Below are 113,820 nucleotides of genomic sequence, written 5' to 3' on the forward strand. Positions count from 1 at the left end.
CAGCACCGGCGTCGGCTTCTACGACCACATGCTGGACCAGCTCGGCCGGCACGGTCTCTTCGACCTCACCGTCAAGACCGACGGCGACCTGCACATCGACACCCACCACACCATCGAGGACACCGCCCTCGCCCTGGGCGCCGCCTTCAAGCAGGCTCTCGGCGACAAGGTCGGCATCTACCGCTTCGGCAACTGCACCGTGCCGCTGGACGAGTCCCTCGCCCAGGTCACCGTGGACCTCTCCGGCCGCCCGTACCTGGTGCACACCGAGCCGGAGGGCATGGCGCCGATGATCGGCGCCTACGACACCACGATGACCCGGCACATCCTGGAGTCCTTCGTGGCCCAGGCGCAGATCGCCCTGCATGTGCACGTACCGTATGGACGCAATGCCCACCACATTGTCGAGTGCCAGTTCAAGGCGCTCGCCCGGGCGCTGCGGTACGCCAGCGAGCTGGACCCGCGCGCGGCCGGGATCCTTCCCTCGACCAAGGGCGCGCTGTAGCCATGCTCCAAGGAGATGCCGAATGAGTACCTCGACCATCGTCTTCGTCTTCCTCGGCCTGTTCCTGCTCGGCGGTGCCTACTCGTTCTGGAAGCAGAAGCTTCCGATGGGCGTGGTCCTGCTGCTGGTCCTCGGCTCGGGCATGTGCCTGGCCACCGGGCTGATGCGAATCTAGAGAAAGGCTGGCCCTGATGGCCAAGCGAGTGGTCGTCCTCGACTACGGCTCGGGCAACCTCCGCTCCGCCCAGCGCGCCCTGGAGCGGGTCGGCGCCGAGGTGGAGGTCGGCTCCGACTTCCAGGCCGCGCTGGACGCGGACGGGCTGCTGGTCCCCGGCGTCGGCGCGTTCGCCGCCTGCATGGCGGGACTCAAGGCGGTACGCGGTGAGCGGATCATCGGGCGGCGGCTGTCCGGCGGACGGCCGGTGCTGGGCATCTGCGTGGGCATGCAGATCCTCTTCGCCCGCGGCGTCGAGCACGGCATCGAGACCGAGGGCTGCGCCGAGTGGCCCGGCACGGTCGAGCCGCTGCAGGCGCCGATCGTCCCGCACATGGGCTGGAACACGGTCAAGGCGCCGGAGCAGAGCGCGCTCTTCGCCGGGCTCGACTCCGAGGCCCGCTACTACTTCGTGCACTCCTACGCGGTCCGCAGCTGGGAGCTGCCGCCCATCGAGCAGCTGCGCCCGCCGCTGGTCACCTGGGCCGAGCACGGCGAGCCGTTCGTCGCCGCCGTGGAGAACGGCCCGCTGTCCGCGACGCAGTTCCACCCCGAGAAGTCCGGCGACGCCGGAGCCACCCTGCTGAAGAACTGGATCTCCACGCTGTGAGCAGTTCCCTCCCGCCGCCCGCCACCACCCCTGACGGAGGGGCTTCGCCCCGCACCGACAAGCTTGTCCTCCTCCCCGCCGTGGACGTCCGCGACGGTCAGGCCGTGCGCCTGGTCAAGGGCGCCTCCGGCTCCGAGACCTCCTACGGCGAGCCGCTCGCCGCCGCCCTGGCCTGGCAGCAGGCCGGCGCCGAGTGGATCCACCTGGTGGACCTGGACGCCGCCTTCGGCACCGGCGACAACCGCGCCCTGCTGGCCGAGGTCACCGGCCGACTGGACGTCAAGGTGGAGCTGTCCGGCGGCATCCGCGACGACGACTCGCTGCGGGCCGCGCTCGCCACCGGCTGCGCCCGGGTCAACCTCGGCACCGCCGCGCTGGAGTCCCCGGAGTGGGTCGCCAAGGCCATCGCCGAGTACGGCGACCGGATCGCGGTCGGCCTGGACGTGGTCGGCACCACCCTGCGCGGCCGCGGCTGGACCAGCGAGGGCGGCGACCTCTACGAGGCGCTGGCCCGCCTCGACGCGGAGGGCTGCGCCCGCTACGTGGTCACCGACGTCGACAAGGACGGCACCCTCACCGGTCCCAACCTGGAGCTGCTGCGCAATGTCTGCGCCGCCACCGACCGCGCGGTCGTCGCCAGCGGCGGTGTGTCCTCGCTGCAGGACCTGCGCGACATCGCCGGCCTGGTCGGCTCCGGTGTTGAGGGCGCCATCGTGGGCAAGGCGCTCTACGCTCAGGCATTCACGCTTGAAGAGGCACTGGCCGTAGTGTCCTGAGGGACCGTCGAATCCAAGCCAGCATCAGGGAGATGAGCCCGGTATGACGGAGTTTCCGGCGGTACCTCACGGGGGTCCCGGGGGTCGACCCCCGGTAAATCGCAGCAACGGCAACGGCCCCTGGGAGGAGCAGTTCGGCTTCTCCCGGGCGGTCGCGGCCGGCGACTTCGTCTTCGTCTCGGGGTGCACGGCCTGGGACGACGGCCGGGTCCTCTTCGAGGGCTCGCCCGCGGAGCAGGCCAGGGCCGCCTTCGGGGTGGCCGTGGCCTCGCTCGACCGGTACGGGCTCGGCGTCGCGGACGTCGTGCGGACCAGGATGTATGTCACCCACGCCCGCGACGTCGACGACGTGGGCCGGGTCCACAAGGAACTCTTCGGTGCTGTGCGGCCCGCCGCCACCATCGTTGTCGTCAGCGCCCTGCTCGACTCCCGGATGTCCGTGGAGGTCGAGGTCGAGGCGTACCGAAGGAAGGCTTAAGCCGCGATGACCCTCGCCGTTCGTGTGATCCCCTGCCTGGACGTCGACGCCGGGCGGGTGGTCAAGGGCGTCAACTTCCAGAACCTGCGCGACGCCGGCGACCCGGTGGAGATGGCCAAGCTCTACGACGCCGAGGGCGCTGACGAGCTCACCTTCCTGGACATCACCGCCTCCTCGGGGGACCGGGAGACCACCTACGACGTGGTGCGCCGCACCGCCGAGCAGGTCTTCATCCCGCTCACCGTCGGCGGCGGGGTCCGCGAGGTCGGGGACGTCGACAAGCTGCTGCGGGCCGGCGCGGACAAGGTCGGCGTCAACACCGCCGCCATCGCCAGGCCCGAGCTGATCCGGGAGATCGCCGCGCGCTTCGGCCGACAGGTGCTGGTGCTGTCCATCGACGCCCGCAGGGTCCACGAGGGCACGGTCACGGCCTCGGGCTTCGAGGTCACCACCCACGGCGGCCGCAACGGCACCGGGATCGACGCGGTGGAGTGGGCCGAGCGCGCGGCGGAGCTGGGCGCGGGCGAGATCCTGCTCAACTCCATGGACGCGGACGGCACCAAGGACGGCTACGACCTGGAGCTGCTCCGCGCCGTGCGCAGGGTGGTCGGCGTCCCGGTGATTGCCAGCGGCGGCGCGGGCCGGCTCGCCGACTTCGCTCCCGCGGTCGCGGCGGGGGCAGACGCGGTGCTGGCCGCAAGCGTCTTCCACTTCGGTGACCTGCGCATCGGCGAGGTCAAGCAGTCGCTGCGGGAGGCAGGACACCCGGTTCGCTGACGAACGCTCAAATTCTGTCAAATACAGCCAAGTCTGTCCATAAAGGGCCGTGGGTCGACCACGGCCCTTTGTCATGCGCAAGTCCCTCCACACTTCCCTGACAACCTCCATCCCTCCCATTTACCTGCCTCATGTCCGGCGTTCTTCTTGCCGATCCTGTGTAGCTGCTTGGAAACAGGACCGTCTCTCTCGGCCAGTGGCGGATTCGCCCTGGGTGCGTGCGAGCAGGACCCGAGGGAGCACGGCATGGGGCAGGCACGTTTTCTTATCGTCACAAGACCGGTGTCGCATCCCGTATCCAGCGGCGACCGGGATGCGCGCACGGTCTGGCGCCTGCTCGGGCCCAACAACCGGGAGCTGGGGCGGGGCGCCGCCGCCTTCGGCACTCCGGAGGGCTGCCTGGACGCGGTACTGCGACTGCGGGCCGACGCGCACCGCGCCGTGGTGGCGGCGCTCCGGACCCAGCCCGGGGCGATGTGGGCCTGGCGGCTGAGCGTCGACGACCTGCCGGTGGCCGCCTCGGGACGGGCCTACCGGCGGCAGCGTGAGTGCCAGTACAACCTGGCACAGTTCCTTGAGGCCGTTCCGTCGGCCGAACTACCGCGCCGGAAGCCGGAGTTCGCCGAGGCGAGGACGGTCCGCCGATGAGCGCCGACACCGTGCCGCCGCCGTCCGAGGACCGGCCGCGCCGGATCAGCGCCAACGCGGGGCTCGGCGACCGGCTGTTCCAGTTGGGCGCCCGTTCCAGCGGCTCGCTGGTGCTGCTGGTGATGCTGGCGGTCGGCGGCTTCCTGGCGGTCCAGGCCACCCAGGCGCTGCGGGTGGCGGGCTGGTCCTTCCTCACCGTCCAGCGCTGGGACCCGGACGGGCACCGCGGCCGCTTCGGCATCGCCGCCGTGCTGGTCGGCACCCTGCTGATCGGCACCCTGGCGGTCCTGCTCGCCGTCCCGCTGGCGCTCGGCATGGCGCTGTACATCTCGGAGTACGCGCCGCCGCGGGCCAAGCGGACCCTGATCACCCTGGTCGACCTGATGGCCGCAGTGCCCAGCGTGGTCTACGGGCTGTGGGGGTTCTTCTTCCTGGAACAGCGGATGACCGGACTGGCCCGCTGGATCTCCACCTGGTTCGGCTGGATCCCGCTGTTCAAGGTGGACGGCGCCGACCCGCGCGACCCGCTGGCGCCGATGCCCGCGTACACCTCCTCGACCTTCATCGCCGGGACCGTGGTGGCACTGATGATCACTCCCATCATGTGCTCGGTGATGCGCGAGGTGTTCGGCCAGGCCCCGGCCGGCGAGCGGGAGGCGGCCTACGCCCTCGGCTCTACCCGCTGGGGGATGATCCGCTCGGTGGTCCTGCCGTACGGGCGGGGCGGAATCATCGGCGGCACCATGCTGGGCCTGGGCCGCGCCCTGGGCGAGACGATCACCGTCTACATGATCATCTCCATGGTCTTCACCATCCAGCCGCACATCCTGCAGAGCGGCGGCAGCACGGTCGCCTCACTGATCGCCCTGGACTTCGGGGAGGCCTCCCCGTTCGGACTGTCCGCGCTGATGGCCGCCGGACTCGTCCTGTTCCTGATGACCCTGGCCGTGAACTTCGCCGCCTCGGCCGTCGTCGCCCGCAGCCGTTCCGGAGCAAGCACATGAGCAACACTGTCCCGGCCGCCACCGCGGTCGCCGTCACGGCGGCAGTCGCCCCGACGGCGGCCCGCACGACCGTGGTCGCGCCGAGCCCGCCCGGCGGCGCCGAGGAGGTCCGCAGACGCCCGGGGACCGCCCGCGCGAGCGACCGCTACGCGCTGGTGGGCGCGCTGGCCGGCGGCATCGGCCTGACCGTGCTGCTGTTCCAGTACCTGCTGCCGCTGAACGGCCCGCTGGGCTTCGTGGTCTGCTCCTGGCTGTGCTTCCTGGGCCTGTACGCGCTGCTGGTCGCCCAGGACGAGAACGGCCTGACGGTACGGGACCGGCTGGCCGCCGCCGTGGTGCACAGCCTGGCCGCACTGGTGGTCATCGCGCTGACCTTCACCGTCGGCTACACCCTCTACCAGGGCATGGACGCGCTGCCGCACGCCAACTTCTACACGCAGGACATGTCCTCGGCGGACTCGCTGACCCCGCTGGTGGTCGGCGGCGTCAAGCACGCGCTGGTGGGCTCGCTGGAGCAGATCGGCATCGCGCTGGCGATCACTGTGCCGCTCGGGGTGAGCTGCGCGGTCTTCCTCACCGAGGTCCCCGGCCGGTTCGCCCGCTTCGTCCGGACCGTGGTGGAGGCGATGACGGCGCTGCCCTCGGTGGTCGCCGGGCTCTTCATCTACGTGGTGGTGGTGAACGTGGTGCACTGGGAGCAGTGCGGGCTCGCCGCCGGATGCGCGCTGTCGGTGATGATGCTGCCGATCATCATCAGGGCCGGCGACGTGGTGCTGCGGCTGGTGCCGGGCTCGCTGAAGGAGGCGTCCTACGCACTGGGCGCCGGCCGGCTGCGGACCGTGTGGCGGGTGGTGCTGCCGACCGCGCGCTCGGGGCTGACCACCGCCGTCATCCTGGGCACCGCGCGCGGCATCGGCGAGACCTCGCCGGTCCTGCTGACCTCCGGCTACAACAAGGCCTTCAACGCCGACCCGCTGCACGGGCCGCAGGTGTCGCTGCCGCTGCTGGTGTTCACCCTGGTGCGGCTGCCCTCCAAGTGGCAGATCAGCCGCGGCTTCGGCGCCGCGGCGGTGCTGATGCTGCTGGTCCTGGCGCTGTTCCTGGCCGCCCGGGTGCTCGGCGGCAAGGCTCCCGGCGAACTGAGCCGCCGTCAGCTCCGGCGCAGGGCTTCGGCGTCGGCCCGCACGGCGACGCACTACGCCCGCCGGGCCGCGGCGGTGGCCGCCGCGCTGGCGCTGATCGCCACCGGGGTGCTCTTCGGCGGCGCGCCGAGGGCGGCGGCCGCGGCGCCGTACACCTCCATCGACGGCGCCGGCTCCACCTGGAGCAGCAACGCCATGGACGCCTGGACCACCAACGTCAAGCAGTACGGCATGACGGTCAACTTCAGCGCCACCGGGTCCTCCGACGGACGCACCAAGTTCAAGAACGGCGCCAATGACTTCGACGTCTCCGAGATCCCCTACGGGATCACCGACGACGGGGTCTACGAGGCGCCTCCGTCCCGGCACTTCGCCTATATGCCGATCGTGGCCGGCGGCACTTCCTTCATGTACAACCTGAAGATCAACGGGCAGCGGGTGACCGGTCTGCGGCTGTCCGGGGACACCATCGCGGGGATCTTCACCGGCACCATCACCCGGTGGAACGACCCCGCCATCGCCGCTGACAACCCGTCACTGACCCTGCCGGCCCGGCAGATCGTGCCGGTGGTGCGCTCCGACGGCTCCGGCACCACGGCCCAGCTCACCACCTGGCTGAGCAAGCGGGAGACCGCGCGCTGGAACGCCTACTGCGTCAAGGCCGGGCGCAGCACGCCCTGTGGGGTCACCTCCTTCTACCCGCTGGTCAACGGTGAGGGCTTCCAGGCGCTGGGCGGCTCGCAGAACGTCTCCGGCTTCGTGGCCCAGGACAACAACGAGGGCTCCATCACCTACGTCGAGTACTCCTACGCGGTGCTCACCGGCTTCCCGGTGGCGAAGATGCTCAACACGGCCGGCTACTACGACGCGCCCACCGCGCAGAACGTGGCCGTGGCGCTGACCAAGGCGCAGATCAACTCGGACCTGACGCAGAACCTCGACCAGGTCTACGACAACCCCGACCCGCGCACCTACCCGCTGTCCAGCTACAGCTACATGATTCTGCCGACCGCGGTCGAGGACAAGTTCACCAAGGACAAGGGCAACACCCTCAGCGCCTTCGCCTACTACTTCCTCTGCCAGGGGCAGCAGGACGCGCCCCGGCTCGGCTACTCGCCGCTGCCGATCAACCTGGTGGAGGCGGCGCTGACCCAGGTCCGGAAGATCCCCGGGGCCGAGGCCAACACCGTGAACATCGCCGGCTGCAACAACCCGACGTTCTCCAACGACGGCACCAACACCCTGGCCAAGACGGCGCCCTACCCGCCCGCCTCCGACAAGAAGGGCGGCACCGGGGGCAGCGGGACCGGCGGGGCCAGCGGCGGCAGCGCCTCGGGCGGCACGGGCGGCTCCGGCGGCGCGGCCACCGGCGGGTCCGGAAGCACCGGCGGGACCACCACCGGCGGCGGCACGGGCGGTACCGGCTCGTCCACGGGCGGCAGCACCGGTGGCTCCACTGCGGGCTCGACCGGTGGCGGCTCCGCCTCGGGCGACCCAGGACTGGTCGGCGGGGGCGGGGGGAGCAGCGGAGCCGGCGGCTCGACGACCGGTGGCACCACCGTGATCGCCGATCCGGTCACCATCGCGGCGAGCTCCGACGGCACCCTGCAGCATGTGCTGATGGCGGTCGCGGGCCTGCTGCTGGGCTCGATCGTGGTCCTGCCGCCGTTGCTGGCCGGTCGGGCCGCGCGCCGCCGGGGGGTCGAGCGATGAGACTGCGCCGACTCCTCGTACCGACCCGTGTCCCGCTCCGTTCCCGCATCTTCCGGACCATCGCCGCGGCAGCGGTGCTGCTCTCAGCCGGACTGGGCTATGCCTCCCAGAACGGTGACAGGCCGCCGACCGGGACGGCGGCGGTGGGGAGCATCCCTGCTCCCTCGGTCCAGGTGGACCCGATGACCGGGGCCGCCGTACCGATCGATCCCACCGGCGGAAGCGGCAGCACTGCGTCCGGCTCCGGCAGCTCGCGCACCCCGCTGGTCAGCGCCACCGAGTCGGCGCTGCTGCCGGGCCATCCGGTGGCCGCCTCGGCCGCTGCGGTGCAGGCGGCGAGGAGGGCGTCGAAGGCCGTCAACCCGGCCGCAGTGGCCGCCGCCGCGGGCTCGGCGGTGACCGTGACCGGCAGCGGGCCCTTCGCCGGCCTCGCGGTGACGGTGGCTCAGACCAAGGACCTGGTCGACCAGGTGGTCCAGGTGACCTGGACCGGCGGCAAGCCGACCCAGCCGAACCCGACCACCTTCGGTACCGACTACCTGGAACTGATGGAGTGCTGGGGCGATGCCGCAGCCGGCCCGAGCCGCACCCAGTGCGAGTACGGCGCGGACCGCGGCGACAGCCGGGGCGGCGACTATGTGGCGAGCCGTCAGCTCAACTACGGCAATCTGGTCGACCCGGCCGAGCCACTGAAGCAGACCAAGCCGAACGTCAATGTGTACGCCCCGTTCACCTCCTGGAAGGGGGTGACCGAGTCCGGGGCCGACAGCCAGTTCTTCGACGCGGGCACCACCAATGAGGTCCCCTTCGCGCCCACCCGGGCCAACGGCACCGGGCAGGTCTTCTTCGAGACCCAGACCGGCATGGAGGCCGCAGGGCTGGGCTGTGGTGAGGTCGCCGCCAACCTCAAGACCGCGCCCACCGAGGGCCGGCAGTGCTGGCTGGTGGTGGTGCCGCGCGGCGAGACCGAGGTCAACGGCGCGGCACCGGTCGGCAGTTCCGGCAGGCTGATGTCCTCGCCGCTGTCCACCACCAACTGGGCCAACCGCCTGGTGGTGCCGCTGCACTTCGCCCCGCTCGGCCTCAACTGCCCGATCGGCGCCCATGAGCAGCTCACCTACGGCAGCGAGCTGGTGGAGGAGGCGATCGTCCGGTGGCAGCCGGTGCTGTGCCGGAAGACCACTTCGATCTTCGGCTACACCCCGAACACCGACGACTCCGCCCGGCAGGCGCTGACCGCGGGCACGGACCCCGGCCTGGAGTACATCACCGACCCGGTGCCGGCGGCCTCGGTCAAGGCCGGGGCCACTCCGGTCTACGCCCCGCTGACGCTGTCCGGGGTGACCATCGCCTTCGACGTCCAGAGCCAGTCCTACTCCGGTACCCCGGCCGCGACGCGACTGCTCGACGGGCAGCGAATACCGCAGATCAAGCTCACCCCGCGGCTGGTCGCCAAACTGCTCACCCAGTCCTACCGCTACGCGGTCAACTACCAGGCCACGGACGTGCAGAGCAATCCGCTGGACCTGACCAGCGACCCGGACTTCCTGGCGCTCAACCCGGTCTTCAAGGACCTCTACTTCCCCTCCCGGATCCCCGACATGCTGGTGCCCGAGGGCCAGTTGGACACCGCCCGGCACCTGTGGGCCTGGGTGCTCGCGGACCCGGACGCCCGGGCCTTCCTGGCCGGCACCAAGGACCCCTGGGGCATGGCGGTCAACCCCAACTACACCCTGGACACGCTGAACCTGCCCAGGGACGACTTCCCCAAGAAGGACCCGTTCTGCCAGAAGTTCCCCGACGATCCGAACAAGCGCCCGCCGTGGTGCACCCAGGACGCCCACCCCTTCGCCCTCACCATGCACGACGCGGCCAGGTCGGCCTCCCGCGGCGACACCCTGTCCAAGAGCATCTGGGACGCGACGGCCACCCCGCCGCAGCTGAAGAAGGGCAATCCGCAGCCGCAGGGGCAGATCGGGATCCTCGCCGTCACCGACACCGCGACTGCCGCCCGCTACGGACTGGACACTGCCGAACTGCTCAACGGCAACGGTGAGTTCGTCGCACCGACGACGGCCTCGCTGCTGGCCGGCGCGGCGGCGATGAGCACCGTGCCGGGAACCGGGGCGCTGACCCTGCCGCCCGCCTCCAAGGCGGCCGGCGCCTACCCGCTCACCATGATCGGCTACGCGGCCACCGTTCCCACGCTGCTGCAGCCCGACGAGGGCGCGGCCTACGCCTCGCTGATCCGGTTCGCGACCGGTGAGGGGCAGACCTCCGGGGTCGCCCCCGGAACGCTCGGCGACGGCTATGTCCCGCTGCCGCAGAACCTGCGGACGGCGGCGCTGGCAGCGGCGCAGACCATCGTGGACGACACCCCGAAGACGACCGCGGGCAGCTCGCCGACGAGCACCGGTCAGGCGCACGCCACCGCCACCACGGGGTCCGGTGGCTCGTCCAGCGGTGGGAGTACCGGAGGGTCCGGCACGAAGAGCGGGAGCGGGTCCGGCGGGACGAGCAGCAGCGGATCCGGCGGCAGCACCGCACCGTCGCCGTCCCCCTCGCACTCCACGGTCGTGGTCGCTCCCTCAGCCACCCCGGTGGTCAACCTGGCCCGTACCGCGCGGACCGACACCGGTGCCTTCCACTACCTGTTCCTCGGCCTTCTGGCGGCCGGCGCCGCCGCGGCTGTCGCGAGCCCACTGCTGACCCGTTACCTACGCCGGCGCCGTAACTGACGCCGTAGCTGATGCTGCGTCAGCACCCCAGACCTCCATCCCGCCGTCCGGAATCCCTCCGGCCGTGATGCGCACCACCGTTGAAAGGGATGCATCCCACCATGAAGAACTCCCTGAAGTTCGCCGCCGCTGCCGCCGGCATCGGCCTGATGGCCTTCGGCGCGGGCACCGCCCAGGCCGACCCGTCAGGCACGCCCACCTACCGCCAGCTGGCCGGCGTCGGTTCCGACACCACCCAGGGCGTCATGAACGCGATGTCCAACGCCGTCACCATCAACGGCACCAAGGTGATCGGCTCCTACGACGCCACCGGCTCCACCACCATCAACACCCAGGCGGCGGCGGCCTGTCAGGGCCTGGCCCGGCCCAACGGCTCCGGCGCCGGCCGCACCGCCCTGCTGAACTCGCTCACCGCCGCCAACGGCTGCCTGCAGTTCTCCCGTTCCTCCAGCCTGAACACCACGGCCAGCATCCCCGGCCTCACCTACGTCCCGTACGCCATCGACGCGGTCACCTACGCGATCACGCCCAAGAGCTCGATCCCGCGCAACCTGGCGCTGAGCGACCTGCACTCCATCTACACCTGCGACCCCAACTTCGTGGGCACCGCGCCGAACTTCAGCATCCACGCCCTGCTCCCGCAGGCGGGTTCCGGGACCCGCAACTTCTGGGAGGCCACGGTCGGCATCTCCGACGCCGACGTGGTCGCCGGGAAGTACCCCTGCATCAGCGACACCAAGAACGGCAAGCCGATCGAGGAGCACGACGGCCGGGTCCTGGACGACACCTCCATCGCGCCGTTCTCCATCGCCCAGTACATCGCGCAGGAGTCGGGCACCATCACCGACCTGCGCGGCAGCGCGCTGCTCGGCAACATCAACGGCACCCCGTCGCTGCTGCTGAACACCGGCGCGGCGGCCACCCGCGAGGTCTACAACGTGATCCCGAGCAGCCAGGTCGGCACCGCCCCGTACAGCACGGTCTTCGTCGGCGCCGGCTCACTGATCTGCCAGCAGAGCTCGATCATCAAGAACTACGGCTTCGGGCTCGACGCCAACTGCGGCGACACCTCCAAGACCAGCGGCTGACGGCGATTCACATGCCGTCCATGAACCAGCAGTTCATGTCAGCCAGGCTCCACCCTCCCACCGAGAAGGCGAGTCCCACCGTGTCAACCAGCGTAAACCGCCTGCCCAAGCGCATCGCCCTGGGCACCGCGACCCTGATGGCGGCCGGCTCCATGGCCATGATCGCCGCACCTGCCGCGCACGCCGACGGCACCGTGCTCGGCACCCTCACCGCGACCCCGGCCACCGGGGCCGACGACGACGGCATGTCCTTCACCTCCTCCGGCGGCTGCACCGGCGGCGGCACCCGGGTGCAGATCTCCGTGACCGGCGCGGGCTTCACCACCGCCACCAACGTGACGCCGTCCGTAGACTTCACCACGCTGCCGACCACCGCGAACGGCGGCTACGTCTTCGGCCTGGTCACCACCATGCGTCAGGACGCCCAGGAGGCCGGCATCGCCGCCCTCTCCGGCAAGTACGTGTTCACCATGGTCTGCAAGAACGCCTTCGGCGCCACCACCTTCGGCTCCTACACCGGCGCCATCTGGTTCACCACGCCGACCACCTACCAGTCGACCGACCCGGCCGGCCCCACGGTCACCGCGACCACGACCACGCTGGCGGTCACCCCGTCCGGCTCGGCCGCGTCCGGCAGCCAGGTCACGCTGACCGCGCAGGTCTCCCCGACCGCCGCCGGGACCGTGCAGTTCATGGACGGCACCACGGCGATCGGCGCCCCGGTCACGGTGACCGGCGGCACCGCCACCCTCACCACCTCCGCCCTGACGGTCGGCGCGCACCAGCTCTCGGCCGCCTTCACCTCCACCGACGCGGCCTTCGGCAGCTCCACGTCGACGGCGACCGCCTACACCGTCAGCGCCCCGAGCGCGGTGAACACCACCACCTCGCTGGCCGTGGTGCCCGGCGGCTCGGCCGCCCCCGGCACCCCGGTGGCGCTGACCGCCACGGTCACCCCCTCGAACGCGGTCGGCACGGTCACCTTCACTGACGCGACCACCGGCACCGCCCTCGGCAGCGCCGCGGTCTCCGGCGGCAGCGCCTCACTGACCGTCAGCACCCTGGCCCAGGGCGACCACTCGCTCACTGCCTCGTTCGCCCCCACCGACAGCACCGCCTTCGCCGCCTCCACCGCGACGGCCGTGCCGTTCACCGTCACCGCCCCGACCGGCGGCGGCACCGGTGGCTCGTCGACCGGCTCGGAGACCATCAACACCTCCGTCGCCCCCGGCGCGTTGGCTCTCAGCGTGGCCGGCAGCCAGGTCAACCTGCCCGCGCTGGCGCTCAACAACACCAGCACCCAGTTCACGACGGCCGGTCCGATCCAGACCGTCACCGTCACCGACACCCGGGCCGGCGCCCCCGGCTGGTCGCTCAGCGGCCAGGTCGCGGACTTCGCCTCCGGCAGTCACACCATCAACGCCGAGAACCTCGGCTGGGCGCCGAACCTGGTCAACAAGGGCGACAGCGTCAAGGTCACCCTGGGCGGCAACGTCGCCCCGGCCAACGGCGTGGGGTCCGCGGACACCGGCGTGCTCGGCCTGAAGTCCTCCCGCACCCTGGCCAGCGCCTCCGGCCTGGGCACCGCCCAGCTCGGCGCCGACCTCTCCCTGGTCGCCCCCACCTCCACGGTGGCCGGCGCCTACACCGGTGTGCTCACGCTCACCGTGATGTGACAGGCCATCAGCTGACCTGACATCAACAGCAGCCCTCTCCGCACGGCAGCCCGCCGTGCGGAGAGGGCACCCGCCCCACCGCTCTCCCCGCAGCGAAGGACGCCGATGAGACGACGACGCACCGCACCGCACCGGCAACACCGAGCACCCGCCCTGGTGCTGCTGCTGACGACCCTGGTCGCGGCGCTGCTCGCGCTCGGGACGGCGGCCCCCGCCACGGCGGCGCCCAGCACGCCAGCCCCGCAGACCTTCGGCATTCAGCCAGCCTCGGCGACCGGTCCTGACAGCCGCAGCTCCTACAGCTACTCCGCCGGCCCCGGCGCCCAGGTCAAGGACCATGTCGAGGTCTGGAACTACGGCGACCAGACGCTGCAGCTCACCCTGTACGCGGCCGACGCCTTCAACACCGACACCGGCGGCTACGACGTGCTGCCGGCCGGGAAGACCTCCAAGGACGTCGGCAGCTGGGTGCACCTGGCCGCGGCGACCGTGCAGCTCCCGGCCCGTTCCCGGAAGACCGTTCCCTTCACCCTGGCCGTCCCGGTCAGTGCCACCCCCGGCGACCACTCCGGCGGCATCGTGCTCTCGCTCCGGCGGATCACCAAGGACGCCAAGGGCAACGAGGTCGCCGTGGACGAGCGGGTCGGCACCCGGATCCACCTGCGGGTGCCCGGAGCGCTCAAGCCGCAGCTCACCCTGGAGGGCGTGAGCACCGCCTACCACGGCACCTTCAACCCCTTCGGCACCGGCACTACCACCACCAGCTACACGGTCCGCAACACCGGCAACATCCGGCTGGCCGGGCGCCAGGCGGTGCGGGTGCGGAACGCCGTCGGCGGCATCGTCACGGCCAAGGGCCCGGCCGACCTGACCGAGCTGCTGCCCGGCAACACCGCCACCTACACGGTGACCGTCCCCGGAATCCTGCCCACGCTGTGGTCCACCGCCTCGATCACCATCGACCCGCTCGCCGTGCCCGGGGACACCGACCCCCAACTTCCCAGCGCCACCACCCAGGCCGGGTTCGCCACCGTCCCGTGGACTCTGCTGGGACTGCTGCTCCTGGCCGGTCTGGTCGGCTACAACCGGTTCCGCCGATACCGGCGCAACCGTCGCGGCCCGGCGGCGCCCACGCCCTCGACCACGCCCGAGCCCACGCCTGAGCCCACGCCCGCCCCGGCCGGCTCCGCCGCCGGGAAGGCAGCCGCCGCCACCACAGCGCTGCTGCTCGTCGTCGGCCTCGCCCTGTTCGGCAGCGGCGGCTCCCGAGCCTGGGCCGATCCGTCCGGCGCCGCATCCGCGCAGGCCGGAAGCACCGCGCCGGGAACCCTGGCCTTCGACTATCCGTCCGGCCATGACGACGACCCCATCGACACGCTGACCTCCGGGGCCTGCCCGCACGCCACCGATCAGCTGATGGCCTCGATCAAGGGTGCGGGCTTCCCGGCCGGCGGCTCCTCGCTGCTGGGTCTGTCGCCGGTGTCGATCTTTCCCAAGGCCGCCGACGGCGGCTATGTGGTGCCGCTGCCGCAGACGCTGCGGGAGACCGCCAGCCAGACCGGGGTCACCCTGCGCGGCACCTACACCGTGGACGTCTACTGCCGGACCCGCTTCAACCCGGCCCATCTCAGGGACTTCAACGGCACGCTGGACTTCACCGCGCCGCGGGTCTGGAAGGCCGCGGATGTGGCTCCGGCCGGCTCGATCCATGCCGCGGTCAAGGCCGCCGCGACGGCGGTCCCCACCCCTTCGGCGACCTCGACGGTGGTGGCAGAGCCCGCCGCGGCGCCTGCTGCCCCGTCGGCCGGTACTCCGGTGGGTTCGGTGGTGGCGCTGGTCGGCGGCGGTGTGCTGCTCGCCGGCCTCGGCGGCGGCGCGCTGCGGCGGCAGCGGGCCAGGGCCAGGGCGGCGGGCCGATGACCCTCACCGCACCCCCGCCCGCCGCCCCGCAGGAACCCGCACCGGCCGTCCAACCGGTGGCGCAGCAGCAGCCCCCGCGCACCCGGCGGCCGGGCCGCCCGGACGCCGCCGGCGCGTACGGCACCGCCCTGCTCATCCTCGCCGCGCTGGTCTTCGGCCTGCTGCTGGACGTCGGCCCGATCGGCGAGGTCCGGCACGCCCGGGACCGGGAGACCAGCTATGCGGCGCTGCGCAAGGACCTCGCCGAGGGCACCGTCCCGGTGGGGCAGACCGACAGCACCGGCGCCCTGGTCCGGCCGGGGCGTCCGATCGCGCTGCTGACGATCCCTCAACTCGGCCTGCGCGAGGTGATTCTGGAGGGCACCACCTCCGGTGTGCTGGCCCAGGGGGTGGGCCACCGCCGCGACACCCCGCTGCCGGGCCAGTCCGGCACCAGTGTGCTGATGGCCCGTCAGTCCGGCTTCGGCGGTCCCTTCGGCCAACTGGCCGACCTGCGGCCGTCGGAGACCTTCACGGTCCTCACCGGCCAGGGCACCCAGACCTTCCGGGTCCTCGATGTGCGCCGGGCCGGCGACCCGGTGCCGCCCGCGCTCGCGGCCGGCGCCGCACGCCTGGTCCTGGTCACCGCCGACGGACCCGCGTTCACCCCGGACGGACTGCTGCTGGTCGACGCCGACCTGGTCGGCAAAGCCGTCCCCGCGCCGGCCCGCCCGCTGGGAGCCGACGGACTCTCGGCGGCGGAGAAGCCGATGGGCACCGATCCCTCGGCCTGGGTGCCGCTGGTGCTCTGGGCCGAGGCCCTGCTGCTGGCCGCCGTGGCGGTGACCCTGGCCCGGCTCCGCTGGGGCCGCTGGCAGGCCTGGATCTGCGGCGTCCCCGTGCTCGGCGCACTCGGACTCTCCGTCGCCGACCAGGTCGTCCGGCTGCTGCCCAACCTCGTATGAACCGACCGCCCCACCGCCTGAAAGGCCGTCATGTCGACCACCCCCAGCACCGCAGAGACCGTGGAGTTCCCCGCCGTCCCGGCCGACCCGGGGCGGGAGTCCGCCCGGCCGGGCGGGCTTGAGGCCCGCGGGGTCTCGGCCTGGTTCGGCGACCACAAGGTGCTGCAGCAGGTCTCGCTGCGGATGCCGGCCGGCGAGGTCACCGCCCTGATCGGCCCCTCCGGCTGCGGCAAGTCGACCTTTCTGCGGATCCTCAACCGGATGCACGAACTGGTCCCGTCCGCCACCCTCAGCGGCGAGGTGCTGTTGGACGGCGAGGACGTCTACGCCCCCAGCCGCCGGCTCACCGACGCCCGGCGCCGGATCGGCATGGTGTTCCAGAAGCCCAACCCCTTCCCGGCGATGTCCATCTACGACAATGTCACCGCCGGGCTCAAGCTCACCGGGGTCCGGACCGGGCGCGGCGAGCGGGACCGGCTGGTGGAGGAGTGCCTGACCAAGGCCGGGCTGTGGAAGGAGGTCAGGGACCGGCTGCGGCAGCCCGGCGGCGCCCTCTCCGGCGGCCAGCAGCAGCGGCTCTGCATCGCCCGCTCGCTGGCGGTGCGCCCCCAGGTGCTGCTGATGGACGAGCCCTGCTCGGCCCTGGACCCCACCTCCACCCGGCGGATCGAGGAGACCATCAGGGAGCTGGTGGACGAGGTGACCATCGTCATCGTCACCCACAACATGCAGCAGGCACAGCGGGTCTCCGACCGCTGTGCCTTCTTCCTGGCGACCCAGGGCACGCCCGGCGGCATCGTCGAGCACGGCCCCACCGGGGCCATGTTCGAGGCGCCGCAGGACCCGCGCACCTCGGACTACGTCAACGGCCGCTTCGGCTGAGCCGGCCGGCCGGGCCCGTCCGGCCGGCCCTGCTACATCCCCAGCTCGGCCGTCTGCACCTTGTCCACGGCCTCCTTGTCGCCCTCCAGCTCGACCTGGGCCTGGTCCTGCCGTCCCATCACGAAGAGCAGCAGTTCGCCGGGCTCGCCGGTGACGGTGACCACCGGCGCGCCCTTGCGGGCGACCGCGGTCTGCCCGTCCGGGCGGCGCAGCACCAGGCCGGAGGGGGAGCGGCGGCCGTTCATGGAGGCCGACTGCGCCAGCCGCCGCCACAGCACGTCGGCGAAGTCCGTGTCCAGCACCCGGGGCGCCCAGCCGTCCTGGGCGCGGCGAACGTCCTCGCCGTGGACGTAGAACTCCACGGTGTTGGCGATCTCGTCGGCGCCGGGGATCCCGAACAGGGACAGTCGCGGCGGCCCGGTGCGGATCAGCTCCAGCAGCTCGGGGTAGGGCTTGGCGGCGTACTCGCCCTGGACTTTGGCGAGTCGTCCGGCCAGTTGCTTGATCATGAGGCCGCCGGCGGCGTCGGGGCGGCGCTCGCGGACGACGACGTGTGCGGCGAGGTCCCGGGTGCTCCAGCCCTTGCACAGGGTGGGCGCGTCGGGGCCGACGCTCTCCAGTAGGTCAACCAGCAGTAGGCGTTCGCGTCGGGCATGGTTCGACATGCGTTCAGACTACGGCTGATGGAGCGTCAATGCTCGGTCGGATTTGAGCCGGGCTCACTGCAGCGGCGCGGTGAGCCGGGGGCCGGCCGGGTCGTGCTCGATGGCGCAGGTCGCGGTGTGCCGGCCCGCTCGGTAGGAGGCCAGGTCGGGCCAGATCACGCCGCCGACGACCAGCGGCTTGACGGTCTGCCGGGCCCGGACCGGTGCGGTGACCGGGTAGCACAGGCTGTTGGCCTTCTCGACCAGCGCGACCCCGCTGGTCAGCCCGCCCGGCAACTGCAGCAGCCCGATCACCTGGCCGTCGTGCGGCTGGTGGCAGTCCTGCTTGCTGTAGCGGGAGTTGGCGCCGGTGTGCCCGGGGGTGTCGAAGCAGTCGCCGGGGTGCAGCGCCAGGTAGGCCAGGGTCTGCGGGTCGGGCGAGGCGGACGGCGAGGGCGGAGCGCTGGCAGTGGGGGAGGGACGCGGACTCGGGGAGGCCGAGGACGGCGCGGCTGCGGCGCTGTGGTGGCCGCCGCCGGAGAGGACCAGCGCCAGCACGGCGGCCAGCACCAGCGCCAGCAGCCCGGCGGCCATCGCGAACGTCCGCCGCCGGGTTGCGGGCTGATGATTCCGGCTCATGGTCCCCAGGATGCCCGCTGGTCGGGTCTCAGCGCAGCGGTGCGGTCAGTTTGCTGCCGCCGGTGTCGATGGTGAGCACGCAGTACGCCTTGTGGTCACCGCCCTGGTAGCCGTCCAGCAACGGGTAGAAGACGCTGCCGGAGAGCTTCGCGCTGCTCGACTGCCGTTGGTACACCGCGGAGTTGATGGGATGGCAGAGACTGTCGGCCTTCGTCCCGATGGCGTCGGTCGTGGTCAGCCCGCCCGGCAGGGTCACCACCGCGGTCACCTCGCCGTCGTGGGAGGCGGTGCAGCTGCGCTTGGTGATGTCGGTGACGCTGGGGGTGATCGCCGGGTCGCTGTAGCACTCGCCGGTCTTCAGGGTGACCGCGTTGTAGGTGAGATCGCTGGGGGTGGCGCTGGCCAGTGTGCTGGGGAGGTCGCTCGGGAGGTCACTGGGCAGGTCGCTGGGCGCCGAGGTCGGCACCGAGGTGGGCAGCGACACCGGGTTGTTGTTCGAACTCGAGGCGCGCATCGCCACGGCTATACCCGTGCCGATGATGGCCACGGCGACGACCGTGCCGAGGACGATGGCGACGACCTTCCCCTTGCCGCCGCCTCCGTCACCGCCGCCGGGCGGTGGCCCCCACGGGGACTGCGGCTGGCCCGGGTACTGCGGCGGCCCGGGGTACTGCGGCTGGTTGGGCAGCTGCGGGCCGGTGTACTGGGGCGGACCCTGGTAGGGCTGCGGCGGCCCGAAACCCTGCGGGGGCTGCTGCGGCTGCTCGTAGGGAGGCTGCATCGGCGGCTGGTCCTGGCCGCCGTAGGGCGGTTGCTGAGGAGGCGGCGGGTAACTCATGGCCTAAAGAATGCCGGTAGGTAAGGGGTCGATGAGAGCCAAGTCGAACAAAAAGCCTGATGAACCCTGCCCGCTCAGGTGATTTCGGCCGGATCCTCCCCTCCTGTCCGTGCCGGTCCCTGCCGGACCCGCCGTCTTGGCACAATGGACGACATGTCCGCCTCTCCCGCCGCACCCGGCAGCACCGCCCTGGACCCGAAGGTCGCCGCACGTCTGAAGCGCGACGCGCAGGGGCTGGTCCCCGCCGTCGCGCAGCAGTACGACACCGGGGAGGTGCTGATGATGGGCTGGATGGACGACGAGGCCCTGCACCGCACCCTCACCACCGGGCGCTGCACCTACTGGTCCCGCAGCCGCAGCGAGTACTGGGTCAAGGGCGACACCTCGGGCCACCTGCAGCTGGTGAAGTCCGTCGCCCTCGACTGCGACGGCGACACCCTGCTGGTCCGGGTCGACCAGGTCGGCGCCGCCTGCCACACCGGCGACCGGACCTGCTTCGACGCGGGGGAGTTGCCGCTCTCGGCTCCCGGCGCCGCGTCGGCGTGATCGGATACGCTGCGCAACCATGACCACCGGCACCGTCAGCCCCGACCTCGAGACCTTCCGCAAGCTCGCCGTGGACCGCCGGGTCATTCCGGTGGTCCGTCGGCTGCTCGCGGACGGCGACACCCCTGTCGGCCTGTACCGCAAACTCGCCGCCGAACGCCCCAACACCTTTCTGCTGGAGTCCGCCGAGCAGGGCCGGTCCTGGTCCCGGTACTCCTTCATCGGCGTCCGCTGCAGCGCGGCGCTCACCGTGGACGACGAGGGACAGGCCCGCTGGCTCGGCGAACCGCCGGTCGGGGTGCCGACCGAGGGCGATCCGCTGGCGGTGCTGCGCGCCACCATTGAGGCCCTGCACACCCCCAGGGACCTCCATCGGGGAGGCGAACTCCCGCCGTTCACCGGCGGGATGGTCGGCTACCTCGGCTACGACGTGGTCCGCCGGCTGGAGCGGCTCCCGGTGATCGCCCCGGACGACCTGGGCCTGCCCGAGCTGACCATGCTGCTCGCCACCGACCTGGCCGTGCTCGACCACGCCAACGGCAGCGTGATACTGATCGCCAACGCGGTGAACCACGACGGCCGGGCCACCGGAGTCGACGCCGCCCACGCCGACGCCGTGGCCCGGCTGGACGCGATGACCGCCGACCTGGCCCGCCCGGTCGACACCGGCGCCGCTGAGCTCACCCCGGTCGCCTCCGTCGACGCGGTATCGCCGTTCGGCGGCGCCCCCTACCGGGCCGCGGTCGAGGAGGTCAAGGAGCGGATCCGGGCCGGCGAGGCCTTCCAGGTGGTGCCCTCGCAGCGGTTCGAGGCCCCCTGCCCGGCCAGCGCCCTCGACGTCTACCGGGTGCTGCGCACCACCAACCCCAGCCCCTACATGTACCTGTTCCGCTTCTCCGGCACCGCCGGGAGCGCCGACTTCGACGTGGTCGGCTCCAGCCCCGAGGCCCTGGTGAAGGTGGAGGACGGGCGCGCCATGGTGCACCCGATCGCCGGCACCCGGCACCGCGGCGCCACCCCCGAGGAGGACGCCGCCCTCGCCGCCGAGCTGCTGGCCGACCCCAAGGAACGCGCCGAGCACCTGATGCTGGTCGACCTCGGCCGCAACGACCTGGGCCGGGTCTGCGCCCCCGGCAGCGTCGAGGTGGTGGAGTTCATGACGGTGGAGCGGTACAGCCATGTGATGCACATCGTCTCCACCGTCACCGGTCAGGTCGCCGCCGACCGCACCGCCTTCGACGTGCTCACCGCCTGCTTCCCGGCCGGGACGCTGTCCGGGGCGCCCAAGCCCCGCGCCATGCAGATCATCGAGGAGCTCGAACCCACCCGGCGCGGCCTCTACGGCGGCTGCGTCGGCTACCTCGACTTCGCCGGGGACTCCGACACCGCCATCGCGATCCGCACCGCGCTGATCCGCGACGGCGTGGCCTACGTCCAGGCCGGCGCGGGCGTCGTCGCCGACTCGGTGCCGGAGAGCGAGGACGCCGAGTGCCGCAACAAGGCCGCCGCCGTGCTGCGGGCCGTGGCGAGCGCGAGCACTCTGCGTCCGGCGACCCTGCGTCCGGCAACCCTGCGTCCGGCCATGCCGGAGGCTCAGGGCACACTGGAACGGTGACCGCGCTGCCCGTGACCGAACCAGAGACTGAACACGAGACCGAGACTCCCGCCGAGGAGGCCGCTGCCCGCCGCCCGGACCGGCGCAGCCTCGCCCTGATGCTGCTGCTCACCGTCCTGGGCGCGGCCGTGGTGCTGCTCGCGGCCGGGCAGACCTGGGCGCACGGTAGCGTCACCCTCCAGTCCACCCGGCTCAGGCTCTCCGCCAGCGGGTCCGAGACCAGCGGCCTGCCCGGGGCGCTGGCCCTGGTGGCGATGGCCGCCGCGGTGGCCGTCTTCACGGTGCGCGGCGTCGCCCGGGCCGTGGTCGGCGCGCTGCTGGCCCTGTCCGGCGCCGGGGTGGCGGTGTCCGCCCTGCTCGCGGCCACCGGCAACGGCGCCCTCGACAGCAAGGCCGCCCGGGCGGTCGGTCTCACCAGGGCCACGGCGACGGGTGTCGGCCACACCCTCTGGCCCTGGGTCGGCGCCCTGGGCGGCGTCCTGCTGATCCTCGGCGGGCTGCTGGTCCTCGCCAGGGGCAGCGACTGGCCCGGCATGTCGTCCCGCTACGACGCCCCCGGCAGCGCGACAGGCCGGCCCCGTGCCGCCGCCAAGCGCGCCACGCCCGACCAGGAGACCCCCGCCGACCTGTGGAAGGCCATGGACCGGGGCGAGGATCCGACCCGCTGAGGCGACAGCGGGCCACCCCGTACGGCGGCACGGACCGGCGTACGGAACAATGTGCAGCGAGAGTCAACGTGCAACCAAGGAGCAGCAATGTCGGGTAGTGCCCACGGACACACCACCGCCGCCTGGACCGGGGTGACCATCTCCTTCGTCGGCTTCATGCTCGCCGGTGTGGCCATGGTGATGCCGAGTCCGATCCTGGTCATCGTCGGACTCGTGCTGGCCCTCGTCGGCCCGGGTGTCGGCAAGATGATGTCGGCGGCCGGATACGGCAAGAAGACCGACACGACCCCGAAGGTCGACACCGCCAAGAAGACTCCGGTCAGCTCGGGCGCCACCCACTGACCATGTCGGACGCGGCGGGACGCCCCGCCCCCCGTTCCCTGACCGCGCCGGCGGTCGCCCTCGCGGCGGTCGGTGCGGCGACGGCGTATGTGGCCGAGGTCGATCCCAACCGTCCCGGCCACTACCCGACCTGCCCCTTCCTGCTGGTCACCGGCTGGTGGTGCCCCGCCTGCGGCGGTCTGCGCTGTGTCCACGAGCTGACCCGTGGCGATCTGTCGGCCGCCCTGCACGACAATGTGCTGGTCGTCGTCTCGGTGCTGCTCGCCACCGCGCTCTGGGCCCGCTGGACCTACCGCGCGGCGCGCGGGCGGCGCAGCCCGGTGCCAGGCCTCTCCCGGCGCTGGCTGTGGGGCCTGATCGCCGTCCTGGTGGCCTTCACGGTGCTGCGCAACCTCCCGTCCGGCTCCTTCCTGGCCCCGCCCTCGGTACCGCTGGCACAGCTGTGACCAGCGGCGTCGTGTCCAGCCAACGAGACCGGGCGTGGCTCGATGCAGGTCATGCCGGTTCCGGCGGATACCATCGACAGTGGCCGTACGCAGCCGAGTGACCACCGCACCACCCCGCCATCCACACCTGCAGAAGGGGGCGTCCAGCGTGAGCGTGCTCGACGAGATCATCGCCGGAGTCCGTGAGGACCTCGAAGAGCGCCAGAAGCTGGTGTCCCTGGACGAGCTCAAGGAACTGGCCGTCCAGGCCCCGCTGGCCAAGGACGGGGTGGCCGCCCTGCGCGGCGACAGCGTGCGGGTGATCTGCGAGGTGAAGCGCTCCAGCCCGTCCAAGGGCGCGCTGGCCGCGATCGCCGATCCGGCCGCCCTCGCCGCCGACTACGCCGCCGGCGGCGCCGCCGCCATCTCGGTGCTCACCGAGCAGCGCCGCTTCGGCGGCTCACTGGCCGACCTCAAGGCGGTCCGCGCTGCGGTCGACACCCCGCTGCTGCGCAAGGACTTCATCGTCACCGCCTACCAGCTGTGGGAGGCCCGCGCCGCCGGCGCCGACCTGGCCCTGCTGATCGTCGCCGCACTGGAGCAGCCCGCGCTGGAGTCGCTGATCGAGCGGGCCCAGTCGATCGGGCTGACGCCGCTGGTCGAGGTGCACGACGAGGAGGAGGTCGCCCGCGCGGTGGACGCCGGCGCCCGGATCATCGGCGTCAACGCCCGCAACCTCAAGGACCTCAGGGTCGACCGGGACACCTTCGCCAATGTCGCGCCGTCCATCCCGTCGCACATCGTCAAGGTCGCCGAGTCGGGCGTGCGCGGCCCGCACGACCTGATCGCCTACGCCAACGAGGGCGCCGACGCGGTCCTGGTCGGCGAGTCCCTGGTCACCGGCCGCGACCCCAAGGCCGCAGTCGCCGACCTGGTCGCCGCCGGCGCCCACCCCGCGATCCGCCACGGCCGCTGAGAACCCGCTACCCTCATGGCCATGTCCCCCCGTCTCCAGCCCGGATGCAAACCGCGCGGTTGCCGCGCGCCCGCGCGCCGCGTGCTGGGACGTCGCGTCCGCTACGTGATCGGCGCCGAGCCGGGCCAGGTCCCCGGCCGCCGATGGCAGGGCCGGCGCAGCCAGCGGTAACTGAGGCAAGCGATCAGCCATGCACTCACCCCAGGGGCGCGGGGAACTGCGCGAGAAACCACCCACAGGCGTGCACCGCTGAACCCACCTCAGTCACACCCTCGTTGCGCTCACGACACCCCTGCCCACCTCACACCTCTGAGGACCAGTCATGTCTACGCACGACCTCACCCCCGACGCCCGAGGCTACTTCGGAGCCTACGGCGGCCGCTTCATCCCGGAGGCCCTCGTCGCCGCCGTGGAACAGGTCGCCGACGAGTACGAGAAGGCCAAGGCCGACCCCGCCTTCGCGGCGGAACTCGCCGCCCTGCTCAAGGACTACACCGGCCGTCCGAGCCCCCTGACGGACGTCCACCGCTTCTCCGCCGAGGCCGGCGGCGCCCGCATCCTGCTGAAGCGCGAGGACCTCAACCACACCGGCTCGCACAAGATCAACAACGTCCTGGGCCAGGCCCTGCTCACCCGCCGGATGGGCAAGACCCGCCTGATCGCCGAGACCGGCGCGGGCCAGCACGGCGTGGCCACCGCCACCGCCGCAGCGCTCTTCGGCATGGACTGCACCATCTACATGGGCGAGGTCGACACCAAGCGCCAGGCGCTGAACGTCGCCCGGATGCGGATGCTCGGCGCCGAGGTGGTCCCGGTCACCTCCGGCAGCCGCACCCTCAAGGACGCCATCAACGAGGCCTTCCGCGACTGGGTCGCCAACGTCGACTCCACCCACTACCTGTTCGGCACGGTCGCCGGACCGCACCCCTTCCCCATGATGGTCCGTGAGTTCCACCGGGTGATCGGCATCGAGGCCCGGGCCCAGGTGCTGGACCGCACCGGCGCGCTGCCGGACGCCGTGGTGGCCTGCGTCGGCGGCGGCTCCAACGCCATGGGGATCTTCTACGACTTCATCCCCGACGCAGGCGTCCGCCTGGTCGGCATCGAGGCCGCCGGCGAGGGCGTGGACACCCCGCGCCACGCCGCGACCCTGACCAAGGGCGACCCGGGGGTGCTGCACGGCTCCCGCACCTACGTCCTGCAGGACGAGGACGGCCAGACCATCGAGAGCCACTCCATCTCGGCCGGCCTGGACTACCCGGGCGTCGGCCCCGAGCACGCCTACCTCAAGGACTCGGGCCGCGCCGAGTACCGCCCCTGCACCGACGACGCCGCCATGCAGGCACTGCGGCTGCTGTCCCGCACCGAGGGCATCATCCCGGCGATCGAGAGCTCGCACGCCCTCGCCGGGGCGCTGGAGCTGGGCCGCGAGCTGGGCCCCGACGCGACCATCCTGGTCAACCTCTCCGGGCGCGGGGACAAGGACATGCACACCGCCGCCGAGTACTTCGGCCTGCTCGACGGGGAGAACAACTGATGAACGCGCAACTCAGTGGAGTCCTCGCGGCGGCCAGGGCCGAGAACCGGGCCGCCCTCATCGGCTACCTCCCGGCCGGCTTCCCGACCATCCCCGGCGCCGCCCAGGCCGTGCAGGCGCTGATCGACGGCGGCGCGGACGTGATCGAGATCGGCCTGCCGCACAGCGACCCGGTCCTGGACGGCCCCACCATCCAGACCGCCGACGACATCGCCCTGCGCAACGGCGTCCGCACCAAGGACGTGCTGGAGACGGTCCGTCAGGTCACCGCCGCCAACCCCGCCGTGCCGGTGCTGGTGATGACCTACTGGAACCCGGTGGACCGCTACGGCGCCGCCCGGTTCGCCGCCGACCTGGCCGCCGCGGGGGGAGCCGGCTGCATCCTGCCCGACCTGCCGGTCGAGGAGGCCGGCCCCTGGCTCGCGGCCGCCGAGGAACTGGGTCTGGCCACGGTGTTCGTGGTCGCCCCGTCCAGCCGGGACCAGCGGCTCGCGACCATCACCGCCAGCGGCACCGGCTTCGTCTACGCGGCCGCGGTGATGGGCGTCACCGGCAGCCGCAACCAGGTCGGCGAGATGGCCGAGGACCTGGTCCGGCGCACCCGGGCGACCACGGACCTGCCGGTCTGCGTCGGCCTCGGAGTCTCCACCGCGGCGCAGGCCGCCGAGGTGGCGGCGTTCGCCGACGGGGTGATCGTCGGCTCCGCCTTCGTCCAGCGGATCCTGGACGCGGCCTCCCCGGAGGCCGGCTACGCGGCCGTGCGCGAGCTCGCGGCCGAGCTCGCCGTGGGCGTCCGCAAGCGCTAGACCTCGCCCCGGGGAAGTCGCACTACTCCAACTTTTCAGGGCGCGCCACGCGGTCACTCGTTCAGGTGAGTGGCCGCGTGGCGCGTATCCCCCGTGGTGTCCTCCTCGTTGATGATCCGGCAGGTGGCTCCTTTTGGCGCCGCCCGTGCTCGCATGCACGACCGCGATCAGAGGAGGTCCACCGTGGCTGCTTCCACCCGTGCCCGGGTGACCCGTGCGGCCGTCGCCGCTGTGGCGCTGGCCGTGGCCGTGGGCGGCGAGGCCAGCGTGGGCAAGGCCCTGTCCGACGGCGGCCGGCAGCGGTTCGTCGCCGAGCAGACCGGCTACGACCGCAGCAGCGACGCCCTCACCCTCACCGTCAGCAGGAGCGTCCAGCGCCCCGCCCTGATCGCCGACGTCCCTCAGCGGAAGATCCTCAGCGGCCTGCCCGCACGCCTCGCCCCGGACGGCGCCGGCATCGACGTCGGCTATGCCGACGCGCCGGTCGTGCTCACCCTCTTCGAGGACTTCCGCTGCTCCTCGACCCGTGACTTCGAGCGCCGACAGGGCGCCGAGCTGGCCGGCCTGGCCGCCCGCCACCAGGTGCTGCTCCGCTACGTCATGGAGTTCTCGCTGGACCAGCGGCTGCCCGGCCCCGGCGGGCTGCTCGCCACCAACGCGGCCAGGGCCGCCCTCTCCCGGGGCACCTTCCCGCTGTTCCACGCGCTGCTCTTCGCCAACCAGCCGGACGAGTACGTGGACGGCTTCACCGTCCCGCGCCTGCTGGCCATCGCCGGCTCGGTGCCCCACCTGCGCGGTCCGGCCTTCGACACCGAGGTCCGCACGGTCTGGTACCGGGACTGGGTCAACGCGGCGCAGACCGCCTACAACGACGCACACGTCCGCTTCGGGACGCCCTCGATGCTGCTGGACGGCAGCGAGGTCGACCTCGGCGCGCAGCACGAGCTGCTCAGCGACCCCAAGGCGCTGGGCGCCTTCGTCGCGCACGCGGCCGCGCAGAAGGCGGCTGCGGAGCAGTACTGACCGCACTGAACAGTCAAATCGCAGGGAGGCGATGCCGGATGGCCACGGATCAGATGGCCCGGGTGGGTGGGAAGCAGGAAGCACGGAAGCGCTCCGGCGCGGCCGTCATCGGAATCGGTACGGCCGCGCGGCTCGGGCTCGCGGTCGTCTGGGCCTGGGCGGGGCTGGCCAAGATCTCCGACCCGGAGGCCGCGGCGCAGGCCGTGCGCGCCTACCGGCTGCTGCCGGAGGCCCTGGTGAAACCGTTCGGCTACGGCCTGCCCTTCCTGGAGATCGCGCTGGCCGTGCTGCTGCTGGTCGGCCTCGGCACCCGGGTCGCGGCTGCCCTCTCGGGACTGCTGCTGCTGGTCTACATCGGCTCCATCGCCTCGGTCTGGGCGCGCGGGATCTCCATCGACTGCGGCTGCTTCGGCGGCGGCGGCGCGGTGAGCGCCTCGCACACCGCGTACCTCCAGGAGATCCTCCGCGACCTCGGCTTCCTGCTGCTGGCCGGATGGCTGGTCAGGTGGCCCCGCACCTGGGTCTCGCTGGACGTCACGCTCGCCCTGGACTGACCCACCGCACCGCAGTAGTTCAACTTGTCCCCGGATATTTGGTGATGAAGCAGCGATGACCCAGAAGAACAGCAGTGAAGCCAAGCGCACCGCGCGCGAACGTATGCAGGAGGAGCGCGCCGCCCAGGAGGCCAAGGCCAAGCGGATCCGCAAGTTCGGCATCATCGGCACGGTGCTCGCCGTGATCGTGGTGGCCGTGGTGATCGGCGTGCTGGTGCAGAACGGCCGCACCAGCTCGTACGACGCCGCCACGCAGGCCCCGGCCGGGACCGTCGGCAGCAGCAAGCTGATCATTCCGGTGGGTTCGACGGCTGCTCCGTCCACGCTGACGGTCTACGAGGACCTGCGCTGCCCGGCGTGCGGCTCCTACGAGAAGAGCTTCCACACCACGGTCAACCAGCTGATGGCCCAGGGCAAGATCCAGGTGCAGTACCACGTGGTGTCCTTCATCGACCGCCACGACAACGGCTCCGGATCGAAGAACGCCGCCAACGCCGTCGCCTGCGCGCAGAACGTCGGCAAGTTCCACGGCTACCACGACGTGCTCTACGCCAACCAGCCGGATGAGACCGACGACGCCTGGGCGGACAAGTCCAAGCTGATCACCCTCGCCAAGCAGGTCCCCGGGCTGGACACGCCCACCTTTGAGTCCTGCGTGAACAACAACAGCTTCGGCGCCTGGGTCACCGCGGTGCAGAAGGACTTCGACAAGTCCGGCTACACCTCGACGCCGACCATCCTGCTCAACGGCACCTCGGCCTACCCCACCTACAACGGGGAGCAGATCAGTACGGCCAACCTGATCAAGTGGGTCGACGCCGCCAACAAGGGCAAGACCCCCGCGTCGGTGCCGGCATCGGCCTCCGCCGCCCTGGTCTCGCCGAACGCCTCGCCCAGCGCGTCCGGCTGAGTCCACAAGTAGGGGTCAGCGGGACCGTCGCAGCAGGCCGCCCTGGTGGGCGGCGACTGCGACGGCCCCGCCGTCCACCGCTGGCGTGGCGGCATCACCCGCGCCCACGGGCCATGCTTGGTACCGTGCGGACATGGCGCACGAACCCACCACCCCTAGCAACCGGCTCGTCCAGGCCTGGCACGACCTGGAGGTCCCGGCCGGGCTCTACGTCGAACTGCTCGACGGCGAACTCGTCGTGCAGGCCAACCCCGGCTCCATCCACGACCTGCCCGGCCGCGCCTTCGTCCGGCAGACCCCCGAGCCCTTCGCCGCATGGTCGGAGCGCGGGGTCTTCCTCGCCGACGACTACCGGCCCCGCGCCGATGCGGTCGTCGTCCGTGCCGAGGACACCCCACTGACCATGGACGACTGGTCGGCCCAGATCCTGCTCGCCGTCGTCGAGACGGTCTCCACGACCCGGGCCGCCATCAAGCGCGACTGGGAGGACAAACGCCTCGCCTACGCGGCGGCCGGCATTCCCGTCTATGTGATCGTCGACCCCAACGACGCCGCATGGCACGTCCTCGAACTGGACGGCAGCCGCTACGTCGAGACCTCGAACGGAGTTTTCGGACAGCCGCTCAAGATGCCTGCCCCCATGGACTTCACCATCGACACCCACGGCTGGCACCCCTACAGCCGGGCGTAAAACCGGTGGCCGACGGCGGTGCGACCCCGGCAGGGTGGGGACATGAACGTGCTGCTGGCCGGCGTTGTCGGCTCGACCGCCTACGGGCTCGCGCACCCGGGTTCCGACGTCGATGTGCTCGGGATGTTCGCCGCGCCCACCGAGGAGCTGCTGGGGCTGCGCAGCCCCCGGGAGTCCGTGGTGTCGACGGACCCGGACAGGACCTTCCACGAGGCTGGGAAGGCTGTGCGGCTGATCCTCTCCAGCAATCCGACGGCCAGTGAGATCCTCTGGCTGGAGGAGTACGACGTCCGTACCCCGCTGGGGGAGGAGCTGATCGGCCTGCGCGGATCGCTGCTGTCCGAGCACGGCGTCCGCAACGCCTACCTCGGCTATGCCACCCAGCAGTTCCGCAAGCTGCAGACCCGCGACCCGGAGCAGGCCGCCCGCGCGGCCAAGCACGCCCGCCACCTGGTGCGGCTGCTGCGCCAGGCGGAGGAACTGCACACCACCGGCCGGCTGACGGTCCGGCTGCCGGACCCGGACGAGGTGCGCCGTCTCGGTGAGCGGATCGCGGAGCAGCCCGAGCGCGCCCAGCCGCTGCTGGCCCACGCCGAGTCGGTGCTGCGCGGCCCCGGGGTGCTGCCGCAGAACCCGGACGAGGCTGCCGCAGACGCCTGGCTGCGGCAGGTCCGGCGCGCCTTCTACGTCCGAAGGCAAGGCTAACCTTGCAGGTCAGGGCGGCGGTAAGGCAGTACTGCCTTGCTGGAACAAAACTTGGACACCGTCTAGTTTTAGTGACGTGACCACTACCGCAGCACCTATTGATGCCCCCGCCCCGTCCACCGTTCCCACCGCCGAGTCCATAGCCGCGACCGCCGAGGCGTATGCGCACACCCACCGCGACGTCAACGGTGGCTGGCTGCGTCCGGCTGTGTTCGGGGCGATGGACGGGCTGGTTTCCAACTTCGCACTGATGGCCGGCGTGGTCGGCGGCAATGTCGGGCACCAGGCGATCGTGCTGACCGGGCTGGCCGGGCTGGCGGCGGGTGCGTTCTCGATGGCGGCGGGGGAGTACACCTCGGTCGCCTCGCAGCGCGAGCTGGTCCAGGCGGAGCTGGAGATCGAGCGGCTGGAGCTGCGCCGGAACCCCGGCGAGGAACTGGCCGAGCTGGCGCAGCTCTACGTGGAGCGCGGGGTCGAACCGCGGCTGGCCTTCGAGGTCGCGCAGCAGCTGACGGCCGACCCGGAGCGGGCCCTGGAGGTGCACGCCCGCGAGGAACTGGGCATCGACCCGGAGGACCTGCCGTCGCCGCTGGTCGCCGCGGGCTCCTCGTTCGCCGCCTTCTCCATCGGCGCGCTGCTGCCGCTGCTGCCCTACCTGCTCGGCGCGACCAGCCTGCTGCCCGCGCTCGGACTGGCCCTGGTCGGCCTGTTCGGCTGTGGTGCCGTGGTCAGCAAGGTGACCGCCCGCAGCTGGTGGTTCAGCGGCCTGCGCCAGCTCGCCCTGGGCACCGCGGCGGCCGGCATCACCTTCGCGCTGGGCAGCCTGATCGGTGCGCACATCGGCTGACCTGCGGCTCCCCGGGAAGGTCCGGGTGGTGTTACTCACACCATGCGGACATATGAACCCCCTGTTTCGCACGCCTGTCGTTCGGGCACACTTGCGAGGACGTCCGTGCTCTCCACACCCCACGAGAGCCGGACGGTTCCGCCGCCAGGTTCCTTGCCGCATCTAAGGTCTGACCTGCTGCGTTGTCCACATGATGGACTCCAGAATCCACTTTGTGGAATCCAGGGCATCATGTAACCTGCACGAAACCGCAGAGGGCCAGCGTCGTCCCGGATGCGCATGTGAATTGTGACCATGCCGAACACGACGACACGACGGGAGAGCCGATGCTGTCTGCGGCCCCGCAGTCCCCGAAGCCCTACTGGGCTCTGGCCGACGCGCGCCCTGCTCAGCAGGGCCTTTACGACCCCAGCAATGAGCACGACGCCTGCGGTGTCGGCTTTGTGGCGACGCTCACCGGCAAGGCCGAGCACCGCATCGTCGAGCAGGCACTCACCGTTCTCCGCAACCTCGAGCACCGCGGGGCGACCGGGGCCGAGCCCGACTCCGGCGACGGCGCGGGCATCCTCACCCAGATCCCCGACGCCTTCCTGCGCGGCAAGGTCGACTTCGCCCTCCCCGCCCCCGGCTCCTACGCCGTGGGCATCGCCTTCCTCCCCGACGCGGACGAGGCCGACGCCGCCGCCGTGGCGGTCATCGAGGCCGTCGCCGCCGAGGAGGGCCTGACCGTCCTGGGCTGGCGCGACGTCCCGGTCACCCCCGACCTGCTGGGCGTCACCGCCCGCTCGGTCATGCCGCGCTTCCGCCAGATCTTCGTCGCCGACGAGGGCGGCCGCACCGGCCTGGAACTGGACCGCATCGCGTTCGTGCTGCGCAAGCGCGCCGAGCGCGAGGCCGGCGTCTACTTCCCCTCCCTGTCCGCGCGCACCCTGGTCTACAAGGGCATGCTCACCACCGGACAGCTGGAGCCGTTCTTCCCCGACCTGTCGGACCGCAGCTTCGCGTCCGCGATCGGCCTGGTGCACTCCCGCTTCTCCACCAACACCTTCCCCAGCTGGCCGCTGGCCCACCCGTACCGGTTCATCGCCCACAACGGCGAGATCAACACGGTCAGGGGCAACCGCAACTGGATGACGGCCCGCGAGTCCCAGCTCGCCACCGACGTCATCCCCGCCAACAAGAACGGCCAGGGACTGGAGCGGATCTTCCCGATCTGCACCCCGGACCACTCCGACACCGCGACCTTCGACGAGGTCCTGGAGCTGCTGCACCTGGGCGGCCGCTCGCTGCCGCACTCGGTGCTGATGATGATCCCGGAGGCGTGGGAGAACCACACCACCATGGACCCCCAGCGCCGCGCCTTCTACCAGTTCCACTCCAACCTGATGGAGCCCTGGGACGGCCCGGCCTGCGTCACCTTCTCCGACGGCACCCAGATCGGCGCGGTCCTGGACCGCAACGGCCTGCGCCCGGCCCGCTACTGGATCACCGAGGACGGCCTGGTCGTCCTCGCCTCCGAGGTCGGCGTGCTGGACATCCCGCAGGACCAGGTGGTCCGCAAGGGCCGGCTGCAGCCCGGCAAGATGTTCCTGGTCGACACGGCCGCCGGCCGCATCGTCGAGGACGAGGAGATCAAGGCCGAGCTCGCCGCCGAGAACCCCTACCAGGAGTGGCTGCACGCCGGCTCGATCACCCTGGACGCGCTGCCCGGCCGCGAGCACATCGCGCACACCCATGCCTCGGTGACCCGCCGTCAGCAGACCTTCGGCTACACCGAGGAGGAGCTCCGGGTCATCCTCGCGCCGATGGCCAAGACCGGCGGCGAGCCGCTCGGCTCCATGGGCACCGACTCGCCCATCGCCGCGCTCTCCGAGAAGCCCCGGCTGCTCTTCGACTACTTCACCCAGCTGTTCGCGCAGGTCACCAACCCGCCGCTGGACGCCATCCGGGAGGAACTGGTCACCTCGCTGTCCAGCAACCTCGGCCCCGAGGGCAACCTGCTGCACGCCGAGGCCGCCTCCTGTCGCTCCGTCACCATCCCCTTCCCGGTGATCGACAACGACGAGCTGGCGAAGCTGGTCCACATCAACGCCGACGGCGATCTGCCCGGCCTCAAGGCCGTCACCCTCTCCGGCCTCTACAAGGTCTCCGGCGGCGGCAGCGCCCTGGCCGCCCGGCTCACCGAGATAGCGGCCGAGGCCGACGCCGCCATCGCCGACGGCGCCCGCATCATCGTGCTGTCCGACCGGCACTCCGACGCCGAGCACGCGCCGATCCCGTCGCTGCTGCTCACCGCCGCCGTGCACCACCACCTGATCCGCACCAAGCAGCGCACCCACGTCGGCCTGATCGTCGAGGCCGGCGACGTCCGCGAGGTGCACCACGTGGCGCTGCTCATCGGCTACGGCGCCGGCGCGGTCAACCCGTACCTGGCCATGGAGTCCGTCGAGGACATGGCCTCGTTCGGCAACTTCGTGGACGGCGTCGAGCCCGAGAAGGCCATCCGCAACCTGATCTACGCGCTCGGCAAGGGCGTCCTCAAGGTGATGTCCAAGATGGGCATCTCCACCGTCGCCTCCTACCGCGGCGCCCAGGTCTTCGAGGCCATCGGCCTCGCCCAGGACCTGGTGGACACCTACTTCGCCGGCACCACCACCAAGCTCGGCGGCGTCACCCTGGACCAGATCGCCCAGGAGACCGCCGCCCGCCACGCCCAGGCCTACCCGGTCTCCGGCATCTCCCCGGCGCACCGCCGGCTGGAGATAGGGGGCGAGTACCAGTGGCGCCGCGAGGGCGAGCCGCACCTGTTCGACCCCGAGACGGTGTTCCGGCTGCAGCACTCCACCCGCACCAAGCGCTACGACATCTTCAAGCAGTACACCGGACGCGTGAACGAGCAGTCCGAGCGGCTGATGACGCTCCGCGGGCTCTTCAAGTTCGCCGACGGTCGCACCGCGATCCCCATCGACGAGGTCGAGCCGGTCTCCGAGATCGTCAAGCGGTTCTCCACCGGCGCCATGTCCTACGGCTCCATCTCCATGGAGGCCCACGAGACCCTCGCCATCGCGATGAACAGCATCGGCGGCAAGTCCAACACCGGTGAGGGCGGCGAGGACCCCGAGCGCCTCTACGACCCGCAGCGCCGCTCCGCGATCAAGCAGGTCGCCTCCGGCCGCTTCGGCGTCACCAGCGAGTACCTGGTCAACGCGGACGACATCCAGATCAAGATGGCGCAGGGCGCCAAGCCCGGCGAGGGCGGCCAGCTGCCCGGACACAAGGTCTACCCCTGGGTGGCCAGGACCCGGCACAGCACACCCGGTGTGGGCCTGATCTCCCCGCCGCCGCACCACGACATCTACTCCATCGAGGACCTCGCCCAGCTGATCCACGACCTCAAGAACGCCAACCCGGCCGCCCGCATCCATGTGAAGCTGGTCTCCGAGGTCGGCGTCGGCACGGTCGCGGCCGGCGTCAGCAAGGCCCACGCGGACGTCGTCCTGGTCTCTGGCCACGACGGCGGCACCGGCGCCTCCCCGCTCACCTCGCTCAAGCACGCGGGCGGCCCCTGGGAGCTCGGCCTCGCCGAGACCCAGCAGACCCTGCTGCTCAACGGCCTGCGCGACCGCATCGTGGTGCAGACCGACGGCCAGCTCAAGACCGGCCGCGACGTGGTCATCGCCGCGCTGCTCGGCGCCGAGGAGTTCGGTTTCGCCACCGCACCCCTGGTCGTCTCCGGCTGCATCATGATGCGGGTCTGCCACCTGGACACCTGTCCGGTCGGCGTCGCCACCCAGAACCCGGTGCTGCGCGAGCGCTTCAGCGGCAAGCCCGAGTTCGTGGTGAACTTCTTCGAGTTCATCGCCGAGGAGGTCCGCGAGATCCTCGCCGAGCTGGGTTTCCGCACCCTCGAAGAGGCCGTCGGCCACGCCGAGCTGATCGACGCCACCAAGGCCGTCGACCACTGGAAGGCCAACGGTCTCGACATCGCACCGCTGCTGCACGTGCCCGCGCTGCCCGAGGGCACCGCGCTGCACCGCACCACCGAGCAGGACCACGCCCTGGACAAGGCCCTCGACAACCAGCTCATCGAGCTGGCCGAACAGGCCCTGCTGCACGGCGAGGCGGTCCGCGCCCAGGTCCCGATCCGCAACGTCAACCGCACCGTCGGCACCATGCTCGGCCATGAGGTGACCAAGCGGTACAAGAGCGAGGGCCTGCCCGAGGGCACCATCGACATCACCTTCAACGGCTCGGCCGGACAGTCCTTCGGCGCCTTCGTCCCGCGCGGCATCACGCTGCGGCTGGAGGGCGACGCCAACGACTACGTCGGCAAGGGCCTGTCCGGCGGCGTCGTCATCGTCCGCCCGGCCCGGGACGCCGCCGCCATCGGCGCCGACGCCCAGGCGCACGTCATCGCCGGCAACACCATCGGCTACGGCGCCACCGCGGGCCGGATCCACCTGCGCGGCAAGGCCGGCGAGCGCTTCGCCGTCCGCAACTCCGGCGCCACCCTGGTCGTCGAGGGCGTGGGCGACCACGGCCTGGAGTACATGACCGGCGGACGGGTCGTCATCCTCGGCGAGACCGGGCGCAACCTCGCAGCCGGCATGTCCGGCGGCATCGCCTACGTCCTGGACATGCGACCCAACAACGTCAACACCGGCATGGTGGGCATCGAGGCCCCCGACGCGGCCGACCGCGAATGGCTGCGGGACACCGTCCAGCAGCACTACGAGGAGACCGGCTCCACCGTGGCCGCCGAACTCCTCGCCGACTGGGGCGGCGGCGTCTCCCGCTTCTCCAAGATCATGCCCCGTGACTACAAGGCCGTGCTCGCCGCCAAGGACGCCGCCGAGCGAGACGGGCTCTCCGAGTCCGCGACCACCGCGAAGATGATGGAGGCTGCCAACCGTGGCTGACCCCAAGGGCTTCCTCACCACGCCCAAGCAACTCGCCGAGCGCCGCCCCGTCGACGTCCGCATCAAGGACTGGAACGAGGTCTACGTCGAACGCAGCCTCCTGCCCATCATCACCAAGCAGGCCGGCCGCTGCATGGACTGCGGCATCCCGTTCTGCCACAACGGCTGCCCGCTGGGGAACCTCATCCCCGAGTGGAACGACCTGGCCTACCGGGACGACTGGAACGGCGCCATCGAGCGCCTGCACGCCACCAACAACTTCCCGGAGTTCACCGGGCGGCTGTGCCCCGCGCCCTGCGAGTCGGCCTGCGTCCTGGGCATCAACCAGGACCCGGTGACCATCAAGAACGTCGAGGTCACCATCATCGACAAGGCGTGGGACAACGGCGGCGTCGCCCCGCAGCCGCCCGAGCGCCTCTCCGGCAAGACCGTCGCCGTCGTCGGCTCAGGCCCCGCCGGACTCGCCGCCGCCCAGCAGCTCACCCGGGCCGGCCACACCGTGGTCGTGTACGAGCGCGCCGACCGCATCGGCGGCCTGCTGCGCTACGGCATCCCCGAGTTCAAGATGGAGAAGCGGCACGTCAACCGGCGCGTCGAGCAGATGCGCGCCGAAGGCACCCGGTTCCGCACCGGCGTCGAGGTCGGCGTCGACGTCACCGGCCGCCAGCTGCGCGAGCGCTTCGACGCGGTCGTCGTCGCCGCCGGCGCCACCACCGCCCGCGACCTGCCCGTCCCCGGCCGCGAGCTCAACGGCATCCACCAGGCGATGGAGTACCTGCCGCTGTCCAACAAGGTGCAGGAGGGCGACTACGTCGACTCCCCGATCAGCGCCAAGGGCAAGCACGTCATCGTCATCGGCGGCGGCGACACCGGCGCGGACTGCCTCGGCACCGCGCTGCGCCAGGGCGCGGCCTCGGTCACCCAGCTGGAGATCATGCCCCGCCCCAGCGACGACCGCCCGGCCAACCAGCCCTGGCCGACCATGCCGATGACCTACAAGGTCACCTCGGCCCACGAGGAGGGCGGCGACCGCGTCTACGCGGTCAACACCACCCACTTCACCGGCGACGAGGACGGCAACGTCCAGGAACTGCACCTGGTCGAGGTCGAGTTCAAGGCCGGCCGGTTCGAGCCCGTCCCGGGCACCGAGCGCTCCATCCCGGCCCAGCTGGTCACCCTCGCCATGGGCTTCACCGGCACCGACGTCCAGAACGGCCTGGTCGAGCAGCTCGGCGTCGACCTGGACGCCCGCGGCAACGTCGGCCGCGACGGCACGTTCGCCACCAACGTCGACGGCGTCTTCGTGGCCGGCGACGCGGGCCGCGGCCAGTCGCTGATCGTCTGGGCCATCGCCGAGGGCCGCTCCGCCGCCAAGGCCGTCGACAGCTACCTCTCGGGCCGCCCCTCCACCCTGCCGGCCCCGATCCGCCCCACGGACCGCCCGGTCACCGTCTGACGGTCCCAAGGAATTCCGGGGCGGCTCAATCTGGAGTCGCCCCGGTGGTCCCGGAAGCCACACCCCCCGGGATCTGCTCCACCGCGTCCCCGCCAGCGCCGCCGGATCGCACGCGGAGAACAACAAAGGCACCTGCCTCTCGTCCCCGACCAAGGTAGAGAGGCAGGTGCCGCCGTGTTGTCACCCCCAGGGGCGCGGGGCTGTGCTTGATTAAAGCGCGCGCGAACAGCAACCCCCCCCGGACGGTTCAGGTCCGGATCAGACCTTAGCCGCCCGCTGCTTCCGGTTCCGACGCGACATGGTGAACCCGGTGCCGACCGCAGCCAGGGCCGCAGCGCCCAGCCCCGCCGACACCAGCGCCGAATCGGAACCCGTCGAGCTGGTGGAGGCCGTGTTGGTCACGGCGAAGCTGGTCACCGTGTCACTGTCATCGCGGCAGTGAATGGGCGTCACCGACGCCACCGACCCGTTCGCGTTCAGCAGCACCTGCTTGTTGTTCGGGTCCCAGAAGTCGAACGCCGAGTTCAGCGACCCCGCCGTGGCGTCGAAGGACGCGTCGCCGAGGCGGCCGGTCTTCCAGTTGTCCTCGATGAACCTGGTGACCGAAGCCTGCGTGGTGAAGGTGTGGTCGATGTGGTTGGTCTTCGCGTAGGGCGAGATCACCAGCAGCGGCTGACGCGGGCCCGGGCCGCAGCGGTCCGCGTAGCCGCCCAGCGGAGCGGTCTTGGCTGCGGCAGCGGCAGCCGTGCACGCCGCGGCGTCCTGCGCCGGGTCCGCCGAGCCGTTGGTCGGCGTGTGGTAGACGTGGTCGTACCAGCCGTCCGAGTCGTCGTAGGCGACCACGACCGCGGTCGAGGACCACTCCGGCGACTTCTGCAGCGCGTTGATCTCCTTGACGAGGAAGTTCTGCTCGTCGGTCGGGTCGGAGTAGCCCGCGTGGCCGTCCTGGTACTCGGCCGCCTTGAGGAAGCTCACCGCGGGCAGCTTGTCCGCGGCCACGGCCTGGTCGAAGTACGACAGGTCGTAGTTGTGGTTCGCCTGCCCGTTGTGGCCGATCTCGTTGAGGCTGGCCGGCAGCGTGTGGTGCGGGTTGGACGTCGAGGCGTAGTACGCGAACGGGTTGTGGTGCGCGCTGTAGTCCTCGACCGCCGCGCCACCGAGGTTGGTGTGGGTGGTGCCCTTGCAGGCGGCGTAGGTGCCGGCGGCACCGGTGTAGGCGGTGCTCGGGGTGAAGCCGCCCTGGAACCAGCCCCAGGTGACGTTCTTCTTGTTCAGCAGGTCGCCGACGTTGGTGCCGGTCATCTCCGCCAGCGCGTTGGTGCTGGTGTGGTCGCCGTTCGAGCAGTCGTCGTACGCCGGGTCCGGGTCACCGATGATCGTGCCCACGCCCTGGGCGTTCGGCGAGTGCACCGCGTAGGTGTCCGGAGTCGAGGTCTGCACCGGGTTGGTGGTGCTGCCCGTCCCGCTCACCGAGATCACACCGTGGGTCTGACCGGCGATCAGGTTCAGCGCACCCGGGGTCGAGGGACCGTAGGTGTTGCTGTACGAGTTGTCGCTCAGGGTGTAGTTCTGCGCGTAGTTCCACAGCGCGGTGACGGTGTTGCCGTCGTAGTAGTCCATGCCCAGACCGGGCGCCGCGTAGAGGCCGCCGGAGCAGGTGTCGTGGTCCGTCTTCTGGACGAAGAGGTTGGCCAGGCCGCCGTTGTAGGCCAGCTGCTCCGGGCCGTAGTTGTGGTTCTGGTCGCACGTCATAGCCTGCGCGGAGCTGAGCCGCTGCGGCGCGTACAGGTTCGGGTTGGTCGTCAGCAGACCCGAGTTGGTCAGGTTGTTGATCTTCTTCGGGGTCTTCTTCGCGGCCGTGAACGTCGTGCCGTCCGTGTTCGCCGCCTTCGGGTACGTACCGAAGTAGTGGTCGAAGGAGACGTTCTCGTCATAGATCACGACAAGGTGCTTGACCGGGGTCGTTGTCGACACATGGGTCGGACCGCCGCCATTCCCGTGGTCGCTGCTGACGCTCCCTGCCCATGCCGGAGAGGTCCCCGCCGCCGCCACCAACGCTGCTGCACCCGCGAGGGCCGCCCAACGGGCGCCCCTCCTGCCACCAGCCACTATCGCCATAACCAGTCCCTCCGCAGGACATAAGAACATGAAGTCAAGGCCGAGTCCGTTCGCCCCGCATCCTCCGCCGCACGCACGTCCGGCTGCGTGACCGGAGGTGACCGGAGTATGAACGCGACATGAGAAGACGGTGAGTCAGTGCGCGTAGACCGCAACAGTATCCACAGGAACGCACACGGGTGACAGTCCTTTCAGAGCGTCAGTTCGCTACCGAAGGCATCGTTCGCATCACGCACCCCGGGCAGCACGAAGAAGTACCCGCCGCCGAACGGCGTGATGTAGTCCACCAGCGGCTCACCCGCCAACTTCTTCTGCACAGCCACGAACTGACGGTCCAGATCCTGCTGGAACGAGCAGAACACCAGCCCCATGTCCAGATTGCCGTTGCTGTCCGTGCCCCGGTCGTAGTTGAAGCCGCGGCGCAGCATTCGCAGCGCGTCCGAACCCGCCGTACGCGGATTCGCCAACCGCATATGGCTGTCCATCGGGATCACGTCACCGGTCGGATCCGCCGAGTAGCGGGGCGCGTCCGTCTCCACCTGGCCGTCCAGCGGAGCCCCGGAGACCTTGGCCCGGCCGAACATGCGCTCCTGCTCGTTCAACGACACCCGGTCCCAGAACTCCACCAGCATCCTGATCAGCCGCACCGCCAGATACGAGCCGCCCTGCGCCCAGGCCGGCTCGCCCTGGGCGGCGCCCACCCACACCACCTGGTCCATGGTCCGGGCGTCCGCCACGTCCGGGTTCGCCGTACCGTCCCGGAAGCCCAGCAGGTTGCGCGGCGTGCCCGTCGGCCGCGGCGGCGACGAGAAGCCGTCGATCCGCCAGCGCACCTGCATCGCCCCGCGGGTGTGCTGGGCCAGGTCGCGCAGGGCGTGCGCCACCGTGTCCGCGTTGTCCGCCCCCAGCTGCAGCAGCAGATCGCCCTGGCACCAGGCCGCGTCCAGGTCGTCGTCCGGGAAGGACTCCATCGGGCGCAGCCGCTTCGGCTTCCGCGCCGACAGCCCGAACCGGCCGTCGAACAGCGACGACCCCACCGCCAGCGTCACCGTCAGACCGTCCGCCGGCACCACCGGGCCCAGCACGCCCGAATCCGACGGCGGAGCACTGATGCCCAGCGGCTCCGGGACTCCGCCCGCCATCAGGAACCGCACCCGCTGGGTCAGGGTCGTCAGCAGCGCCGACAGACCGGCCCGGTCCTTCGCCGTCACGTCGAACGCCACAAAGGCGGCACAGCGCTGCTTGGGCGTCAGTACGCCGCTCTGATGGAGCCCGTGGAAGGGGTAGACGCCGTCGGCCGGCTCGGCCGGCTCGGTCGTACCGGCGGGAGCGGCTGAGGGCGACGCCGCCGCCCCCGACAGCCCCACCGCGGCGGCGCCCGCCGCCCCCGCCGCGACCGCGCCCCTGAGCACCGACCGCCGGTCCACCTGCCCCGACCCGCCCCTCGATCCGCCGCTCACGACGACCTCCGCACATCGCACACAGCCGCCACCGGCGCCAACTCCGTCACCAACCCACCGAACACCGCATTCAGCTGCTCGCGCTGCGCCGTCGACAGCTTCGACAGCGGCACCGAGCCCAGCGCCGACACCTCGTTCGACGCCGCCTTCATCGCCGCGTCGATCGCCGGCAGCGACGGCATCCGGGGCACCAGCAGCGGTCGCAGCAGCGCCAACGACTCCGCCGTGCCCTGCAGATTCGCCTGCGCCGTCGCCAGATTCGAACCGCTGCCGTAGTCGGTCCGCGCCGTCAGCTCGAACTGGATGGTGTTCTCCACGATCTCGTGCGCCCGCAGCCCCAGATCCAGCGGATTCATCTGCGCCTTCGCCCAGTCCGACCTGAGCTGCTCGACGTCCTTGGTCAGCTGCGCCGCGACCGGGCGCAGCGAGGCCGCCGACTGGCCGTGCCACAGGCCGTACTCCAGCCGGTGGAAGCCGGTGAAGCCGGGGTCGGTCAGCCCGCCCGGCAGGCCCTTGGTGGTGCCGTTGATGCTGCCGTCCAGGTCGCCGAAGGTCCCGTACGCGGCGCCGAGGCGCTCGTAGTCCAGATGCGCCGGGAGCCAGGCCCGCTCGGCGGCGGCGGTGTCACCGCTGTCGACCGCGGCCTGCACCGCCTGCACCGCGGTGATCAGCGCCGGGAGTTGGGCGGCCACCCACTTCTGGTACGCCAGCGTCGGCGGGATCAGGTCCTGCTGGGTCACCGGGACCACGGCCGGGGTGCTCGCCCCGTCGCCACCGGAGACCACCACGGTAGGGCCGGTGATGGTGTCGGTGTCCTGCGGCAGACAGGAGAACGCGTACGTCCCGGCCGTCAGTCGCACCAGCATCGGGCGGGAGGTGCCGGGGCCGAGCCCCTCGATCTCGCCCATGACCGCGCCCGTGGACGGATTCTTCAGATAGGCGTCCGCGGGGGTGCTGCCGGTGTTGGACACCTCGAAGACCTGCAGACCCGCCTGCGGCTTGGTCCACCCGGTCCCGCAGCTCCCCGGCGACACCTGCACGGTGGTGTGCGGAAGGCCGGGATAGTCGGCGTCCGTGGCGGCGCCCTGCTTCGGCGCGGAGCCACCGCACCCGCTGACGGCCGCGAGGGCGACCGCCGTCCCGGCTATCAGCCAGGGTCGGAACGATCCCAGCCGTCCCACCGACCCCAACAGCCCCACCGGCCCCGTAGGCCTCCGCACCACGCACCCCACAACCTGACAACCGCTCCGACCTGCGTCTCGACGCCGATGCTAGGCATGCCGGACACCTGCCCGATACCCCGGGCGGAAACAGCTCCCAGAGTTCCGCCGGTGTTCACCTCTCGTATGCAGGTGGGAACGCTGCGGATTGTTCAAGGAACCGTCACCCGCACGACATCTGACGCTCCATGAGGGCTTCTTCACTACTCGCCGGTAAGACCTACGCTCGGTGTTATGCGCCGAGCAAAAATCGTCTGTACTCTAGGGCCCGCCACCGACTCGTACGACCAGATCAAGACCCTGGTCGACGCCGGTATGGACGTGGCCCGCTTCAACCTCAGCCACGGCTCCTACGCCGAGCACGAGGAACGCTACCGCCGGGTCCGCAAGGCCGCCGACGAGACCGGCCGCAGCGTCGGCATCCTCGTCGACCTCCAGGGCCCCAAGATCAGGTTGGAAACATTCGCGGAGGGTCCGGTCCTCCTGGAGCGCGGTGACGAGTTCACCATCACCACCGAGGACCACCCCGGGGACCGCAACGGCTGCGGCACCACCTACAAGGGCCTGTGCGCCGACGTCGCCCCGGGCGAACGCATCCTCATCGACGACGGCCGCGTCGCCATGGACGTGGTCGCGGTGGACGGACCCCGGGTCCGCTGCACCGTGGTCGAGGGCGGCATGGTCTCCGACCACAAGGGCCTCAACCTGCCTGGTGTGGCCGTCAGTGTCCCCGCGCTCAGCGACAAGGATGTCGCCGACCTGCGCTGGGGACTCCGCATCGGAGCCGACATCGTCGCGCTCTCCTTCGTCCGCAGCGCCGCCGACATCGCCGACGTCCACGCGATCATGCGTGAGGAGGGACGTTTTGTCCCGGTCATCGCCAAGGTCGAGAAGCCCCAGGCGGTCGACAACCTCGAAGGCATCGTCAACGCCTTCGACGGCGTCATGGTCGCCCGCGGCGACCTCGGCGTCGAGATGCCGCTGGAGCAGGTCCCGCTGGTCCAGAAGCGCGCGATCAAGCTCTGCCGTCGTAATGCCAAGCCGGTCATCGTCGCCACGCAGATGCTCGACTCCATGATCAGCGCGTCGCGCCCCACCCGCGCCGAGGCCTCCGACGTCGCCAACGCCGTCCTCGACGGGGCCGACGCGGTGATGCTCTCCGGTGAGACCAGCGTCGGCAAGTACCCCACCGAGACCGTCCGCACCATGGCCCGCATCGTCTGCGCGGCCGAGGAGGACATCATCGAGGCCGGGCTGCCGCCGCTCACCGAGAACAACAAGCCCCGCACCCAGGGCGGCGCCGTCGCCCGCGCGGCCGCCGAGATCGGCGACTTCCTGGGCGCCAGGTACCTGGTCGCCTTCACCCAGTCCGGAGACACGGCCAGGCGACTGTCGCGCTACCGCTCGCCGATCCCGGTGCTCGCGTTCACCTACGAGCCGGCGGTGCGCAGCCAGTTGTCGCTGAGCTGGGGCGTGGAGACCTTCATGGGCCCGCTGGTGGAGACCACCGACGAGATGGTCGCCCAGGTCGACAACGCCCTGCTGGCCATCGGCCGTTGCGAGCCCGGCGACATCGTCGTCATCACCGCCGGCTCCCCGCCCGGGCTGGCGGGCTCCACCAACCTCGTTCGGGTCCACCACGTGGGCGAGGACGACCACCCGGGCACGGCGAACTGAGCCGTCGCGCGGAGCCGCACGACGTGGACGTGGACGTGTACGGCAGCGGGCCCGGTCGGTGAGATCCCTCACCGACCGGGCCCGCTGTGCGTACTGACGTGGGGTCAGCTGTGCCCTGCGGTCAGTGGCCGCCCTCGTCCACTACGGCCACCTCGTCGATGTTGCGCTCGATGTCCTCGCGCTTCAGGCCGACGGCGAGCGCCCAGTAGTACACCGCCAGCGAGAACACCGCGATGATGCCCATGTCCCACCACAGGTGGATGTGGCCCTCGGCGCCGACGCCGAAGCCGCCCTGCCAGGAGATGATGCCGATCCCGACCAGGTAGACCGGCAGCCACTGCGCGGCCTTCCAGTCCAGCTGCGGGGCGTTCGGCAGGTTCTTGGCGCGGGCGTACCAGGCGTAGGAGCCCAGCAGGGCGTAACCCAGGATGATGGCCACCCCGAGCCGCCAGAGGGTGGCCCAGCCAGCCCAGTAGATGATCAGGCTGGCGACCACGAACGACAGCGGTGCGATGACCTGCCCGGCGGGCAGGCGGTAGGGGCGCTCCCGGTCGGGGAGTTGCTTGCGCAGCACACCGTAGGCGAGCGGCGCGCCCGCGTACATCAGCACGCTGGCGGAGGTGATGAAGCTGACCAGTTGCTGCCAGCTGGGGAACGGCAGGAAGCAGATCACGCCGGTGACGAAGGAGATGATCAGCCCGAACCACGGCACGCCGCGCTTGTCGGTCGCCTCGAACAGCTGCGGGGCGTAGCCGTTGCGGCTCAGCCCGTAGGAGATGCGGGAGGTCGAGGTGGTGTAGATCAGGCCGGTGCCGGCGGGAGAGATGATCGCGTCCAGGTAGAGGATCCAGGCCAGCCAGCCCAGCCCGATCACCGTGGCGAGACCGGCGAACGGACCGCTGATCCCGGTGTAGGCGAGGTTCGCCCAGCCGTGCACGAAGGAGGAGCCGGGCAGCGCGCCGATGTAGACCACCTGCAGCAGGATGTAGATCACGGCCCCGATCGCCACCGAGCCGAGGACGGCCAGCGGGATGTCCTTCTTGGGGTTGCGGCTCTCACCGGAGAGCTGGATCGCCTGCTCGAAGCCCAGCAGCGCGAAGATGATGCCGCTGGTGCTGATCGCGGCCAGTATGCCCTTGGCGCCGAACGGGGCGAAGCCCTGCGAGGTGAAGTTGCCGGTGTGGAAGTGCGTGATGGCCAGGACGAAGATCGCGAGGAGAGGGATCGCGATCTTCCACCAGGTCGCCGCACTGTTGGTGTGGGCGAGGAGACGCACGCCGAGGAAGTTCACCGCGACGAACACCGCCATCAGCACCACCGCGATGATGAACCCGGACGCGGTGAGGGTCCCGTTGGGGTGCTGGAAGCCGGACGCCCAGGACCAGTGCTGGGAGTACCCGATCATGGCCTCGACCTCGATCGGCGCGACCGTGGCCGCCTGCAGCCAGGAGAACCAGCCGAACGACATTCCGGCGAGCCCGCCGAAGGTGTAGTGCGGGTAGCGGGCGGTACCGCCGGCCACCGGGAACATTCCGCCCAGCTCGGCGTGGACCAGCGCCAGCAGGATGATCGCGACCGCGCCGATCCCCCAGGAGATGATCGCCGCAGGCCCGGCGACGATCACGGCCTCCTTGGCCCCGAAGAGCCACCCCGAACCGATGATCGACCCGACGGATGCCCACATCAGACCGATGAGGCCGATCTCCCGCCGCAGCGAGCGGTCACCGGTGTCGGGGGTTTGGGACAACAGATCAGTGGGTGCCATAGGGGCGCCACCTCTCGATATAGCGGACAGGTCAAGACGTGCGGCAGTGCGTCCGATGCAAGTCGGAGAGTTGCCCCAGATTAGATGCAGATTGCGCTCATGCATAGATGGCGATGCTGAATACAAGCGTTCTTCCAGGTCTCTTCACACCTGATCCTCAGGAGACTCGCTGACTCGAGGGCAGGGCGGAGCGACGGGCATTATGCCTGATGGAAGCCGTATGGCGCGGGTGGCATGGATGGAGTGTGATCCAATTCGGGAATTTGAGCATTACTTGAGGAATGGCTCCCGGGCGGGCCTCCCATGGGGGTACGGCTATTGAACGATCGTCATCTCTATGCCCAGAAGAAGCGGGATGCATTCCCGTGCGCGGGGTCAGTACTTGGCGCCGATGTGCTCATCCATCAACGCAACGGACGCCCTCCGGGCGACGGAGACTGTATGCACGTCATCACGCCGCCTGGTGGCGCGCCAGGTGACACCGAGTCGGTCGAGGGTGCTCGTGTAGATGTCACGGATGTCGGCAGACTTGTTCGTGAACTCGTAGCGGATGTAGTCGTGCCGGCGATGCTCGCCGTCGACCGTGCGCCGTGCCCAGTTGTGCGTCCTGCTGCCGTCCGAGTGGACGAGTCCTCGGATGAGACTCCAGCCATGGGAGTTGATTACCTCCTGCTGCCAATCGGCCAGCAGGATGGGGCGGTCGTGCTTCTTGCCAGGGCCGTGCTGTGGGAACAGGCAGGGCAGGTGCCCGGAGTAGACCTTGACACTCGTGCAGCCCCTGGCTCGCACGCGGCAGACGGAGTTGCGGGGCAGTACCGCTCTGATGGCAGCTTCCGCCTCATCCATCAGACCGGGCCAGGCATCCGAGCACGCGATCGTCAGGTTGTGCACACGGTGCTGCTTCGGGCGGACGATATGGCCGTCTCCGAGGTAGAGCCCGAGAAGGTACGAATAGGCCGCCGGATCGAGCTCGTCGCCGTCGCAGCGGTGGCAGGTGGATCGATGGGCACCGGGCAGCGCATCGCGCCCTGCGCGGTCCTGATGGAGCCACCAGGCGACAGTCCCTTTGGGGACGCCGAGCGAGCGGGCGACGGATGCGTTCGATTGCCCGCTGCGGCAAGCGGCCAGCGCTCGCTGTCGGGTCTCCTGGGGCCAGTTCATGGCCTCAGGATGCGAACTGCGAGGCCGATGCTCCGAGCGAATGTCGAGCAGTCATTCGTTTGCGTGAATCGCGTCAAGCTCGATCCGCTGGTCCTACCCTTGAGGGGACTTGACCGCATTGTGAGACGCGTGTAGGGGTGCCTCGCGTGGCATGAGCCACCCAAACGCAATGATGACCTTGGAAGCGAAGGTGTGTGCCGGGTGCGGGATTCGAACCCGCAAGCCTTTCGGCGCGGTTGTTTGAGAACCGTGTGTATGCCATTCCACCAACCCGGCTGGCCTGCGGAAGGAACCATATCGTGTTCCCTGGTCTTCGTGCAGCTAGGTAGGCTCTTGCACGTACCCCCGCGTCAACGAGGAGCACCGTGACCGCCGCCGACGAGCAGCACGAGCAGCATGTCCCGCCGACGACGACCCGTGTGGTCATCGCTGAGGACGAGGCACTGATCCGTCTCGACCTCAAGGAGATGCTCGAGGAGGAGGGCTACACCGTGGTCGGCGAGGCCGGCGATGGCGCCGAGGCGGTGAAGCTCGCGACCGAGCTCCGGCCCGACCTGGTGATCCTCGATGTGAAGATGCCGATCCTTGACGGCCTCTCCGCCGCCGAGCAGATCCACGAGGCGCACATCGCGCCGACCCTGATGCTGACCGCGTTCTCGCAGCGCGAGCTGGTCGACCGGGCGCGTGACGCCGGCGCCATGGCCTACATCGTCAAGCCGTTCAACAAGAGTGACCTCGTCCCGGCCATCGAGATGGCCGTCTCCCGCTACAGCGAGATGCGCGCGCTGGAGGAGGAGATCGCCGACCTCAGCCTCCGCCTGGACACCCGCAAGCTCGTGGACCGCGCGAAGAGCGTCCTGCAGACTAAGTTCGGTCTGTCCGAGCCTGCGGCCTTCCGCTGGATCCAGAAGACCTCCATGGACCGCCGAATGACCATGAAGGCCGTCGCCGAGGCAGTCATCGAGGAGGGCGCGGCCCAGGACGCCAAGAAGAAGGCCCCTGCGGCCCCGCCGGCACCGGAGTCGGCTACGGAGGCCTGAGCCGCCTCGACGGTAGCGGTGGGGCGCCCTCTGCCTGCAACGGCATTCGCCGTACCGCGACCGCACCCGCCGTCTCCGGGGCTCCGCCCCGAAAGCAGCAACAAGCGGGAGGGTGCAGGGCCCGGCCCCGGCGCGAAGCGGCGGGCCGTGCGCCGGGGTTGGCGCCGGTTCACCGATTTTGGGGTCACTCGACCTACGTTCGGGTCACTCATCCGACGCCAATGCCCGAATTGCCCAAGTATGCACGTCGGACCAGTGACCCAAAAGCAGTGGCAGTGACCCCAAATCACCCATTCGTGGAGCAACCGACCCCTGGCTGCCGAGCGTGCTCGCGGACATGAACGAACAAGAACTTCGCCGTCATGCCGCCCGCCACGGCGGGTACCTCACGATCCCGGCTGCCCGGGAACTCGGCTGCGGCGACCGGCAGATCGCCGTCCTGCTGCGCGAGTACGGCTGGACCAGGCCCCAGATCGGGGCGCTTGCTCCTCCCGGTTCCCTTGGGGACCCCGCGCTGGTGCGGCTTCGCGCGGTTCTGGAGCAGCGCCCGCATCTCGTGGCGAGTCACCGCACCGCAGCAGCGCTGCACGGGGTCAGCATGCTGTTCCGCCCCGGTGAGGCCGAGCGGCTCGTGGAGTTGACGGACCCTCGCACGATCCGGGCGCGTACGCGCATCCAGGGGATGCAGGTGCACCGGCTCCCCCTCGTCCGCAACGAGATCGCGGTGCGGCAAGGTGTCCGATGCACCGCTCTGCTGCGGACATTGGCAGACGTGTCCCGGAGCGAACCCCGCAATGCCGCCGTTGCCGCGCTGGACAGTGCGTTGAACCTGGGCCTCTGCGCCATCGAGGAACTGCGCGGGCATCTCGTGGCGGCCTCGGGCCGTCATGGATCCGCTGCCGCCCTGTCGCTGCTGGACTTGGCGGATGGCCGCAGCGAGTCACCGTTGGAGACCGAGGCACGGCTGTTGATGCATGACGCAGGATGGCATCCGCGCCCACAGGCGGAAGTGGCGACCGCGAGGGGGCCGCGTCGAGTGGACTTCCTCTTCGACGCCGAGGGCCTGGCCGTCGAAACGGACGGTGCTGAGCACCACGCGTCGGCCGATGGGCAGCGTCGTGACCTTCGGCGCTTCAATGACCTGGCCGGCTGCCCACAGGTCCGTGCGGTGCTGCGCTTCTCCTGGCAGGACATTTTCCTCCGGCCGGACCTCTTCCTTCGCGAGGTGGGGGAGAAGCTGGCGCTGCTGGCCTGACTTTGGGGTCACTGCCACTGCTTTTGGGTCACTGGTCCGACGTGCATACTTGGGCAATTCGGGCATTGGCGTCGGATGAGTGACCCGAACGTAGGTCGAGTGACCCCAAAATCGGTGAACCGGCGCCAACCCCGGCGCACGGCCCGTCGCTTTGCGCCGGGGCCGGGCCCTGCACCCTCCTGCTTGTTGCTGCTTTCGGGGCGGAGCCCCGGAGACGGCGGGTGCGGTCGCGGTACGGCGAATGCCGTTGCAGGCAGGGGGCGCCGCCCCCGCCCGCAACGGCATTCGCCGCCGCTCAGCGCTCAGTCCTCGCCGAGGTAAGCCTTACGTACCGACTCGTCCGTCAGCAGATCCGACCCCGTCCCCGAGAGAACGATGCGGCCGACCTCCATCACGTGGCCGGTGTCGGCCAGGGACAGGGCGGCCTGGGCGTTCTGCTCGACGAGCAGGATGGTGGTGCCCTGGTTCCGGAGCTCGACGATGGTGGACATGATCTTCTGCATCATGATGGGCGAGAGGCCCATGGAGGGCTCGTCCAGCATCAGCAGCTTGGGCTGGGACATCAGTGCGCGCCCCATCGCGAGCATCTGCTGCTCGCCGCCGGAGAGCGTTCCCGCCGCCTGCTTTCTGCGCTCGCCGAGGATGGGGAACAGGTCGTAGGCGCGCTGGACGTCGGTCTGGATGCCGTCCTGGTCCTTCCGGAGGAAGGCGCCGAGGAGGAGGTTCTCCTCGATGGTCATCCGGGGGAAGATGTGCCGGCCTTCCGGCGAGTGGGCCAGGCCCAGCGACACGATCTTGTGTGCGGGGACGGAGCCCAGCGGCTGCCCGTTGAACCGGATGCTGCCGCCGATGGGCTTGAGCAGGCCGGAGAGGGTGCGCAGGGTGGTGGTCTTGCCGGCGCCGTTGGTGCCGATCAGGGTGACGACCTGTCCGGCTTCCACGGTGAAGGAGATGCCCTTGACCGCTTCGATCTTGCCGTAGGCCACACGGAGGTCTTCGACCTCGAGCAGGGCGGTCACTGGTCCTCCTCGGGAGTGGCATCGGGAGTGGCGTCGGGAGTGGTGGTTTCGGAAGCGCCGTCAGGCGCGGCCTCCGCCGGGGTCGCCTCGTAGGGAGTACCCAGGTACGCGGCGATGACGCGTTCGTCGGCCTGGACCACCTCCGACGTCCCTTCGACCAGTTTTGAGCCCTGGACCAGGACGGCGACGCGGTCGCAGAGGTTGAAGATGAACCGCATGTCGTGCTCGATGACGAGCACGGCGATGCCGCGGTCGCGGATCGCGAAGACCAGCTCCTCCGTCGCGCGCGTCTCCTGCGGGTTCATACCTGCTGTGGGTTCGTCCAGCAGCAGCAGGCCGGGTTCGCTGGCGAGGGCGCGGGCGATTTCGAGCTTGCGCTGCTCGCCGTAGGGGAGGTTGCGGGCGAGGTGGCCGGCCTTGCGGGCGAGGCCGGTGAACTCGAGCAGGGCCATGGCCTTCTCGCGGGAGTCGGCCTCCTCACGGCGGTAGCCGGGCCCGCGGAGGATGGCGGAGATGATGCCTTCCTTGGTGCGGGTGTGCCGGCCGACGAGGACGTTCTCCAGAACCGTCATGTTGTGGAACAGCCGGATGTTCTGGAAGGTACGGGCCATCCCCGCCTGGGTGACCTTGAAGGGCTTGGGCGGCAGCACGGTGCCCTTGTAGGTGACCTGTCCCTCAGTCGGGATGTACAGGCCCGTCAGGCAGTTGAAGAAGGTGGTCTTGCCGGCCCCGTTGGGACCGATCAGGCCGATGATCTCACCGGTGTTGACCGTGAGGTCGACGTTGTTGACGGCGGTGAGACCCCCGAAGCGCATGATGACGCCGCGGGCTTCCAGCAGCGGGGTACCGGGCGCGGGAGCGCTGTCAGTGCCGGGTGCGATGGTTGTGTCGGTCATCTGGTTCACGCCCCTGCGGTGCTGAGTTCGGCGGCGGATGTGGCTTCGTCCTCGTGGAACTCCAGCTGGCGCTGCTTGTTGGCGATCAGGCCCTCGGGCCTGAAGCGCATGAAGAGGATCAGGGCGATGCCGAAGAGCAGCAGCTGGTAGCTCTGCAGGAACTGGAGCTTCGCCTGGAGGAGGTAGAAGAGCGCGGCGCCGATGAGGGGGCCGGTGACGGTGCCCATGCCGCCGATGACGACGGCGGCGAGCAGGAAGGCGGAGTTCGGCGGGACGGGTCCGGCGAAGACGAAGGGGTCGGGGACGACGCTGAAGCCGACGTGTGCCATGACGGTTCCGGCGAGGCCGGCCAGGGTGGCGCCAAGGGCGAAGGCGAGCAGTTTGAAGCGGAAGGCGTTGATGCCCATGGCGGTGGCCGCTGTCTCGTCCTCGCGAATGGCGACCCAGGCGCGGCCGATGCGGGAGCTGCTGGAGCGGCTGAAGACCAGCACGATGATGGCGATGAAGACCAGCATCAGCTCGAAGTAGTTGGCGAACCGGCCGAGGGTGATGCCGCCGATGGTGTGCGCGTTCCCGAGGTTGAAGCCGAAGATGCTCAGGTCGGGGATGTTCGGGATGCCGTTGGGGCCGCCGGTGACGTTGGGGCCGGAGACGCCGTCGAGGTTGTTGACGACGATGCGGAAGATCTCACCGAAGCCGAGGGTGACGATGGCGAGGTAGTCGCCGCGGACCCGCAGGGTGGGGGCGCCGAGGATGACGCCGAAGATCCCGGACACCGCCGCGCCGGTGATCGCCGCCGCCCAGAACGGGAAGGTGACGTGCAGCGACGAGGTGGCGGCGCCGGAGACCAGGGCTCCGGTGTAGGCGCCGACGCCGAGGAAGGCGACGTAGCCGAGGTCGAGCAGCCCGGTGAGGCCGACGACGACGTTGAGGCCGAGGGCGGTGGCGCCGAAGATCAGCAGGTTGACGCCGATGGACGCGTTGGCGTCGCTGTTCTGGGTGAAGGGGAAGATCGCGGCGGCGACGAAGGCGCCGACGGCGCTGAAGACGCGGTGCCTGCTGGTGAGGTCGGTGAGCCGGCCGAGTGCACCGGAGCGGCCGAGCGCCCATGCGGCGAAGACTGCGGCGATGAGGAAGCCGCCGAAGAGTTCGCCGTAGCTGGTGTCGATGCCGAAGGTGAAGATGCCGAGGCCGAGAGCGAGGGCCACGGCGATGATCAGCAGTTCGACGGCTGTGGGCAGTGCGGGCGCGGCCTTGAGGTCGGGGCGCTTGCCCGGGTAGCCGAGGACGCGCTTGAACGGGTTGTCCCCGTCGGCGGGCACGCCGTCGCGGGGCAGGCCCAGGGCGCCGAGGAGGGTGACCAGGGAGGCGATGCCCGCGACCCAGCCGCCGCTGGTGAGGTTGGCGAGGCCGCCGAGCTCGGACGCGATGGCGATGAGGGTGAACCAGGTGGTCGCCAGGGCGCCGACGGCGACGATGACGGTGGCGCCGTCGGCGCCGCCGGGTGAGAGCCAGCGCAGCCCGGGGACGCGGTAGCCGCTCAGCGCGAAGAGCAGCACCAGGACGCCGGCGACGAGGGTGACCCACTGCAGGCCGCCGGGGTACCCGTTGACGGTGAGGTCGCCGGGGAAGCTGGAGCTGAAGGTCCAGGAGAGGAAGGCGGAGGCGGCGGTGGCCAGTCCGCCGACGGCGGTCAGGCCGCGGGCCGCGGCTTCGGGCAGCGGCAGCGCGGGACGCCGGGCCGGGGTCTGCTGGGGGTTGATGGTGTCGGTCATGTCGTTCACGCCCTGTCCGCGACGCGTTCGCCCAGTAGGCCCTGTGGTCTGACCATGAGCACGAGGATGAGGATGACGAAGGCCCAGACGTCCTGCCAGGCGCCGCCGCCGAACTGGCTCATGCCGGGGATCTTCTCTATGTAGCCGGCGGCCAGCGATTCGGCGACGCCGAGCACGACGCCGCCGAGCATGGCGCCGTAGATGTTGCCGATGCCGCCGAGGACGGCTGCGGTGAAGGCCTTGAGGCCGGCGACGAAGCCCATGTCGAAGGAGACCTGGCCGTAGCGAAGCCCGTGGGCGACGCCCGCGACGGCGGCGAAGGTGGCGCCGAGGATGAAGGCGATGACGATGACGCGGTCGGTGTCGATGCCCATCAGTTTGGCGGTGTCCGGGTCCTGCGCGGTGGCCTGCATGGCCCGGCCGGTGCGGGTCCGCTGGACGAAGTAGGCGAGGAAGAGCATCGAGGCCACGGCCGCGACCACGACGAAGATGTCCGCCGACTGGAAGGTGACGGAGCCCAGGTGGTAGGGGCCGCCCGGGAGCGAGGGGAAGACGCGGGGCGACTTCGCCTTGGGGTAGAAGCCCCAGACGAGTTGTTGCAGCGTGATGGAGAGCCCGATCGCGGTGATCAACGGTGCCAGGCGTGGTGCGTTGCGCAGCGGCCGGTAGGCGAAGCGCTCGGCGAGAATGGCGATGACCGTGGCGGTGACGATGCCGCCGAGGAGCATCAGGGGGAGTGCGATCCACATGGATGTGCCCGAGCCGAGGCCCAGATACACGGTGAGGGCGCCGAAGCCCCCGGTCATGAAGATCTCGCCGTGGGCGAAGTTGATGAGCTGGACGATGCCGTAGACCATCGTGTAGCCGACGGCGATGAGTCCGTAGGTTGCGCCGAGTAGCAGGCCGTTGGCTAGGTTTTGCGGCAGTTCGTGCACCGCAGGCCTCCGTTGTCAGGGATGGCGGGTGAGCCGGAAATGGGCATGATCAGTACGGGATGCGTGGGTAGCGGAAAAGTGAGCTGATGCGGCACCGCGCGGGGGCGCTTGACCTGCTGCGCCCCCGCGCGGTGGTGGTGCTGTGCGGGCAGTGACGGTGTGTCAGCCGGAGAAGGTGCCGGTCTTGACGGTGGCCCAGGCGCCGTTCTTGACGCCGTAGACGGTCAGCTGCTTGTTGGTGGCGTCGCCGTACTGGTCGAAGGAGACCGAGCCGGTCACGCCGCTGAAGCTGACGCTGCCCATGGCGGTCTCGACGGCCTGGCGCGGGCTGGCGGGGAGCTTGCCGCCGTTGGCAGCGGCGACGGCCTTGACGGCCTCGATGATCGCCCAGGCGCTGTCGTAGGAGTAGCCGCCGTAGGCCGCGTAGGGCTGCGAGTAGCCGCCCGCCTTGTAGTCCGCGATGAACTTGGTGGCGGAGGGGAGGGTCTCGACCGGGGCGCCGACGGAGGTGGCGTAGTCGCCGTTGGCGGCGGCCGCTCCGGCGAGCGAGATGTAGGTCGGGTCGTACATGCCGTCGCCGCCGATGAGCGGGATGTGGTCGCCGGCCGCCTTGAGCTGCTTGGTGAGCGGGCCCGAGTCGGGGTACTCGCCACCGAAGTAGACGAAGTCGGCGCCGGAGTTCTTGATGGCGGTGACGGTGGAGGAGAAGTCGTTGGCGCCGCTGGTGACGTGGTCCTGGCCGACCACGGTGCCGCCAAGCTTGGTGAACTCGCCCTTGAAGGTCGCCACCAGGCCGACGCCGTAGGTCAGCTTGTTGTCGACCAGGAACACCTTCTTCTTGTTGAGGGTGCTGTAGGCGAACTGGGCCGCGAAGGGGCCCTGGATGGCGTCGGTCGTGGCGGTGCGGAAGTACGACTTGAACGGGCGGGCCTTGGTGCCGGTCGCCCAGTTCGGGCCCTGGGTCAGGGCCGGGTTGGTGTTCGCGGGCGAGACCTCGACCAGGTTGGCCTCGTCGAAGATCTTCTGCATGGAGACGGCGACGCCGGAGTTCAGCGGGCCGACCACACCGATGACATTGCTGTCGGCGACCAGGGCGGTGGCGTTCTGCTGCCCCTGCTGGGGCGACTTCTTGTCGTCCAGTGCCGAGATCTTGAAGGTGACGCCGGGTACCTCATGCGTGGAGTTGGCGGTCTTGATCGCCAGGTCCACGGAGTTCTGGATGCCGAGACCCAGGGCCGACAGCGGACCGGTCAGAGGCGCGTCGACGCCGATGGTGACCGTGGTGGCCCCGGCAGCGGCACTTCCAGTGGCGCTGGAACCGCTGTTGGCGCGCGATCCGCACGCGGTGAGGCTGAGGGCGCCGGTGACGGCAAGAGTGGTGACGATGAGAAGCGAACGGTTTCGCACGATCAGTCCTTTCCTCTGGTTCGAGGGTCGAACCGCGCGCAGGCCCCGACCTGTCGATCCGATGGCGCGGTGACTGGCCGTGACTCTAAGCCTCCACCAGGGACTTAGGCAGAGGAGACACGCACTGTGTGATGGTCTTGTTATGACCTGAGGAAAACTTGAGGCTTGATCCGGCCACCATGGTTCAGGACGGGAATCCGCTCCAATTCCTGCCGAGAATCCGAGAATCAGATGATCGCCCAGCTCAGCCCGGGGATGTCACCACGGTGGACGGGACGGGCGGAAGGGAAGCGGGAGTACGACCGCAGCGTTCGTCGATCTCGCGGCTGAGATCGTCGCCGTAGCTTCCGCCGAGAATTTCGCTTTGCGTCTGTATTGCGCGCAGGTTACTCAACGTTACGTCGATGAAGGGCAAATCGTCCCGCGCGGGGGTTCTGGAGCAGTCGCGGACATCGGCCAGTACCCGCACGATCCGGGTTTCACCCGGTGGGACGCCGATCGGCAGCGGATCCTCGGTCGTGACGTACAGCCCGGCGTACGGCTGTGCGATGTGATGGATCGTCACCGGATGGGAGTCCCGGTCGACGACGGACAGCAGGAAGGCGAACCTGCTGCTTCGCGGATCGTTGCCGGGGGCCATGCCGGCGTAGTAGACGTCGGTGATCTGCGCGGGCCAGGGGACGGGTGAGCGCGACTGCTGGGGCTGGGCCTGCGGCCGGTGCCGTGGCGCGTCGGCGACGGCGGTCAGGACGAGTGCGCCCGCCGCGGCCAGGGCAGCGGCCGCGAGCAGCCCGCGGCGCAGCGGCCGGGGCAGGCCGTGCCACCACCCGCTCAGCCGCCGTTCGAGGCCGGATCCGGCGGGGTCGCTGATCTGCAGCTCGGCCGGGTCGGTCGCGTCGTCGTGTGCTGTCTCCAGCGGACCGACGTCTCCGACCCGCTCGGGCCGCTTGCGATCACCGGTCATCGCCCGCACCCCCTTGTCGAGGCGGGCGATGCCCGGTGCCGCAGCGGATCAAACCCGCACGGCTCGGCTGCCGGTCGAGCGCCGCTCAGGTGTCGCGGAGCATGCAGGTGAGCCGGCAGCTGGTGATGCGGCGGCCCTGGTCGTCGGTGATGGCGATCTCGTAGGTGGCGGCGGTGCGGCCCTTGAAGACGGCGGTGGCGACGCCGGTGACCAGTCCGGAGGTGGCCGAGCGGTGGTGGGTGGCGTTGAGGTCGACGCCGACGGCGTAGCGCCCGGGACCGGCGTGCAGCATCGCCCCGACCGAGCCCAGGGTCTCCGCGAGGGACGCCGAGGCGCCACCGTGCAGCAGTCCGTACGGCTGCTGGTTGCCCTCGACCGGCATGGTGCCGACGACCCGGTCGGGGGAGGCCTCGACGATCCTGATGCCGAGGCGCTCGCCGAGGTGGCCGCCGGAGAAGGTGCTGATGTCCACGCCGAGTTTGGCGAAGTGGTCGATCACGTCCTGCGGGATCTTGAGTTCGGGTCCAGGCTCAGTGTGCCGCTCGGACATGGTGCTCCTGACGTCGTTGTTCGGGACTGCCTGTGATCGTACGACTCCCTTCGGCGGCGTTGATGGGGGGAGTGTCAGTGGCGGGCCATAGGATTTCGTTCGGCACTGGCAGGCAGCAGGGCGCGGACGGAAGAAGTGGTGGCACAGATGGCGAGCACGACCGGAAGCAACGGCAAGGCGGGGGACAGGGCGGCCCGGCCCAGGCTGCTGCTGCTCGACGGCCACTCCATGGCGTACCGGGCCTTCTACGCCTTCCCCGCGGAGAACTTCGCGACCTCCACCGGGCAGCCCACCAACGCGGTGTACGGCTTCGCGTCGATGCTGGCGAACATCCTCCGTGACGAGGCGCCGTCGCACTTCGCGGTGGCCTTCGACGTGTCCAGGAAGACCTTCAGGGCCGACATCTACCCCGAGTACAAGGCGACCCGCTCGGCCTCCCCGGAGGAGTTCCGCGGCCAGGTCGAGCTGGTGAGCGAACTGCTGGACGCGATGAAGGTGCCCCATCTGCGGCTGGCCGAGTTCGAGGCCGACGACATCATCGCCACGCTGGCGACCCGGGCCGCCGCCGACGGCTTCGAGGTGCTGATCCTCACCGGCGACCGCGACGCCCTGCAGCTGGTCACCGAGGACGTCACGGTTCTCTATCCGACCAAGGGCGTCTCCGAGATGACCCGTTACACCCCCGACAAGGTGTTCGAGAAGTACGGGGTCACCCCGGCCCAGTACCCCGACCTGGCGGCGCTGCGCGGGGACCCGTCCGACAATCTGCCCGGCATCCCCGGGGTGGGGGAGAAGACCGCGGCCAAGTGGATCGCCCAGTACGGCTCCTTCGCCGAGCTGGTGGAGCACGCCGACGAGGTCAAGGGCAAGATCGGCGAGAAGCTGCGGGCCGGCCTGGACGCGGTGAAGCTCAACCGCGAGCTCACCGAGCTGATCCGGAACGTCGAACTCCCGCTCGGCGTGGACGAGTTGGGTCGCAACCCGTACGACAGGGAGGCGACCCTGCTGCTGCTGGACACCCTGGAGTTCCGCAACCAGGCGCTCCGCGACCGCCTGTTCGCGGTGGACCCGGGCGCCGGCGAGGGCGCCGAGGGCGCGCCCACCGCGACCGGGCCCGGCGTCGAGGTCGAGGGTGAACTGCTGACCGACGACGGCGCGCTGGCGGCCTGGCTGGCCGAGCACGCCTCCGGCGCCGCCCGCACCGGGCTGGCCGCCGACTACACCTGGGCGCTGGGCGAGGGCAGCGTCAGCGCCGTCGCGCTGGCCGTCGAGGACGGACCGGCGGCCTGGCTGGACCCGGCGGTGCTGGCCGAGGCCGACGAGCGCGCCTTCGCGGATTGGCTGGCCGACCCGGAGCGTCCGAAGGCCCTGCACATCGCCAAGCAGGTGATGCGGGCCTTCGCTGAGCACGGCTGGCGGATCGAGGGCGTCGCCGCCGACAGCGCCTTGGCCGCCTACCTGGAGAAGCCGGGGCGGCGCACCTTCGGCCTGGACGTCCTGGCCGAGGAGTACCTGGGCCGGCAGCTGGGTTCGGCCACCGCCGCCGACAGCGGCCAGCTGGCCTTCGGCGACGAGTCCGGCGACGCCGACGACCAGGCGCTGGCCGCCGCCCAGACGCTGATGGAGCAGGCCCGCACCGTTCTCGACCTGTCCGAGGTGTTCGAGACGCGGCTGGCCAAGGACGGTGCGCTGGAACTGATGCGGGAGGTGGAGCTGCCCATCGGCGCACTGCTGGCGCGGATGGAGCGGGCCGGCATCGCCGCCGATCTGGACTGGCTCACCCAGCTGGAGATCCAGTTCGGCGCGGCCGTGCAGCAGGCCGTGAAGGAGGCGCACGCCGCGGTCGGCCACGAGTTCAACCTCGGCTCGCCCAAGCAACTGCAGGAGATCCTCTTCAACGAGCTGGAGCTCCCGAAGACCAAGAAGATCAAGACCGGCTACACCACCGACGCCGACGCGCTGACCTGGCTCGCCGCGCAGACCACGCACGAGCTGCCGGTGATCCTGCTGCGGCACCGGGACCAGACCCGGCTGCGCAGCACCGTCGAGGGCCTGATCAAGACGGTGGCCGCGGACGGCCGGATCCACACCACCTTCAACCAGATGGTCGCCGCCACCGGCCGGCTCTCCTCCACCGAGCCCAATCTGCAGAACATCCCGGTGCGCACCGAGGAGGGCCGGATGATCCGCCGGGCCTTCGTCGTCGGCGCCGGCTACCAGGAGCTGCTGACCGCGGACTACAGCCAGATCGAGCTGCGGATCATGGCACACCTGTCCGAGGACGCCGCCCTGCTGGCCGCCTTCTCCAGCGGCGAGGACCTGCACACCACCGTCGGCTCCCAGGTGTTCGGGGTAGAGCCGGCGCAGGTCGACGCGGAGATGCGCCGCAAGATCAAGGCGATGTCGTACGGCCTGGCGTACGGGCTGTCGGCCTTCGGCCTGTCCCAGCAGCTGAACATCGCCACCGGCGAGGCGCAGCGGCTGATGGACACCTACTTCGAGCGGTTCGGCGGGGTGCGCGACTATCTGCGCCGGGTCGTCGACGAGGCCCGCAACACCGGGTACACCGAGACCGTTCTCGGCCGCCGCCGCTATCTGCCGGATCTGACCAGCGACAACCGGCAGCGGCGGGAGATGGCCGAGCGGATGGCGCTGAACGCGCCGATCCAGGGGTCGGCGGCGGACATCGTGAAGATCGCCATGCTCAAGGTGGACGCGGCGCTGGCTGCGGCCGCGCTGGAGTCGCGGATGCTGCTGCAGGTTCATGACGAGATCGTGCTGGAGGTTGCTCCGGGGGAGCGGGAGGCGGTGGAGGAGCTGGTGCGGCGGGAGATGGCGGCGGCGTACCCGCTGGCCGCTCCGCTGGATGTCTCGGTGGGGGTCGGCAGGGACTGGGAGACGGCGGCGCACTGACGCGGAAGGCTTCCGAGGGATGCTTGGCTGCGGACCGTAGGTGGCTTGTCGCGCAGTTCCCCGCGCCCCTGATAGTGCAACTTGCCCACGGTGGTTCAGTTGCAGCTACATAGGGGCGCGGGGCTCTGCTAATTCAACGGCGCGCGCGACAAGCCAGGCAAGTGCCGCACCCGAGAACCCTGGTAGAACCTGTTCTCATTTCGCCGCCCCCGCGTTACGGTGCGGGGCGCGGCGGGACGAGGGAGGTGGCCGATGCGTGCACTGCTGGCTGCGGCGATCGGGGTGGCGGTCGCCCTGTGCGTGGCTCTGGTGATGGTGCCGCTCGCGCACCAGGGTGGTCCGACCTCGCCCAAGCCCCTGCTGACCAGCGCTCCGGCGCATCCGTAGGGGCCGACCGCCGATGCGTCGTCGCCTGAGTCTGGTGCTGGTTGCCCTCGCCGCCTTTCTGGCGGCGCTGGGGCCGTTGATGCGCTGGTACGACTATCCGCGTGTGGTCGAGGTGCCCGCGAACGAGTACCAGACGGTGGTGCTGCAGGCGAAGGACGCCACCCTGATCGACTACGGCACCCTCACCGGCGTCCCGCACCAGACCGTCACCATCGTGCAGACCCTCAAGGGCGACGCCGCCGCAGCAGCGGCCGAGAAGAAGCGCACCGGTCGCGACGTCGTGGTCTGGGACAGCCTCGCCTATGTACTGGGGACCGACGACACAATGGTCTCCCGCATCCCCGAGGTCTATGTCTTCGACGCGCACACCCAGGAGCCGGTGCACTGCTGCGGCGAGAGCGTGGACGGCGACGCGGTGACCCGCACCGGCATCGAGTACAAGTTCCCCTTCGACACGCAACCCAGGGACTACCAGTACTACGACGCGCAGACCCGTACCGCCGCGCCCATCCTCTACAGGGGCACCCGGAACTACCGGGGCATGACGGTGTACTACTTCGAACAGACCATCCCCTGGACCCGGGTCGTCTTCCCCAAGACCATGCCGGCCGGGATCACCGGCCTGACTCCGGCGAGCATCACCGCCCTCGGCTACCAGCGCTGGTACACCACCACCCGCGAGTTCTGGGTGGACCCGGTGACCGGCGCGCCCGTCAACGGCGAGGAGCAGCACCACGAGGAGCTGCGCTTCGCGGCGGGCAGCGGAAAGGCGCCGATCACCGTCTTTGAGGGCGATGTGAAGATCCGCCCCGACTATCTGGACGCGACCTTCAAACAGGTCAGCTCCCAGCGGCAGCTGGTGCTCGGGCTGAGCACCTACGTCCCCTGGGGCGCGCCGATTCTGGGCGCGGTGCTGCTGGGGCTCGCCTTCCTGTTCGAGGTGCGTGGGCGGAAGAAGAACCAGGGCTCAGTCGGCGACGGTGACGAAGACGGCGGTGCCCGGCAGGTGCCGCCCCCGCAGCGGGCTCCAGCCGCCCCACTCCTGGGTGAGCCCGTCGGGCCACTCGGGTTCGACCAGGTCGACCAGCCGGAAGCCCGCTGAGGTCAGCTCCCGCACCCGGTCGCCCAGGGTGCGGTGGTGCTCCACATACACGGCCCGGCCCTGCTCGTCCTGCTCCACATAGGGGGTGCGGTCGAAGTAGGAGGAGAGCGCGGTCAGCCCCTCGGGACCCGGCTCGTCCGGGAAGGCCCAGCGGATCGGGTGGGTGACCGAGAAGACCCAGCGCCCGCCGGGCCGCAGCACCCTCCGCACCTCGCGCATCAGCAGCGCGGTGTCGGCGGCGAAGGGCACCGCCCCGTAGGCGGAGCAGGCCAGGTCGAAGCTGGCGTCGGCGAACGGCAGCACGGTGGCGTCGGCCTGCACCAGCGGGACCGGGGTCAGCCCTAGATCCTGGTCGATCCGCAGCGAGTGCTGGAGCTGACGGTGCGACAGGTCGAGGGCGACCGGCCGTGCGCCCTGGGCGGCCAGCCAGCGCGAGCACTGGGCGGCACCGGCGCCGATCTCCAGGACGCTGCGGCCCCGCAGCGCGGCCGGATCGCCGAGCAGCCGGGCCTCGGCCTCGTCCAGGCCCTCGGGGCACCAGGTGAAGCGGGCGTCGCCGAGGAACGAGCCGTGCTCGTCCTGGTACTCGTCGGCGTTGCGGTCCCACCAGTGGCGGTTGGCGCGGCTGCTCTCGGCGGCGTCGGCCTCGCGGCGGACGGCCTGGCCGTCGTCGTCCTCGGTGGCGTCCTGATCCCGGGCGTCTTGATTCGGGGCGTCTTGATCCGGGGCTGAATGGCTGTCATGGTGCGTGGTCATCTCACAGGTAGCGTAACCTTGCTCCTGTAGCGTCCGGGCGTCACCGGAAGGGTCGCCAGTTCGATTGTGAATTGGGCGAATGCCGATTTGACCGGTTTTTCCGGTCTGTGTGGGGCTCTCCCACACTGCGGCATCCCGCATTGACCGTGCATGGCTGTCCCCGTATGCTACAAGTTGCGCTGCGGGCCTGCGCGCCTCGGACGGAGCAGGTCGCGCTCGCATCTGTTGAAGACCCCACAGTCACAGCCCGGGGTATCGGCTTCCAGTAGATCTGGATGCGGCGATACACCGGCTCAGCCCTGTCCGGTCCTTGGTGGAGCGATAGCGGGTCCCCGGCGCAGTAGTACCTACGACTTCATGTCCGTACCGGAGCCCTTTTCCTAATGACGACCAGCAGCACCGAGGCCCGTACCACCCCGCAGGTGGCGGTCAACGACATCGGCGACGCAGAAGCCTTCCTCGCGGCGATCGACGAGACCATCAAGTACTTCAACGATGGCGACATCGTCGAGGGCATCATCGTGAAGGTCGACCGTGACGAGGTCCTCCTCGACATCGGTTACAAGACCGAGGGCGTCATCCCCTCTCGCGAGCTGTCCATCAAGCACGACGTCGATCCGCATGACGTCGTCAAGGTCGGCGACAACATCGAGGCCCTGGTTCTCCAGAAGGAGGACAAGGAGGGTCGTCTCATCCTGTCCAAGAAGCGCGCTCAGTACGAACGCGCCTGGGGCACGATCGAGAAGATCAAGGAAGAGGACGGCATCGTCACCGGTACCGTCATCGAGGTCGTCAAGGGTGGTCTCATCCTGGACATCGGCCTCCGTGGCTTCCTGCCGGCCTCGCTGGTCGAGATGCGTCGGGTCCGCGACCTCCAGCCCTACGTGGGCAAGGAGCTCGAGGCGAAGATCATCGAGCTGGACAAGAACCGCAACAACGTGGTCCTGTCCCGCCGTGCCTGGCTGGAGCAGACGCAGAGCGAGGTGCGTCAGACCTTCCTCACCACCCTGCAGAAGGGCCAGGTGCGCTCCGGCGTCGTCTCCTCCATCGTCAACTTCGGTGCCTTCGTGGACCTGGGCGGCGTCGACGGCCTGGTGCACGTCTCCGAGCTGTCCTGGAAGCACATCGACCACCCGTCCGAGGTCGTCGAGGTCGGCCAGGAGGTCACCGTCGAGGTTCTCGACGTGGACATGGACCGCGAGCGCGTCTCCCTGTCGCTGAAGGCGACCCAGGAGGACCCGTGGCAGCAGTTCGCCCGGACCCACCAGATCGGTCAGGTCGTCCCGGGTAAGGTCACCAAGCTCGTTCCGTTCGGTGCGTTCGTCCGCGTGGACGAGGGGATCGAGGGCCTGGTGCACATCTCCGAGCTGGCCGAGCGCCACGTGGAGATCCCGGAGCAGGTCGTCCAGGTCGGCGACGAGATCTTCGTCAAGGTCATCGACATCGACCTCGAGCGCCGCCGCATCAGCCTCTCGCTGAAGCAGGCCAACGAGTCCCTCGGTGCCGACCCGGCCTCGGTCGAGTTCGACCCGACCCTGTACGGCATGGCTGCCTCGTACGACGACGCCGGCAACTACATCTACCCGGAGGGCTTCGACCCCGAGGCGAACGACTGGCTGCCCGGCTTCGAGAAGCAGCGTGAGGAGTGGGAGCGCCAGTACGCCGAGGCGCAGACCCGCTTCGAGCAGCACCAGGCCCAGGTCATCAAGAGCCGCGAGGCCGATGCCGAGGCCGCTGCCGCTGGTGAGGGTGCTGCCCCCGAGGCCGCTGTCGCCGGTGCCGGTGCGATCTCCGGTGGCTCGTACTCCTCCAGCAGTGACGAGACCTCGGGCGCCCTGGCGACCGACGAGGCCCTCGCCGCGCTGCGCGAGAAGCTCGCAGGCGGCCAGAGCTGAGGCTCTGACCTGCTGCGGTAGGCAGTGAGCAGGATCTGCGCAGTGGCCCCACCCGGTTGAACCGGGTGGGGCCACTGTCGTGTTCATGGCAGCGTTACCCCACCGGCATCAAGTTGCAATATACAAACATCAACATCCTTGGAGCGCAGGCGAACTGATCTTCGCAAAGGCGACTCCGAAGGGATGTTGGATGACGCAGCAGCTGGAGACGGGCGGGTTCAGCCGCAGGGGGTTCCTGCGGGCGGTCGGTGTCAGCGGTGGCGCCGGGACGATGTTCGCGGCCATGGGGGCGCTGGGCCTGGCGCCCACCGCGACGGCGGCGACGCCGGCGTTCTCGGCGCCCAGCGCCTCGGACTTCCACCTCACCGGCCGCAGGGCGGCCAAGGTCGTGATCCTCGGCGGCGGTGTGGCCGGCCTGGTGTCGGCGTACGAGCTGGGCAAGGCCGGGTACGACTGTACGATCCTCGAACCGCGGAGCCGCACCGGCGGACGGAACTTCACCGCACGCGCCGGTACCGAACAGACCGACCTGTTCGGCAACAGCCAGACCGCGCGCTTCGCCGAGGGCCAGTACATGAACTGCGGCCCGGCGCGGCTGGCACAGTGGATGGTGACCCTGGACTACTGCCGGGAACTCGGGGTCCCCATCGAGGTGTTCACCAACGTCAACGCCGACGCCTACATCTACAACGAGAGCTCCGGGATGACGCCCGGACATCCGATGCGCTACCGCACGGCCAAGGCCGACACCTACGGCTACGTCAGCGAACTGCTGGCCAAGGCCACCGACAAGGGCGCGCTCGACAAGGAGCTGACGGCGGCGGACCAGGAGCGGCTGCTGGCCTTCCTGGAGGACTGGGGCTCCATCGGCGCCAAGGCGGACGGCTTCGGCTACACCGGCAGCACCAACCGCGGCTTCAGTACCTACCCCGGCGCGGCCGGGACGCCTGGCGCCGAGCTGGCCCCGGTGCCGGACGTCTCCTCGGTCTTCGCCTCCGGGGTAGGCCGCTACTTCTCCTTCGAGTTCGAGTTCGACCAGGCCATGCTGATGTTCCAGCCGGTCGGCGGCATGGACCGGATACCCCAGGCGCTGACCCGGGCGGTCGGCGCGCACAAGGTCAAGCTGGGCTGCCAGGCCACCGGCCTGACCGAGACCGGCAGCGGGGTGGAGGTCGCCTACACCGACGCGGCCGGACGGAGCCGGTCGATCACCGCGGACTACTGCATCGCCGCGATGCCCCCGCATCTGCTGGCGAAGCTCCCGCACAACCTGGGCAGCGCCGTCCAGGCCGGGCTGAGCTCGATCACCCCCGCTTCGGCCAGCAAGATCGGCCTGGAGTACCGCAGCCGCTGGTGGGAGACCGACCACCGGATCTACGGCGGTATCACCGAGACCGACCTGGACCTCACCCACGTCTGGCACCCGTCCTACGGCTTCCACGGCGAGCGCGGCGTCCTGATCGGCTACTACAACTACGACGACACCGCCGACATGTACGGAAAGCTGACGCCGGCCCAGCGTGAGGCACGGGCGGTGTCGCTGGGGGAGCGGATCTACGGGGCCAAGTACCGCACCGAGCTCGCCTCCTCCTTCTCGCAGTCCTGGCGCTACATCCCGCACCTGGAGGGCGCCTGGCACAACCTCCCCGACAACAGCCCCGACGCGGCGGTGCTCAAGCCGCTGGCAGAGCCCAGCGGCCGGGTGCTGTTCGCCGGGGACTGGCTCTCCTACATGGACGCCTGGCAGCACGGGGCGATCCTGTCCGCACGCAAGGCCGTGACCGCGCTGCACAGCCGGGCGCTCAAGAGCTGAGCATGAGGGCGGGCTGAGGATTCCGTCGGGAAGGACCCCGCCCGGACTGCCGGACGGGGTCCTTGCGCAGATCCTGGCAGGTCAGGGGCGCGCGTCAGATGAGGGGAGCAAAAGGGATATCAGGGTGTTCTCACCGTGATCCTGACCATAGGCCGTGTTGCTTCCTATTCAGCTTGATATGGGCGAAAGTTCCAGGAGCCCCCTCTTCCTGACGCAAGGCGCCCCTCCATGCACGCACCCTTCTCCCGCGTCGGCGGACCCTTCGCCGCTGTGGGGCGCTTCAGCCATCGGCGCCGGCGCTGGGTGCTGCTCGCCTGGGCCCTGCTGCTCGCGGTCGGACTGCTGTTCGGCACCAAGGTCTTCGACACCGCCGCGCCGACCGCGTCCGCCGCCGGATCCGAGTCCGCGGCCGGGAGCGCACTGCTGACCGCGGCCAGTTCGTCGGACCTCAGCATCACCGCGCTGGTGGACGGCAGATCGGTGGACGACTCCGGGGTGCGGGCGGCGGTCACCGCCGCGGCCGTCGACCTGTCGCACATCGCCGGGGTCACCGGGGTCTCCGACGCCTACACCTCCGGCGGCTCCGCGCTCAGGTCGAGCGACGGCACCGCGAGCCTGGTCGAGGCCCAGCTCAACACCAGCAACAAGAACACGATCGCCGCCGTCTCCCAGCGCCTGGAGGCGATCGGAACCGCCTCGGGGACCACGGTCGACCTCGGCGGCACCCAGATCCTCAACGCTCAGGTGCAGCAGCAGACCCAGAAGGACACCGAACTGGGCGAGCTGGTGACCCTGCCGCTCACCCTGCTGGTGATGGTGCTGATCTTCGGCGGCTTCCTGGCCGCCGGGCTGCCGCTGATCGGAGCGGTCGGCTCGATCGCCGGGGCGTTCCTCGCACTGCTGGGCTTCAGCCGGATCATGCCGATGGACACCAGCGTGCTGCCCATCGCCACGGTCCTGGGGCTCGGACTGTCCATCGACTACGCGCTGCTCATGGTCAACCGCTTCCGGGAGGAGCGCGGCCACGGCGCCGACGTGGCGGCTGCCGTGGAGCGCAGCTGTGCGACCGCGGGGCGCACCATCACCTTCTCGGCGGTGACCGTGGCCGCCGCCCTGTCCGGGCTGTTCGTCTTCGTCAGCCCGATCTTCCGCGCCGTCGCGGCGGCCGGGGTCAGCGTCGTGGTGATCACCGTGCTGTCCGGGCTGACCCTGGTCCCCGCCCTGCTGGGATTCGTCGGCGGAAGGATCAAACCGCTGCCGGCCGGCGGGGGCTCCGACGACGGGGTCTTCGCCCGCACCGTGCGCCGGGTGCAGCGGCGTCCGCTGCCGGTGGCGATCGGGGTCGCCGTGCTGCTGCTGGCGCTGGCGGCGCCGTTCGCGGGCGCGCATGCGCAGAGCGCGGGGGCGGATGTGCTGCCGAAGTCCTTCAGCAGCCGGGTGGTCGCGGACGCGGTGCAGAGCCGGTTCCCTTCGCAGCAGACGGCCGCGGTCACCGTCGCGGTGCGGGGCAGCATGGCCCAGGCCGAGACGTACGCGGCCGAGGTGCGCACGCTGCCGGGGGTGACCGGCGCGACCGTGGCGTCGGTCGGTGACGGCCTGGTGAGCGTCGCGGTGAGCGTGGACGGCGGGACTGAGGGCACGACGGCGCAGCGGGTCGTCGGCGAGCTGCGGGCCGACCGGGGCGGGCTGACCACCTGGGTGACCGGCGACGCCGCGACGGTGGTGGACTTCAAGCACGAGGTGTCGACCCGGGGTCCGTGGGCGCTGGCGCTGGTGGTCGGTGCGACCTTCCTGCTGCTGTTCCTGATGACCGGGTCACTGCTGGTGCCGTTGAAGGCGCTGCTGACCAACCTGCTCTCACTGGGGGCCTCGCTCGGGGTGATGACCCTGGTCTTCCAGGACGGGTGGTTCAGCGGGCTGCTCGGATTCACCCCGACCGGCGGCCTGGAGGCGTGGATCCCGGTGCTGGTGTTCGCCTTCGCCTTCGGCCTGTCCATGGACTACGAGGTGTTCCTGCTGGCACGGATCAAGGAACTGCACGAGGAGGGCCATCGGTGCCGCAAGTCGGTGGAGCTCGGGGTGCAGCGCAGCGGACGGATCATCACCTCGGCCGCGCTGCTGATGGTGGTGGTGTTCGCCGGGTTCTCCACCGGAAGCATGCTGGACATCAAGGAGATCGGACTGACGCTGGCGGTCGCGGTGCTGCTGGACGCCACGCTGGTGCGGATGCTGCTGGTGCCGGCCACGATGACGCTGCTGGGGCGGGCCAACTGGTGGGCGCCGGGCTGGCTGCAGCGGTTCCACGCGCGGATCGGCCTGCGCGACGGACAGACCCTGCCGCCGCTGCGGGCCGGCTGGCGACCGCTGGGCAAGGCGCTGGTCCCGCCGCAGCGGGCGCCGCAGCGGGCGCCGCAGCGGGTGCCTGAGCGGGCGTTGGAGCGGCGGCGCGGGTTGGTGGGTCCGTCCTGAGCCGCTCCCGCTAGGCTGCGCGCATGCTGAAGGTCGGACTGACGGGCGGAATCGGTGCGGGCAAGAGCGAGGTGTCGCGGCTGCTGGACTCTTACGGGGCGGTGCTGGTCGACGCGGATCTGATCGCCCGTGAGGTGGTGGCGCCGGGGACGCCGGGGCTGGCGGCGGTCGTCGCCGAGTTCGGCGAGGAGGTGCTGCTGCCGGACGGTGCGCTGGACCGGCCCAAGCTGGGCTCGGTGGTGTTCGCCGACCCGGCGCGGCTGGCGGCGCTGAACGCGATCGTGCATCCGCTGGTGCGGGACCGCTCCGCCGAGCTGGAGCGGCTGGCCGGACCCGGCGATGTGCTGGTGAACGATGTGCCGCTGCTCGCGGAGAACGGGCTGGCGAAGGTGTTCGACCTGGTCGTCGTCGTCGACGCGGCGGAGGCGACCCGGCTGGACCGGCTGGTGCGGCTGCGCGGTATGCCCGAGAGGGAGGCGCGGGCCAGGATGGCGGCGCAGTCCTCACGGGAGGACCGGCTGGCCATCGCGGACCTGGTGATCGACAACGACGGCCCGCTGGAGGCGCTGGAGCCGCAGGTGCGCGAGGTGTGGGCGGAGCTGCGGCGGCGGGCGCGGCGGTCGTAGCACCTCCCAAGGGGTTGTGGAGCCGACGCCCGTGCGCTGAGGGGGCGTTGGCGGGTGCGGGCCGTGCGTGGTTGGCAGCGCAGTTCCCCGCGCCCCTAGGGGGTTGCCTGGCCGATCCAGGCGGAGTGTGCGGGGAGGGTGATTGATGGGCCGTCAGGTGTGGTGGGGGGGAAGGCGGCGAGGGTGGTTGTTGACGTCGCGTCAAGGGGGACGGTGCGGGGTTCGTCGGAGAGGTTGACCGCGGTGCGGTAGGGGCCGCGGTGCAGGACCAGCCAGCGGTCGGTCTCGTCGCAGGTGACGTGGACCGCCGAGAGGTCCGGGTCGGTGAAGTCCGGGTGGGCGCGGCGGAGCGCGAGCAGGGTGCGGTACCAGGCGAGCAGTTCGGCGTGGGGTTTGCGGTGCGGCTCGGTCCAGTCCAGCTTGGAGCCGAGGAAGGTCGCCGGGGCCTGTGGGTCGGGGACCTCCTCGGCGCTCCAGCCATGCCCGGCGAACTCGCGGCGGCGGCCGTTGCGTACGGCCTCGGCCAGATCCGGGTCCTGATGGTCCGTGAAGAACTGCCAGGGGGTGAGCGCGCCCCACTCCTCGCCCATGAACAGCATCGGGGTGTACGCGGAGGTGAGCACCAGGGCCGCGCCCGCCGCCAGCAGACCGGGGTCGAGCTCCGCCGAGATGCGGTCGCCGAGGGCGCGGTTGCCGATCTGGTCGTGGGTCTGCAGGTAGCCGAGCAGCCGGTGGGCCGGGATGCGGTGCACCGGCAGCGGCCGGCCGTGGCTGCGCTCCCGGAACGAGGACCAGGTGCCGTCGTGGAACCAGCCCCGGGTGAGGGTCTTGGCCAGCCCGGTGATCGGCCTGGCGGCGAAGTCGGCGTAGTAGCCGTGGTCCTCGCCGGTGAGGGCGGCGTGCAGAGTGTGGTGCAGGTCGTCGCTCCACTGGGCGGTCAGGCCCAGGCCGCCGGCCTCGCGGGCGGTGATCACGCGCGGGTCGTTGAGGTCCGACTCGCCGATCAGGAACAGCGGCCGTCCGGTGGCGGCGGCCAGGGTGTCCACGGCGGTCGCCAGCTCCTCCAGGAAGTGCACGGCCCGGGTGTCGACCAGGGCGTGCACGGCGTCCAGACGCAGCCCGTCGACGCGGTAGTCGCGCAGCCAGGCCAGGGCGCTGCCGATGAGGTAGCGGCGGACCTCGTCCGAACCGGGGGCGTCCAGGTTCACCGCGGCGCCCCAGGGCGTGTGGTGACGGTCGGTGAAGTACGGTCCGAAGCGCGGGAGGTAGTTGCCGGACGGGCCCAGGTGGTTGTGGACGACGTCCAGGACGACGCCGAGGCCGCGGCGGTGGGCGGCGTCGACGAAGCGCTTCAGCCCGTCCGGGCCGCCGTAGGGCTCGTGGACGGCCCAGAGGGACACGCCGTCGTACCCCCAGCCGTGGGTTCCCGGGAAGGGGCAGACGGGCAACAGTTCGACCAGGTCGACGCCGAGTTCGACGAGGTGGTCGAGGCGGGCCGCGGCCGCGTCGAAGGTGCCCTCCGGGGTGAAGGTGCCGATGTGCAGTTCGTAGAGGGTGCTGCCGGGGAGGGAGCGGCCCTGCCAGGGCGTCGCCGACCAGGGGAACGCGGCGTGGTCGGTGAGTTGGGACGGGCCGTCGGGGCCGTCCGGCTGGCGCGGGGAGCGGGGGTCGGGGAGCAGGGTCGGGTCGCCGTCCAGCCGGAAGCTGTAACGAGAGCGGGACGGGTCGGCCGGGGCGGTGGCCTCCCACCAGCCGGGGTGGGCCCGGGCCCGGGCCATGGCGGTGGGGGCGCCGTCGACCTCGACCTCGACGCGGTGCGCCAGGGGGGCCCAGAGCTGGAAGCGGTGGGCCATGGGTCAGGACTCCTGGGGGGTGCGGACGAGCAGGGCTACGGGGAGTTGCTCCAGCAAGGCGGCCAGCGGGATGTTGCCGGTGCGGACGGGGCCTTCGGTGAGGGCGTCGGTCCATTGTCCTGGCGGGAGGGGGAGGGTGGCTTCGCCCCAGCCGCCGGACTGTTCCAGGCGGTATGGCAGGCGGGTCGCCAGGGCCAGGATGGTGTTGCCTCGGAGGTAGGCGATGGCGTTGTCGTGGGTGGGGAGGGGGGTGTAGGAGCCGGTGAATGCCTCTGGGCAGGTGCGGCGGAGGTGCAAGGCTGTGGTGGTGAGGTGGAGTTTTTCGGGTGCAGGTGGTGCCTGGTTGCTGTTCGCGCAGTTCCCCGCGCCCCTAAAAACAACCCCGGCAAGGCCGTCGAAGTCGATCGGGTGGCGGTTGTCGGGGTCTACCAGGGTGTGGAGGGGGTGTTCGCTGCCCTGGTAGAGGTCGGGGACGCCGGGCATGGTGAGGTGGAGCAGGGTGGCGGAGAGGGTGTTGGTGCGTTCGTAGGGGGCCAGGCGGGTGGTGAAGGCGGTGATGCGGGCGGCGAGTTCCGGGGTGCCGGGGACGGCCCGGGCGAAGTCCTCGACGGCGCGTTCGTAGTCGACTTCCGGCGCGGTCCAGCTGGTGCGGAGCTTGGCCTCGCGGACGGACTTGAGGGCGGCGGCGGCCAGTCGGTCGGCGTCGATCGGCCAGGCGGCCAGGGCGGTCTGGAAGACCAGGTAGGCGGCGTTGGCGTCGCCGTCGGGGGCCGGCAGCAGCTTGGTCCAGGCGTCCAGTTCGCTGCGCCACTCGTCGGGGAGTTCGGCCAGGACGGCCAGGCGGGCGCGGGCGTCGGCGCTGCGCTTGGTGTCGTGGGTGGAGAGCACCGTCATCGCCGCGGGGCGGTCGCGCTGCATCCGGGCGCAGTAGGCGTGGAACTCGGCGGGGGAGAGCCCGGGGCTGCCGGGGTCGCCGCCGACCTCGTTCAGCGAGAGCAGCGGATAGCGGCGGTAGAAGGCGGTGTCCTCGACGCCCTTGGCGGCGACGGCGGAGGCGGTCTGGGCCAGCCGGATCCGGAACTCGTCCTTGGCCGGGCTGCGGCCGTACCGGCCCAGAGCCAGGTCCCGGACCAGGTCGGCGGTGGCGGCGTGGTGGGCCGGCAGCAGGGTGCGGGCAGTGGCGGCCGCACCGGTGGTCCGCTCGATGTCGGCGGGGGTGTCCGGCTCGCCGGGGACCGGGTAGGGCCGGTAGACCGGGTAGGCGGCCAGCGTCGCGGCTATCGCCTGCCGCAGCGCCCAGACGGGGTGGTCGCGCAGTTCGGGGGCGTCGTCGGCGCATATCGCGGTGGCCAGCCGGGTGAGCCGGCTCACTTCGGCGGCCAGCGCGCCCTCCGGCGCCGTCATCTCGGTGCGGCCGCGCCTGGCGGCGGCGGTGGCGCTGTCGACCGGGGCGCCCAGATAGTCGCTGTAGACGCCGGTCAGGGCTGCCGTGCCCGGGCCGTCGGTGAGCACGGCGTCGATGCGGCGCAGGGCGTCGTAGCCGGTGGTGCCCGCGCAGGGCCAGTCCTGGGGGAGCTCCTCGTCGGCGGTGAGGATCTTCTCGACGACGACGTACGCCCCGCCGGTGGCCTCGGCCAGCCGGGCCAGATAGCCGCGCGGGTCGGCCAGGCCGTCCGGGTGGTCGATGCGGAAGCCCTCGACCACGCCGTCGGCGTGCAGGCGCAGCAGCACCTCGTGGGTGGCCCGGAACACCTCGGGGTGTTCGACCCGGACGCCGACCAGGTCCGAGACGGTGAAGAAGCGCCGGTAGTTCAGCTGGGTGCGGGCCATCCGCCACCAGGCCAGCCGGTAGAACTGCTGGTCGAGCAGTGCGGGCAGCGGCAGCTGCTCGGTGCCGGGGCGCAGCGGGAAGGCGTGGTCGTAGTAGCGCAGGACCGGCTCGCCGTTCCAGGTGTCGGTCTTGAGGTGCGGCAGCTCGGCGCCGAGGCGGTCGGCGAGGACGGGCAGCAGGACCCGGCCGGCCCCGGCCGCCCAGTCGACGTCGAACCAGGCCGCGGTCGGGGCCTGTGGGCCCTCGCGGAGCAGCTGCCACCAGGCAGGATTGCGGTGGGCCGGGACCGGGGCGGCCATATGGTTCGGCACGGCGTCCACGATCAGGCCCAGGCCGTGCGCGCGGGCGGTGGCGGCCAGGGCGCGCAGCCCGTCCTCGCCGCCGATCTCCTCGCGGACGCGGCTGTGGTCCACCACGTCGTAGCCGTGGGTGGAGCCCGTCACGGCCTCCAGGACCGGGGAGAGGTGCAGGTGGGACACCCCCAGCCGGGCCAGGTAAGGGACAGCGCGCCCGGCCTCGGCGAAGCCGAAGCCGGGCTGGAGCTGCAGGCGGTAGGTGGCCGTCGGTGCGCTTGCCTGTGCGGCGGTCATGTCCTCACGCTTACCCCGTTCGGGGCGTTCGCACGACCCCGGCGGGACCACCCGGGGGAAAGCGGCGGGTTCAGGCCGGGCGCTGGAGCACCATCATCGACCGGTCCGCCAGGTGCAGGCCGTCCCCGGCGCGGACCTTCTGGCCGGTGCCGGGGGCGATGACCCAGGGCAGCGCGGTGTCGACGACGACCTGCCACTCCCGGCCGTGGTTGATCGGGACGGTGAAGTCGATGCCCTTGTCGCCGGCGTTGAACAGCAGCAGGAAGGAGTCGTCGGTGATCTTGCCGCCGCGCCGGTCCGGTTCGGAGATGGCGTAGCCGTTGAGGAAGACGGTCAGCGACTTGGCGTACGAGGCGGACCAGTCCTGGCCGGTCATCTCCTCCCCGCCGGGGGTGAACCAGGCGATGTCGGTGAGGTCGTCGTGGGTGCCGGAGACCGGGCGGCCGTGGAAGAAGCGGCGGCGGCGGAAGACCGGGTGGTCGCGGCGCAGCCAGACCATGTGCCGGGTGAACTCCAGCAGCTGGGCCGAGGCGTCCTCCTCGGTCTGCGGTTCCTCCTCCTCGGGGGAGGACGGCATCCGGCTGGGGCCCATCGCGGCCTCGGGCCAGTGCACCCAGGAGATGTCGCTGTCCTGGCAGTAGGCGTTGTTGTTGCCGCTCTGGGTGCGCCCGAACTCGTCGCCGTGCGAGAGCATCGGGACGCCCTGGGAGAGCATCAGGGTGGCGATGAAGTTGCGCTGCTGACGGCCTCTCAGCGCGAGCACGCCGGGGTCGTCGGTGTCGCCCTCGGCGCCGCAGTTCCAGGAGCGGTTGAAGCTCTCGCCGTCCCGGTTGTCCTCGTGGTTGGCGCCGTTGTGCTTCTCGTTGTAGGAGACCAGGTCGCGCAGGGTGAAGCCGTCGTGGCAGGTGACGAAGTTGATGGAGGCGATGGGCCGGCGGCCGTCGTCCTGGTAGAGGTCGGAGGAGCCGGTCAGCCGGGAGCCGAACTCGGCCAGCGCCGCGTTCTCGCCGCGCCACAGGTCGCGGACGGTGTCCCGGTACTGGCCGTTCCACTCGGTCCACAGCGGCGGGAAGTTGCCCACCTGGTAGCCGCCCTCGCCCACGTCCCAGGGTTCGGCGATCAGCTTGGCCTGGGAGACCACCGGGTCCTGCTGGACCAGGTCGAAGAACGAGGAGAGCCGGTCCACCTCGTGGAACTGGCGGGCCAGGGTCGCCGCGAGGTCGAAGCGGAAGCCGTCGACATGCATCTCGGTGACCCAGTAGCGCAGCGAGTCCATGATCAGCTGGAGCACGTGCGGATGCCGCATCAGCAGGCTGTTGCCGGTGCCGGTGGTGTCCTCGTAGTAGCGGCGGTCCTCGGCGAGCCGGTAGTACGCGGAGTTGTCCAGGCCGCGGAAGGCCAGGGTGGGGCCCAGGTGGTTGCCCTCGGCGGTGTGGTTGTAGACCACGTCCAGGATGACCTCGATGCCGGCCGCGTGCAGGGCCTTCACCATGGACTTGAACTCCTGCACCTGCTGGCCGCGGTCGCCCAGCGAGGAGTAGGCGTTGTGCGGGGCGAAGAAGCCGATGGTGTTGTAGCCCCAGTAGTTGGCCAGCCCCAGCTCCACCAGTCGGTGGTCGTGGACGAACTGGTGCACCGGCATCAGTTCGATCGCGGTCACGCCCAGCTTCACCAGGTGCTCCACCACGGCCGGATGCGCTATTCCGGCGTAGGTCCCCCGGATCTCCTCGGGGATGCCCGGGTGGAGGTAGGTCAGGCCCTTGACGTGGGCCTCGTAGATGACGGTGCGGTGGTAGTCGGTGCGCGGCGGCCGGTCGTTGCCCCAGTCGAAGAAGGGGTTCACCACCACCGAGGCCATGGTGTGCGGGGCCGAGTCCAGGTCGTTGCGCTGCTCCGGCGAGCCGAAGTGGTAGCCGTAGACGGACTCGTCCCAGTCGACCCGGCCGCTCATCGCCTTGGCGTAGGGGTCCAGCAGCAGCTTGGAACCGTTGCAGCGGTCGCCGTTGCGCGGTTCGTAGGGCCCGTGCACCCGGAAGCCGTAGCGCTGCCCCGGCTGGACGCCGGGGAGGTAGGCGTGCCGGACGAAGGCGTCGGTCTCCCGCAGTTCGACCGAGGTCTCCGAGCCGTCGTCCCCCAGCAGGCACAACTCCACCCGTTCGGCGACCTCGGAGAACACGGCGAAGTTGGTTCCGGCGCCGTCGTAGGTGGCACCCAGGGGGTACGGATGTCCCGGCCAGACCTGCATCGTCGTCAACAACTCCCACTAGTGCCCGTGCCGACCCCCGGCAGAGAAGATCGGCAACCGTCAGGTGGCCTATGCCCAGGGAAAGGCTCCGTCATGTCCACTCGCATCGTGTCGCAGCGCGTGCCCGCTCATGGCGGTTTCCCGGGTACTTCGCCCGAACGGGTGTCCCAGTGGCCCACGGTGACGGTGTGACAGCGCTGCGGAAGCGGGCGGTGACGGAAGGGATCCCACAGTACTCTTGATCGTCCGGAGTCACCCGGACGGCCTACTGTGAGCGCTCCGGCGCGGTACGTTGTCGGCGACGGTTCGGCGACTCCCCGGCAGCGCTCCGGTGAAGTCGTATGAAGTCGTGTGCAGTTGAATCGGCGGGTGAATCAGCGTGCGGGTGGGTCGGCACGGTCGAGAGGAACGGTGAGGTCCGGGATGGTCGTCCCCGACGGGGGTGCCGCGGGAGGCACGGCGCGGGGAGAGGCCCCGACCACGGTCGTCCGAGGCGGCCCGGGGCGGACCGTACCGCACCAGCCGGGCCCGCTGGAGCCCTCGCTGGCCTGGCCCGCGGCGGCCTGGGACGAGGCCAGGCTGCGGGTCCGCAGGGCCGGGCGCGCCTACGTCTGGCTCAACCTGGTCGAGCAGCGGCTGCGCTCGGTCGTCGCCGAGGTGCTGCGCCCGGTCTACGAGCCGGTGCACGGCGAGGACTGGGTGATCGCCGCCGCCGGACCGGCCGGCGAGGAGTGGGTGCAGCGCGCGGGCGCGGTCCGCGAGGTCAGCCGGCGCAAGGGCTATCTGCTGGACCCGGACGACGACTCCCTTGTGGTGTTTCTCACGCTGCCGCAGCTGCGCGAGCTGATGGTCCAGCACTGGCCGTGCTTCGAGCCGTTCCTGAGCGACCGCCGGGAGGTCGAGGTCGCCCTGGACGAGCTGGAGGTCGCCCGGCACGTGGTCTCCCGCAACCGGGCCCTGTCCGAGAACGTGCTGGCCCAGGCCGAGCGGGCGGCGTCCCGGCTGCTGCAGCTGCTGGACGGACGGGTCGACACCACCCGGCTGCGCGCCCCGGTCGACGTGGTCGAGGAACTGGTCGGTGACCGCTACGCCGACGTCATCGGGGTCCACCCGGACCGGGTCAGGCTGCAGCGGGACCTGCCGGTGGAGGACCTGCTGGCCGGGGCCCGCCGGCTGGACGCGGTGGGGATCTCGCTCAACCTGCTCTGCCAGAACTTCACCGGGCGGCGGCTGGTCGGCCTGGCCGACAGCGGCTGCCGGATCCGGCTGCTCTTCCTCAACCCGGCCAGCAGCGCGCTGCGCAGGCGCGAGCGGGAGCTGGGCATCGGGCGCGGTGAGCTGGGCAAGGCCGTGGAGACCAACATCATGCACGTCCGCCGGGTCCGGGCCCGGCTGCGGGACGCCGGCTCCTTCGAGATCCGGGTCTACGACGAGATGCCGCGCTTCTCCGCCTACCTGGTCGACGGGGACGGTCCGGACGGGCTCGGCGTCGTCCAGTCCTATCTGCGCCGCTCGCGCGGCATAGAGTCCCCGGCGCTGGTGCTGCGCGGCGGGACGCCGGGCCCGATCCTGTCCGGACGGCCCCCCGAACCGGGCCTGTTCCAGGTCTACCAGGAGGAGTTCGAGGGCGCCTGGAGCGACTCCCGCTCGGTGTCCTGACCCCCCGTCCTGTTGTCAGTGGTGCGCGGGATGATGGTGACGCACGCGGACGAGAGGACGACACGCCATGAGCTGGCTGCACGACACCCTGGTCGGATTCGACCTGGAGACCACCGGGACCGACCCCGCCGAGTCGCGGATCGTCACCGCCGCGCTGGTGGAGGCCAAGGGCGGCGAGGTGGTCCGCGAGCGGGACTGGCTCGCGGACCCCGGCGTCGCCATCCCGGACGAGGCCGCGGCGATCCACGGGATCGTCACCGACCGTGCCGTGGCCGAGGGCCGTCCCGCCGCGGAGGTCGCGGAGGAGGTCGCCGCCGCGCTGTGCGCGTACTGGCGGGCCGGGGTCCCGGTGGTGGTGTTCAACGCCTCCTTCGACCTCAGCCTGCTCGCCGCCGAGCTGCGCCGGCACGGCCTGCCCTCGCTGGAGCAGCGGTTGGGCGGGCGGGCCCCTGGCCCGGTGCTGGACCCGCTGGCGGTGGACCGCGCCGTCGACCGGTACCGCAAGGGCTCGCGCACCCTGCAGAGCGCCTGTGCGGTGTACGGGGTGGAGCTCGCCGACGCGCACCGGGCCGGCAGCGACGCCCTCGCCGCGCTGCATGTCGCGCTGGCGCTGGGGCGGAAGTACCCGCAGGAGGTCGGCGGGCTCGACCCGGCGGAACTGCACACCCGTCAGGTCGGCTGGTACGCGACCTGGGCGGCGGGTCTGCAGGAGTGGCTGCGGAAGAAGGACCCGCAGGCGGTGGTGAGCGTCGAGTGGCCGACGCGCGCGGCGGTCGGCTGACCCTCTCCCCCCGTGTGGAGAGGCTCAGCCGACCGGGTATGCGGCGCTACCGGGGAGATACGCGCCCCCGGCGCGAACGGTTCGTCAGAAACCTTCCCTGGCGGTGAAGGCGGGTGCCGGAGCGGGGGCCGGGACCTCGCGGCGTGGCTCGGCCGGCTCCGCGGGCGTCTCGCCGTGGCCCAACTGGGGCAGCCAGCCGAGCCAGCGGGGCAGCCACCAGTTGCGCTCGCCCAGCAGGCTCATCACCGAGGGCAGCAGCACCGCGCGGATGACGGTCGCGTCGATCAGGACGGCGACGGCCAGGCCGATGCCCATCTGCTTCATGGACTGCATGTCCAGGGTGCCGAAGACCGCGAACACCGCCACCATGATGGTCGCCGCGCTGGTGACCACTCCGGCCGTGGTGGTGATGCCGTGGGCGACGGCGGCCCGGGTGGGCAGGCCGCGGTCGTGCGCCTCCTTGATCCGGGAGACGACGAACACGTGGTAGTCCATGCTCAGCCCGAACAGGATGACGAAGAGAAAGAGCGGGACCCAGGTCTCGATCGCGCCGACGCCCGAGGTGCCCAGCAGTGAGGCCCCCACTCCGTGCTGGAAGACCAGCGTCAGCGCCCCGTAGGAGGCGGCGACCGAGAGCAGGTTGAGCGCGAGCGCGGTCAGCGCCACCGTGACCGAGCGGAAGGAGAGCAGCATCAGCAGGAAGGCGAAGCCCATGACGAAGGCGAACACGGGCAGCAGGCTGCCGGTCATCTGCGTGTTGAAGTCCTCCGAGCCGGCCGTCTGACCGGTGACGTCGGCCTCGGTCCCGGCCACCTTGCCGAAGGTGTCGGGGACCAGCGTGCCGCGCAGCGCGGCGAGGGCGTCGCCGCTGGTCCGGTCGTTGCCGCTGCCGGCCATCGGCACGTCCACGGTCTCGATGTGCTGGGCCGGGTAGCGGGTGACGGTGATCGGGTCGTGCAGCAGTCCGGTGGCCACGGCGCGGGACTTGAAGTCGGCGAGGGCGGTGGCCATCGCGGGCGAGTCCAGCCGGTCGGACCGGACCACCACGGTGGCCTGGTTGGGGTTGCCGGGGAAGGCCGTGGCGATCTTCTGCTGGGTGGTCACCAGCGGGTTGCCCCTGGGCAGTTGCTGGGCGAAAGTCAGGTTCGCGGTGTGCATGGTGAGCAGCGGCGCGGCCAGGGCCAGCAGGAAGGCGGTGGCGAGGCCGGCCGAGACCAGCGGGCGGCGCAGCACCCGGCCGAGCACGGCCCGCCAGAAGGCACTGCCGGCCTCGGCGCCGGGGCCGGAGGTGGCACCGGCGGAGGCGGAGCGCAGCATCCGGCGGCCCAGGAACGGGACGCGTCCCTTCATCACCCGGTCGCCCAGCATCGACAGCAGCGCCGGGAGCACGGTGACCGAGCCGAGCACCGCGGTGATCACGACCAGGATGGTGGCCATGCCCATGGCCTGGAAGTCGGCGATGCCGGTGAGGAACATTCCGGCCATGGCGACGACCACGGTGAGCCCGGAGACCATGACGGCCCGTCCGGAGGTGGCCGCGGCGATCTGCAGCGCGGCCTCGGCGGAGTGGCCCCTGGCCCGCTCCTCGCGTTCGCGGCGCAGGTAGAACAGGCAGTAGTCGACGCCGACGGCCAGCCCGACCAGCAGCATCACCGAGGAGGCGTCGTCGCTGGTGTGCAGCAGATGGCTGCTCAGCGCGACCAGTCCGCCGGCCGCGATGAAGGCGGTGAGGGCGAGCAGCACCGGCAGCACGGCGGCGACCAGGGCGCCGAAGGCGATCAGCAGGATGCCGAGGGCCAGCGGCACGGCGGTCCACTCGGCACGGCTGAAGTCATGGCTGAAAGCGTCCTGGAACCACTTGTCGGCGCTGGCGTCGCCGAACTCCTGGACGGTCAGGTCGGCGTGGCGGGCCTGGACGCCGGAGACGGCGGCCAGCACCGGGGCGACCCGGTCGGCCGCGGTGGCGGGGTCGCCGGCCATGGTGACCACGACCAGCGCCGAGTGGCCGTCGGGGGCCACGGTGCCGTTGCTGTAGGGGGACTTCACGGCCGAGGCCGCGCCGGTGGCCCTGACGGCGGCGACGGTGTCGTCGACGGCGGTACGGAAGTGCGGATCCGTGGCGGTGAAGGAGCTGCTCTGGATCAGTACGGTCTCGGTGGCCGGGGAGTGCAGCCCCGCCGCGGCGATCAGCTGGTCGGCCCGGCCGGACTGGCCCAGGCCGTTGTCCTTGCTGGTGGTGTGCAGGCTGCCGGCCATCCCGCCGAGGACGGTGGCGAGGACGACGAACAGCAGCCAGCCGAAGACGGCGGTTTTGCGGTGCCGGGCACTCCAGCCGCCGACGGCGGCGGCGAGCCCCGGCCGTTCGGGCGCCGCGGCCCTTCGCTTCGAAGACGTGCGGGCATGCGATGTCACGGTGGTCCCCCAGGGCCGGATTCGGAAGGTGCGGGCGGGTGCCGAAGCACACAACCGACGCTAGTGAGCGGTGTCCTGGCGGGACATCCGGCCAGCGGGGGAGCCGTCCCTGGGTCTGGCACCAGGGGTGCCCGGGGGTTAGCCCTACCTCCGTCCCCAGGTCCGCCCTCAGGGTCGGTCTCCGCCCTGAGGGGGAGGGGACTCCACCCGGGGGACGAGGAAACCGCCGGTCGCGGCGGGTGAAGATAGGTCCCAGACATCTGAGAGTTCTGTGAGAGCGACAGGACCGAGGATCCGACTTGCCGCGCGGCTAGTTGCTTTCCTATGATGCCGACACCGAACTTACCTGCCGACCGGCTAGCACTGCCGAACCGATCGCGCTGCCCGTGCACTGTCGCCGGGGCGGAGTGATCCACGCCTTGGAGGCACACCCAGATGTTTCATCGGATAGGACGCACCGTCGTGCGTCACCCGGTCTGGACGATCGTGGCGTGGGTCGTCGCGGCCGTCGTGATCGCCATGACGGCGCCGACCCTGGCGTCCAACAGTGACGAGAGCAGCTTCCTGCCCAAGAGCTACGAGTCCATCCAGGCGATGACGCTCCAGCAGAAGGCGTTCCCCGCCGCGTTCACCCCGGCCGCCGAGGCGCTGTTCCAGCGCACCGACGGCCAGGCGCTGACCTCGGCCGACAAGGCCACCATCGCGACCGTCACCACCGCGCTCAACAAGGAGACCATCAAGGACGTCCAGGGAGTCTTCCAGGGCGCCTACTCCGCCGACGGCAAGTACGGCCTCAGCCTCGTCAAGATGGACGAGAAGAGCAACGGCCAGCCCTCGCAGGCGGACGCCGCCAAGGCGCTGCGCGCCGATCTGGCGACGCTGACCAAGGGCACCGACATCAACGCCAAGCTCGGCGGCTCGGCGGCGCAGGTCCTCGACCAGCAGGACGCGTCCAAGCGCGGTCAGTCGCTGATCGGCATCGGCACGTTCGTCATCATCATCGTGGCGATGGTGCTGATCTTCCGGTCCCCGCTGATGGCGATCCTGCCGCTGGTGCTCATCGGCGTGGTGGCGATGGCCGCCAACGGTCTGATCGCCGACATCACCAAGCTGCTCGGACTGTCGTCCAACTCCTCGGTGTCCGGCATCCTCATCGTGGTGCTGTTCGGCGTCGGCACCGACTACATCCTCTTCCTGATGTTCCGTTACCGAGAGCGGCTGCGGGCGGGTGACGACTCCAAGGAAGCCATGATCACGGCGGTCGGCCGGGTCGGCGAGGCCATCGCCTCCGCCGCCGGCGCGGTCATCATCGCCTTCCTGGCGCTCTCGCTCTCCTCGGTCTCCTTCCTCAAGCAGATGGGCCCGGCCCTGGCCATCTCGGTCGGCGTCACCCTGATCGCGGGCCTCACCCTGGTCCCCGCCGTCTTCTCGCTGATCCCGCCGCGGGTCCTGTTCTGGCCGTCCAAGAAGTGGCAGATCGAGCCGCAGGGCTCCGCCTTCGCCAAGGTCGGCCGTGGCGTGCAGCGCCGTCCCGCGCTGGTCGCGGTGGTCTCCGGCCTGCTGATGGTCGCCCTGGCGCTGGTCGCCACCAGCTACAAGGCCAGCTTCGACTTCGCCTCCAGCTCCATGCCGAAGACCAAGGAGTCGATGGTCGTCCAGGACACCATCACCAAGGCCTTCAGCGCGGGTGCCGCCCAGCCCACCCAGGTCTACCTGAGCACCGAGAACGGCACCCCGCTGGACAAGGCCGCGGTGACCGCGTTCGGGCAGAAGCTCAGGACGGTCGCGGGCGTGAACACGGTGGCCCCGGTGCAGTACAACAAGGACGGCAGCACCGCCAGCTTCTCGGTGATCCTCAAGTTCGACCCGCAGAGCTCCGCGGCGATGAACACGGTCGACAGCATTCGCGGGGTCGCCCACGCCAACGCGCCCAATGGGGACAAGGCGCTGGTCGGCGGTGTCTCGGCGGTCTACAAGGACATCAACAAGGCGATCAACCACGACTACCTGGTGGTGTTCCCGGTCGCCGGGCTGCTGATCATGCTGATCCTGGGCCTGATGCTGCGCAGTGTGGTCGCGCCCTGGTACCTGATGGCCTCCGTCGGCCTCGGCTTCGCGGCCACCCTGGGCGCCACCGTGCTGATCTTCCAGCACATCCAGAACCAGTCGGGGCTGATGTTCATGCTCCCGGTGTTCATGTACCTGTTCGTGGTCGCCATCGGCACGGACTACAACATCCTGATGATCTCCCGGCTCCGCGAGGAGGCCCGCGAGGGCCGCGAGCCGAGAGAGGCCGCGTCGCAGGCGCTGCGCCACGCCGGGCCCACCGTGGCGGCGGCCGGAGCGATCCTGGCCGGCACCTTCGCCAGCATGATGCTCGCCGGGAACACCCTCTTCTCGGAGATGGGCTTCTCGATCAGCTTCGGCATCGTGATCGCGGCCTTCGTCATGGCGATGTTCTTCACCCCCTCGTTGACCGCGCTGATCGGGCACGCCGCCTGGTGGCCCGGCCGTGCCGACCGGCACGTCGGCAGCGGCGAGAGCCTCGTGGTGGCGGGCAACGTCCCGGCCGCCCTGGAGGAGAGTGACGACGTGGACTCCGCCTCGCGGAGGTAGTCCAGCGGGTAGAGCAGCACGGACAGGTGAGGGCCGTCGTACTCCGGTACGGCGGCCCTCACTGCTTCGGGTCCGCCAGGATGGACTCCATCGCCGCGGACAGTGCCTCCAACGCCGTCACGGCCTCGGCCAGCCGCTGCGGGCCGAGGCGGTCGACCAACTCCCGGGCCAGCTCGCCGTGGGCCGGGCCGATGGCGTGGACGGCGGCGCGGCCCTCGTCGGTGGCCAGCACCAGCTTGGCACGGCGGTGCGCCGGATTGGGGAGGTACTCGGCCAGGCCCTGTTCGACCAGCAGGTCGGCCAGCCGCTGGACGCTCTGGCGGGTGATGCCCATGGCCCTGGCGATACCGGCGACGGTGAGCGGCTCGACCAGGACCGCGCCCAGCACCTGCCAGCGGGCGGCGGTGAGCCCGATCGGGCGGGAGAGCTGTTCTGCGGCCTCCAGGAACAGGCCGTTGGCCCGGAAGGAGCCCAGCGCGGCGGCGGAGAGCAGGGCGCCGGGCGTGGGCGCGAGGTCCTCAAGGTCCGTGAGTTCTGCCTGGTCGGTCATGCCGCCGCCGAGACCAGGGCCATCAGCTCACCGTAGGCGGCGGTTTCGGAGCGGGAGAACAGCCGGAACCAGGCGTCCAGCACGGCCGGTTGCCAGACCCCCAGCTCGGCGATGATCTCGCGGGCGAAGGCCACCGAGTCGGTCGGCCCCGCGGTGATCAGGCCGCGGTCGCGGACGGCGTCGGCCTCCTGGTACCGCTTGCCGCCGGGGTAGCCGGTCATCGCCAGGTACTCGGCGGCGGCCCCGGTGTGGTCGCGGTCGTCCAGCAGGCCCTCGGCGGCGAAGCCGAACACGGCCCCGCAGATCGCGGCCACCGGGACGCCGGCGTCAAGGAACTGACGGGCCTTCAGTGGGAAGGCGCAGTGGCCGCCCTCCTCCCAGCCCCCGCCGCCGGGGACGATGAGCATGGCGCTGTCGGTGGGGGAGAGCCCGTCCAGCGTCAGGTCCGGGACGACCGTCAGTCCGCCCATGGTGCGGACCGGGGTCCTGCTGGTGCCGACGGTGCGGACCTCATGGGGTGTGCCCTCGGTCTGGAAGGTGCCGCTGCGCAGCTGCGCCACCGCGAGGGCCGCCTCCCAGTCGGCGAGGCCGTCGTAGACGGCGAGATGGACGGTGGGCGCTGCGGCTGCCGGTGAATTCGTCATGACAGTATTCTGTCACTTTGACAGGATGCTGTCGATAGTGACGTACTCCGGCGGGACGGCGTCCGTCAGCCAGACGCCGTTGGCGCTGACCCGGAAGCGGTGGCCGTCGGCGGCCATGCGCGCGGCGTCGACGGTCAGGACGACCGGACGGCCCCGGCGGGCACCGACCCGGGTGGCGGTCTCCATGTCGGCGGAGAGATGCACGGCGTGCCGGTTCATCGGGCGCAGGCCCTCGCGCCGGATCGGGTCCAGCGCCTGCGGATGGGTGCCGTGGAAGAGCCGCGCCGGCGGCTCGGCGTCCTCGTAGCCGAGGTCGACCTGGACCGAGTGGCCCTGACTGGCCCGGATCCGGGTGCCGGTCGGGTCGAAGGCGAAGCGCCGCTTGTCGTTCTGCTCGACGACGAAGTCGAGCTGCTCGCGGGTGAGCGGGCGGCCGCGGGCCGCGAGAGCGGCGAGGAGGTCGCTGACTTCCACCCAGCCAGCCGGGTCGAGGGTCAGGCCGATGCGGTCGGGGTCGTGCCGCAGTACCAGGGAGAGGAATTTGGAGGTTTTCACCATTCGCTTGTCGGTTGTGGATTCGGACATGCAGCGAAGGTAGCGGGAGGCCCTGGCCCCGGTCACCTGATTATGTGTCAGGCGGCAAGCACGGTACGCCTGGTGTCGGCCCGCAGCGCCTGGTCGTGGCGGCGCAGCAGCAGTTGGGCCAGTTCCGGGGTGGCGCCCAGCGGTGCGGCGACGGTGTCCACGCCGGCCGCCGACGCCTCGGCGGCGATGCGGTCCGGGAGCAGGCCGGGGGCCAGCAGGTAGGGGGCGACGGCGATGTCCGCCAGGCCGCGGGCGCGCAGCGCGGCGACCGCGTCGGCGACCCGGGGCGGGGCCGCGGAGGCGTGGGCGACCTCGACCGCGCCCCAGCCGCGGAGGCGCTGCCAGTGGGCGGCGACCTCGCGGGTGACCGCGTTGGCGGCCGGGTCGGAGGAGCCGGCGGCGGCGAGGACGACGCCGGTCCGCGGGGAGGGGTGGACGCCGGCCTCGGCGAGGCGCTGGTCCAGGGCGTCCAGCAGCAGCGGCGAGGGGCCGAGGACGGCGCCTTGACGAATGGTCAGGTCAGGGTGGTTCTCGGCGAGCACGGCCGGGATGTCGCTGCGGGCATGGAAGGCGTGGTTCAGCAGCAGCGGGAGGGCGACGACCGGCCCCCGGAGCCGGGAGAGCACCTGCGGGATCCGCGGCGCGCAGTGGTCCAGATAGCCCACCTCGACCGACTGGGCGGGCCGCTGCGCCCGCACCAGCGCCGCCAGGTCGGTGACCGTGGCGGCGTGGCGCGGGTCGCGGCTGCCGTGCGCGACCAGGAGCAGGGTGGTGCCGGTGGTCATCGACGGGCCACCAGCAGACCGCGCGAGCGGAGCACCCGCCGTTCCATCGGGGCGAAGATCAGCAGCTCGATGCCGACGCCGACCAGCAGGATCAGCAGGATGGTGGAGAGCACCCCCGGCATGTCCTGGACCTCGCGGGCGTTCTCCAGCGACTGGCCGAGGCCGAGGCCCAGCGCGGGCGAGCTGGCGATCAGCTCGGCGGCCATCAGCGAGCGCCAGGCGAAGGCCCAGCCCTGCTTCAGCCCGGACAGGTAGCCCGGCAGCGCGGCCGGGAGCAGCACGAACCAGATGCCGCGCAGCCCGGTGGCGCCCAGCGTGCGTCCGGCGCGCAGGTAGAGCGGCTGGATCTGGTCCACACCGGCCACCAGGCCGTTGGCGATCGAGGGGACGGCGCCGAGCAGGACGACGGCGTAGATGGTGGCGTTGCTGAGCCCGAACCAGATCACGGCGGCCGGGACCCAGGCGACCGACGGGATGGACTGGAGCCCGGACAGGATCGGCCCGATGGCCGCGCGTATGGGCTTGACCTTGGCGACCAAGAGGCCGAGTGGCGTGCCGATGGCGACCGAGGCCAGGAACCCGAGGGCGCCGCGCGACAGCGAGGTCCAGATGGTGCCGAGGATGGTGCCCTGGAGCCACTGGTCGTAGAGGCTGTTCCAGACGTCGAGCGGGCTGGGCAGCAGGTCGGGCCGCTTGATGTGGGCCGCGTAGGCGAGCTGCCAGAGCAGCAGCACCAGGGCTATCGCGACCAGCGGCGGGACGACCTTGCTGACCAGGACGGAACGCAGCGAGGCGCGTTCGAAGGTCTGGGTCTCCAGGGCGTCGAGGCCGGCGCCCAGGGCCGCGGCGTCGGCGGCCTTGTCGACGACGCCGTTGACGCCCTTGACGCCGTCTGCGCCGGCCTCGGGGGTGGTCTCGGTCAGCTGCTCAGTGCTGGACATGGCGGCGGATCTCCCCTCGGAGCTGGTCGGTGATCTCGATGGAGAGGTCCGCGACCGCGGCATCCTCGATACGGCGCGGCTGCGGCAGGTCGATCCGCCACTCGCGGGCGATCCGTCCGGGCCGGGAGGACAGCAGCACCACCCGCTGGGCCAGCCGGACGGCCTCGCGGACGTTGTGGGTGACGAAGACGACGGAGATGGACGTCTCCGCCCAGATCCGGGTGAGCTCCTCGTGCAGCACGTCGCGGGTGATGGCGTCGAGGGCGGCGAAGGGCTCGTCCATCAGCAGTACCTTGGCGTCCTGGGCGAGCGCGCGGGCCAGTGCCACCCGCTGGCGCATGCCGCCGGAGAGCTCGTGCACCCGCTTGCGGTAGGCGCCGCCGAGGCGGACCAGTTCGAGCAGCCGCTCGGCCTCGGGACGGCGTTCGGCGCGCGGCAGGCCGCGCAGCCGCAGCGCGAGCTCGATGTTCTGTCCGGCGGTCAGCCAGGGGAAGAGCGCGTGCTCCTGGAACATCAGCGCGGCGCGGCCGCCGGGCACCTCGATGGTGCCGCTGCTGGGCTTGTCCAGCCCGGCGACCAGGTTGAGCAGGGTCGACTTGCCGCAGCCGGAAGCGCCCAGGAGGCAGACGAACTCGCCGGGGGCGACGCTGAGGCTGATGTCGTCGAGCACGGGGTGTTCTGCGCCGGCGCGGCCGAACGACTTGCTGACGTGGTCGAGCGTCACGGCGGGCGGTTCCGTGGCGAGGGCGGGGCTGGGCAGCTGGTCGGTGACTACCGAAGCCATTCGGTCACCTCCTGGAACGGTGCGGGAAAAGGGACGTGGTGAGAAGTGCGGGGCCGGGGCCCGTCCCGCAGGCATCGACATGGATGCGGGACGGGCCCCGGAGCATGGCTACTGCGCGCCGAGGCCGGCGGCGGAGACGGTCGGCTGCCCGGCTGCCGTGAGGACCTTGTTGAGCAGGGTCAGGTCGTAGATCCCGGTCAGGTCGGGCTTGGTGAGCAGGCCGGCGGTGACCGCGTGGTCGGCCTCGCTCTGCAGCGAGGAGGCCAGCGGGTCGTTGGTGACGGACAGCTCGGACCAGGCCGAGTCGAGGACCTTGGTGGACAGGGCCTTCTTGGTGAGCGCGGTCAGCGCGGTGTTGGCGTCGGTCTTGGCCTCGGCCGGGTTGGCGATGATCCAGGCGTTGGTGTCCACGGACGCCTTCAGCACCGCCTCGACCACGTCGGGGTGGGCCTTGAGAAAGGTCTGCGAGACGATCACGTTGGTGGACACGAACTTGCCGTCCGGCCACAGGCTCTTCTCGTCGACCAGCACCTTCGCGCCTTCGGCCACCAGCTTGGAGGCGGTGGGCTCGGGCACCCAGGCGCCGTCGATGGCGCCGGTCTGGTAGGCCGTCGGCGTCAGCGAGTTGTCGGTGCGGACCACCGAGACGTCGCCCTGACCGGACTTGGCGTCCACCTTGAAGCCCTTGGTGGACAGGAAGTTGAGCAGCGCCACGTCCTGGGTGTTGGCCAGCTGCGGGGTGGCGATCTTCTTGCCCTTGAGGTCCGCGACGCTCTTGATCTTCGCGGGGTTGACCACCAGCTCCGCGCCGCCGGTGGTGGCGCCGGAGATGATCTTCAGTGCGGTGCCCTTGGACTTCACGTACCCGTTGATCGACGGGGAGGGGCCGATCCAGCCGATGTCGATGGCACCGGAGTTCAGCGCCTCGATCTCGGAGGGTCCGGCGTTGAAGATCTGGGTCTTGATGGTGGTCGAGCCCAGGTCCTTCTGGAACTGCCCGTTCTGGATCCCGATCAGCGGCGTCGCATGGGTCAGGTTGGCGAAGTAGCCGATGTGGACCGTGTCCGCGGAGAGCTTGGCGCCGGTCGCCGAACCGGAGGCGGCGGCCTGGGTGGCGGCGGACGACGTGGTCGACTTGGAGCCGTAGCCGCAGGCGCTGAGCAGACCGACTGCGGCCAGGCCGGCGCCGGCCACGGCGAGCGAACGTCTGACGCGGGTGCGGTGAAGAGCAGACATGAAGGGGTCCCTAACGATGGTTGGCAGGAAGGATCAGGAGGTCTGACGGAGCGTCAACAGCCCGTGGCGCGACAGTGGGCTATGCCGCCCTGTCCCGCACCGAGCGCGCCGCTGCCGACCCGCCCGCCTTCCTTCGCCATGCGGGAGAAAGCCTCGCCGCCCATCCTGTGAATCCCTTCGTCCGTCGTGGTGCCGGTCAGAACGTGCCGGTCAGAACGCTTCGCCGACCATACCGGCCGTCAGCGTGGTGCCGTCGGCCTGGTCGATCAGCAGGAACGAGCCGGTCTGACGGTTCACCGCGTAGCGGTCCAGGGCCAGCGGTTCGGCGGTGCGCAGTACTACCTGACCGATGTCGTTGACCTGGAGCGCCTCCGGGTCGGGCACCCGGTCCAGGGTGTCGATGTCGATGCGGTAGGGCAGCTGCTTGACGATCGCCCGGACCGTTCGGGTGGTGTGCTTGAGCAGCACCCGGTCGCCGACCCGCAGTGGGCGCTCGTGCAGGTGCGAGACGGTCGCCAGCACGTCCTGGGTCGGCTCGGGGGCCGAGCCCGCCGCGATCAGGTCGCCGCGGGAGACGTCGATGTCGTCGGTGAGGCGGACGGTCACCGACTGAGGCGCCCAGGCGATGTCGGTCTGCTTGCCCAGCACGTCGATCCCGGCGACGGTGGTGGTCAACCCGGACGGCAGCACCGTCACCGGGTCGCCGGCCCGCAGCACGCCGGAGGCCAGCTGGCCGGCGTAGCCGCGGTAGTCCAGGTGCTCGGCGCTCTGCGGGCGGATCACGTACTGGACCGGGAAGCGGGCCGGCTCGTCCGAGGGGTCGGAGCCGACCGGGATGGTCTCCAGGTGCTCCAGCAGGGTCGGGCCGCCGTACCAGTCCATGTGCGCGGAGGGCTCGACCACGTTGTCCCCGGCCAGCGCGGAGATCGGGATCGCGGTCACGTCCGGCACGCCGAGCGAGGCCGCGTAGGCGTTGAACTCCTCGGCGATGGCCGCGAAGACCGGCTCCGCGTAGTCGACCAGGTCCATCTTGTTGACGGCCAGCACGACGTGCGGGACGCGCAGCAGTGCGGCGACGGCGGCGTGTCGGCGGGTCTGCTGGACCACGCCGTTGCGGGCGTCGACCAGGACCACGGCCAGCTCGGCCGTGGAGGCGCCGGTGACCATGTTGCGGGTGTACTGCACGTGGCCGGGGGTGTCCGCGAGGATGAAACGGCGGCGGGCGGTGGCGAAGTAGCGGTAGGCCACGTCGATGGTGATGCCCTGCTCGCGCTCGGCCCGCAGGCCGTCGGTCAGCAGCGCCAGGTCGGGGGTGTCCTGGCCGCGGTTGGCCGAGGCGGTGGTGACCGCCTCCAACTGGTCGGTCAGGATCGACTTGGAGTCGTGCAGCAGCCGGCCGACCAGCGTGGACTTGCCGTCGTCGACGGAGCCCGCGGTGGCGAAGCGCAGCAGCGCGGTCGCCGACCCGGTCTCCAACGCGGGGGTGGGATGGTGCAGTTCGGTGCTCATGCTTAGAAGTACCCCTCGCGCTTGCGGTCTTCCATGGCGGCCTCGGACACCTTGTCATCGGCCCGGGTGGCCCCGCGTTCGGTCAGACGGCTGGCGGCCACCTCGGTGACCACGTCGGCCACGGTCCTGGCGTCGGAGTCGACGGCGCCGGTGCAGGACATGTCGCCGACGGTGCGGTAGCGCACCTGGCGCCGCTCGACGGTCTCGCCGGCCTTGGGGCCGCCCCACCCGCCCGCGGTCAGCCACATGCCGTTGCGCTTGAAGACGTCGCGCTCGTGCGCGTAGTAGATGGCCGGGAGCTCGATGTTCTCCCGCTCGATGTACTGCCAGACGTCCAGCTCGGTCCAGTTGGACAGCGGGAACACCCGGACGTGTTCGCCGGGGGAGTGCCGGCCGTTGTAGAGCGACCACAGTTCGGGGCGCTGGCGGCGCGGGTCCCAGGCGCCGAACTCGTCGCGGAGCGAGAAGACGCGCTCCTTGGCGCGGGCCTTCTCCTCGTCGCGGCGGCCGCCGCCGAAGACCGCGTCGAAGCGGTTGGACTCGATGCCGTCCAGCAGCGGCACGGTCTGCAGCGGGTTGCGCAGGCCGTCCGGGCGTTCGCGCAGCCGGCCGTCGTCGATGAAGTCCTGGACCTTGGCGACGTGCAGCCGCAGGCCGTGCTCGGCGACCGTGCGGTCGCGGTACTCCAGCACCTCGGGGAAGTTGTGGCCGGTGTCCACGTGCAGCAGCGCGAACGGGACCTGGGCCGGCCAGAAGGCCTTGAGCGCCAGGTGCAGCATCACGATGGAGTCCTTGCCGCCCGAGAACAGGATCACCGGCCGCTCGAACTCGCCCGCCACCTCGCGGAAGATGTGGACGGCCTCGGCCTCCAGCGCGTCCAGGTGCGAGAGCGCGTAGGGGTTCCCGTAGGACTCGGAGGTCAGGATGTCGGCAGCGGTGGTCACGCCAGTCCCCTCTCGGTGAGCAGTGCGTGCAGAGCAGTGGCCGAATCGGCCACCGGCTGGGTGTGCGCCTGGATGCGCAGGTCGGGTGCGGTGGGGGCCTCGTAGGGGTCGTCCACCCCGGTGAGGCCGGAGATCTCGCCCGCCGCCTGCTTGGCGTACAGGCCCTTGACGTCGCGCTCGGAGCAGACCTCGACCGGCGTGGCGACGTGCACCTCCAGGTACGGCGTCCCCTGCTGCGCGTGGCGGTCGGCGACGGCGGCGCGGGAGGCGGCGTAGGGGGCGATCACCGGGGCGAGCACCTTGACGCCGTTGGAGGCGAGCAGCTCGGCGACGAAGCCGATCCGCTGGATGTTGGTGTCCCGGTCCTCGGGGCTGAAGCCGAGCCCGGCCGAGAGGAAGGTGCGGATCTCGTCGCCGTCCAGGATCTCCACCCGGTGGCCCTCGGCGCGCAGCCGCTCCGCGAGGGCCAGCGCGATGGTGGTCTTCCCGGCGCTGGGCAGGCCGGTGAGCCACACGGTGGCGCCGGCTGCGGCCACGGCGGCCGCCGGGGCGGTCGCTGCGTCGACGGTGGTGGTCATCGGTTCTGCTCCAAGCGTGGGTCGGGCGGGGTGCTGTGGGGATATCAGGGGCGCACGGGACAAGACTGCTACAGGAGTCTGAGAACTTCCCCTAAAGATGGATGCCGCACTCGGTCTTGCCGATTCCGGCCCAGCGGCCCGAGCGACCGTCCTCGCCTGCGAGGATGCGTCGGGTGCAGGACTCCGGGGAGCAGCCGACGGAGGCGTAGCCGTCACTGAGCAGCAGGTTCAGCAGGATGCCGTGCTCGGCGACGTAGGCGTCCACGTCCTCCTGGGTCCAGCGGGCGATCGGGGCGATCTTCACCTTCCGGCGCTTGGCGTCGTAGGCGACGACCGGCGTGTTCGCCCGGGTCGGCGACTCGTCGCGGCGCAGCCCGGTCGCCCAGGCGTCGTAGCCGGCCAGGCCGCGGTTGAGCGGCTCGACCTTGCGCAGCGCGCAGCAGAGGTCGGGGTCGCGGTCGTGCAGCCGCGGGCCGAATTCGGCGTCCTGCTCGGCCACGGTCTGGCGCGGGGTGAGAGTGATCACATTGACCGGGTAGACCTCCGCGACGGCGTCGCGGGTGCCCAGGGTTTCCGGGAAGTGGTAGCCGGTGTCCAGGAAGATCACATCCACGCCGGGCAGCGCGGTGGACGCCAGGTGGGCGACGACCGCGTCCTCCATCGAGGAGGTGACGGCGAAGCGGCGGCCGAAGGTCTCGGCGGCCCAGCGCATGATCTCCTGCGCGGAGGCGTTCTCCAGCTCCTGGTTCGCCTGCTCGGCGAGGGCCTGGAGCTGCTCGGGTGTTCGGGTCGGTATGTCAGTCTCTGTGGCCATCTGACGATCCCCCAGAAGTGGATGAATGCGGTGAAAGCAGGCCGAGGAACTTCAGTGAGAACGCCCGACAACAGCTCGCGCATTCCCAAGTCCCGTGGCCCCCTTCCTCACTGGGGCGCAGGTCCTCGTCCCCGCAGTACGGGCAGTAGAACGGTGCGGCACGCTCGCTCACTTCAGGGCCCCTTCCTCCGCGCGGAGCGCCCATTCGGCGAAGCGCTCGTCCTCGGTGCGCTCCTGCTCGAACCGGCGCAGGACCCGCTCGATGTAGTCGGGGAGTTCGTCGGCGGTGACCTTGAGGCCGCGCAGCTTGCGGCCGAAGCCGGCCTCGAAGCCCAGGCTGCCGCCCAGGTGCACCTGGAAGCCCTCGACCTGCTCGCCCTCGGCGTTCAGGACCAGCTGGCCCTTGAGGCCGAAGTCGCCGGTCTGGATCCGGGCGCAGGCGTTGGGGCAGCCGTTGATGTTGATGCTGATGGGCTGGTCGAAGTCGGGGAGGCGCTTCTCCAGGTCGGCGATCAGGTCGTGGCCGCGGCCCTTGGTCTCGACGATGGCCAGCTTGCAGAACTCGATGCCGGTGCAGGCGATGGTGCCGCGCCGGAACGAGGACGGGCGGACCTGGAAGTCCAGCTGGTCCAGGGCCGCGACCAGCGGGTCGACCTGGTCGGGCGCCACATCCAGGATGATCATCTTCTGCTCGACCGTGGTGCGCAGCCGGCCCGAGCCGTGGGCGGCGGCGACGTCGGCGATCTTCGCCAGGGTCGGGCCGTCGATGCGGCCGACCTTGGGGGCGAAGCCGACGTAGAAGTTGCCGTCCTGCTGCTTGTGGACGCCCACGTGGTCGCGCCAGCGGGTGCTGGGCTCGGCCGGGGCCGGCCCGTCGATCAGCCTGGTCCTGAGGTAGTCGTCCTCGAGGATCTGCCGGAACTTCTCCGGGCCCCAGTCGGCCATCAGGAACTTCAGCCGGGCGCGGGTGCGCAGCCGGCGGTAGCCGTAGTCGCGGAAGATGCCGACCACGCCGGCCCAGACGTCCGGGACCTGCTCCAGCGGGACCCAGGCGCCCAGGCGCTCGGCCAGCCGTGGGTTGGTGGACAGGCCGCCGCCGACCCAGACGTCGAAGCCGGGGCCGTGCTCGGGGTGGACCACGCCGACGAAGGCGATGTCGTTGATCTCGTGCACCACGTCCTGGACCGGCGATCCGGAGATCGCGGTCTTGAACTTGCGCGGGAGGTTGGAGAACTCCTTGTCGCCGATGTAGCGGCGGTGGATCTCGTCGACGGCCCAGCTGCCGTCGATGATCTCGTCCTCGGCGATGCCGGCGACCGGGGAGCCGATGATGACGCGCGGGCAGTCGCCGCAGGCCTCGGTCGTGGACAGGCCGACGGCCTCCAGCTTCTGCCAGATCGCCGGGACGTCCTCGATCCGGATCCAGTGCAGCTGGATGTTCTGCCGGTCGGTGATGTCGGCGGTGCCGCGGGCGTAGGTCTCGGAGACCTCGCCGATGGCGCGCAGCTGAGCGGTGGTCAGCCGGCCGCCGTCGATGCGGATCCGCAGCATGAAGTGCTCGTCGTCCAGCTCGTGCGGCTCCAGGATGGCGGTCTTGCCGCCGTCGATGCCGGCCTTGCGCTGGGTGTAGAGGCCCCACCAGCGCATCCGGCCGCGGAGGTCGGCCGGGTCGATGGAGTCGAAGCCGCGCTGGGAGTAGATCGTCTCAATGCGTGTCCGCACATTGAGACCGTCGTCGTCCTTCTTGAACTGCTCGTTGGCGTTCAGTGGAGTGAAATGACCCATGGCCCACTGGCCCTCACCGCGGTGGCGGGTCACCTTGCGGGTGGCCGCCGGGCGGCGCGCGGCGGCGTCGTCAGGGGTGGGGGTGGAGGCCATGGTGCAGTCCTTCGGCAGAGTGGCGGGGGCCTGGGGCTCGGCGTCGGTTCCCGGTCTGCGCAGCAGCATTGACCTGCACGGTTGTGCTCGGCTCGTGCGGGCGGAGCTTGCGGTGAACCTGACCGGACCGACAGACGGCGACGCATTTTTGGGGGATACGGCAGCGGCGGTAGGGGACTCAGGTCACCGGACAGATGGCGCTGGACATGCGGCCGAGATCGACGTGAAGTCGACCGACCAAGGCAGTTCCGGCACCGGACATGGAAGAAGCGTCGCACGCCGAGCTTTCTTGCGTCCACCGGCGTCCAGAATATGAACAATTGTGTCTCGGATGGTGGGACTATCCGATCGTCGGCCGGGTCCGGGCCACGATCGCCGCGAGATCGAGGCCCGGTGGCAGCGTACCGAAGGTCGTACCCCGGTCGCCGCCCAGGCGGGAGACGCAGAAGGCGTCGGCGACGGCGGCCGGGGCATGCCTCAGCAGCAGCGACGCCTGCAGCAGCAGCGCCAGCCGCTCCACCACCCGGCGGGCCCGGGTCTCCAGCTCGGCCGGGTCGGCGAGCTCGGCGAGCAGCTCCTTCACGGCGGCGTCGAAGTGCCGGTCGGCGCCCTCGGCGAGCCGCAGCTCGGCCAGGAAGGCGTCCACAACCTGCGGCTCCCGGGCCAGGACGCGCAGCACGTCCAGGGCGTTCACATTGCCCGAGCCCTCCCAGACCGAGTTCAGCGGGGACTCGCGGAACAGCCGCGGCATCCCCGACTCCTCGACGTAGCCGTTACCGCCCAGGCACTCCAGCGCCTCGGCGGCGACCACCGGACAGCGCTTGGTAATCCAGTATTTGGACACCGCGACCGCCAATCGGCGGAACTCCCGCTCCTGCGGGGTGTCCGTGTCGAAGGCGGAGGCGAGCCGCAGCGCGGTCGCGGTGGCCGCCTCGGACTCCAGCGCCAGATCGGCGAGGACATTGCGCATCAGCGGCTTGTCGACCAGCGGGCCGCCGAAGGCGCTGCGGTGCGCGGCGTGGTGCGCCGCCTGGGCCAGGGCCTGCCGCATCAGCGAGGTGGAGCCCAGCACGCAGTCCATCCGGGTGGCCGCCACCATCTCGATGATGGTCGGCACCCCGCGTCCTTCCGGGCCGAGCCGCTGCGCCCAGGTGGTGCCGTCGAACTCGACCTCGGAGGAGGCGTTGGAGCGGTTGCCCAGCTTGTCCTTGAGCCGCTGGATCCTGAACGTGTTGCGGCTGCCGTCCGGGAGCACCCGGGGCAGCACGAAGCAGGTCAGCCCGCCCGGCGCCTGCGCCAGCACCAGGAAGACGTCCGACATGGGGGCGGAGCAGAACCACTTGTGGCCGGTCAGCACGTACTCGCCGTCCGCCGCCAGCGGCTCGGCCCGGGTGGTGTTGGCCCGGACGTCCGAGCCGCCCTGCTTCTCGGTCATCCCCATCCCGGCCAGCACGCCCCGCTTCCGGTGCGGCGCCCGCAGCCCGAAGTCGTACGTACGGGAGGTCAGCAGCGGCACCCACTGCTCGGCCAGCGCCGGGTCGGTCCGCAGCGCGGGGACGGCGGCGTGGGTCATCGAGACCGGGCAGCCGTGCCCGTACTCGGCTTGCGACCACACCATGAACCCGGCGGCCCGGCGCAGATGCCCGTCCGGACGGGTCCAGGCGTCGCCGGTCAGACCGGCGACCACGGCGCGGTCCATCAGCGAGTGCCACGCAGGATGAAACTCGACCTCGTCGATCCGGTTGCCGTAGCGGTCGTGGGTGCGCAGCACCGGCTCGTGTACGTTCGCCAGCTCGCCCCAGTGCTGCGCCTCCGCCGAACCGGCGGCCCGTCCGAGCTGCCCGAGCTCGCCGTCGATCTCCGGCAGCCGCTCCGGCGCCGCGTACCGCGCCACACCCTCGCGCAGCGCGGCGTCGGCCCCGTACACGTCGTAGTCGACCAGCGGCGGGGCCTGGTTGGTGACGTCATGGGTGCTCATAGCGGCCACGGTAGTTCACTCCTGTCCGTTAGCCCAGCCTGAGGCGGGCCGCGGCGCGGATCAGGCCGGGGGAGAGGCGGCCCAGCACCCGGGCGGCCTTGGCCTCGACCGTCACCGGGACGAAGGGGCGGTCGTCGGCGACGGCCCGGACGATCGCGGCGGCGACCTTCTCGGGCGGGAAGTTGCGGCGGGCGTAGAGGCCGCTGACCCGGCGGCGCTGCGCCGTCTGCTCGGCGTCGTCCAGGCCGGAGAAGGTGGTGTTGCGGGTGATGTTGGTGTTGACGATGCCCGGGTAGATCGCCGACACCTTGATGCCCTGGTCGGCCAGCTCGGCGCGCAGGCAGTCGGAGAGCATGGAGACCCCCGCCTTGCTGGTGGCGTAGGCGGCCAGCATCCGGGACGGCAGGTAGGCAGCCGCCGAGGCCAGATTGACGATGTGTCCGCCCTCGCCGCGCGCGGCCATCAGCGAGCCGAAGGCGCGGCAGCCGTGGATGACGCCCCAGAGGTTGACGTCCAGCACCCGCTTCCACTCCGCCTCGGTGGTCTCCAGGAAGCTGCCCGAGTGCCCGACGCCGGCGTTGTTGACCAGCACGTCGGGGACCCCGTGCTCGGCCGCGACCTTGGCGGCCAGGGCGTTCATGGCGGCGCCGTCGGAGACGTCCACCTGGTAGGCGTGGGCGGTCGCGCCCAGCAGCCGGGCCAGCTCGACGGTGCGCTCGGCGGACGGCAGGTCGCGGTCCAGCAGCACCACCTCGGCGCCCCGCTCCGCGAAGGCCAGCGCGGTGGCCCGGCCGATGCCGCTGCCCGCGCCGGTCAGCACGACCAGTCGGCGCGGAGCCCTGGGCAGCGCGGCCCCGCCCTCGTGGTGGGCGACGAACTCGCGGACCATGCGTGCCACGGTGGTTCCCTTCTCCAGCAGCGCTCCCCAGTGGCCGACCGGGATGGTGCGCCGCCACAGCTGCGGCGCCCATCGCTCCAGGCCCTCGGTCAGCGCCGGGCTGACGTAGTTGTCCTCGGTGAGGGTGATCGTCTGCACCGGTACGAGGGTCGGCCGCTGCCCCGGGTTCAGCAGCCGCGGCAGCATGTTGGCGCGGTAGAGCCCGATGCCGCGCACCGCGTCGCCCGCCAGCTCCCGGGCGGATCGGCGGTCCTGTATGCGCGGCTCCCCTTCGCGTGGCGTGACCCCTTCGACCAGGCGCAGCACCGAGTCCCAGCGGGCGGCCAACCCGTGCTGCCAGGCGAGCGGCGCCACCCCCGGCAGATGGAACGCGACGATGTACCAGGAGTGCGCCGCCTGCCCGGCCAGCTGGGCGAGATGGCGCGGAGTCGGCCTGGCCATCCGGTGCCTGGCCCAGTGGCCGATGTGGTCCAGGCAGGGCCCGGAGATGGAGGTGTACGAGGCGATCCGGGCCTCCGCGCCGGGGCGGGTGACCGCCTCCCAGGACTGGATGGAGCCCCAGTCGTGCGCCACCACATGGACCGACCGGTTCGGGCTGACGGCGTCCGCGACGGCCGTCAGGTCGTCGGCCAGATGCTCCAGCCGGTAGTCGCGGACGCGCTCGGGACGGCCCGAGCCGCCCGCGCCGCGGACGTCGTAGCGGACCACCTGGTGGTCGGCGACCAGGTCGGCGGCGACGTCGTCCCAGACCCGGTGGGTGTCGGGGTAGCCGTGCACCAGGATCACGGTGGGGTGGGCGGGGTCGCCTTCGGTGTGGACCGAGAGCGGCAGCCCGGAAGGACCGGTGACCGTGCTCCGGCGGATCGCGGCGGTCATCGGTTCTGCTCCCAGCGCCGGACGTGCGGCAGGTCGTCGTCCAGCCAGTAGGCGTCGTCCTCGGTGACGACCAGCAGTTCCTCGAACTTCAGCCCCACGTCCCGGAAGCCGATGTGCGGCTCGACCGCCCACAGCCCCGGCGTCGGCGGGTGCTGCGAGGAGCGGCCGTCCGCCCAGAGCGGGCTGCGGCCCTGGAGCCGCTCGCTGACCAGTTCGCGGCCCAGCGTCTGCAGGGTGCGCACGCCGAAGCCGAACAGGTTGACCCCGGCCGGGCCGCGCTGGAGCGTCCTGGTCACCTGGTGGCCGATCACCCGGCCCGGGTAGACCCGGTGCCGGTTGTCGTATCCGTGCTCGGCGATCAGCGCGTCCACCGAGGCGTACACCTCGTTCAGCGGCCGCCTGGCCTTCACCTCACGGAGGATCAGTTCCCGGTACTGGCGCAGGTCCTGGGCGATCATGTCCCAGATCGGGTTGTCGCCGACCTTCCCGGCGTAGCCGATGTCCGCGGTGTAGCCGTCCACCACCGGGGCGCAGTCCAGCACGAAGCACATGCCCTCCTCCAGCCGGCGGCCGCTGGCGAAGAACTGCAGCGGGGTGCGGAAGTGCCGGAAGGCGGTGCGGTCGCCGAACCAGGCGAAGGGGATGTGGAAGAAGTCCTGGACCCCGGCCGCAACGAGCTCGCGGCGCAGCCGCTGGGCGGCCTCGCGCTCGGTGACGCCAGGGGCCAGCCAGGCGGCGACGCTCTCGGCGCAGCCGTAGGCGAGCTGTTGCAACTCGCGGAAGCGGTCCAGGTCGTGGGCGTCGTAGGGGAAGCGGGGCGGGGTCTTCACAGCTGTGGTCATCGGGGTCATCCGTCCAGTTCGAGGCATTCGCCCTCGGGGGCGCGGGACACGCAGACGAGCATCTGGCCCTCGGCCCGCTCCTGGTCGCTGAGCCTGCGGTCGCGGTGCTCGACCGTGCCGGCCGTGACATTGCGGCGGCAGACGCCGCAGTAGCCCTGACAGCAGGAGTAGGGCGTGGCGGGGTCGTGCTCGCGCAGCACGTCCAGGGCGGACCGGTCGGCGGGGACGGCGAGGGTCACCCCGCTGCGGCGCAGCCGCAGGGTGAACGGTCGGCCGTCGGTGACCGGGGCGGCGGAGAAGCGTTCGAAGTGCAGCGCGCGGGCGGGGGAGTCGTCGAAGGCGGCGCGGACCGAGTCCAGCATCGGCGCCGGGCCGCACATGTAGACGGCCGCGCCGGGCCCGGGGGCGTGGCCGAGGAGTTCGGCGGCGTCGGCGGGTCCGCCGTGCTCGTCGTCGGGACGGAGCACCAGGCGCCCGCCGTCCCGGTCGAGCGCGCCGAGCTCGGCGGCGAAGGGCATGGTGGCGCGGGAGCGGCCGGTGTGGACCAGCCGCCAGTCCAGGCCGCGCCGGGCCGCCTCGCGGGCCATCGGCAGCAGCGGGGTGATCCCGATGCCCCCGGCGATCAGCAGCACGGCCGGGTCGGCGGCGAAGGGGAAGGCATTGCGTGGGTGACTGATCGTCAATTCGCTGCCCACTGGGAGATTCTGGTGAATCTCCAGGGAACCGCCGGCACCGGTGTCGATCCGGCGTACCGCGATCCGGTAGCTGTTGCGGTCGGCCGGGTCGCCGCACAGGGAGTACTGGCGGCGCAGTCCCGACGGCAGCTCGACGTCCAGGTGCGCGCCCGGTTGCCAGGCGGGCAGTGGGACGCTGCTGTCAGCGGACCGCAGGTGGAGCGAGACCACGCCCTCGGCCTCGACGGTGCGGGCGGCCACCACCGCCGGCAGCAGCGCCGACGTGGATGGCACGGTACGGCGGCCGTAGCGGTCCCTGCGGGTGCTGATGGGCAGGTAGAAGCGGGTGACCGTGTCCAGGAAGCGCATGAAGCGGTCGTCGCGTCCGCGCCCGTACAGGTCGGGCGGGGGCGGCAGCGGGGTGGGTTCGGGGCTCATGGGGTGGCGTGGTCCTCGGGGTCGATGCGCTGGGTCAGTGCGCGGCGGCGCGGGCGGCCGGGGAGGTGCCCAGGTAGGCGACGGCCTGCCGGGTGGAGCCCTCCTGGGTCGGGTGGTAGCCCCGGCTGAGGTAGCGCGCCGCCGAGCGGGCGGCCCTGCCCAGCCGCGGCAGCAGCCCGCGCTTCGACGCCGCGGTGTACGCCCGCCAGCTGGCACGGGCCTGCCCGGGGACGAGCGTCGGATCGTTGGCCATCAGGAAGCGGGTGCCGCGGACCCAGAGGTGCACCAGCACCGGTCCGGTGATCGCCATGGCGCGGATCCGCCGGGTGTACCCCTGGTCCAGGTGCCGGAGCAGGTCGAAGGCGACGCTGCGGTGCTCGACCTCCTCGGCGCCGTGCCAGCGGATCAGGTCCAGCATGGTCGGGTCGACCCCGGCCCGGTCCAGGGCGTCCGCGTTCAGCACCCAGTCGCCGAGGAAGGCGGTGAAGTGCTCGATGGCGGCGATCACGGCGACCCGCTCGATCAGGTTCTCCCGGGCCGCCGTACCGGTCAGCTCCGGGTGTTCGCCCAGCACCCGCTGGAAAAGGTACTCGGCCTGGCGGGTGTAGGGGCGCGGGTCGAGGCCCTTGGCCAGCAGGTGGTCCAGCACCCCCTGGTGCGCCTCGGCGTGAATGGCCTCCTGGCCGACAAAGCCCAGCACCTCCTCGCGCAGCCGCTCGTCGCGGATCAGCGGAAGCGCCTCCTTGAAGGTCCGCACGAACCAGCGCTCGCCCTCGGGGAGCAGCAGGTGCAGCACATTGATCACATGGGTGGCCATCGGCTCGCCGGGGATCCAGTGCATCGGCAGGGCGTTCCAGTCGAACTGCACGTTCCTGGGCTGCAGGACGAGACCGTGGTGTTCGCCGTCCCCGGCCGGGTTGTGGGGCATGGGGTCCTCCCTGACCGATGTCTTATTGATGCTTACTCAACAGTAGGGTCTATTGAGGACAAGTCAATAGACTGTGCGCATGGTTCGTTCCCCCGGCTCCCGGCTGTCCCCCGCCGACCGCAAGACGCAGATCCTCGCTGCCGCCCGCGGCCTGCTCGAAGCCCGCAGCATCGACGACCTCTCGGTGGAGGCGGTGGCCGAGGAGGTGGGGGTCTCGCCGGGGCTGCTGTTCCACTACTTCGGCTCGCAGCGCAAGCTGCGGCAGGCGGTGCTGCACGCGGTGGCGGCGGAACTGCTCGACCATGTGCGCCCCGACCCCGCGCTCACCCCCTCCGAACAGCTGCGCTCCGGTATCGACACCTTCGTCGAGCAGGTCTCCCGGCACCCCTCCCTCTATCTCGCCGTGGTCCGGCTGACCACCACCGGCGACAATGCGGAGATGAAGGCGCTGCACCGGGCGATGCGGACCACCTTCACCGAGTGGATCACCGCGGGTCTGATGGACGCCGGGATGCCGCCGAGTCCGCGGGTGGCCATGGCGGTGCACGGGTGGCAGGCCTTCATGGAGGAGGTCGTGCTGGCCTGGCTGGATCAGCCTGCGGCGGAGCGGATGCCGCGGGCCGAGCTGGTGGAGCTCTGCCATCGCGCCTGCTACCAGCTGGTCATGGTGGCCCTGGACGACCCGGAGGCATGGGAGCGGATGCTGCCCGCGCTGCGGCGCTGACGCGGTCCGGGTCCATCCCGATCTTTGAGTAGTCATAAGGTCGGCTTATGCACTCATAGGCCGGAACCGGGTACTGTTCCTCGATCGGCGTTAGGCATGCTTACCCTTACCGGAGTCTCGCCTGCCGTCCAGATCGAAGGAAACACCACATGCCTCGCCCTCTGCGGGTCGCCATCGTCGGAGCCGGCCCCGCCGGGATCTACGCCGCCGACGCCCTGATGAAGTCCGACGTCGCGGCCGACCCCGGTGTCTCCATCGACCTGTTCGAGCGGATGCCGGCCCCCTTCGGACTGATCCGCTACGGCGTCGCACCCGACCACCCCCGCATCAAGGGCATCATCACCGCGCTGCACCAGGTGCTCGACAAGCCGCAGATACGTCTCTTCGGCAACATCGACTACCCCGGTGACCTCAACCTGGACGACCTGCGCCAGTTCTACGACGCCGTCATCTTCTCCACCGGCGCCAGTGCCGACCGGGAGCTGAACATCCCCGGCATCGAACTGGAGGGCTCCTACGGCGCCGCCGACTTCGTCTCCTGGTTCGACGGTCACCCCGACGTCCCGCGCACCTGGCCGCTGGAGGCCGAGAAGGTCGCCGTCCTCGGCGTCGGCAATGTCGCCCTCGACGTGGCCCGCATCCTCGCCAAGACCGGGGACGAGCTGCTCCCCACCGAGATCCCGGCCAACGTCTACGAGGGCCTGGCCGCGAACAAGGCGCTGGAGGTGCACGTGTTCGGACGCCGCGGCCCGGCCCAGGCCAAGTTCAGCCCGATGGAACTGCGCGAGCTGGACCACTCGCCGAACATCGAGGTCATCGTCAACCCCGAGGACATCGACTACGACGAGGGCAGCATCACCACCCGCCGCTCCAACAAGCAGGCCGACATGGTCGCCTCCACGCTGGAGAACTGGGCCATCCGCGATGTCGGCGACCGCCCGCACAAGCTCTTCCTGCACTTCTTCGAGTCCCCGACCGAGGTGCTCGGCGAGGACGGCCGGGTGGTCGGGCTGCGCACCGAGCGCACCGAGCTGGACGGCACCGGCAATGTGAAGGGCACCGGCAGGTTCACCGACTGGGACATCCAGTCCGTCTACCGCGCCGTCGGCTACCTCTCCTCCGAGCTGCCCAAGCTGCCCTGGGACGAGGAGACCGGGACGGTGCCGCACGAGGCCGGGCGGGTGGTCGAGAACGGCGAGCACCTGACGTCCACCTATGTCACCGGCTGGATCAAGCGCGGCCCGGTCGGCCTGATCGGCCACACCAAGGGCGACGCCAACGAGACCGTCGCCAACCTGATCGCCGACTTCCAGGCCGGGAGGCTGGCTGCGGCCGCCGCGCCGGGGGAGGACGCGGTGACGGAGTTCCTGGCGGCGGCGGGGGTGCGGTACACGACGTGGGACGGGTGGTACCGGCTGGACGCGGCCGAGAAGGCGCTCGGGGAGGCGCAGGGGCGGGAGCGGGTGAAGATCGTTCCTCGTGAGGGGATGCTGGATGCTTCGGGGGCGTAACGGGGTGGGTGGCGGGGCTGCGCGGGCGGTGCACGGAGGTGCGTGGTTGGCAGCGCGCGTAGTTCAGTAAGCAGAGCCCCGCGCCCCTTTAGCGTGTGCCGGGTTGGGGTCTGCTGGTTGGATACTCTCTGAGAGTGCAACCAGCAGGCGAAACCCCCTCTCCGAAGGCCCGGCACAGAGCCAGGCCGTCCCGGCGCGCCGCCGGGCGGCGGGCGGGTGCGCCGTACCGGTCGATCGCCTGGCAGCTGGTCAAGGACACCACCAACACCTGCATGGAGTACCGGGTCACCGGGCTCGCCGCCGAGGTGGCGTTCTTCACGCTGATGTCCGTGCCGCCGCTGCTGCTCTGCGTCGCGGGGACCCTGGGTTACCTCAGCGCGAACACCATCAAGGTGCTGGAACAGGACATCCTCAACGCGGCGTCGACCGTGCTCTCGCCGTCCTCCATCGACCAGACCGTCAAACCCCTGCTGAACAGCGTCTTCAGCGCCGGCCGGCCCGACCTGATCTCGATCGGCTTCATGCTGGCGCTCTGGTCGGGTTCGCGGGCGCTGTACGTCTTCGTCGAGACCGTGACCATCATGTACGGGCTGGAGGGCAAGCGCGGGATCATCCACACCAGGATGCTGTCGCTCGGCCTCTACATCGTCGCGCTGATCGTCAGCACCATCGTGCTGCCGCTGGTGGTGGCCGGCCCCGGGCAGGTGGTCGACGCCTTTCCGCAGTCGGCGGGGCTGGTGCACGCGCTGTACTGGCCCGGCGCGATGGTGCTCTCCGTGGTGTTCCTGACGACCCTTTACCATGTGGCCGTCCCGGTGCGGACCCCGTGGAAGGAGGACCTGCCCGGGGCGCTGGTGGCGCTGCTGGTGCTGGTGCTCGGCAGCGGCATCCTCCGGTTCTACCTGGTGAACGCCGTCGAGGGGCCGACCGTGTACGGGTCGCTGGCCGCGCCGGTGGCGGTGCTGCTGTGGATCGGCGTGACGGCGCTCGCGGTGCTGGTCGGCGCGGCGATGAACGCCGCCATCGACCGGATGTGGCCCAGCCGCGAGACCGCGATGGCCCGGGCCGAGAACGAGCGGGCCCGCGAGGAGGCCGCGGCGGAGCTGGTACGCCGTGCCGAGGCCCGCCGTGCCGCGGTGCGCAACAAGGCCGCCAACCCGCCGCCGGAGGGCGAGGAGGCGGAGGGCGAGGCCCCGTCCGAGTACCCCGAGCGCTGGGCCGACTTCCTGGCGCCGACCAACCTCCGCGACCGCATCCAGTCCCGGGGCATCCGCCGCCGCAACCCCTACCCGCCCCCGGAGGACCCCAAGGACCGCCGCAGACGCGGCGGCTGGGAGCGTGGCCGCCGCGACTGACCCGGCGTCGGCCGGAGCGCCCGTCCGCCGGGGCTCGCGGAGAGCGGTCGGCATGGATGTGGCGCAGGTCCCATGTGAGCCGGGTAACTCGGCGGCCGGAACGGGCGGGTTTCCGGCCTAGGGTGGGCGGATGTCCGCTGCTGCCCCCCGTGACCCGTTGGCCGAGGTCGCCGCCGTGTTCACGCCGCGCTTCGCGGAGTTCGCGTTCGAGCCCGGGTTCGTGGCGGAGGTCGACCAGCACGCTGCCGCCGTACGCGAGCGCCTGCACGCGCAGGGGCCGGAGCTCGGGCTCCGGCCCCTGGACCGTGAGGCGCTGTCGGACTACGCCCTCGGTTTCACCGACGTCCTCGCCGAGACGGGCTGGCGGGAGCCGGTCGGGTACGACTTCGCGGTGTGCCGGCTGACTGCGATCTGCTGGCTGGCGCACCAGCACCGGCTGCTCGCCGCGTAGCGTCGGGCGACGGTTCTACCGCGGGCCGGTACCGCCGTCCTGACCCTCGCCCCGGTCCATGCCCCGGTCCATGGTCTGTCCGGGACCGGAGCCGGCCATCGGGGTCGGCCGCTGCGCCGGCCGGCCCTCCAGGGCGTCCGCACGTCCGGCCTGGTATGCCTCCAGGCTGCCGCGGGCGTTGGCGGTCTCCCGCTCGGCCGCGTCGAGCCAGCGCTCCCATCGGGCCCGCATCGGGATGATGAGGCCGCCGCCGACGCCGACGACGGCGATGCCGACCACGGCGGCGAGGACGGCGATCAGCACCGGCTGGGACACCGAGGTGGCGATGCCGACCTGGCCCAGCGCGGCGATGACGCCCAGGGCCACGATGAAGCCCCAGACCACGGTGCCCATCCGGTGGCCGTAGGAGACCCCGCTGAGCGCGCCGCTGACGATGCCGCGCACCGCATTGGCGATGGCCATCGCGACCACGATGATCACGATCGCGACGATGGCCTTCGGCAGCCAGGCCACAATGCTGTTGATCATGGTGCTGATCGGGTTCGTCCCGAAGACGCCCAGCGCCAGCTGGAGCACCATCAGCATGATCACGTAGTAGACGATCCTGCAGATGATCCCGGTGCCGTCGTTGTCGGAGTTCCGGAGCATCCGGGCCACCCCGGAGCGCTCGGAGAGCTTCTCCGAGCCGACCTTGCGCAGCACCCGGTCCAGAACCCTGGCGAGCAGCCGGGCCACGAACCAGCCGATGACGAGGATCGCCAGGAAGGCCAGGAACTGCGGGACGAAAGTGGCGATCTTCGACCAGGCGTCGTTGAAGCCCTGGCTGAAGTTGACGGAGAGAGCGAGTTGCTGTGCCACGGGGCAGTCCTCCACTCGACGGGGCCGGTCGCGCAACGCGTCCGGACGGATCCCCTCCAGTTGTGTGACTCCGTGCTACCAGGGGTTGCCGGGATCCGCCCTCGCTGGGCCGCAGCCCTGGCCCGTGCGGGTGAACGGAGCTCTTCGCGCGGCCGGCTTCGGCATACCGCTGCGGGCGAGGGCGTCGGTCGAAAGAATGTCCCCATGGTTGGGTGGGGGATCGCACTGATGACCGCTTGCGCCGCGGTCGCCGGGAGCCTGGTGACCGGGTGGTACACCCGTGTCTCCGGGGGCAGGCAGGCGGACGCCGTGCTGGAGACGGTCCGGATGACCTTGCAGGACCAGCGCGCGGTCCGCCTCCTCGACCTGCGCAGGGGCGTCTACGCGGAGTTCCTCGCCGCCGCCGAGGTGCTGGCGCTGACCCGCAGGACCCGCGTCGGCGATCCCGCCGACCTCCCCGCGCTGCGTCGTGCCTTCGCCGCCGTGCTCCTGGAGGGACCCGCCGACACCGCGAGCGCCGCCCGTGGGCTGGTCGACCTCCTCGGCACCGGACGGGGCTCCATGGACGAGATCGAACTGCGCCGGGAGGCCTTCATCACCACCGCGCAGCAGGCGCTCCGGTCCGGAGCGCCGTCCTAGCGCCACCTGGCCGGGGAACCGCTACTCTCAGCGTCCGTACAAGCACCGCACAGGGCGATGACAAGCAGGGGGAGCTGACCGAGTGAGCAGTGTGAGCCCAGGGGCCGTGGGAACGGGCCGGAAGAATCTGGTGCTGACCGCGATGATTTTCGCGGTGGCGATGACCTTCATCGACCAGACCATCGTGTCGATCGCGGCACCGAAGATCCAGAGCGAGCTCGGTCTGTCGAGCACCGGGATGCAGTGGGCCGTCAACTCCTATCTGCTCACCATGGCGGCGCTGTTCGCCTACGGCGGGCGGCTGGCCGACACCATGGGCCACCGGAGGATGGTCACCATCGGCGTGATCGTGTTCGCCGGCGCCTCCGCCCTGTGCGGGCTCACGCCCAAGGGCAGCCTGGCCGAGACCTGGATCGTGGCCTTCCGCGCGCTCCAGGGCGTGGGCGGCGCGCTGATGTACCCGGCGGCGCTGGCCATCGTCGTCAACACCTACGAACTCCGGGAGCGCGGCCGGGCGCTGGCCCTCTTCTTCGGCATCGCCGGCGGGCTGACCGCGGTGGGACCGGTGCTCGGCGGCTACCTCAGCGCCTGGACCTGGCGGGCCATCTTCTGGGTCAACATCCCGATCGCGCTGATCGCGCTGGTGCTCATCGTGATCTCCAGGCCGACGACCCGGCATCGCCCCGCGCCGATGGACTACCGCGGCCTGGCGCTGATCGCCGGCGGCGTCGCGCTCAGCGTCTTCGGCTTCCAGCAGTCGAACATCTGGGGCTGGAGCAACCCCGGCATCGGTCTGAGCATCGGCCTCGGGCTGGTGCTGCTGGTGCTGTTCTACCGCTACGAGAAGACCGTCACCTCGCCGCTGATGAACGTCTCGATCTTCGGCAACCGGGCGTTCGTGGTCCAGAACGTCATCCTGGGCATCGCCATGATGGTGTTCGTCCCGATGTTCTTCTTCGCCAGCGAGTACGCCGCCGTCAGTCTCGACCAGAAGGCGTCCCAGGCCGGGGAGAGCCTGCTCTACTTCTTCCTCGGCTTCGTGGTCGCCGCGCAGATCGGCGGACGGATGCTGGACCGGGTCGGAGCCAAGCGCCCGGTCGTCATCGGCTGCGCCGTCGCCGCGGTCGGCTTCTACCTCTGGGCCAGGCAGTTGACCACACTCGACTTCAACAAGGAGCTGTGGATGATCGTCGTCGCCGGCGCCGGGATGGGCCTGATGATGGGCCCGGCCAACACCGACGCGGTCAACCGGGCCTCCAGCCTCTCCTACGGCGAGGCCACCGGGATCACCCAGACGGTGCGCAACTACGGCTCCAGCCTCAGCCTGGCGATCCTCGGCACCGTGATGGTCACCGAGACCCGCTCGCACCTGGTCTCCTCGCTCACCTCCCAGGGACTGAGCCACGCGGAGGCGGTCAGGGTGGCCAACGCCAACTCGGGCACGGGTTCCGGTGGCAGCACCGCGGCCATCCCCCCGTTCGTCCGGCTGGACTTCGCCCGGGCCACCCAGACGGTCTTCTCCATCATGGCCGGGGTGATGGCGCTGGCCTGTGTGGTGGCGCTGCTGGGCCTGCGCCGCGGACTCCAGGAGCAGCCGGAGCAGCGGGAGTCAGGCGACTCGGCCGTCGCCCCGGCCTGACGAAGGGTCAGTTACGAGCCGGCGGCGCCCTTCAGGGCGCTGCCGGCCAGCCACTGCGTCCAGCTCAGGTTCCAGTCGCCGTACCCGTTGCCGGCGGCGACGGTGTCCGTGGAGTTGACCACCTTGACGACATCGCCGGGGATCACCTGGTTGTAGAAGTCCTGGGCGGTGCCGTCGTCCGCGAGGCCGACGCAGCCGTGGGTCACGTTCTCCTTGCCCCCGTAGGTGTCGGCCCGCGGGTTCTGGTGGACGTAGGTCCCGGAGGTGGTGATGTGCACCGCCCAGTAGTAGTAGCCCTTGTAGGCGTCACCGAGGCCGACGGTGCGGGAATCCATCAGCACCTTCTGCGCCTTGTCGAGCACCACCATGACGCCGTTCCAGGTGTCCAGCCCGGGCCGGCCGGCGGTGATGGGGATGCGGGTGGTCTTCCCGCCCTTGACCACGGTCATCTGGTGGGTGTGCACGTCGACGGTGGCTATCAGCGAGCGGCCGACGGTGAAGTGCCGTACCGTTCCCGATCCCAGACGCACCGTCACCTGAGTGCCGGTCTGCCAGTAGCTCTGTGGACGGAAGTCCACCCGCTCGCCGTCCAGCAGATCGCGGTCCCTGATCCAGCTCCAGGCCCCGGTGACGCCGCCGGCCTGCACCGTCAGCCACTGCTCCACCGCGGCCCGCTGCGAGGCGGGGACCGGGTGCGGGAAGGTCACCGAGACGGGCATGCCGACACCGACGGTCTGACCCTCGGCGATATTGATCTGCGCGTCCGAAAGGACGGCGGGCTCGGGCACGGTCGGCCCGGTGGGGGAGGGCGAGGCCGAGGGGCTGCTCGGCGCGGCCGAGGGAGTGGAGGACGCCGCGGCCCCGGTGCTCGCGCTCGCGCTCGGCGCCGCGCCGAGGCCGGCGGCCGCGTTCGAGCCGGTTCCGCTGCCGCCCGCCGAGCAGCCGGCCAGCGCCAGCGCGACGAGGGCCGCTGCCCCCGAGCCGATCAGGCCGTTCTTCCGGCGGACGGTGCTGTTCTGCGCGTTCATGGTCCCCCCACAGGCATCTCAATGTTCTCGAATAGCCTCACGCAACTTCGTTCGACTTGGTTGCACGGCTGTCGGGCCGAAATAATCGTTGGCAGCGGGCGCCGACTGCCGGTTACGGTGGCCACCGCGTACCCGGAAAGAGGAGGTGAGGACATTGATGGCGATCACGGTGAAGCACATCGGTCCCACTCCTGCGGCCACTGGCTGACGCCACCTCAGTTGACGTCACAGGGCCGCCCTTCGAAGGGTTTCCCTTGCACATCACCACCGCACACCCGCTCGCCGGCTACGGCTGGGACGAGTTGTGTGCCGCACAGTTCACCGAACACGCCGCAGCCGGTCTGCTGCCCGGACGGGTCGTCCGGGTCGACCGCGGCCTCTGCGAGGTCGTGGTCGCGGACGGAGGCGAGGTCACTCCGCTCCGCGCCGACATCGCGCCGGTCGCCGTGCACGACCCGCTGCACTACGTCTGCACCGGCGACTGGGTGGCCGTCGGCCCCGCGGCGGCCGGCCATGCCGAGCGTGCCGTTCGCGCGCTGCTGCCGCGCCGTACCTCCGTGGTGCGGTCCACCTCCTCCAAGCGCTCCGAGGGACAGGTGCTGGCGGCCAATGTCGACACCGTCGTGATCGCCGTCTCGCTGTCCGTCGAGCCGGACCTGGGGCGGGTCGAACGCTTTCTGGCCCTGGCCTGGGAGAGCGGGGCCCAGCCGCTGGTGGTGCTCACCAAGGCGGACGCCGCTCCCGACGGGGACCACATCAGGGCGGACGTCGAAATGGTCAGCCCCGGTGTGGGCGTCCTCGTGGTCAGCGCCCTGACCGGGTACGGCATGGCGGAGCTCGGCGGCCGCCTGCCCGGCACCAGCGCCCTGGTCGGGCTCTCCGGCGCGGGCAAGTCCACCCTCGCCAACGCGCTGACCGGGCGCACCGGTTCGGCCGCCATGGAGGTCCGTCCGATCGGCGGCGCGGGCAAGGGCCGGCACACCACGACCGCCCGGGAACTGCTGCCGCTGCCGGGCGGGGGCGTCCTGATCGACACCCCGGGGCTGCGCGGAGTCGGCATGTTCGACGCCGCGCAGGGCCTGCAGCAGGCGTTCAGCGAGATCGAGGCGCTGGCGGTGGACTGCCGCTTCGGCGACTGCGGCCATGTCGCCGAGCCGGGCTGCGCCGTCCTGAAGGCTTTGCGGGAGGGCGCGTTGGACCAGCGCCGACTGGACAGTTATCGCAAGCTGCGGCGCGAGAACGAGTGGATCGCCTCGCGGACCGACGCCCGGCTGCGCGCCGAGCAGTTGCGGCGCTGGAAGGCCGCCGACCGGGAAAGGGAGGCGGTGGCACGGGCGAAGGGGCGGCGCTGACACGCCGGTCCTTCGGTGCGTCAGGCGGGGCTCAGTCACTCGGGGGTGAGTTGTCGGGGGGCCTGCGCCGGGCCCTCCGATACCTGGAGAGGCTGCGGGGCAGGCCCTGGCCGTCCTGCCACAGCGTGAAGGCGATGGCGGCGAGCACCAGCAGGGCGATCACGATGCCGACCATCACCACGCCGACCATCGCGACCTCCCGCCGTCCGCCTACCTGACTGGTGCCCGATCCGTCCGATTCCCACACCGGACGGCAGTTCGGGATCACGCGGTGACAATCCTGTTGCCCGACCGTCGAACTGACATGTCCTTGGGTCGGCGGGTACGGGGTAGGAGGTGGTCGAGGGCGTCGGAGCGACGTCCCCGGCACCCCTGGCAGAGGAGACAACCATGAGGTCCCTGCGTGGCGACGCGACGGAGACCGAGCGGCCCGTCGTCGAGGAGCGGCGGTACGCCCGGCGCCGCGTCCCCTGGTACATCAGCATCCCGATCACCTTCGTGGTGATCGTTGCGCTCTTCCTCGCCGCCGGGAAGTTCAACTGGCTTCCCTCGCTGCCCAATCCGTTCGGCACCACGACCGTCGACCGCAGCCAGCCGGCGGTGCTCCAGTCCATCGAGAACATGAGCCGCTACGAGGCGGCCGACGGCAACTTCCAACTGGTGGTCGACATCGACAAGGAGGCCAAGTTCCTGCCCTCGGCACTGCTCGGCAAGCGCACCCTCTATGTCGCGGCCGGCACCGTCGGCTCGTACGTGGACATGGGCAAGGCCGGGGTGACGGTCAGCAGCGACCGCAGGAGCGCGACCATCGTGCTCCCGCACGCCGCGCTGGACAAGGCGGCGCTCGACCCCAAGAACTCCTACACCTACGCGGAGAGCCGGGGGCTGTTCAACCGCATCGGCGACTTCTTCTCCAGCGACCCCAACGACCAGCAGCAGCTGAACATCCTGGCCGTGCAGAAGATCCAGACCGCGGCCGCTGCCAGCGGGCTGACCACCCGCGCGGAGCAGAACACCAGCGCCATGCTCAAGGGGCTGCTCGGTTCGCTCGGATTCACGACGGTGACGGTCACCTTCAAGTGAGATGAGCAACGTAAGAATAGAGGGAGGCCCGCGGTCCGCGAGCCTCCCTCACCCGCATCTCCGGGCGCTGTGGGCTTCCTGGGAGTCTCCCGTCACACGCTGCGCTCATTCGATCCTTAGAATTCATTAGGAAAACTACGTGAGTCTTGTCCCTCATGGAGCAGACGCAGCGCAGCAAGGTGGTCGGACGGGCAGTCCGACGCAGGTCGAAGCACCTGATCGAGGCTTTCCGGCCGCCGGGCGTCAAGCCCCGGCGCACGATCCAGCTGCCGGACCGGGGGGCGAGTCCACGGCTGGTCGACTCCCCGGTCTTTGTGATCTCCACGCAGCGCTCCGGCTCGACCCTGCTGCGCGTGCTCCTGAACAGCCACTCGCGCATCCGCGCCCCGCACGAGCTGCACCTGGACTCGCTCCAGGTCGAGCTGAGCGCGGACTATGCGGACAGCATCATGGACGAACTCGGCCTGGCCCGTCAGTCGCTGGAGCACCTGCTCTGGGACGGGGTGCTGGACCACGAACTGCGCCGCAGCGGCAAGGACCTCATCGTCGACAAGACCCCTTCCAACGCCTTCATCTGGCGCCGCATCTCCTCGGCCTGGCCCAACGCCCGCTACCTCTTCCTGCTCCGCCACCCGGGTTCGGTCGTCGAGTCGCTCCTGACCAGGCACGAGGACTTCACCCTGGAGCGGGCGATCGACGACGTGCGGACCCAGGTCAACGCGGTGGACGAAGCGCGCCGATGTCTCGACGGCCTCACCGTCACCTACGAGGACCTCACCGCCGACCCCGAGCGGGAGACCCGCCGCATCTGCAGCTACCTCGGCGTCGACTGGGAACCGCAGATGCTCGACTACGGCAAGCAGGAACACGGCCCCTTCAAACCCTACTTCGGCGACTGGAGCGAGAACATCGCCTCCGGCCAGGTCCAGCAGGCCCGCCCGCTCCCGGCCGCGACACAGGTCCCGGAGGTGCTGCGCGGGATCTCCCAGGACTGGGGGTACGGCAGCTGAAGAGAACCCGTTCGGGCCGGTCAGCAGGCGCAGGAGATGCCTGAGCGCGGGGCGGTGAGGTCGTCGACCGGGCGTTGCTCGGGGCCCTGGGCGCTGTCGAAGGGGAAGCCCTCGCGGACCCAGTACTCGAAGCCGCCGAGCATCTCCTTGACCGGGTGGCCGAGGCCGGCGAAGGCGAGGGCGGCGCGGGTGGCTCCGTTGCATCCCGGGCCCCAGCAGTAGGTGACCACGGTGGAGCCGGGGGCGATCAGGCCGGGGGCCAGCTCGGCGATCCGGGCGGTGGGGATGTGGACCGCGCCGGGGACGCGTCCCTGCGCCCAGGCGGCCTCGCTGCGGGTGTCCACGACGACGAGCCCCGGGACGCCGGCCTCCAGGTCGGCGTGGACGTCGGAGACGTCGGCCTCGAAGGCCAGCCGGGCGGCGAAGTGGGCGGCGGCCACGGCCGGTGCCGCCGCGGGGACGGAGAGAACGGCACTGGTGGGAGTGGTGGTCGTCATGGCGACTCCTCGGGGGCGGCAGGCCGGTCGGCCTCGCGTTGCACCGATCATTCCGCTCCGGCCGGGGCGCTCACGAGTGGCGTGAACGCCGGGGGTCGTGAAGATTCCGCCAGCAGAACCGGCCGAACCGTCGTGTCCGATTCCCGCCAGTCATCGCCTCCCGGATACCGCAGACTGGGGCATGTGATTGACGAGGAGAGCAGCTACCGGGCGGTGAGCAGCCGCGACGCACGCTTCGACGGCGTGTTCTTCACCGCAGTGCGGACCACCGGCATCTACTGCCGTCCGAGCTGTCCGGCGATGACCCCCAAGCGTCAGAATGTGCACTTCTACCCCAGCGCGGCCGCTGCCCAGGCCGGTGGCTACCGGGCCTGCCGCCGCTGCCGTCCGGACGCCGTCCCGGGCTCGCCGGACTGGAACCTGCGCGCCGACCTGGTCGGCCGCGCCATGCGGATGATCGGCGACGGCGTGGTCGACCGGGAGGGCGTCTCCGGCCTGGCCACCCGCCTCGGCTACAGCGAGCGGCACCTGACCCGCGAACTGGTCACCGAGCTCGGCGCCGGACCGCTCGCTCTGGCCCGCTCCCAGCGCGCCCACACCGCACGGCTGCTGCTGCAGACCACCGACCTCAGCGCGACGGACACCGCCTTCGCGGCCGGGTTCGCCAGCGTCCGCCAGTTCAACGACACCATGCGCGAGGTCTACGGGCTGACGCCGACCGAGCTGCGCCACAGGCCGGCCCGCCCGTCGCAGCCGGACCCGGTGCCGGGGACGATCCCGCTGCGGCTGGCCCACCGTCAGCCGCTGGACGCCGCACATCTCTTCGACTTCCTGGCGGTCCGGGCAGTGCCCGGCGTCGAGGAGGTCACCGCCGCGCGCGGCAGGGGCGCGGTCCGCAGCTACCGCCGCACGCTGGCGCTCCCGGGCGGCCCCGGCGTCGCCGAGGTCGACCAGCCGCGCAAGCCGCAGGGCTGGCTGGACTGCCGGCTGCGGCTCACCTCGCTGCGTGACCTCACCGCCGCCGTCCAGCGGCTGCGCGCCCTGTTCGACCTGGACGCCGACCCGGACGCCGTGGACCGGGTCCTGGGCGTGGACCCGTGGCTGGCCCCGCTGGTCGCCGCCCGACCCGGGCTGCGGTCGCCCGGCCATGTCGACCCGCATGAGCTCGCCGTCCGCGCGGTGCTGGGCCAGCAGGTGACGGTCGCAGCCGCGCGCACCCTGGCCGCGCGGCTCGTCGAGCGCTACGGCGAACGGCTGCCCGCCGCCGACGGGGGTCTGACCTCGCTGTTCCCGGCGGTCGCGGCCCTCGCCGAGGCCGACCCCGCGGACCTGGCGATGCCGGGCG

General features: G+C 70.9%; 97 protein-coding genes, 1 tRNA gene and 1 pseudogene (2 of these 99 cut by a window edge). 55 read left to right on the forward strand and 44 right to left on the reverse strand.

Features of this window, described 5'->3' with window-relative positions; genetic code table 11:
• The 15 genes from hisB to ABH941_RS06290 form a co-directional block, all read left to right on the forward strand.
• Positions 1–505, forward strand: the 3' portion of a protein-coding gene (gene hisB, locus ABH941_RS06220; protein ID WP_134010416.1) for an imidazoleglycerol-phosphate dehydratase HisB. Its footprint begins 89 nt before the window's first position; the window shows 505 of its 594 coding nt (coding positions 90–594); its start codon lies off the left edge, out of view; its stop codon occupies positions 503–505.
• A gap of 22 nt (positions 506–527) precedes the next feature.
• Positions 528–680, forward strand: a complete 153-nt coding sequence (locus ABH941_RS06225) for a hypothetical protein (RefSeq protein ID WP_370127563.1) — start codon at positions 528–530, stop codon at positions 678–680.
• A gap of 16 nt (positions 681–696) precedes the next feature.
• Positions 697–1,329: an imidazole glycerol phosphate synthase subunit HisH gene (gene hisH / locus ABH941_RS06230; RefSeq protein ID WP_370127564.1), complete on the forward strand. Its 633-nt coding sequence runs from the start codon at positions 697–699 to the stop codon at positions 1,327–1,329.
• Positions 1,326–2,105, forward strand: a complete 780-nt coding sequence (gene priA, locus ABH941_RS06235; RefSeq protein ID WP_370127565.1) for a bifunctional 1-(5-phosphoribosyl)-5-((5-phosphoribosylamino)methylideneamino)imidazole-4-carboxamide isomerase/phosphoribosylanthranilate isomerase PriA — start codon at positions 1,326–1,328, stop codon at positions 2,103–2,105. The genes hisH and priA overlap by 4 nt, the downstream gene beginning before the upstream one ends.
• Positions 2,106–2,148: 43 nt before the next feature.
• On the forward strand, positions 2,149–2,583 hold the full coding sequence (locus tag ABH941_RS06240) for a RidA family protein (RefSeq protein WP_134010421.1): 435 nt from the start codon (positions 2,149–2,151) through the stop codon (positions 2,581–2,583).
• A gap of 6 nt (positions 2,584–2,589) precedes the next feature.
• The gene (hisF, locus tag ABH941_RS06245; RefSeq protein ID WP_370127566.1) at positions 2,590–3,360 is read left to right on the forward strand and encodes an imidazole glycerol phosphate synthase subunit HisF; all 771 of its coding nucleotides are present in this window, start codon (positions 2,590–2,592) and stop codon (positions 3,358–3,360) included.
• Between the two features lie 282 nt (positions 3,361–3,642).
• Positions 3,643–4,008 carry a hypothetical protein gene (locus ABH941_RS06250; protein ID WP_370127567.1) on the forward strand — a complete coding sequence of 122 codons (366 nt, stop codon included), beginning with the start codon at positions 3,643–3,645 and terminating at the stop codon, positions 4,006–4,008.
• Entirely contained in the window at positions 4,005–5,012 is a 1,008-nt protein-coding gene (pstC, locus tag ABH941_RS06255; RefSeq protein WP_370127568.1) for a phosphate ABC transporter permease subunit PstC, read from the forward strand. Before ABH941_RS06250 ends, pstC begins: the two co-directional genes overlap by 4 nt.
• Positions 5,009–7,867 (forward strand): phosphate ABC transporter permease PstA, encoded by a 2,859-nt coding sequence (pstA, locus tag ABH941_RS06260; RefSeq protein WP_370127569.1) that lies wholly within the window; start codon positions 5,009–5,011, stop codon positions 7,865–7,867. Before pstC ends, pstA begins: the two co-directional genes overlap by 4 nt.
• The gene (locus tag ABH941_RS06265) at positions 7,864–10,605 is read left to right on the forward strand and encodes a hypothetical protein (protein WP_370127570.1); all 2,742 of its coding nucleotides are present in this window, start codon (positions 7,864–7,866) and stop codon (positions 10,603–10,605) included. Before pstA ends, ABH941_RS06265 begins: the two co-directional genes overlap by 4 nt.
• A 101-nt stretch (positions 10,606–10,706) precedes the next feature.
• Positions 10,707–11,693 (forward strand): hypothetical protein, encoded by a 987-nt coding sequence (locus tag ABH941_RS06270; RefSeq protein WP_370127571.1) that lies wholly within the window; start codon positions 10,707–10,709, stop codon positions 11,691–11,693.
• 80 nt (positions 11,694–11,773) lie between these two features.
• Positions 11,774–13,369 carry an Ig-like domain repeat protein gene (locus tag ABH941_RS06275; protein WP_370127572.1) on the forward strand — a complete coding sequence of 532 codons (1,596 nt, stop codon included), beginning with the start codon at positions 11,774–11,776 and terminating at the stop codon, positions 13,367–13,369.
• Between the two features lie 105 nt (positions 13,370–13,474).
• Positions 13,475–15,289: a WxL protein peptidoglycan domain-containing protein gene (locus ABH941_RS06280; RefSeq protein WP_370127573.1), complete on the forward strand. Its 1,815-nt coding sequence runs from the start codon at positions 13,475–13,477 to the stop codon at positions 15,287–15,289.
• Positions 15,286–16,233: a sortase gene (locus tag ABH941_RS06285; RefSeq protein WP_370127574.1), complete on the forward strand. Its 948-nt coding sequence runs from the start codon at positions 15,286–15,288 to the stop codon at positions 16,231–16,233. The genes ABH941_RS06280 and ABH941_RS06285 overlap by 4 nt, the downstream gene beginning before the upstream one ends.
• A gap of 30 nt (positions 16,234–16,263) precedes the next feature.
• The gene (locus ABH941_RS06290; protein ID WP_370127575.1) at positions 16,264–17,115 is read left to right on the forward strand and encodes a phosphate ABC transporter ATP-binding protein; all 852 of its coding nucleotides are present in this window, start codon (positions 16,264–16,266) and stop codon (positions 17,113–17,115) included.
• 32 nt (positions 17,116–17,147) lie between these two features.
• Here the strand turns inward: ABH941_RS06290 and ABH941_RS06295 are convergent, their stop codons facing one another.
• The 3 genes from ABH941_RS06295 to ABH941_RS06305 are packed head-to-tail and all read right to left on the reverse strand — an operon-like array spanning position 17,148 to position 19,236.
• Complete coding sequence (locus ABH941_RS06295; protein WP_370127576.1) at positions 17,148–17,780, reverse strand: TIGR03085 family metal-binding protein; 633 nt, start codon at positions 17,778–17,780, stop codon at positions 17,148–17,150.
• 54 nt (positions 17,781–17,834) lie between these two features.
• A complete protein-coding gene (locus ABH941_RS06300) occupies positions 17,835–18,398 on the reverse strand; it encodes a hypothetical protein (protein WP_370127577.1) in 564 nt (187 codons plus the stop codon).
• Positions 18,399–18,426: 28 nt separating this feature from the next.
• Positions 18,427–19,236 carry a hypothetical protein gene (locus tag ABH941_RS06305; protein WP_370127578.1) on the reverse strand — a complete coding sequence of 270 codons (810 nt, stop codon included), beginning with the start codon at positions 19,234–19,236 and terminating at the stop codon, positions 18,427–18,429.
• Between the two features lie 153 nt (positions 19,237–19,389).
• Here ABH941_RS06305 and hisI point away from each other — a divergent pair, with 153 nt between their 5' ends.
• From hisI to ABH941_RS06390, 17 genes are all read left to right on the forward strand, one after another.
• The gene (gene hisI, locus ABH941_RS06310) at positions 19,390–19,782 is read left to right on the forward strand and encodes a phosphoribosyl-AMP cyclohydrolase (protein WP_370127579.1); all 393 of its coding nucleotides are present in this window, start codon (positions 19,390–19,392) and stop codon (positions 19,780–19,782) included.
• Positions 19,783–19,801: 19 nt separating this feature from the next.
• The gene (locus ABH941_RS06315; RefSeq protein WP_370127580.1) at positions 19,802–21,397 is read left to right on the forward strand and encodes an anthranilate synthase component I; all 1,596 of its coding nucleotides are present in this window, start codon (positions 19,802–19,804) and stop codon (positions 21,395–21,397) included.
• Positions 21,394–22,065 carry a TIGR02234 family membrane protein gene (locus ABH941_RS06320; protein ID WP_370127581.1) on the forward strand — a complete coding sequence of 224 codons (672 nt, stop codon included), beginning with the start codon at positions 21,394–21,396 and terminating at the stop codon, positions 22,063–22,065. Before ABH941_RS06315 ends, ABH941_RS06320 begins: the two co-directional genes overlap by 4 nt.
• Before the next feature lie 87 nt (positions 22,066–22,152).
• Positions 22,153–22,407 carry an HGxxPAAW family protein gene (locus ABH941_RS06325; protein ID WP_370127582.1) on the forward strand — a complete coding sequence of 85 codons (255 nt, stop codon included), beginning with the start codon at positions 22,153–22,155 and terminating at the stop codon, positions 22,405–22,407.
• A 2-nt stretch (positions 22,408–22,409) separates the two neighbouring features.
• On the forward strand, positions 22,410–22,853 hold the full coding sequence (locus ABH941_RS06330; protein ID WP_370127583.1) for a DUF2752 domain-containing protein: 444 nt from the start codon (positions 22,410–22,412) through the stop codon (positions 22,851–22,853).
• A 148-nt stretch (positions 22,854–23,001) separates the two neighbouring features.
• On the forward strand, positions 23,002–23,808 hold the full coding sequence (trpC, locus tag ABH941_RS06335; RefSeq protein WP_134010451.1) for an indole-3-glycerol phosphate synthase TrpC: 807 nt from the start codon (positions 23,002–23,004) through the stop codon (positions 23,806–23,808).
• A 21-nt stretch (positions 23,809–23,829) separates the two neighbouring features.
• On the forward strand, positions 23,830–23,979 hold the full coding sequence (gene trpM / locus ABH941_RS06340) for a tryptophan biosynthesis modulator TrpM (RefSeq protein WP_370127584.1): 150 nt from the start codon (positions 23,830–23,832) through the stop codon (positions 23,977–23,979).
• A 151-nt stretch (positions 23,980–24,130) separates the two neighbouring features.
• The gene (gene trpB / locus ABH941_RS06345; protein WP_370127585.1) at positions 24,131–25,345 is read left to right on the forward strand and encodes a tryptophan synthase subunit beta; all 1,215 of its coding nucleotides are present in this window, start codon (positions 24,131–24,133) and stop codon (positions 25,343–25,345) included.
• A complete protein-coding gene (gene trpA / locus ABH941_RS06350) occupies positions 25,345–26,151 on the forward strand; it encodes a tryptophan synthase subunit alpha (protein ID WP_370127586.1) in 807 nt (268 codons plus the stop codon). The genes trpB and trpA overlap by 1 nt, the downstream gene beginning before the upstream one ends.
• 183 nt (positions 26,152–26,334) lie before the next feature.
• The gene (locus ABH941_RS06355) at positions 26,335–27,174 is read left to right on the forward strand and encodes a DsbA family protein (protein ID WP_370127587.1); all 840 of its coding nucleotides are present in this window, start codon (positions 26,335–26,337) and stop codon (positions 27,172–27,174) included.
• Positions 27,175–27,212: 38 nt separating this feature from the next.
• Positions 27,213–27,728 (forward strand): MauE/DoxX family redox-associated membrane protein, encoded by a 516-nt coding sequence (locus ABH941_RS06360; RefSeq protein ID WP_370127588.1) that lies wholly within the window; start codon positions 27,213–27,215, stop codon positions 27,726–27,728.
• 55 nt (positions 27,729–27,783) lie between these two features.
• Complete coding sequence (locus tag ABH941_RS06365) at positions 27,784–28,638, forward strand: DsbA family protein (protein ID WP_370127589.1); 855 nt, start codon at positions 27,784–27,786, stop codon at positions 28,636–28,638.
• A 133-nt stretch (positions 28,639–28,771) separates the two neighbouring features.
• Positions 28,772–29,329, forward strand: a complete 558-nt coding sequence (locus ABH941_RS06370; RefSeq protein ID WP_370127590.1) for a Uma2 family endonuclease — start codon at positions 28,772–28,774, stop codon at positions 29,327–29,329.
• 42 nt (positions 29,330–29,371) lie between these two features.
• A complete protein-coding gene (locus ABH941_RS06375) occupies positions 29,372–30,034 on the forward strand; it encodes a DNA polymerase beta superfamily protein (RefSeq protein WP_370127591.1) in 663 nt (220 codons plus the stop codon).
• Positions 30,035–30,173: 139 nt separating this feature from the next.
• Positions 30,174–30,881: a VIT1/CCC1 transporter family protein gene (locus tag ABH941_RS06380; RefSeq protein WP_370127755.1), complete on the forward strand. Its 708-nt coding sequence runs from the start codon at positions 30,174–30,176 to the stop codon at positions 30,879–30,881.
• Between the two features lie 326 nt (positions 30,882–31,207).
• Complete coding sequence (gene gltB / locus ABH941_RS06385) at positions 31,208–35,800, forward strand: glutamate synthase large subunit (RefSeq protein WP_370127592.1); 4,593 nt, start codon at positions 31,208–31,210, stop codon at positions 35,798–35,800.
• On the forward strand, positions 35,793–37,256 hold the full coding sequence (locus ABH941_RS06390; protein ID WP_370127594.1) for a glutamate synthase subunit beta: 1,464 nt from the start codon (positions 35,793–35,795) through the stop codon (positions 37,254–37,256). Before gltB ends, ABH941_RS06390 begins: the two co-directional genes overlap by 8 nt.
• A gap of 258 nt (positions 37,257–37,514) precedes the next feature.
• Here ABH941_RS06390 and ABH941_RS06395 read toward each other — a convergent pair whose 3' ends face one another.
• The 3 genes from ABH941_RS06395 to ABH941_RS06405 form a co-directional block, all read right to left on the reverse strand.
• A complete protein-coding gene (locus ABH941_RS06395; protein WP_370127595.1) occupies positions 37,515–39,374 on the reverse strand; it encodes a phospholipase C in 1,860 nt (619 codons plus the stop codon).
• 191 nt (positions 39,375–39,565) lie between these two features.
• Positions 39,566–40,834: an iron uptake transporter deferrochelatase/peroxidase subunit gene (gene efeB, locus ABH941_RS06400; RefSeq protein ID WP_370127596.1), complete on the reverse strand. Its 1,269-nt coding sequence runs from the start codon at positions 40,832–40,834 to the stop codon at positions 39,566–39,568.
• Positions 40,831–42,033: an EfeM/EfeO family lipoprotein gene (locus ABH941_RS06405; protein WP_370127597.1), complete on the reverse strand. Its 1,203-nt coding sequence runs from the start codon at positions 42,031–42,033 to the stop codon at positions 40,831–40,833. Before ABH941_RS06405 ends, efeB begins: the two co-directional genes overlap by 4 nt.
• A gap of 255 nt (positions 42,034–42,288) precedes the next feature.
• Here ABH941_RS06405 and pyk point away from each other — a divergent pair, with 255 nt between their 5' ends.
• On the forward strand, positions 42,289–43,731 hold the full coding sequence (pyk, locus tag ABH941_RS06410; RefSeq protein WP_370127598.1) for a pyruvate kinase: 1,443 nt from the start codon (positions 42,289–42,291) through the stop codon (positions 43,729–43,731).
• Positions 43,732–43,852: 121 nt separating this feature from the next.
• Here the strand turns inward: pyk and ABH941_RS06415 are convergent, their stop codons facing one another.
• The 3 genes from ABH941_RS06415 to ABH941_RS06425 all read right to left on the reverse strand — a co-directional run bounded on the left by ABH941_RS06415 (position 43,853) and on the right by ABH941_RS06425 (position 46,933).
• Positions 43,853–45,415, reverse strand: coding sequence for an APC family permease (locus ABH941_RS06415; RefSeq protein ID WP_370127756.1), 1,563 nt, complete (start codon positions 45,413–45,415; stop codon positions 43,853–43,855).
• A gap of 456 nt (positions 45,416–45,871) precedes the next feature.
• Entirely contained in the window at positions 45,872–46,657 is a 786-nt protein-coding gene (locus tag ABH941_RS06420) for a helix-turn-helix domain-containing protein (RefSeq protein WP_370127599.1), read from the reverse strand.
• A 195-nt stretch (positions 46,658–46,852) separates the two neighbouring features.
• Positions 46,853–46,933 (reverse strand) — tRNA-Leu (locus tag ABH941_RS06425).
• An 89-nt stretch (positions 46,934–47,022) separates the two neighbouring features.
• Here ABH941_RS06425 and ABH941_RS06430 point away from each other — a divergent pair.
• Both ABH941_RS06430 and ABH941_RS06435 read left to right on the forward strand, forming a co-directional pair.
• Complete coding sequence (locus tag ABH941_RS06430) at positions 47,023–47,697, forward strand: ANTAR domain-containing response regulator (protein WP_370127600.1); 675 nt, start codon at positions 47,023–47,025, stop codon at positions 47,695–47,697.
• 325 nt (positions 47,698–48,022) lie between these two features.
• Positions 48,023–48,952 carry an endonuclease domain-containing protein gene (locus tag ABH941_RS06435; RefSeq protein ID WP_370127601.1) on the forward strand — a complete coding sequence of 310 codons (930 nt, stop codon included), beginning with the start codon at positions 48,023–48,025 and terminating at the stop codon, positions 48,950–48,952.
• A gap of 302 nt (positions 48,953–49,254) precedes the next feature.
• On the opposite strand, the gene ABH941_RS06440 is transcribed toward ABH941_RS06435, so the two are convergent.
• From ABH941_RS06440 to ABH941_RS06470, 7 genes are all read right to left on the reverse strand, one after another.
• The gene (locus tag ABH941_RS06440) at positions 49,255–49,971 is read right to left on the reverse strand and encodes an ABC transporter ATP-binding protein (protein ID WP_134010482.1); all 717 of its coding nucleotides are present in this window, start codon (positions 49,969–49,971) and stop codon (positions 49,255–49,257) included.
• Positions 49,968–50,867 carry an ABC transporter ATP-binding protein gene (locus ABH941_RS06445; protein ID WP_370127602.1) on the reverse strand — a complete coding sequence of 300 codons (900 nt, stop codon included), beginning with the start codon at positions 50,865–50,867 and terminating at the stop codon, positions 49,968–49,970. The genes ABH941_RS06440 and ABH941_RS06445 overlap by 4 nt, the downstream gene beginning before the upstream one ends.
• A 5-nt stretch (positions 50,868–50,872) precedes the next feature.
• Positions 50,873–52,651 carry a branched-chain amino acid ABC transporter permease gene (locus ABH941_RS06450; RefSeq protein WP_370127604.1) on the reverse strand — a complete coding sequence of 593 codons (1,779 nt, stop codon included), beginning with the start codon at positions 52,649–52,651 and terminating at the stop codon, positions 50,873–50,875.
• Positions 52,648–53,577: a branched-chain amino acid ABC transporter permease gene (locus ABH941_RS06455; protein ID WP_370127605.1), complete on the reverse strand. Its 930-nt coding sequence runs from the start codon at positions 53,575–53,577 to the stop codon at positions 52,648–52,650. Before ABH941_RS06455 ends, ABH941_RS06450 begins: the two co-directional genes overlap by 4 nt.
• Before the next feature lie 162 nt (positions 53,578–53,739).
• Complete coding sequence (locus ABH941_RS06460) at positions 53,740–54,984, reverse strand: branched-chain amino acid ABC transporter substrate-binding protein (RefSeq protein ID WP_370127606.1); 1,245 nt, start codon at positions 54,982–54,984, stop codon at positions 53,740–53,742.
• Between the two features lie 244 nt (positions 54,985–55,228).
• Positions 55,229–55,957, reverse strand: a complete 729-nt coding sequence (locus ABH941_RS06465; protein ID WP_370127607.1) for a hypothetical protein — start codon at positions 55,955–55,957, stop codon at positions 55,229–55,231.
• Between the two features lie 76 nt (positions 55,958–56,033).
• Positions 56,034–56,498, reverse strand: a complete 465-nt coding sequence (locus ABH941_RS06470) for a PaaI family thioesterase (protein WP_370127608.1) — start codon at positions 56,496–56,498, stop codon at positions 56,034–56,036.
• 147 nt (positions 56,499–56,645) lie between these two features.
• Between ABH941_RS06470 and polA the strand changes: the two genes are divergently transcribed.
• The 3 genes and pseudogenes from polA to ABH941_RS06485 all read left to right on the forward strand — a co-directional run.
• Positions 56,646–59,411 carry a DNA polymerase I gene (polA, locus tag ABH941_RS06475; protein WP_370127609.1) on the forward strand — a complete coding sequence of 922 codons (2,766 nt, stop codon included), beginning with the start codon at positions 56,646–56,648 and terminating at the stop codon, positions 59,409–59,411.
• A 252-nt stretch (positions 59,412–59,663) separates the two neighbouring features.
• Positions 59,664–59,798 carry an SPW_0924 family protein gene (locus ABH941_RS06480; protein ID WP_370127610.1) on the forward strand — a complete coding sequence of 45 codons (135 nt, stop codon included), beginning with the start codon at positions 59,664–59,666 and terminating at the stop codon, positions 59,796–59,798.
• 13 nt (positions 59,799–59,811) lie between these two features.
• A pseudogene (locus ABH941_RS06485) lies at positions 59,812–60,717 on the forward strand (DUF3068 domain-containing protein); the annotation flags it as partial.
• Between the two features lie 48 nt (positions 60,718–60,765).
• Here the strand turns inward: ABH941_RS06485 and ABH941_RS06490 are convergent.
• Positions 60,766–61,656, reverse strand: a complete 891-nt coding sequence (locus tag ABH941_RS06490; RefSeq protein ID WP_370127611.1) for a class I SAM-dependent methyltransferase — start codon at positions 61,654–61,656, stop codon at positions 60,766–60,768.
• Positions 61,657–62,039: 383 nt separating this feature from the next.
• Between ABH941_RS06490 and rpsA the strand changes: the two genes are divergently transcribed.
• The 4 genes from rpsA to coaE all read left to right on the forward strand — a co-directional run bounded on the left by rpsA (position 62,040) and on the right by coaE (position 68,459).
• Complete coding sequence (rpsA, locus tag ABH941_RS06495; protein WP_134010499.1) at positions 62,040–63,551, forward strand: 30S ribosomal protein S1; 1,512 nt, start codon at positions 62,040–62,042, stop codon at positions 63,549–63,551.
• Between the two features lie 271 nt (positions 63,552–63,822).
• On the forward strand, positions 63,823–65,364 hold the full coding sequence (locus ABH941_RS06500; RefSeq protein WP_370127757.1) for a flavin monoamine oxidase family protein: 1,542 nt from the start codon (positions 63,823–63,825) through the stop codon (positions 65,362–65,364).
• 228 nt (positions 65,365–65,592) lie between these two features.
• Positions 65,593–67,833: an MMPL family transporter gene (locus ABH941_RS06505; protein WP_370127612.1), complete on the forward strand. Its 2,241-nt coding sequence runs from the start codon at positions 65,593–65,595 to the stop codon at positions 67,831–67,833.
• Positions 67,834–67,856: 23 nt separating this feature from the next.
• Positions 67,857–68,459, forward strand: coding sequence for a dephospho-CoA kinase (coaE, locus tag ABH941_RS06510; RefSeq protein ID WP_370127613.1), 603 nt, complete (start codon positions 67,857–67,859; stop codon positions 68,457–68,459).
• A gap of 95 nt (positions 68,460–68,554) precedes the next feature.
• On the opposite strand, the gene treZ is transcribed toward coaE, so the two are convergent.
• The 3 genes from treZ to glgX all read right to left on the reverse strand — a co-directional run bounded on the left by treZ (position 68,555) and on the right by glgX (position 74,978).
• On the reverse strand, positions 68,555–70,312 hold the full coding sequence (gene treZ, locus ABH941_RS06515; RefSeq protein ID WP_370127614.1) for a malto-oligosyltrehalose trehalohydrolase: 1,758 nt from the start codon (positions 70,310–70,312) through the stop codon (positions 68,555–68,557).
• A gap of 3 nt (positions 70,313–70,315) precedes the next feature.
• Positions 70,316–72,733, reverse strand: a complete 2,418-nt coding sequence (gene treY, locus ABH941_RS06520; protein ID WP_370127615.1) for a malto-oligosyltrehalose synthase — start codon at positions 72,731–72,733, stop codon at positions 70,316–70,318.
• 70 nt (positions 72,734–72,803) lie between these two features.
• Positions 72,804–74,978, reverse strand: coding sequence for a glycogen debranching protein GlgX (gene glgX, locus ABH941_RS06525; RefSeq protein WP_370127758.1), 2,175 nt, complete (start codon positions 74,976–74,978; stop codon positions 72,804–72,806).
• A 423-nt stretch (positions 74,979–75,401) separates the two neighbouring features.
• Here glgX and ABH941_RS06530 point away from each other — a divergent pair, with 423 nt between their 5' ends.
• Both ABH941_RS06530 and ABH941_RS06535 read left to right on the forward strand, forming a co-directional pair.
• Positions 75,402–76,637: an SAV2148 family HEPN domain-containing protein gene (locus ABH941_RS06530; protein ID WP_166682693.1), complete on the forward strand. Its 1,236-nt coding sequence runs from the start codon at positions 75,402–75,404 to the stop codon at positions 76,635–76,637.
• 67 nt (positions 76,638–76,704) lie between these two features.
• The gene (locus ABH941_RS06535; RefSeq protein ID WP_370127616.1) at positions 76,705–77,418 is read left to right on the forward strand and encodes an exonuclease domain-containing protein; all 714 of its coding nucleotides are present in this window, start codon (positions 76,705–76,707) and stop codon (positions 77,416–77,418) included.
• A gap of 84 nt (positions 77,419–77,502) precedes the next feature.
• Here the strand turns inward: ABH941_RS06535 and ABH941_RS06540 are convergent, their stop codons facing one another.
• Positions 77,503–79,830 carry an MMPL family transporter gene (locus ABH941_RS06540; RefSeq protein WP_370127617.1) on the reverse strand — a complete coding sequence of 776 codons (2,328 nt, stop codon included), beginning with the start codon at positions 79,828–79,830 and terminating at the stop codon, positions 77,503–77,505.
• Between the two features lie 435 nt (positions 79,831–80,265).
• On the opposite strand from ABH941_RS06540, the gene ABH941_RS06545 reads away from it, so the two are divergent.
• Entirely contained in the window at positions 80,266–82,446 is a 2,181-nt protein-coding gene (locus ABH941_RS06545; RefSeq protein ID WP_370127618.1) for an MMPL family transporter, read from the forward strand.
• 58 nt (positions 82,447–82,504) lie between these two features.
• Here ABH941_RS06545 and ABH941_RS06550 read toward each other — a convergent pair whose 3' ends face one another.
• The 19 genes from ABH941_RS06550 to ABH941_RS06640 all read right to left on the reverse strand — a co-directional run bounded on the left by ABH941_RS06550 (position 82,505) and on the right by ABH941_RS06640 (position 100,328).
• Positions 82,505–82,996 carry a MarR family winged helix-turn-helix transcriptional regulator gene (locus ABH941_RS06550; RefSeq protein WP_370127619.1) on the reverse strand — a complete coding sequence of 164 codons (492 nt, stop codon included), beginning with the start codon at positions 82,994–82,996 and terminating at the stop codon, positions 82,505–82,507.
• Positions 82,993–83,640: a DJ-1/PfpI family protein gene (locus ABH941_RS06555; protein ID WP_370127620.1), complete on the reverse strand. Its 648-nt coding sequence runs from the start codon at positions 83,638–83,640 to the stop codon at positions 82,993–82,995. The genes ABH941_RS06550 and ABH941_RS06555 overlap by 4 nt, the downstream gene beginning before the upstream one ends.
• Before the next feature lie 12 nt (positions 83,641–83,652).
• Positions 83,653–84,225 (reverse strand): RNA 2'-phosphotransferase, encoded by a 573-nt coding sequence (locus tag ABH941_RS06560; RefSeq protein WP_370127621.1) that lies wholly within the window; start codon positions 84,223–84,225, stop codon positions 83,653–83,655.
• Between the two features lie 47 nt (positions 84,226–84,272).
• Entirely contained in the window at positions 84,273–85,010 is a 738-nt protein-coding gene (locus tag ABH941_RS06565; protein ID WP_370127622.1) for a sirohydrochlorin chelatase, read from the reverse strand.
• A complete protein-coding gene (locus ABH941_RS06570) occupies positions 85,007–85,951 on the reverse strand; it encodes an ABC transporter permease (protein WP_370127623.1) in 945 nt (314 codons plus the stop codon). The genes ABH941_RS06565 and ABH941_RS06570 overlap by 4 nt, the downstream gene beginning before the upstream one ends.
• Positions 85,938–86,735 (reverse strand): ABC transporter ATP-binding protein, encoded by a 798-nt coding sequence (locus ABH941_RS06575; protein ID WP_370127625.1) that lies wholly within the window; start codon positions 86,733–86,735, stop codon positions 85,938–85,940. The genes ABH941_RS06570 and ABH941_RS06575 overlap by 14 nt, the downstream gene beginning before the upstream one ends.
• A 108-nt stretch (positions 86,736–86,843) precedes the next feature.
• Positions 86,844–87,971: an aliphatic sulfonate ABC transporter substrate-binding protein gene (locus tag ABH941_RS06580; RefSeq protein WP_370127626.1), complete on the reverse strand. Its 1,128-nt coding sequence runs from the start codon at positions 87,969–87,971 to the stop codon at positions 86,844–86,846.
• 210 nt (positions 87,972–88,181) lie between these two features.
• Positions 88,182–89,480, reverse strand: coding sequence for a sulfate adenylyltransferase subunit 1 (locus ABH941_RS06585; RefSeq protein ID WP_370127627.1), 1,299 nt, complete (start codon positions 89,478–89,480; stop codon positions 88,182–88,184).
• 2 nt (positions 89,481–89,482) lie between these two features.
• Positions 89,483–90,424, reverse strand: a complete 942-nt coding sequence (gene cysD, locus ABH941_RS06590; RefSeq protein ID WP_370127628.1) for a sulfate adenylyltransferase subunit CysD — start codon at positions 90,422–90,424, stop codon at positions 89,483–89,485.
• Positions 90,421–91,002, reverse strand: a complete 582-nt coding sequence (cysC, locus tag ABH941_RS06595; RefSeq protein WP_370127629.1) for an adenylyl-sulfate kinase — start codon at positions 91,000–91,002, stop codon at positions 90,421–90,423. Before cysC ends, cysD begins: the two co-directional genes overlap by 4 nt.
• A 91-nt stretch (positions 91,003–91,093) precedes the next feature.
• Positions 91,094–91,816 carry a phosphoadenylyl-sulfate reductase gene (locus ABH941_RS06600; RefSeq protein ID WP_370127630.1) on the reverse strand — a complete coding sequence of 241 codons (723 nt, stop codon included), beginning with the start codon at positions 91,814–91,816 and terminating at the stop codon, positions 91,094–91,096.
• Positions 91,800–91,988, reverse strand: a complete 189-nt coding sequence (locus ABH941_RS06605) for a hypothetical protein (RefSeq protein WP_370127631.1) — start codon at positions 91,986–91,988, stop codon at positions 91,800–91,802. Before ABH941_RS06605 ends, ABH941_RS06600 begins: the two co-directional genes overlap by 17 nt.
• The gene (locus ABH941_RS06610) at positions 91,985–93,694 is read right to left on the reverse strand and encodes a nitrite/sulfite reductase (protein WP_370127632.1); all 1,710 of its coding nucleotides are present in this window, start codon (positions 93,692–93,694) and stop codon (positions 91,985–91,987) included. The genes ABH941_RS06605 and ABH941_RS06610 overlap by 4 nt, the downstream gene beginning before the upstream one ends.
• Positions 93,695–93,872: 178 nt before the next feature.
• Complete coding sequence (locus tag ABH941_RS06615) at positions 93,873–93,956, reverse strand: putative leader peptide (protein WP_332262522.1); 84 nt, start codon at positions 93,954–93,956, stop codon at positions 93,873–93,875.
• 78 nt (positions 93,957–94,034) lie between these two features.
• A complete protein-coding gene (locus ABH941_RS06620) occupies positions 94,035–95,672 on the reverse strand; it encodes an acyl-CoA dehydrogenase family protein (protein WP_370127633.1) in 1,638 nt (545 codons plus the stop codon).
• A gap of 28 nt (positions 95,673–95,700) precedes the next feature.
• Positions 95,701–97,446 (reverse strand): SDR family oxidoreductase, encoded by a 1,746-nt coding sequence (locus ABH941_RS06625; protein ID WP_370127634.1) that lies wholly within the window; start codon positions 97,444–97,446, stop codon positions 95,701–95,703.
• The gene (locus ABH941_RS06630) at positions 97,443–98,288 is read right to left on the reverse strand and encodes a M24 family metallopeptidase (protein WP_370127635.1); all 846 of its coding nucleotides are present in this window, start codon (positions 98,286–98,288) and stop codon (positions 97,443–97,445) included. The genes ABH941_RS06625 and ABH941_RS06630 overlap by 4 nt, the downstream gene beginning before the upstream one ends.
• A gap of 5 nt (positions 98,289–98,293) precedes the next feature.
• A complete protein-coding gene (locus ABH941_RS06635; RefSeq protein WP_370127636.1) occupies positions 98,294–99,400 on the reverse strand; it encodes a 2Fe-2S iron-sulfur cluster-binding protein in 1,107 nt (368 codons plus the stop codon).
• A gap of 34 nt (positions 99,401–99,434) precedes the next feature.
• Positions 99,435–100,328, reverse strand: a complete 894-nt coding sequence (locus tag ABH941_RS06640; RefSeq protein ID WP_370127637.1) for a metal-dependent hydrolase — start codon at positions 100,326–100,328, stop codon at positions 99,435–99,437.
• Between the two features lie 79 nt (positions 100,329–100,407).
• On the opposite strand from ABH941_RS06640, the gene ABH941_RS06645 reads away from it, so the two are divergent.
• The 4 genes from ABH941_RS06645 (at position 100,408) to ABH941_RS06660 (ending at position 104,369) form a co-directional block, all read left to right on the forward strand.
• Complete coding sequence (locus ABH941_RS06645) at positions 100,408–101,052, forward strand: TetR/AcrR family transcriptional regulator (RefSeq protein WP_370127639.1); 645 nt, start codon at positions 100,408–100,410, stop codon at positions 101,050–101,052.
• Between the two features lie 149 nt (positions 101,053–101,201).
• The gene (locus tag ABH941_RS06650; RefSeq protein ID WP_370127640.1) at positions 101,202–102,563 is read left to right on the forward strand and encodes an FAD-dependent oxidoreductase; all 1,362 of its coding nucleotides are present in this window, start codon (positions 101,202–101,204) and stop codon (positions 102,561–102,563) included.
• Positions 102,564–102,697: 134 nt separating this feature from the next.
• Positions 102,698–103,918: a YihY/virulence factor BrkB family protein gene (locus ABH941_RS06655; RefSeq protein WP_370127641.1), complete on the forward strand. Its 1,221-nt coding sequence runs from the start codon at positions 102,698–102,700 to the stop codon at positions 103,916–103,918.
• 130 nt (positions 103,919–104,048) lie between these two features.
• Positions 104,049–104,369 (forward strand): DUF6401 family natural product biosynthesis protein, encoded by a 321-nt coding sequence (locus ABH941_RS06660; protein WP_370127642.1) that lies wholly within the window; start codon positions 104,049–104,051, stop codon positions 104,367–104,369.
• 15 nt (positions 104,370–104,384) lie between these two features.
• Here the strand turns inward: ABH941_RS06660 and ABH941_RS06665 are convergent, their stop codons facing one another.
• On the reverse strand, positions 104,385–105,227 hold the full coding sequence (locus ABH941_RS06665) for a hypothetical protein (protein ID WP_370127643.1): 843 nt from the start codon (positions 105,225–105,227) through the stop codon (positions 104,385–104,387).
• Positions 105,228–105,455: 228 nt separating this feature from the next.
• Here ABH941_RS06665 and ABH941_RS06670 point away from each other — a divergent pair, with 228 nt between their 5' ends.
• Together ABH941_RS06670 and ABH941_RS06675 are read left to right on the forward strand one after the other, a co-directional pair.
• The gene (locus ABH941_RS06670; RefSeq protein WP_370127644.1) at positions 105,456–105,866 is read left to right on the forward strand and encodes a hypothetical protein; all 411 of its coding nucleotides are present in this window, start codon (positions 105,456–105,458) and stop codon (positions 105,864–105,866) included.
• Between the two features lie 82 nt (positions 105,867–105,948).
• Positions 105,949–107,505 carry an MFS transporter gene (locus ABH941_RS06675; RefSeq protein ID WP_370127646.1) on the forward strand — a complete coding sequence of 519 codons (1,557 nt, stop codon included), beginning with the start codon at positions 105,949–105,951 and terminating at the stop codon, positions 107,503–107,505.
• Between the two features lie 11 nt (positions 107,506–107,516).
• Here ABH941_RS06675 and ABH941_RS06680 read toward each other — a convergent pair whose 3' ends face one another.
• Positions 107,517–108,533: a L,D-transpeptidase gene (locus ABH941_RS06680; protein WP_370127647.1), complete on the reverse strand. Its 1,017-nt coding sequence runs from the start codon at positions 108,531–108,533 to the stop codon at positions 107,517–107,519.
• A 254-nt stretch (positions 108,534–108,787) separates the two neighbouring features.
• Here ABH941_RS06680 and rsgA point away from each other — a divergent pair, with 254 nt between their 5' ends.
• The gene (gene rsgA, locus ABH941_RS06685) at positions 108,788–109,885 is read left to right on the forward strand and encodes a ribosome small subunit-dependent GTPase A (RefSeq protein WP_370127648.1); all 1,098 of its coding nucleotides are present in this window, start codon (positions 108,788–108,790) and stop codon (positions 109,883–109,885) included.
• Positions 109,886–109,916: 31 nt separating this feature from the next.
• On the opposite strand, the gene ABH941_RS06690 is transcribed toward rsgA, so the two are convergent.
• A complete protein-coding gene (locus ABH941_RS06690) occupies positions 109,917–110,153 on the reverse strand; it encodes a hypothetical protein (protein ID WP_370127649.1) in 237 nt (78 codons plus the stop codon).
• Positions 110,154–110,275: 122 nt separating this feature from the next.
• On the opposite strand from ABH941_RS06690, the gene ABH941_RS06695 reads away from it, so the two are divergent.
• Together ABH941_RS06695 and ABH941_RS06700 are read left to right on the forward strand one after the other, a co-directional pair.
• On the forward strand, positions 110,276–110,968 hold the full coding sequence (locus tag ABH941_RS06695; RefSeq protein WP_134010560.1) for a DUF4230 domain-containing protein: 693 nt from the start codon (positions 110,276–110,278) through the stop codon (positions 110,966–110,968).
• A 155-nt stretch (positions 110,969–111,123) separates the two neighbouring features.
• Positions 111,124–111,978, forward strand: coding sequence for a sulfotransferase (locus tag ABH941_RS06700; protein ID WP_370127650.1), 855 nt, complete (start codon positions 111,124–111,126; stop codon positions 111,976–111,978).
• Positions 111,979–111,998: 20 nt separating this feature from the next.
• Here ABH941_RS06700 and ABH941_RS06705 read toward each other — a convergent pair whose 3' ends face one another.
• Positions 111,999–112,475: a rhodanese-like domain-containing protein gene (locus tag ABH941_RS06705; RefSeq protein WP_370127651.1), complete on the reverse strand. Its 477-nt coding sequence runs from the start codon at positions 112,473–112,475 to the stop codon at positions 111,999–112,001.
• Between the two features lie 183 nt (positions 112,476–112,658).
• Here ABH941_RS06705 and ABH941_RS06710 point away from each other — a divergent pair, with 183 nt between their 5' ends.
• On the forward strand, positions 112,659–113,820 hold the 5' portion of the coding sequence (locus ABH941_RS06710) for an AlkA N-terminal domain-containing protein (RefSeq protein ID WP_370127653.1). Its footprint extends 317 nt past the window's final position; only the first 1,162 of its 1,479 coding nucleotides appear in the window; its start codon is at positions 112,659–112,661; its stop codon lies off the right edge, out of view.

It is taken from the genome of Streptacidiphilus sp. EB103A (assembly GCF_041261405.1).
GTDB lineage: Bacteria > Actinomycetota > Actinomycetes > Streptomycetales > Streptomycetaceae > Streptacidiphilus.

What these genes read in the sequence shown, in the direction of transcription:
- ABH941_RS06585 (WP_370127627.1), bottom strand. Translation starts at nt 89,480, where the DNA reads ATGAGCACCGAACTGCACCATCCCACCCCCGCGTTGGAGACCGGGTCG.
- hisF (WP_370127566.1), top strand. Translation starts at nt 2,590, where the DNA reads ATGACCCTCGCCGTTCGTGTGATCCCCTGCCTGGACGTCGACGCCGGG.
- ABH941_RS06700 (WP_370127650.1), top strand. Translation starts at nt 111,124, where the DNA reads ATGGAGCAGACGCAGCGCAGCAAGGTGGTCGGACGGGCAGTCCGACGC.
- rpsA (WP_134010499.1), top strand. Translation starts at nt 62,040, where the DNA reads ATGACGACCAGCAGCACCGAGGCCCGTACCACCCCGCAGGTGGCGGTC.
- ABH941_RS06680 (WP_370127647.1), bottom strand. Translation starts at nt 108,533, where the DNA reads ATGAACGCGCAGAACAGCACCGTCCGCCGGAAGAACGGCCTGATCGGC.
- ABH941_RS06560 (WP_370127621.1), bottom strand. Translation starts at nt 84,225, where the DNA reads ATGTCCGAATCCACAACCGACAAGCGAATGGTGAAAACCTCCAAATTC.
- ABH941_RS06550 (WP_370127619.1), bottom strand. Translation starts at nt 82,996, where the DNA reads ATGACCGACCAGGCAGAACTCACGGACCTTGAGGACCTCGCGCCCACG.
- ABH941_RS06615 (WP_332262522.1), bottom strand. Translation starts at nt 93,956, where the DNA reads ATGTCCGGTGCCGGAACTGCCTTGGTCGGTCGACTTCACGTCGATCTC.
- polA (WP_370127609.1), top strand. Translation starts at nt 56,646, where the DNA reads ATGGCGAGCACGACCGGAAGCAACGGCAAGGCGGGGGACAGGGCGGCC.
- treY (WP_370127615.1), bottom strand. Translation starts at nt 72,733, where the DNA reads ATGACCGCCGCACAGGCAAGCGCACCGACGGCCACCTACCGCCTGCAG.
- pyk (WP_370127598.1), top strand. Translation starts at nt 42,289, where the DNA reads ATGCGCCGAGCAAAAATCGTCTGTACTCTAGGGCCCGCCACCGACTCG.
- ABH941_RS06660 (WP_370127642.1), top strand. Translation starts at nt 104,049, where the DNA reads ATGTCCGCTGCTGCCCCCCGTGACCCGTTGGCCGAGGTCGCCGCCGTG.
- ABH941_RS06370 (WP_370127590.1), top strand. Translation starts at nt 28,772, where the DNA reads ATGGCGCACGAACCCACCACCCCTAGCAACCGGCTCGTCCAGGCCTGG.
- hisH (WP_370127564.1), top strand. Translation starts at nt 697, where the DNA reads ATGGCCAAGCGAGTGGTCGTCCTCGACTACGGCTCGGGCAACCTCCGC.
- ABH941_RS06300 (WP_370127577.1), bottom strand. Translation starts at nt 18,398, where the DNA reads ATGAGCCGGAATCATCAGCCCGCAACCCGGCGGCGGACGTTCGCGATG.
- ABH941_RS06630 (WP_370127635.1), bottom strand. Translation starts at nt 98,288, where the DNA reads ATGACCACAGCTGTGAAGACCCCGCCCCGCTTCCCCTACGACGCCCAC.
- ABH941_RS06285 (WP_370127574.1), top strand. Translation starts at nt 15,286, where the DNA reads ATGACCCTCACCGCACCCCCGCCCGCCGCCCCGCAGGAACCCGCACCG.
- ABH941_RS06365 (WP_370127589.1), top strand. Translation starts at nt 27,784, where the DNA reads ATGACCCAGAAGAACAGCAGTGAAGCCAAGCGCACCGCGCGCGAACGT.
- coaE (WP_370127613.1), top strand. Translation starts at nt 67,857, where the DNA reads ATGCTGAAGGTCGGACTGACGGGCGGAATCGGTGCGGGCAAGAGCGAG.
- pstC (WP_370127568.1), top strand. Translation starts at nt 4,005, where the DNA reads ATGAGCGCCGACACCGTGCCGCCGCCGTCCGAGGACCGGCCGCGCCGG.
- ABH941_RS06620 (WP_370127633.1), bottom strand. Translation starts at nt 95,672, where the DNA reads ATGAGCACCCATGACGTCACCAACCAGGCCCCGCCGCTGGTCGACTAC.
- glgX (WP_370127758.1), bottom strand. Translation starts at nt 74,978, where the DNA reads ATGCAGGTCTGGCCGGGACATCCGTACCCCCTGGGTGCCACCTACGAC.
- ABH941_RS06360 (WP_370127588.1), top strand. Translation starts at nt 27,213, where the DNA reads ATGGCCACGGATCAGATGGCCCGGGTGGGTGGGAAGCAGGAAGCACGG.
- ABH941_RS06640 (WP_370127637.1), bottom strand. Translation starts at nt 100,328, where the DNA reads ATGCCCCACAACCCGGCCGGGGACGGCGAACACCACGGTCTCGTCCTG.
- ABH941_RS06500 (WP_370127757.1), top strand. Translation starts at nt 63,823, where the DNA reads ATGTTCGCGGCCATGGGGGCGCTGGGCCTGGCGCCCACCGCGACGGCG.
- hisI (WP_370127579.1), top strand. Translation starts at nt 19,390, where the DNA reads ATGTCCGCCTCTCCCGCCGCACCCGGCAGCACCGCCCTGGACCCGAAG.
- ABH941_RS06470 (WP_370127608.1), bottom strand. Translation starts at nt 56,498, where the DNA reads ATGTCCGAGCGGCACACTGAGCCTGGACCCGAACTCAAGATCCCGCAG.
- cysC (WP_370127629.1), bottom strand. Translation starts at nt 91,002, where the DNA reads ATGACCACCACCGTCGACGCAGCGACCGCCCCGGCGGCCGCCGTGGCC.
- ABH941_RS06445 (WP_370127602.1), bottom strand. Translation starts at nt 50,867, where the DNA reads ATGACCGACACAACCATCGCACCCGGCACTGACAGCGCTCCCGCGCCC.
- treZ (WP_370127614.1), bottom strand. Translation starts at nt 70,312, where the DNA reads ATGGCCCACCGCTTCCAGCTCTGGGCCCCCCTGGCGCACCGCGTCGAG.
- ABH941_RS06305 (WP_370127578.1), bottom strand. Translation starts at nt 19,236, where the DNA reads ATGAGTTACCCGCCGCCTCCTCAGCAACCGCCCTACGGCGGCCAGGAC.
- ABH941_RS06415 (WP_370127756.1), bottom strand. Translation starts at nt 45,415, where the DNA reads ATGTGGGCATCCGTCGGGTCGATCATCGGTTCGGGGTGGCTCTTCGGG.
- ABH941_RS06530 (WP_166682693.1), top strand. Translation starts at nt 75,402, where the DNA reads ATGGTCGTCCCCGACGGGGGTGCCGCGGGAGGCACGGCGCGGGGAGAG.
- ABH941_RS06695 (WP_134010560.1), top strand. Translation starts at nt 110,276, where the DNA reads ATGAGGTCCCTGCGTGGCGACGCGACGGAGACCGAGCGGCCCGTCGTC.
- ABH941_RS06545 (WP_370127618.1), top strand. Translation starts at nt 80,266, where the DNA reads ATGTTTCATCGGATAGGACGCACCGTCGTGCGTCACCCGGTCTGGACG.
- ABH941_RS06375 (WP_370127591.1), top strand. Translation starts at nt 29,372, where the DNA reads ATGAACGTGCTGCTGGCCGGCGTTGTCGGCTCGACCGCCTACGGGCTC.
- ABH941_RS06645 (WP_370127639.1), top strand. Translation starts at nt 100,408, where the DNA reads ATGGTTCGTTCCCCCGGCTCCCGGCTGTCCCCCGCCGACCGCAAGACG.
- ABH941_RS06570 (WP_370127623.1), bottom strand. Translation starts at nt 85,951, where the DNA reads ATGTCCAGCACTGAGCAGCTGACCGAGACCACCCCCGAGGCCGGCGCA.
- ABH941_RS06480 (WP_370127610.1), top strand. Translation starts at nt 59,664, where the DNA reads ATGCGTGCACTGCTGGCTGCGGCGATCGGGGTGGCGGTCGCCCTGTGC.
- ABH941_RS06225 (WP_370127563.1), top strand. Translation starts at nt 528, where the DNA reads ATGAGTACCTCGACCATCGTCTTCGTCTTCCTCGGCCTGTTCCTGCTC.
- ABH941_RS06330 (WP_370127583.1), top strand. Translation starts at nt 22,410, where the DNA reads ATGTCGGACGCGGCGGGACGCCCCGCCCCCCGTTCCCTGACCGCGCCG.
- ABH941_RS06325 (WP_370127582.1), top strand. Translation starts at nt 22,153, where the DNA reads ATGTCGGGTAGTGCCCACGGACACACCACCGCCGCCTGGACCGGGGTG.
- ABH941_RS06575 (WP_370127625.1), bottom strand. Translation starts at nt 86,735, where the DNA reads ATGGCTTCGGTAGTCACCGACCAGCTGCCCAGCCCCGCCCTCGCCACG.
- trpM (WP_370127584.1), top strand. Translation starts at nt 23,830, where the DNA reads ATGTCCCCCCGTCTCCAGCCCGGATGCAAACCGCGCGGTTGCCGCGCG.
- trpB (WP_370127585.1), top strand. Translation starts at nt 24,131, where the DNA reads ATGTCTACGCACGACCTCACCCCCGACGCCCGAGGCTACTTCGGAGCC.
- ABH941_RS06240 (WP_134010421.1), top strand. Translation starts at nt 2,149, where the DNA reads ATGACGGAGTTTCCGGCGGTACCTCACGGGGGTCCCGGGGGTCGACCC.
- ABH941_RS06610 (WP_370127632.1), bottom strand. Translation starts at nt 93,694, where the DNA reads ATGGCCTCCACCCCCACCCCTGACGACGCCGCCGCGCGCCGCCCGGCG.
- ABH941_RS06295 (WP_370127576.1), bottom strand. Translation starts at nt 17,780, where the DNA reads ATGTCGAACCATGCCCGACGCGAACGCCTACTGCTGGTTGACCTACTG.
- ABH941_RS06650 (WP_370127640.1), top strand. Translation starts at nt 101,202, where the DNA reads ATGCCTCGCCCTCTGCGGGTCGCCATCGTCGGAGCCGGCCCCGCCGGG.
- ABH941_RS06555 (WP_370127620.1), bottom strand. Translation starts at nt 83,640, where the DNA reads ATGACGAATTCACCGGCAGCCGCAGCGCCCACCGTCCATCTCGCCGTC.
- ABH941_RS06670 (WP_370127644.1), top strand. Translation starts at nt 105,456, where the DNA reads ATGACCGCTTGCGCCGCGGTCGCCGGGAGCCTGGTGACCGGGTGGTAC.
- ABH941_RS06505 (WP_370127612.1), top strand. Translation starts at nt 65,593, where the DNA reads ATGCACGCACCCTTCTCCCGCGTCGGCGGACCCTTCGCCGCTGTGGGG.
- gltB (WP_370127592.1), top strand. Translation starts at nt 31,208, where the DNA reads ATGCTGTCTGCGGCCCCGCAGTCCCCGAAGCCCTACTGGGCTCTGGCC.
- ABH941_RS06280 (WP_370127573.1), top strand. Translation starts at nt 13,475, where the DNA reads ATGAGACGACGACGCACCGCACCGCACCGGCAACACCGAGCACCCGCC.
- ABH941_RS06315 (WP_370127580.1), top strand. Translation starts at nt 19,802, where the DNA reads ATGACCACCGGCACCGTCAGCCCCGACCTCGAGACCTTCCGCAAGCTC.
- ABH941_RS06580 (WP_370127626.1), bottom strand. Translation starts at nt 87,971, where the DNA reads ATGTCTGCTCTTCACCGCACCCGCGTCAGACGTTCGCTCGCCGTGGCC.
- ABH941_RS06625 (WP_370127634.1), bottom strand. Translation starts at nt 97,446, where the DNA reads ATGACCGCCGCGATCCGCCGGAGCACGGTCACCGGTCCTTCCGGGCTG.
- pstA (WP_370127569.1), top strand. Translation starts at nt 5,009, where the DNA reads ATGAGCAACACTGTCCCGGCCGCCACCGCGGTCGCCGTCACGGCGGCA.
- ABH941_RS06565 (WP_370127622.1), bottom strand. Translation starts at nt 85,010, where the DNA reads ATGACCACCGGCACCACCCTGCTCCTGGTCGCGCACGGCAGCCGCGAC.
- ABH941_RS06420 (WP_370127599.1), bottom strand. Translation starts at nt 46,657, where the DNA reads ATGAACTGGCCCCAGGAGACCCGACAGCGAGCGCTGGCCGCTTGCCGC.
- ABH941_RS06290 (WP_370127575.1), top strand. Translation starts at nt 16,264, where the DNA reads ATGTCGACCACCCCCAGCACCGCAGAGACCGTGGAGTTCCCCGCCGTC.
- ABH941_RS06705 (WP_370127651.1), bottom strand. Translation starts at nt 112,475, where the DNA reads ATGACGACCACCACTCCCACCAGTGCCGTTCTCTCCGTCCCCGCGGCG.
- ABH941_RS06270 (WP_370127571.1), top strand. Translation starts at nt 10,707, where the DNA reads ATGAAGAACTCCCTGAAGTTCGCCGCCGCTGCCGCCGGCATCGGCCTG.
- trpA (WP_370127586.1), top strand. Translation starts at nt 25,345, where the DNA reads ATGAACGCGCAACTCAGTGGAGTCCTCGCGGCGGCCAGGGCCGAGAAC.
- ABH941_RS06395 (WP_370127595.1), bottom strand. Translation starts at nt 39,374, where the DNA reads ATGGCGATAGTGGCTGGTGGCAGGAGGGGCGCCCGTTGGGCGGCCCTC.
- ABH941_RS06635 (WP_370127636.1), bottom strand. Translation starts at nt 99,400, where the DNA reads ATGAGCCCCGAACCCACCCCGCTGCCGCCCCCGCCCGACCTGTACGGG.
- ABH941_RS06490 (WP_370127611.1), bottom strand. Translation starts at nt 61,656, where the DNA reads ATGACCACGCACCATGACAGCCATTCAGCCCCGGATCAAGACGCCCCG.
- ABH941_RS06265 (WP_370127570.1), top strand. Translation starts at nt 7,864, where the DNA reads ATGAGACTGCGCCGACTCCTCGTACCGACCCGTGTCCCGCTCCGTTCC.
- ABH941_RS06600 (WP_370127630.1), bottom strand. Translation starts at nt 91,816, where the DNA reads ATGGCCACAGAGACTGACATACCGACCCGAACACCCGAGCAGCTCCAG.
- ABH941_RS06535 (WP_370127616.1), top strand. Translation starts at nt 76,705, where the DNA reads ATGAGCTGGCTGCACGACACCCTGGTCGGATTCGACCTGGAGACCACC.